At 49.0% G+C, this 115,343-nt stretch carries 103 protein-coding genes and 2 pseudogenes (2 of these 105 running past the window's edge); 35 read left to right on the top strand and 70 right to left on the bottom strand.

Annotated elements, in window-relative coordinates:
* Positions 1–707 carry the 3' portion of a substrate-binding domain-containing protein gene (locus AAIH57_RS21060; protein ID WP_175396874.1) on the top strand. It extends 307 nt beyond the left edge of the window, so the window shows 707 of its 1,014 coding nt (coding positions 308–1,014); its start codon lies beyond the left edge, outside the window; its stop codon occupies positions 705–707.
* A gap of 156 nt (positions 708–863) precedes the next feature.
* Here AAIH57_RS21060 and AAIH57_RS21055 read toward each other — a convergent pair whose 3' ends face one another.
* Both AAIH57_RS21055 and AAIH57_RS21050 read right to left on the bottom strand, forming a co-directional pair.
* Positions 864–2,291 carry a hypothetical protein gene (locus AAIH57_RS21055; RefSeq protein ID WP_430022879.1) on the bottom strand — a complete coding sequence of 476 codons (1,428 nt, stop codon included), beginning with the start codon at positions 2,289–2,291 and terminating at the stop codon, positions 864–866.
* 284 nt (positions 2,292–2,575) lie between these two features.
* Entirely contained in the window at positions 2,576–3,091 is a 516-nt protein-coding gene (locus tag AAIH57_RS21050) for a DUF2179 domain-containing protein (protein WP_175396876.1), read from the bottom strand.
* A 315-nt stretch (positions 3,092–3,406) separates the two neighbouring features.
* On the opposite strand from AAIH57_RS21050, the pseudogene AAIH57_RS21045 reads away from it, so the two are divergent.
* A pseudogene (locus tag AAIH57_RS21045) lies at positions 3,407–3,676 on the top strand (Glu/Leu/Phe/Val dehydrogenase dimerization domain-containing protein); the annotation flags it as partial.
* A gap of 165 nt (positions 3,677–3,841) precedes the next feature.
* Positions 3,842–4,594 carry a Glu/Leu/Phe/Val dehydrogenase family protein gene (locus tag AAIH57_RS21040; RefSeq protein ID WP_430023110.1) on the top strand — a complete coding sequence of 251 codons (753 nt, stop codon included), beginning with the start codon at positions 3,842–3,844 and terminating at the stop codon, positions 4,592–4,594.
* A 210-nt stretch (positions 4,595–4,804) separates the two neighbouring features.
* Here AAIH57_RS21040 and AAIH57_RS21035 read toward each other — a convergent pair whose 3' ends face one another.
* The 9 genes from AAIH57_RS21035 to AAIH57_RS20995 form a co-directional block, all read right to left on the bottom strand.
* Entirely contained in the window at positions 4,805–6,463 is a 1,659-nt protein-coding gene (locus AAIH57_RS21035; RefSeq protein ID WP_430022878.1) for a hypothetical protein, read from the bottom strand.
* A 1-nt stretch (position 6,464) separates the two neighbouring features.
* Positions 6,465–7,250, bottom strand: a complete 786-nt coding sequence (locus AAIH57_RS21030) for an ABC transporter ATP-binding protein (protein ID WP_175396878.1) — start codon at positions 7,248–7,250, stop codon at positions 6,465–6,467.
* Positions 7,251–7,485: 235 nt separating this feature from the next.
* Positions 7,486–8,115: a PepSY domain-containing protein gene (locus AAIH57_RS21025; protein ID WP_430022877.1), complete on the bottom strand. Its 630-nt coding sequence runs from the start codon at positions 8,113–8,115 to the stop codon at positions 7,486–7,488.
* Positions 8,116–8,250: 135 nt separating this feature from the next.
* Positions 8,251–9,042, bottom strand: a complete 792-nt coding sequence (locus AAIH57_RS21020; protein WP_175396880.1) for a PepSY domain-containing protein — start codon at positions 9,040–9,042, stop codon at positions 8,251–8,253.
* Positions 9,043–9,118: 76 nt separating this feature from the next.
* Positions 9,119–10,507 (bottom strand): ATP-binding protein, encoded by a 1,389-nt coding sequence (locus tag AAIH57_RS21015; RefSeq protein ID WP_430022876.1) that lies wholly within the window; start codon positions 10,505–10,507, stop codon positions 9,119–9,121.
* Positions 10,504–11,250 carry a response regulator transcription factor gene (locus tag AAIH57_RS21010; protein WP_430022875.1) on the bottom strand — a complete coding sequence of 249 codons (747 nt, stop codon included), beginning with the start codon at positions 11,248–11,250 and terminating at the stop codon, positions 10,504–10,506. The genes AAIH57_RS21015 and AAIH57_RS21010 overlap by 4 nt, the downstream gene beginning before the upstream one ends.
* A gap of 49 nt (positions 11,251–11,299) precedes the next feature.
* Positions 11,300–11,944 (bottom strand): SDR family oxidoreductase, encoded by a 645-nt coding sequence (locus AAIH57_RS21005; RefSeq protein WP_430022874.1) that lies wholly within the window; start codon positions 11,942–11,944, stop codon positions 11,300–11,302.
* A gap of 309 nt (positions 11,945–12,253) precedes the next feature.
* Positions 12,254–13,435, bottom strand: coding sequence for an NAD(P)/FAD-dependent oxidoreductase (locus tag AAIH57_RS21000; protein WP_175396884.1), 1,182 nt, complete (start codon positions 13,433–13,435; stop codon positions 12,254–12,256).
* A 23-nt stretch (positions 13,436–13,458) separates the two neighbouring features.
* The gene (locus AAIH57_RS20995; protein WP_175396885.1) at positions 13,459–13,899 is read right to left on the bottom strand and encodes a DUF1641 domain-containing protein; all 441 of its coding nucleotides are present in this window, start codon (positions 13,897–13,899) and stop codon (positions 13,459–13,461) included.
* Between the two features lie 684 nt (positions 13,900–14,583).
* On the opposite strand from AAIH57_RS20995, the gene AAIH57_RS20990 reads away from it, so the two are divergent.
* Positions 14,584–14,757, top strand: coding sequence for a CsbD family protein (locus AAIH57_RS20990; protein ID WP_175396886.1), 174 nt, complete (start codon positions 14,584–14,586; stop codon positions 14,755–14,757).
* A 160-nt stretch (positions 14,758–14,917) separates the two neighbouring features.
* Here AAIH57_RS20990 and AAIH57_RS20985 read toward each other — a convergent pair whose 3' ends face one another.
* A complete protein-coding gene (locus tag AAIH57_RS20985) occupies positions 14,918–15,922 on the bottom strand; it encodes an NAD-dependent epimerase/dehydratase family protein (protein WP_175396887.1) in 1,005 nt (334 codons plus the stop codon).
* 151 nt (positions 15,923–16,073) lie between these two features.
* Here AAIH57_RS20985 and AAIH57_RS20980 point away from each other — a divergent pair, with 151 nt between their 5' ends.
* Entirely contained in the window at positions 16,074–16,589 is a 516-nt protein-coding gene (locus AAIH57_RS20980) for a cupin domain-containing protein (RefSeq protein WP_175396888.1), read from the top strand.
* A 132-nt stretch (positions 16,590–16,721) separates the two neighbouring features.
* Here the strand turns inward: AAIH57_RS20980 and AAIH57_RS20975 are convergent, their stop codons facing one another.
* The 5 genes and pseudogenes from AAIH57_RS20975 to AAIH57_RS20955 form a co-directional block, all read right to left on the bottom strand.
* Entirely contained in the window at positions 16,722–17,378 is a 657-nt protein-coding gene (locus tag AAIH57_RS20975; RefSeq protein WP_175396889.1) for a TVP38/TMEM64 family protein, read from the bottom strand.
* Positions 17,379–17,623: 245 nt separating this feature from the next.
* Positions 17,624–18,061: pseudogene (locus AAIH57_RS20970) on the bottom strand (HNH endonuclease); the annotation flags it as partial.
* Between the two features lie 1,133 nt (positions 18,062–19,194).
* Complete coding sequence (locus tag AAIH57_RS20965) at positions 19,195–19,350, bottom strand: hypothetical protein (RefSeq protein WP_430022873.1); 156 nt, start codon at positions 19,348–19,350, stop codon at positions 19,195–19,197.
* A gap of 393 nt (positions 19,351–19,743) precedes the next feature.
* Positions 19,744–20,919 (bottom strand): acyltransferase, encoded by a 1,176-nt coding sequence (locus tag AAIH57_RS20960; protein ID WP_175396891.1) that lies wholly within the window; start codon positions 20,917–20,919, stop codon positions 19,744–19,746.
* A gap of 213 nt (positions 20,920–21,132) precedes the next feature.
* On the bottom strand, positions 21,133–21,510 hold the full coding sequence (locus tag AAIH57_RS20955; RefSeq protein WP_430022872.1) for a GyrI-like domain-containing protein: 378 nt from the start codon (positions 21,508–21,510) through the stop codon (positions 21,133–21,135).
* Positions 21,511–21,751: 241 nt separating this feature from the next.
* Between AAIH57_RS20955 and AAIH57_RS20950 the strand changes: the two genes are divergently transcribed.
* Positions 21,752–22,495, top strand: coding sequence for an HTH domain-containing protein (locus AAIH57_RS20950; protein WP_430022871.1), 744 nt, complete (start codon positions 21,752–21,754; stop codon positions 22,493–22,495).
* On the opposite strand, the gene AAIH57_RS20945 is transcribed toward AAIH57_RS20950, so the two are convergent.
* The 5 genes from AAIH57_RS20945 to AAIH57_RS20925 form a co-directional block, all read right to left on the bottom strand.
* Positions 22,449–23,792, bottom strand: a complete 1,344-nt coding sequence (locus AAIH57_RS20945) for a cryptochrome/photolyase family protein (protein ID WP_430022870.1) — start codon at positions 23,790–23,792, stop codon at positions 22,449–22,451. The genes AAIH57_RS20950 and AAIH57_RS20945 overlap by 47 nt on opposite strands.
* 25 nt (positions 23,793–23,817) lie before the next feature.
* Positions 23,818–24,981: a response regulator gene (locus AAIH57_RS20940; RefSeq protein ID WP_430022869.1), complete on the bottom strand. Its 1,164-nt coding sequence runs from the start codon at positions 24,979–24,981 to the stop codon at positions 23,818–23,820.
* Positions 24,982–25,099: 118 nt separating this feature from the next.
* Positions 25,100–28,183 carry an ATP-binding protein gene (locus tag AAIH57_RS20935; protein WP_430022868.1) on the bottom strand — a complete coding sequence of 1,028 codons (3,084 nt, stop codon included), beginning with the start codon at positions 28,181–28,183 and terminating at the stop codon, positions 25,100–25,102.
* 234 nt (positions 28,184–28,417) lie between these two features.
* Complete coding sequence (locus AAIH57_RS20930) at positions 28,418–28,840, bottom strand: SRPBCC family protein (RefSeq protein ID WP_430022867.1); 423 nt, start codon at positions 28,838–28,840, stop codon at positions 28,418–28,420.
* A 349-nt stretch (positions 28,841–29,189) separates the two neighbouring features.
* Positions 29,190–30,224, bottom strand: a complete 1,035-nt coding sequence (locus AAIH57_RS20925) for an NADH:flavin oxidoreductase/NADH oxidase (protein ID WP_430022866.1) — start codon at positions 30,222–30,224, stop codon at positions 29,190–29,192.
* Between the two features lie 545 nt (positions 30,225–30,769).
* On the opposite strand from AAIH57_RS20925, the gene pepT reads away from it, so the two are divergent.
* Positions 30,770–32,008 carry a peptidase T gene (gene pepT / locus AAIH57_RS20920; RefSeq protein ID WP_430023109.1) on the top strand — a complete coding sequence of 413 codons (1,239 nt, stop codon included), beginning with the start codon at positions 30,770–30,772 and terminating at the stop codon, positions 32,006–32,008.
* Positions 32,009–32,135: 127 nt separating this feature from the next.
* Here pepT and AAIH57_RS20915 read toward each other — a convergent pair whose 3' ends face one another.
* Complete coding sequence (locus AAIH57_RS20915; protein ID WP_430022865.1) at positions 32,136–32,828, bottom strand: Crp/Fnr family transcriptional regulator; 693 nt, start codon at positions 32,826–32,828, stop codon at positions 32,136–32,138.
* A 284-nt stretch (positions 32,829–33,112) separates the two neighbouring features.
* On the opposite strand from AAIH57_RS20915, the gene AAIH57_RS20910 reads away from it, so the two are divergent.
* The gene (locus tag AAIH57_RS20910; protein WP_175396900.1) at positions 33,113–33,955 is read left to right on the top strand and encodes a methyl-accepting chemotaxis protein; all 843 of its coding nucleotides are present in this window, start codon (positions 33,113–33,115) and stop codon (positions 33,953–33,955) included.
* A gap of 139 nt (positions 33,956–34,094) precedes the next feature.
* Here the strand turns inward: AAIH57_RS20910 and AAIH57_RS20905 are convergent, their stop codons facing one another.
* A complete protein-coding gene (locus tag AAIH57_RS20905) occupies positions 34,095–35,537 on the bottom strand; it encodes an alanine/glycine:cation symporter family protein (protein WP_175396901.1) in 1,443 nt (480 codons plus the stop codon).
* Between the two features lie 429 nt (positions 35,538–35,966).
* Here AAIH57_RS20905 and AAIH57_RS20900 point away from each other — a divergent pair, with 429 nt between their 5' ends.
* Positions 35,967–36,896 (top strand): response regulator, encoded by a 930-nt coding sequence (locus tag AAIH57_RS20900; RefSeq protein WP_430022864.1) that lies wholly within the window; start codon positions 35,967–35,969, stop codon positions 36,894–36,896.
* A gap of 135 nt (positions 36,897–37,031) precedes the next feature.
* Here AAIH57_RS20900 and AAIH57_RS20895 read toward each other — a convergent pair whose 3' ends face one another.
* Positions 37,032–37,208 carry an aspartyl-phosphate phosphatase Spo0E family protein gene (locus AAIH57_RS20895; protein WP_175396903.1) on the bottom strand — a complete coding sequence of 59 codons (177 nt, stop codon included), beginning with the start codon at positions 37,206–37,208 and terminating at the stop codon, positions 37,032–37,034.
* Between the two features lie 694 nt (positions 37,209–37,902).
* Between AAIH57_RS20895 and AAIH57_RS20890 the strand changes: the two genes are divergently transcribed.
* Together AAIH57_RS20890 and AAIH57_RS20885 are read left to right on the top strand one after the other, a co-directional pair.
* Complete coding sequence (locus AAIH57_RS20890) at positions 37,903–38,526, top strand: acetate uptake transporter (protein ID WP_175396904.1); 624 nt, start codon at positions 37,903–37,905, stop codon at positions 38,524–38,526.
* 214 nt (positions 38,527–38,740) lie between these two features.
* Positions 38,741–39,253, top strand: a complete 513-nt coding sequence (locus AAIH57_RS20885) for an acyl-CoA thioesterase (RefSeq protein ID WP_175397085.1) — start codon at positions 38,741–38,743, stop codon at positions 39,251–39,253.
* An 8-nt stretch (positions 39,254–39,261) separates the two neighbouring features.
* On the opposite strand, the gene AAIH57_RS20880 is transcribed toward AAIH57_RS20885, so the two are convergent.
* A complete protein-coding gene (locus tag AAIH57_RS20880) occupies positions 39,262–40,338 on the bottom strand; it encodes an anthranilate phosphoribosyltransferase (RefSeq protein ID WP_430022863.1) in 1,077 nt (358 codons plus the stop codon).
* Positions 40,339–40,356: 18 nt separating this feature from the next.
* Complete coding sequence (locus tag AAIH57_RS20875) at positions 40,357–40,950, bottom strand: ANTAR domain-containing response regulator (protein WP_175396906.1); 594 nt, start codon at positions 40,948–40,950, stop codon at positions 40,357–40,359.
* Between the two features lie 593 nt (positions 40,951–41,543).
* Between AAIH57_RS20875 and nirB the strand changes: the two genes are divergently transcribed.
* The 4 genes from nirB to cobA are packed head-to-tail and all read left to right on the top strand — an operon-like array spanning position 41,544 to position 46,020.
* A complete protein-coding gene (nirB, locus tag AAIH57_RS20870) occupies positions 41,544–43,985 on the top strand; it encodes a nitrite reductase large subunit NirB (protein WP_430022862.1) in 2,442 nt (813 codons plus the stop codon).
* 16 nt (positions 43,986–44,001) lie between these two features.
* Entirely contained in the window at positions 44,002–44,319 is a 318-nt protein-coding gene (gene nirD / locus AAIH57_RS20865; protein WP_175396908.1) for a nitrite reductase small subunit NirD, read from the top strand.
* Between the two features lie 52 nt (positions 44,320–44,371).
* Positions 44,372–45,253: a formate/nitrite transporter family protein gene (locus AAIH57_RS20860; RefSeq protein ID WP_175396909.1), complete on the top strand. Its 882-nt coding sequence runs from the start codon at positions 44,372–44,374 to the stop codon at positions 45,251–45,253.
* Entirely contained in the window at positions 45,250–46,020 is a 771-nt protein-coding gene (gene cobA, locus AAIH57_RS20855) for a uroporphyrinogen-III C-methyltransferase (protein WP_430022861.1), read from the top strand. Before AAIH57_RS20860 ends, cobA begins: the two co-directional genes overlap by 4 nt.
* Positions 46,021–46,038: 18 nt before the next feature.
* On the opposite strand, the gene AAIH57_RS20850 is transcribed toward cobA, so the two are convergent.
* Positions 46,039–46,677, bottom strand: a complete 639-nt coding sequence (locus AAIH57_RS20850) for a TetR/AcrR family transcriptional regulator (RefSeq protein WP_175396911.1) — start codon at positions 46,675–46,677, stop codon at positions 46,039–46,041.
* Positions 46,678–46,873: 196 nt separating this feature from the next.
* Between AAIH57_RS20850 and AAIH57_RS20845 the strand changes: the two genes are divergently transcribed.
* A complete protein-coding gene (locus AAIH57_RS20845) occupies positions 46,874–47,641 on the top strand; it encodes an SDR family NAD(P)-dependent oxidoreductase (protein WP_175396912.1) in 768 nt (255 codons plus the stop codon).
* A 147-nt stretch (positions 47,642–47,788) separates the two neighbouring features.
* Here AAIH57_RS20845 and AAIH57_RS20840 read toward each other — a convergent pair whose 3' ends face one another.
* From AAIH57_RS20840 to AAIH57_RS20830, 3 genes are read right to left on the bottom strand one after another with little or no spacing between them, the layout of a single operon-like run.
* Positions 47,789–48,100 (bottom strand): hypothetical protein, encoded by a 312-nt coding sequence (locus AAIH57_RS20840; protein ID WP_430022860.1) that lies wholly within the window; start codon positions 48,098–48,100, stop codon positions 47,789–47,791.
* Positions 48,101–48,157: 57 nt separating this feature from the next.
* Positions 48,158–49,450: a sensor histidine kinase gene (locus AAIH57_RS20835; RefSeq protein ID WP_430022859.1), complete on the bottom strand. Its 1,293-nt coding sequence runs from the start codon at positions 49,448–49,450 to the stop codon at positions 48,158–48,160.
* Positions 49,450–50,127, bottom strand: a complete 678-nt coding sequence (locus tag AAIH57_RS20830) for a response regulator transcription factor (RefSeq protein ID WP_430022858.1) — start codon at positions 50,125–50,127, stop codon at positions 49,450–49,452. Before AAIH57_RS20830 ends, AAIH57_RS20835 begins: the two co-directional genes overlap by 1 nt.
* Positions 50,128–50,383: 256 nt before the next feature.
* Here AAIH57_RS20830 and AAIH57_RS20825 point away from each other — a divergent pair, with 256 nt between their 5' ends.
* From AAIH57_RS20825 to AAIH57_RS20815, 3 genes are read left to right on the top strand one after another with little or no spacing between them, the layout of a single operon-like run.
* Entirely contained in the window at positions 50,384–51,202 is an 819-nt protein-coding gene (locus tag AAIH57_RS20825; protein ID WP_175396916.1) for a polyphosphate polymerase domain-containing protein, read from the top strand.
* Positions 51,195–51,875 (top strand): DUF4956 domain-containing protein, encoded by a 681-nt coding sequence (locus AAIH57_RS20820; RefSeq protein WP_413036428.1) that lies wholly within the window; start codon positions 51,195–51,197, stop codon positions 51,873–51,875. The genes AAIH57_RS20825 and AAIH57_RS20820 overlap by 8 nt, the downstream gene beginning before the upstream one ends.
* A 34-nt stretch (positions 51,876–51,909) precedes the next feature.
* On the top strand, positions 51,910–54,243 hold the full coding sequence (locus AAIH57_RS20815; protein ID WP_430022857.1) for a carbohydrate-binding domain-containing protein: 2,334 nt from the start codon (positions 51,910–51,912) through the stop codon (positions 54,241–54,243).
* Between the two features lie 54 nt (positions 54,244–54,297).
* Here AAIH57_RS20815 and AAIH57_RS20810 read toward each other — a convergent pair whose 3' ends face one another.
* Together AAIH57_RS20810 and AAIH57_RS20805 are read right to left on the bottom strand one after the other, a co-directional pair.
* On the bottom strand, positions 54,298–54,885 hold the full coding sequence (locus AAIH57_RS20810; protein WP_430023108.1) for a class I SAM-dependent methyltransferase: 588 nt from the start codon (positions 54,883–54,885) through the stop codon (positions 54,298–54,300).
* Between the two features lie 21 nt (positions 54,886–54,906).
* Positions 54,907–55,596, bottom strand: coding sequence for an FHA domain-containing protein (locus AAIH57_RS20805; RefSeq protein ID WP_175396919.1), 690 nt, complete (start codon positions 55,594–55,596; stop codon positions 54,907–54,909).
* A 212-nt stretch (positions 55,597–55,808) separates the two neighbouring features.
* Between AAIH57_RS20805 and AAIH57_RS20800 the strand changes: the two genes are divergently transcribed.
* The gene (locus AAIH57_RS20800; RefSeq protein ID WP_175396920.1) at positions 55,809–55,964 is read left to right on the top strand and encodes a hypothetical protein; all 156 of its coding nucleotides are present in this window, start codon (positions 55,809–55,811) and stop codon (positions 55,962–55,964) included.
* A 199-nt stretch (positions 55,965–56,163) separates the two neighbouring features.
* Here the strand turns inward: AAIH57_RS20800 and AAIH57_RS20795 are convergent, their stop codons facing one another.
* Entirely contained in the window at positions 56,164–58,752 is a 2,589-nt protein-coding gene (locus AAIH57_RS20795; protein WP_430022856.1) for a DUF2339 domain-containing protein, read from the bottom strand.
* Between the two features lie 184 nt (positions 58,753–58,936).
* Complete coding sequence (locus tag AAIH57_RS20790) at positions 58,937–59,977, bottom strand: LCP family protein (protein ID WP_430022855.1); 1,041 nt, start codon at positions 59,975–59,977, stop codon at positions 58,937–58,939.
* A 112-nt stretch (positions 59,978–60,089) separates the two neighbouring features.
* Here AAIH57_RS20790 and AAIH57_RS20785 point away from each other — a divergent pair, with 112 nt between their 5' ends.
* A complete protein-coding gene (locus tag AAIH57_RS20785; protein WP_430022854.1) occupies positions 60,090–61,064 on the top strand; it encodes an aldo/keto reductase in 975 nt (324 codons plus the stop codon).
* Positions 61,065–61,197: 133 nt separating this feature from the next.
* On the opposite strand, the gene AAIH57_RS20780 is transcribed toward AAIH57_RS20785, so the two are convergent.
* The 3 genes from AAIH57_RS20780 to AAIH57_RS20770 all read right to left on the bottom strand — a co-directional run bounded on the left by AAIH57_RS20780 (position 61,198) and on the right by AAIH57_RS20770 (position 62,807).
* Positions 61,198–61,653, bottom strand: a complete 456-nt coding sequence (locus tag AAIH57_RS20780; RefSeq protein ID WP_175396923.1) for a MarR family winged helix-turn-helix transcriptional regulator — start codon at positions 61,651–61,653, stop codon at positions 61,198–61,200.
* 81 nt (positions 61,654–61,734) lie between these two features.
* Positions 61,735–62,412, bottom strand: coding sequence for a TIGR00266 family protein (locus AAIH57_RS20775; protein ID WP_430022853.1), 678 nt, complete (start codon positions 62,410–62,412; stop codon positions 61,735–61,737).
* Positions 62,409–62,807, bottom strand: coding sequence for a winged helix-turn-helix transcriptional regulator (locus tag AAIH57_RS20770; RefSeq protein ID WP_175396925.1), 399 nt, complete (start codon positions 62,805–62,807; stop codon positions 62,409–62,411). Before AAIH57_RS20770 ends, AAIH57_RS20775 begins: the two co-directional genes overlap by 4 nt.
* A gap of 166 nt (positions 62,808–62,973) precedes the next feature.
* Here AAIH57_RS20770 and AAIH57_RS20765 point away from each other — a divergent pair, with 166 nt between their 5' ends.
* Both AAIH57_RS20765 and AAIH57_RS20760 read left to right on the top strand, forming a co-directional pair.
* On the top strand, positions 62,974–64,161 hold the full coding sequence (locus tag AAIH57_RS20765; protein ID WP_430022852.1) for an MFS transporter: 1,188 nt from the start codon (positions 62,974–62,976) through the stop codon (positions 64,159–64,161).
* Between the two features lie 222 nt (positions 64,162–64,383).
* The gene (locus tag AAIH57_RS20760; protein WP_430022851.1) at positions 64,384–65,229 is read left to right on the top strand and encodes an aldo/keto reductase; all 846 of its coding nucleotides are present in this window, start codon (positions 64,384–64,386) and stop codon (positions 65,227–65,229) included.
* A gap of 155 nt (positions 65,230–65,384) precedes the next feature.
* Here AAIH57_RS20760 and AAIH57_RS20755 read toward each other — a convergent pair whose 3' ends face one another.
* From AAIH57_RS20755 to AAIH57_RS20745, 3 genes are all read right to left on the bottom strand, one after another.
* Complete coding sequence (locus AAIH57_RS20755) at positions 65,385–67,484, bottom strand: glycosyl hydrolase family 18 protein (protein WP_430022850.1); 2,100 nt, start codon at positions 67,482–67,484, stop codon at positions 65,385–65,387.
* Positions 67,485–69,062, bottom strand: coding sequence for a chitinase (locus AAIH57_RS20750; protein ID WP_430022849.1), 1,578 nt, complete (start codon positions 69,060–69,062; stop codon positions 67,485–67,487).
* Between the two features lie 389 nt (positions 69,063–69,451).
* The gene (locus tag AAIH57_RS20745) at positions 69,452–70,483 is read right to left on the bottom strand and encodes a pectinesterase family protein (RefSeq protein ID WP_430022848.1); all 1,032 of its coding nucleotides are present in this window, start codon (positions 70,481–70,483) and stop codon (positions 69,452–69,454) included.
* A 167-nt stretch (positions 70,484–70,650) separates the two neighbouring features.
* On the opposite strand from AAIH57_RS20745, the gene AAIH57_RS20740 reads away from it, so the two are divergent.
* A complete protein-coding gene (locus tag AAIH57_RS20740; RefSeq protein ID WP_430022847.1) occupies positions 70,651–71,430 on the top strand; it encodes an ABC transporter ATP-binding protein in 780 nt (259 codons plus the stop codon).
* A gap of 119 nt (positions 71,431–71,549) precedes the next feature.
* Here AAIH57_RS20740 and AAIH57_RS20735 read toward each other — a convergent pair whose 3' ends face one another.
* The 6 genes from AAIH57_RS20735 to AAIH57_RS20710 form a co-directional block, all read right to left on the bottom strand.
* Entirely contained in the window at positions 71,550–72,278 is a 729-nt protein-coding gene (locus tag AAIH57_RS20735) for a class I SAM-dependent methyltransferase (protein WP_430022846.1), read from the bottom strand.
* Positions 72,279–72,400: 122 nt separating this feature from the next.
* Entirely contained in the window at positions 72,401–73,696 is a 1,296-nt protein-coding gene (locus AAIH57_RS20730) for a glycosyltransferase family 2 protein (protein WP_413036446.1), read from the bottom strand.
* Positions 73,689–73,832 carry a hypothetical protein gene (locus AAIH57_RS20725; RefSeq protein ID WP_167301716.1) on the bottom strand — a complete coding sequence of 48 codons (144 nt, stop codon included), beginning with the start codon at positions 73,830–73,832 and terminating at the stop codon, positions 73,689–73,691. The genes AAIH57_RS20730 and AAIH57_RS20725 overlap by 8 nt, the downstream gene beginning before the upstream one ends.
* Positions 73,833–73,854: 22 nt before the next feature.
* On the bottom strand, positions 73,855–74,730 hold the full coding sequence (locus AAIH57_RS20720; RefSeq protein ID WP_430022845.1) for a diguanylate cyclase domain-containing protein: 876 nt from the start codon (positions 74,728–74,730) through the stop codon (positions 73,855–73,857).
* A 119-nt stretch (positions 74,731–74,849) separates the two neighbouring features.
* Positions 74,850–75,968: a glycosyl hydrolase gene (locus AAIH57_RS20715; protein ID WP_430022844.1), complete on the bottom strand. Its 1,119-nt coding sequence runs from the start codon at positions 75,966–75,968 to the stop codon at positions 74,850–74,852.
* Between the two features lie 101 nt (positions 75,969–76,069).
* Positions 76,070–76,546: a MarR family winged helix-turn-helix transcriptional regulator gene (locus AAIH57_RS20710; RefSeq protein WP_175396935.1), complete on the bottom strand. Its 477-nt coding sequence runs from the start codon at positions 76,544–76,546 to the stop codon at positions 76,070–76,072.
* Between the two features lie 177 nt (positions 76,547–76,723).
* Between AAIH57_RS20710 and AAIH57_RS20705 the strand changes: the two genes are divergently transcribed.
* Positions 76,724–77,164, top strand: a complete 441-nt coding sequence (locus AAIH57_RS20705) for a GNAT family N-acetyltransferase (protein ID WP_175396936.1) — start codon at positions 76,724–76,726, stop codon at positions 77,162–77,164.
* Between the two features lie 98 nt (positions 77,165–77,262).
* Here the strand turns inward: AAIH57_RS20705 and rlmN are convergent, their stop codons facing one another.
* From rlmN to greA, 3 genes are all read right to left on the bottom strand, one after another.
* Positions 77,263–78,357, bottom strand: a complete 1,095-nt coding sequence (gene rlmN, locus AAIH57_RS20700; RefSeq protein WP_175396937.1) for a 23S rRNA (adenine(2503)-C(2))-methyltransferase RlmN — start codon at positions 78,355–78,357, stop codon at positions 77,263–77,265.
* Positions 78,358–78,535: 178 nt separating this feature from the next.
* Entirely contained in the window at positions 78,536–79,891 is a 1,356-nt protein-coding gene (locus AAIH57_RS20695; RefSeq protein ID WP_430022843.1) for a sodium-dependent transporter, read from the bottom strand.
* Positions 79,892–80,190: 299 nt separating this feature from the next.
* Complete coding sequence (greA, locus tag AAIH57_RS20690; protein WP_175396939.1) at positions 80,191–80,670, bottom strand: transcription elongation factor GreA; 480 nt, start codon at positions 80,668–80,670, stop codon at positions 80,191–80,193.
* 238 nt (positions 80,671–80,908) lie between these two features.
* Between greA and AAIH57_RS20685 the strand changes: the two genes are divergently transcribed.
* The 3 genes from AAIH57_RS20685 to AAIH57_RS20675 all read left to right on the top strand — a co-directional run bounded on the left by AAIH57_RS20685 (position 80,909) and on the right by AAIH57_RS20675 (position 83,102).
* Complete coding sequence (locus AAIH57_RS20685) at positions 80,909–81,778, top strand: arylamine N-acetyltransferase family protein (protein ID WP_430022842.1); 870 nt, start codon at positions 80,909–80,911, stop codon at positions 81,776–81,778.
* A gap of 84 nt (positions 81,779–81,862) precedes the next feature.
* On the top strand, positions 81,863–82,549 hold the full coding sequence (locus tag AAIH57_RS20680; RefSeq protein ID WP_430022841.1) for a 4'-phosphopantetheinyl transferase family protein: 687 nt from the start codon (positions 81,863–81,865) through the stop codon (positions 82,547–82,549).
* A gap of 238 nt (positions 82,550–82,787) precedes the next feature.
* Entirely contained in the window at positions 82,788–83,102 is a 315-nt protein-coding gene (locus AAIH57_RS20675; RefSeq protein ID WP_175396941.1) for a DUF2628 domain-containing protein, read from the top strand.
* 130 nt (positions 83,103–83,232) lie between these two features.
* Here the strand turns inward: AAIH57_RS20675 and AAIH57_RS20670 are convergent, their stop codons facing one another.
* From AAIH57_RS20670 to AAIH57_RS20615, 12 genes are all read right to left on the bottom strand, one after another.
* On the bottom strand, positions 83,233–83,391 hold the full coding sequence (locus tag AAIH57_RS20670) for a hypothetical protein (protein ID WP_430022840.1): 159 nt from the start codon (positions 83,389–83,391) through the stop codon (positions 83,233–83,235).
* On the bottom strand, positions 83,388–83,624 hold the full coding sequence (locus tag AAIH57_RS20665; protein WP_175396943.1) for an MbtH family protein: 237 nt from the start codon (positions 83,622–83,624) through the stop codon (positions 83,388–83,390). Before AAIH57_RS20665 ends, AAIH57_RS20670 begins: the two co-directional genes overlap by 4 nt.
* Before the next feature lie 12 nt (positions 83,625–83,636).
* Positions 83,637–90,830 carry an amino acid adenylation domain-containing protein gene (locus AAIH57_RS20660; protein WP_430023107.1) on the bottom strand — a complete coding sequence of 2,398 codons (7,194 nt, stop codon included), beginning with the start codon at positions 90,828–90,830 and terminating at the stop codon, positions 83,637–83,639.
* 44 nt (positions 90,831–90,874) lie between these two features.
* Positions 90,875–91,870: an isochorismatase family protein gene (locus AAIH57_RS20655; protein WP_430022839.1), complete on the bottom strand. Its 996-nt coding sequence runs from the start codon at positions 91,868–91,870 to the stop codon at positions 90,875–90,877.
* A 66-nt stretch (positions 91,871–91,936) separates the two neighbouring features.
* The gene (locus AAIH57_RS20650; RefSeq protein WP_430022838.1) at positions 91,937–93,553 is read right to left on the bottom strand and encodes a (2,3-dihydroxybenzoyl)adenylate synthase; all 1,617 of its coding nucleotides are present in this window, start codon (positions 93,551–93,553) and stop codon (positions 91,937–91,939) included.
* A gap of 3 nt (positions 93,554–93,556) precedes the next feature.
* The gene (dhbC, locus tag AAIH57_RS20645; protein WP_430022837.1) at positions 93,557–94,900 is read right to left on the bottom strand and encodes an isochorismate synthase DhbC; all 1,344 of its coding nucleotides are present in this window, start codon (positions 94,898–94,900) and stop codon (positions 93,557–93,559) included.
* A gap of 23 nt (positions 94,901–94,923) precedes the next feature.
* Positions 94,924–95,709, bottom strand: coding sequence for a 2,3-dihydro-2,3-dihydroxybenzoate dehydrogenase (locus AAIH57_RS20640; protein WP_430022835.1), 786 nt, complete (start codon positions 95,707–95,709; stop codon positions 94,924–94,926).
* A gap of 144 nt (positions 95,710–95,853) precedes the next feature.
* A complete protein-coding gene (locus tag AAIH57_RS20635; protein ID WP_430022833.1) occupies positions 95,854–96,714 on the bottom strand; it encodes an alpha/beta hydrolase in 861 nt (286 codons plus the stop codon).
* Between the two features lie 279 nt (positions 96,715–96,993).
* Positions 96,994–98,046 carry an ABC transporter substrate-binding protein gene (locus tag AAIH57_RS20630; protein ID WP_430022832.1) on the bottom strand — a complete coding sequence of 351 codons (1,053 nt, stop codon included), beginning with the start codon at positions 98,044–98,046 and terminating at the stop codon, positions 96,994–96,996.
* Positions 98,047–98,095: 49 nt separating this feature from the next.
* Positions 98,096–99,310 carry an AraC family transcriptional regulator gene (locus AAIH57_RS20625; RefSeq protein WP_430022831.1) on the bottom strand — a complete coding sequence of 405 codons (1,215 nt, stop codon included), beginning with the start codon at positions 99,308–99,310 and terminating at the stop codon, positions 98,096–98,098.
* A 275-nt stretch (positions 99,311–99,585) separates the two neighbouring features.
* The gene (locus tag AAIH57_RS20620) at positions 99,586–100,335 is read right to left on the bottom strand and encodes a Bax inhibitor-1/YccA family protein (protein WP_430022830.1); all 750 of its coding nucleotides are present in this window, start codon (positions 100,333–100,335) and stop codon (positions 99,586–99,588) included.
* 246 nt (positions 100,336–100,581) lie between these two features.
* Positions 100,582–100,938 carry a nucleotide excision repair endonuclease gene (locus AAIH57_RS20615; protein ID WP_175396952.1) on the bottom strand — a complete coding sequence of 119 codons (357 nt, stop codon included), beginning with the start codon at positions 100,936–100,938 and terminating at the stop codon, positions 100,582–100,584.
* A 704-nt stretch (positions 100,939–101,642) separates the two neighbouring features.
* On the opposite strand from AAIH57_RS20615, the gene AAIH57_RS20610 reads away from it, so the two are divergent.
* From AAIH57_RS20610 to AAIH57_RS20600, 3 genes are read left to right on the top strand one after another with little or no spacing between them, the layout of a single operon-like run.
* Entirely contained in the window at positions 101,643–103,094 is a 1,452-nt protein-coding gene (locus AAIH57_RS20610) for a PLP-dependent aminotransferase family protein (RefSeq protein ID WP_430022829.1), read from the top strand.
* Positions 103,095–103,126: 32 nt separating this feature from the next.
* On the top strand, positions 103,127–104,047 hold the full coding sequence (locus tag AAIH57_RS20605; protein ID WP_430022828.1) for a D-alanine--D-alanine ligase: 921 nt from the start codon (positions 103,127–103,129) through the stop codon (positions 104,045–104,047).
* Positions 104,044–104,502: a GNAT family N-acetyltransferase gene (locus AAIH57_RS20600; RefSeq protein WP_175396955.1), complete on the top strand. Its 459-nt coding sequence runs from the start codon at positions 104,044–104,046 to the stop codon at positions 104,500–104,502. Before AAIH57_RS20605 ends, AAIH57_RS20600 begins: the two co-directional genes overlap by 4 nt.
* A 78-nt stretch (positions 104,503–104,580) precedes the next feature.
* Here the strand turns inward: AAIH57_RS20600 and AAIH57_RS20595 are convergent, their stop codons facing one another.
* From AAIH57_RS20595 to AAIH57_RS20585, 3 genes are all read right to left on the bottom strand, one after another.
* Positions 104,581–106,098, bottom strand: coding sequence for a copper amine oxidase N-terminal domain-containing protein (locus AAIH57_RS20595; RefSeq protein ID WP_430022827.1), 1,518 nt, complete (start codon positions 106,096–106,098; stop codon positions 104,581–104,583).
* Positions 106,099–106,264: 166 nt separating this feature from the next.
* Positions 106,265–106,390 (bottom strand): hypothetical protein, encoded by a 126-nt coding sequence (locus AAIH57_RS20590; RefSeq protein ID WP_281366101.1) that lies wholly within the window; start codon positions 106,388–106,390, stop codon positions 106,265–106,267.
* A gap of 108 nt (positions 106,391–106,498) precedes the next feature.
* Complete coding sequence (locus tag AAIH57_RS20585) at positions 106,499–106,966, bottom strand: DUF1877 family protein (RefSeq protein ID WP_175396956.1); 468 nt, start codon at positions 106,964–106,966, stop codon at positions 106,499–106,501.
* 157 nt (positions 106,967–107,123) lie between these two features.
* On the opposite strand from AAIH57_RS20585, the gene AAIH57_RS20580 reads away from it, so the two are divergent.
* Positions 107,124–107,588 carry a DUF4385 domain-containing protein gene (locus tag AAIH57_RS20580; protein ID WP_430022826.1) on the top strand — a complete coding sequence of 155 codons (465 nt, stop codon included), beginning with the start codon at positions 107,124–107,126 and terminating at the stop codon, positions 107,586–107,588.
* 186 nt (positions 107,589–107,774) lie between these two features.
* Positions 107,775–108,236 (top strand): hypothetical protein, encoded by a 462-nt coding sequence (locus AAIH57_RS20575; RefSeq protein WP_430022825.1) that lies wholly within the window; start codon positions 107,775–107,777, stop codon positions 108,234–108,236.
* A 44-nt stretch (positions 108,237–108,280) separates the two neighbouring features.
* Here AAIH57_RS20575 and AAIH57_RS20570 read toward each other — a convergent pair whose 3' ends face one another.
* Positions 108,281–109,096 carry an SDR family NAD(P)-dependent oxidoreductase gene (locus AAIH57_RS20570; RefSeq protein WP_430022824.1) on the bottom strand — a complete coding sequence of 272 codons (816 nt, stop codon included), beginning with the start codon at positions 109,094–109,096 and terminating at the stop codon, positions 108,281–108,283.
* 194 nt (positions 109,097–109,290) lie between these two features.
* On the opposite strand from AAIH57_RS20570, the gene AAIH57_RS20565 reads away from it, so the two are divergent.
* A complete protein-coding gene (locus AAIH57_RS20565) occupies positions 109,291–109,944 on the top strand; it encodes a TetR/AcrR family transcriptional regulator (protein WP_430022823.1) in 654 nt (217 codons plus the stop codon).
* A gap of 121 nt (positions 109,945–110,065) precedes the next feature.
* Here AAIH57_RS20565 and AAIH57_RS20560 read toward each other — a convergent pair whose 3' ends face one another.
* From AAIH57_RS20560 to AAIH57_RS20550, 3 genes are all read right to left on the bottom strand, one after another.
* On the bottom strand, positions 110,066–111,127 hold the full coding sequence (locus AAIH57_RS20560) for an LLM class flavin-dependent oxidoreductase (protein ID WP_430022822.1): 1,062 nt from the start codon (positions 111,125–111,127) through the stop codon (positions 110,066–110,068).
* Positions 111,128–111,302: 175 nt separating this feature from the next.
* Positions 111,303–112,115 carry a class I SAM-dependent methyltransferase gene (locus AAIH57_RS20555; protein WP_430022821.1) on the bottom strand — a complete coding sequence of 271 codons (813 nt, stop codon included), beginning with the start codon at positions 112,113–112,115 and terminating at the stop codon, positions 111,303–111,305.
* Positions 112,116–112,548: 433 nt separating this feature from the next.
* Complete coding sequence (locus AAIH57_RS20550; RefSeq protein WP_175396963.1) at positions 112,549–112,890, bottom strand: zinc ribbon domain-containing protein YjdM; 342 nt, start codon at positions 112,888–112,890, stop codon at positions 112,549–112,551.
* 297 nt (positions 112,891–113,187) lie between these two features.
* On the opposite strand from AAIH57_RS20550, the gene AAIH57_RS20545 reads away from it, so the two are divergent.
* The gene (locus AAIH57_RS20545; protein ID WP_430022820.1) at positions 113,188–114,354 is read left to right on the top strand and encodes a VanZ family protein; all 1,167 of its coding nucleotides are present in this window, start codon (positions 113,188–113,190) and stop codon (positions 114,352–114,354) included.
* A 125-nt stretch (positions 114,355–114,479) separates the two neighbouring features.
* On the opposite strand, the gene AAIH57_RS20540 is transcribed toward AAIH57_RS20545, so the two are convergent.
* Positions 114,480–115,343 carry the 3' portion of a carboxylesterase/lipase family protein gene (locus tag AAIH57_RS20540; RefSeq protein WP_430022819.1) on the bottom strand. 597 nt of this gene lie beyond the right edge of the window, so 864 of the gene's 1,461 nt are visible here — the last part of the coding sequence; the start codon falls outside the window, past its right edge; its stop codon occupies positions 114,480–114,482.

Here is a 115,343-nt window from a genome sequence, read left to right as displayed (position 1 = left end):
AAGAGGAATTAACACTGCCCAAGCTGTACAGCGACTCCAAGGTAGACGGCTTCATCGTGCTCGGACAGATCAGCAAGGAATATATCGAATTGGTACAGTCCATGGATGTCCCCAAAATGTTCCTCGACTTTTATGACGAGCATTCCGAGATCGACTCCGTCGTTACGGATAACTTCTATGCCGCTTATGAGCTGACGAACTATCTCGTACAGCAGGGACACCGGAGCATCGCTTATGTCGGGAATCTGTATTCCACGAGCAGCATTCAGGACCGGTTCCTCGGTTACTACAAATCATTGCTCGAACACCGGCTGCCCATGAATCAGGATTTGGTTCTCAACGACCGTGATGAACGGGGAACCTTCATTGAGATTGATCTGCCGGAGCAGCTGCCGACCGCTTTTGTCTGCAACTGTGATCAGGTTGCTCATCTACTGGTGCAGAAACTCACCTCAATGGGCATTCAGGTACCGCTTCAATGCTCGGTCGTTGGTTTCGATAACGATATCTATGCCACTCTTTCCGATCCCAAGCTGACTACGGTTGAAGTGGATATTGAACAGATGGCGCGCACTGCCGTTCAATCCATGCTCAAAAAGATTGAGAATCCGCATCGCAGCTTCGGCCGTGTACACGTGAAGGGCAACATCATTTATCGGGATTCGGTAAGTGCTGCGCCTGCTCTCTCGGATGCCGCATCTAACTAAAAAGGAACTAAGACTTCTCATTCCACAAAAAGAGTGCTCCCGGCCAATACGGCTGCAGGAGCACTCTTTGCTTATGAAAAAGCGATGAAGTGGCCAGAGACCCCTTTTGATCACAGACACTCGCCACTCGGTTCAGTACCCAATTCTTGCTGCAGCCTAGTAACTCGTCTTCAGCCAGTTGTCTTTCGACCAAGTTAATTTGCCTGCACCTGCTCCGCTTGAACTGGTGAGACGTGCATTCAGCGTCGCTGGATCATCTGTAGTGTAGCTGTAAGGAAGTGAAGAGAATCCATTCCAGGAGAACGCTTTCACCGCAGCTGGAACCGGGCTGAGCGGACTGCCGGACGTATTACTGTTTCCACGGAATGAGCTTCCATCCAGAGAATACATCGTGTCAGTCACCTGGATTTTACCGGTATACGTTGCATCGGCTGGATCTGTCTGGTTATTGCGAACCGGGAACAGTATGTCTTTGATCACCGATTTTTCGACCAGCACTGCACCGCTTTCGGTGGAGATCGCTCCGTTACTGATGATATCAAAATGATATCCTTTGGACGAAATCGCCGTTGCCATCGCCGAGGTGATTCTGGATTTGGCCGCACGTGCCCCTGACGCATCCATCACGATATTGTAGGCGTGTGCATTCCCTCCGCGCAGACGCGGCATGCGATCCTGGATATCCTTGTACAGATTATGGTGCAGGGTCATGGACAGATTGGCGTTAGCTGACTCGAAGCTGGTTGAGCCAACCAGATGGCCTTTTTTCTGCGGTCCCGAAATGGCGATAATGTCCGCTTTGCTGAGGCCTACAGCGCTGCTGCGCAGGTAGTTGTACATTGGATAGGAAGCCTTATTTGCTTCCAACTCGTTGATCTGCTGGGTAACCCAGCTGTTCGCGCTGCCGTCATCCCCTTTGAAGAGAGACCAGGAAATGGTCACACCACTGGTTCCTTTCTTGGAATCGACAAGCCCGTCATAAGCTTTATTAAAGGTACAGTGATCTATCCATACGTTGCTGTTCTCTTCCAGGGTAATGTAATCCCAGTCGTTCTTGTCGTAATCGCCTTTGGTTGCTTCATCCCATTCCCATAACTCATCGAATTCAAGGTTACGAATGATGACGTTGGAACTGCGTTTGATGCTGATGGCTGCATGTTTGATCTTGGACCCGTTGGCCGAAAATATGGTCAGGCCATTAAAGCTGTCGATCGTCAGCTTGCTGATGCCCGTTTGTTTCAACACAGGGTGAGTCAGTGCATCATTATGCTTGGCAAAAGGAGATGTCTGAGCTGTGCTCGGTATTTCATTCCATCCCAGGTTGAGGTCGTTCATAATCTCGACGACTTTGACCCCGGAGTTCTTTTTCAGAGCCGCAGCCAGATCGGTTGCATTGTATACCTTCTTATACTTGGATGTATCCGATTCGCTGATGGTACCTCCACCCGTGTTCCCTTGGGAGAAACCTGTAAGATTGTAATCTGCATTGCCCGCTGCCTGTACACTTGCGGGTCCAGACAGTAGGGTAAAACCCAACGTCAGCGCCAGCGCTGCACTGCACCATGTACGAATTTTGCTTTTCATGAAACCATTCCTCCCTGAATTATAATGAGCATGTCCGTCCATCTCTGCCAGCGCATGTCATGAAGGACATGTCCACAATGTACATCTTGGAAGCGATTACAACAATAATCCCTATTTTACATTCGTGATAACCGTTGTCGGAGGTGCATGGAGTGTACTGTATGCAACCTCAAATCGTACGCAATTAACCTGAAAGGAACTCCAGGGACATGGAGAATTCGTAATGAAACCGATACACTGACCACAAAAAAAACAGGCCTGCAACATTGCAAGCCTGCCTTATCCTATTTTTTGATGGAGCGTGTCCAGAACCCGCCATGGAACTGCTTCGGCTCAACGGTGATAACAAATGCTTTCGGATCCAGTTCCAGAATGGTCTGGTAGAGCAATTTCTGATTTTTCCGTTTCGCAAGAATCTCCATGACCAAACGATCTCCGTCACGCCCACTGCCTACCCATGCCGTGACACCGTAACCTTTATCCCTTAGTGCATTGGCTACATTGCCACCCATCTGATTACAGATTACTTTAACGGTAACGTAACCAAGCGCAATTTTCTCTTCGATCCAGGCACCGAGCAATACACCCAGCCCGTAACCTACAGCATAAACGAGCAATGCGGAAGGCTGCTTCAAGTACTGGAGGACCAGATTCAACCCCAGTACATAGATCACGATCTCACCCATACTGATCAGCGCAGCGATGTATTTCTGCCCTTTCAGTGTCAGAATCATTCGAAGCGTATAAGCCGATACATACACAATCTGGATCAAAAAGATGAACAACAATATTTTAAACAACAGCAATCCCTCTTTCCTGGCTGCACACCGGTTGGACCCACTTTCCGTGCTCCGGTCCGTTTCCTGTACGTTTTTCTATATCTCCATCATTGGACCTTATACAGTCATTTTAAACGGTCGAATAAAAATCTCTGGGCAATTCCTGTCGAATGACAAGCTGGAACTGCCATTATAGAACCGTTTGTACCGATTATCAACCCGGCCGAAGACCCAGGGGCGAAACCAGGTTTTTATGAATATGATGAAGGGTCAGCAAACGGAGAGCAAACGCTCAGACAACAAGATGGGTACAAGGTGACATAAGGGGGAAGGGCCATGCTGCTATGGCAGGAGATGGAGCGTGAAGGCCTGGAAGAACTCGTATTTTGTCATGATCCATACAGCGGACTGAAAGCTGTCATTGCCATCCACAGCACCGTACTGGGGCCAGCGCTGGGAGGATGCCGCTGTTGGGCGTATGCGTCGGAGGAAGAAGCCGTTCGGGACGCGATTAAGCTGGCCAAGGGCATGACCTATAAAAATGCCGTTTCCAACCTGCCGTATGGCGGTGGAAAAGCCGTGGTCTGGGAGATGCCGGCGGCAGTGCGGGCCAATAACTTGGATAGCGGCAATCAAGACAGCCAAGACAGTAAGCGTGCTACTGATTCCACTGCAGACCCGAAGACAGTGAAACAAGTACCCGGAGTTGATCCGTCGGGCAGTAAGGTCATGAACCCGAATATCTCTCAACGCGCCGACATCTTCCGTGCTTTGGGACGATTTCTGGAACGGCTGAATGGACGCTATGTCACAGGCCTTGACCTGGGCACTACGGCGGCAGACATGGACCAGATCCGGATGGAGACCACATATGTAACAGATACCACCGGATCGCTGGGCGCTCAGAATGACTTCACAGCCGAGATGACCGCTTATGGGGTGTACACGGGCATTGTGACCTCTCTGCGTCACCAGGGTGTCCCTTCTCTTCAGGGCATTCCCGTTGCCGTCCAGGGACTGGGCAAGGTTGGGTATGCCCTGTGCCGTCACCTGCATGCAGCCGGGGCACGGCTCATTGTGGCAGACGTTGTACCGGAACGTGTACAACGTGCCCTTGTGCAGTTCAGCGGCGCCACCCCGGCCGATCCGGCCCATGTTCACGCCGCTGACTGCAAGGTTTTCGCCCCCTGTGCTCTGGGGGGCGTGTTGACCCCGGCAGCGGTGGAGGAGCTGCGCTGCTCCGTCGTTGCCGGGGCGGCGAACAACCAGCTCAGCCACCGGGAGCTGGTTGTTCGCCGCATGCAGGCGCGGGGCATCCTGTACGCGCCTGACTATGTGCTTAACGCAGGCGGCATCATCAGCACCGCTTACGAGCTCGAGGGTGCAGGTCCAGACCAGATCCGCCAGCGAGTGGCGGGAATCGCAGACACACTCACCCAGGTCTACCAAAGAGCTGCCACATCAAGCATCCCGACTGCTGATGCCGCAGACCAGATGGCTGAAGCCAGACTCGCACAGCCATAAGTTGAATTTAACTTCCCCTTTGCGAGTGCTGGAAGCTACTTTTCACCTTTGTCCCGGCGTGAAGAAGAACGAACCGTATGAAGAACACGAGCGATAAATAATGTTCACCTATAAAAAGCCAACCTGTTTGAGGTAAACAAGGTTGGCCTTCTATCTTATTCTAGCTTGCTGTGTGTGTTGTTTGTTTTCCTTCTATATTTCTTCTTTCCTTCAGACCTGTACTTCTTGTACCCGCTTGACCCGAAATAACATGGTCCAGAGCAAAACATTCGCCACAATCAGAAGCCCCCCGAAGATCCAAACGCCTCCAGGAAGCGTACGGAAGAAAACATGTATCCCCCATAATAAGGCAAGCACCGGGAAGGCGGCAAAAACGAACCAGCCATCACTTTGCTGGGCAATGCTAAAGGATAGGGAGAACGGCGGTTTACGCAATAAAAGTTTGCCTGTTATCGGAATCAGGGCAGTAGCCACCAGCAGAATCACAGCCAGATCAGGCAGAATCCGCAGCCCAAATGTCCAGGCAAACACGAGGGCATTCAGCAGAAACACGGGCAAAAACATATTGCATAAAAATGCCTTCAAGGCACCTTTATATAGTACATTCTCATTTGCAATTGGCGCCGCCCGGAACGTCCAGAACGCCTTGTATTGGCCTGAATACTTAAGCATAATGACTACCGATACAACCAGGATCAGCATGATATACAGCGTGTAAAAAAATGAGCTTTCTTTCAGCTCCGCCCACGAGGATGACTGCAATTCGGTGAACCAGAACACATAAGGCAAAACAAAGGATAAGCCAATGGATGGATACACCTTAAGCTTGAATTCCCGTTCATTCCGCATCATACTCGCTGACAACCGGAAGCAGGCCTGCTCCTCCCCCGACCTACAGAACACCTTGGCGAGTGTACGATCCCACAACCCTTTTCTTCGTCCTGAAGTGGAGCCTGAATAGGTCATTTTCTCCAAATACAATTCAAAGGACGGCATTAGCTTCACATATACGCCCAGACAGACAATGGGAACTACAACAGCCAGAGCGCTGAAGGTATACAGCCACGCATCTCCGCCACCGCCGAACAGCCATTCATACACAGCCGCATACCACATAGGAGGGAGCAGCAGCTGCCACCAGGCAGGTGTGAAGACCATGTCAAAATTAATGATACTGAACGAGCGTGCAACCAGTTGGTATCCAACAGCAATTCCAACGGATAACAGAATCTGTACCATATTGATCATGTCTTTCAGCTTTTCTCCATCGAGAAATTTCATCATGAACAGGTAGACCAGGGATGTGGTCACCAGAATGAACATATTGATCAGAATGAGTTCTACGATAAAAATCAGAAAAAAAACGATGCCGTGTGTAATCAATCCCGCAATTAGCGGTGCAGCCGACAGGGAACCTGTTAACAGCAGCAAATAGATCCCGGCGTGAATGGCACGAGCCATACCAACGGTGCGTCCATTCACCGGTTTGGTCATAATAATATTTCGATCACGGATGTCCAGCAGCACGGACGAAAAGTCCGAAATCATGGACGTCATGATGATAAACATCAGCACTGCGGTGACCAGACTCATCTGGAGCATATAGTGACCGGTATCCCAGACGATAAAAGGCACCAGAATTAAACCCATCAGTCCGTACAACCACAGGGAGCGAAGATACAGGTTTCCTTCTTTTTGCTCCTTGTTACCGCTGCGTGCAGACAATACAGTCGGTACCCTGCGCTGATCCATTTGGAATTTTACCCGCAAAATAAGCCGCAGCACATCATAATCTGCCCCTGTCCTGGCAATGACATGTCGGAAACGGTCCAGAATCTTCAGCGTACGGAATTCGGAGGATTCCGCCATATCAGTACACCTCCTGCACAATCGACACAAAGCGTTCAGCAATCGCCTTATGCTCATTAAAACCTGTCAATTGGTTGAACACTTCTTCGAGCGTGCCTTCCATGGACTGCTGCTGCAGCTGCTTAAACGATCCATCAGCCAATACCCTGCCTTCCGCGATCAGGATGATTCGGCTGCTGATCTTCTCGACCACGTCCATGATGTGTGAGGAATAGAAGATGGTTGTACCTTTAGCGGACAGCTGTGACAAAATCTCCTTGACCACCATCACACTGTTGGCATCCAGTCCGCTGAGCGGTTCATCCAGAAACAACAAATCCGGGTCATGCAGCAATGCGGAGACGAGCAATACCTTTTGGCGCATCCCCTTCGAGAAGGTTGCAATTCGGGAGTGATAGGATTTTTCGAGTCCAAAACAATCCATCAGCTGCTTGGCCTTGTAATCGGCATCGTCGTAGGACAGGCCATATAATTCTCCAATGAATGTCAGATATTCTGCAGGCGTTAGTTGTTCATACAGCTCTGCCACTTCCGGTACATAACCGATTCTGCGTTTATATTCCACATCGCCATCTGCAATATCCTTGCCAAAGATGTGAACCTTGCCTACATATCCTTCAACCAGCCCAAGCAGGATCTTGACGGTGGTACTTTTGCCGGCTCCATTCGGACCGATATACCCGATCATCTCTCCCCGATTCACCTCAAGATCGATTCCGTTCAGGACATAGCGTCCGTTATATCGCATACGCAAGCCTTCAATGGACAGTACTTGTTCTTCGCTCACTTCGTTATCCCGCCTCCTGTCACAATCTATTTCTATAATTCTACTAGTTTACCACAGTTTAGGCGGTGCCCGAATATGTAATTTGTGTACCAGACAGCAGAAAAAACAGCAAAAAGACGCTTCATGGGAAGCGCCTCTACCGTGTGCATGCTCTGATTCTAGATTGTACCCTCTTATGGTATAGGAGCATGCCTACTTATATTTGTTCAAACGTGTGTTTATCCAGCTTTATTACTTAATCCTCATCATCAAAATCCTGGTCAAAGGACAGCACTTTACCTGTATTGGCATCCACGTCCACGTCAGCCTCGCCATCCGCGGTTCTGATCTCGATCTCATACACATACCGGCCGTCATCATGGTCAAGCTCAATTTCGGTTACTTTCCCACCAGTCACTTGTTTCAGGGCAATGGCAGAAGCTTGTGCTTCTGTCAGTTTAACCTGTTTCGCAGCAGATTGGCTGGAAGAAGGGGCCTTGGCAGAGCCATTGTAATTATAATCATCGTCATCATCGTCTTCATCATCCACAACCGCCAGGATCTTGCCTGTGTATGCATCCAGACGAACCACGACATCATTGCTTCCTTTTCTGTCGATCTCGACCTCGTAGTAGGTTTGGCCGTTTCTGCGTTCCAGATCGATGTCATCCACTTTACCTTCCGCTGCTTTCAGGGCTGCCGCTTTTGCTTGTGCTCCAGTCAGCAATTTGCCTGTGCTGCTCTGCGTGACGGACTGCGAAGTCGATGTTGACGTAGTTTCCACCGATTGTCCGTTTACACTGCCGCTTGCTGCTACCGCTGATCCTCCAAGAAGCACCGCTGCCGAAAGGCTGCCAATCCATAGTTTGTGTTTGTTCATCATCATTATTCATCTCCTCGTTGTTTTTCTCGTTCTCGTCTACAGGTATAGAATAACCCCTGCGGATGAGAGATCAGCGAGAGTCAGATTAGAATTTGATGAGAAAATGCGTAGAACATTCACATTATTCTATTTTTCCGTTTAATCTTCTTCGTCCTCATCCCAGGTCACGGACCGGATTGCGCCCGAGATCGCGTTCACCTGCACGATGGCCTCTCGGCCATCCTCCAGATCAATCTCCACCAGATAATACGGATTTCCACTATTCGTTCCACGAAGTTCGGTGTCATCCACTTCCCCAGGCACCCTGGCAAGCGCCTTTTGCTCAGCTTCCTTTTCGCTTAGAAACCGGGGCGGATCGTCCTCTTTTGCCGGTTCCGAGGCGGGTGTGTCCAACGTTTTGGAAGATTGCTTCTCCCCGTTATATGGATCAACCGTCCATTGCTCACGGCTGTTGTCTTTCATTTTCAGAACAGCCAGATACACCGGGCTCCCCTGCTGCTCCACCAGCTCCAGTGAGACCAGCTGCTCATTTGTTTGCTTGAGCAGCTCTGTCTTGATTTGCTCCCGGCTGAGCAATGTTTTTTCTTCCGCTTGCGGATTGGATTCCAGTCGTTTAATGGCACTGACTGTAGCCGTTTCAGCATCCAGTTGTACATCGTACAGCCCCGTTTCGGAACGGAGCTGCATGATATATGTGCCATCCTTCAATGTGGAATTCACAATTTCTCCGGGGTATTGCTCCAAAACTGCTTGCGCGGCTGCATCTGCACTCAGCATAACATGGCCTGACTGCCATGGTTTCCACCAGCCAACGATGATCACAAGCAGTACAGCCACAAGACCTGCTCCCCACCATAATGGACGCCGTGAACTCCTTTTGGACTTCTGCTGTTCTCGTTTCATTTCCGGTGGCATCTGTGATTTTTCCAATCGGGCTCCTCCTTTCACACGTTCATCTACTCCCGAAATACTCTTGCCATCAGTATATAAGAGAAGAATGAGAATTTCATGAGAATGGAGCGGTATGAACGGATAATGGCAAAATAATCGAAGCCTCGGTTCCGATCCCCTCGGTGCTGGTCAGTTCAACACGTGCCCCTATAGCCCCCGCGATGTCCTTCGCCAGAGACAATCCCAAGCCGGAACCACTTGCTCCTCCGCTGCGTGTCCTAGCCGGATCAACACGGTAGAAACGATCAAAGACTTTCGACAGCTCTTCCTCCCGCATTCCGATCCCTGAATCCACAATGCGTATCCGGCATTCCTGCCCTATGGATTCTAGTCTGACCTCAATGGCAGCTTCACTATATTTACGGGCATTGTCCAGCAAAATAAACAGCATCTGCTTCAGCTTACTCTCATCGCTGATCGCCCATATACTGCCCGGATCATCACAATAAACCTCACGGTGGTATGCTTCGCGAAACGCACGAGTCGATTCCTGGGCAAGCCGTGTGATATCTACCCGTTCCAGCTGCACATTCCACTGCTCTGGCTGCTTCGCCAGCAGGAGCAGCTGTTCCGTCATCTCCCGCATGCGGACCGATTCGGACAATATTGCTTCTACGGCTTCATCAAACACCTCCGGCCGCTCCTTGCCTCGTCGCTGCAGCAGACTGGCATAACTTTCGATGATGGTCAGCGGTGTTTTAAGCTCGTGTGAGGCATCTGATACAAAACGCTCCTGGCGCTCGAAGTTGGATTCCAGCAAATCCATCATGCGGTTGAACGTCTGACCCATCGTACTCAGCTCATCCTTGGACTGGGCTGCTAGCGGAAGCCGCTTGAACTGACCGCTTGACTGGATATCACTCATCGTACGTGTCATTTGCTGAATGGGCCTTGTCATCCGGTTGGCCAGAATCCAGCTGGAGATAATGGCAGGGATTAGCGCGATGATCGTCACGGCAACAAGGACTGTACGCAGCACCGATAAGCCATTCTCGGTATCTGCAATACTTTCGGTGACTTGCACATTCACCACTTCACCGTCAGGCCAGATCACCGGCACGGATACCCATACATAATCGACCTGTCCAACCCGGTTATATTCCGATTTCTTCTGACTCTCATACTTGTATGGCAGCTTGCTCAGCGTCACGTTCAACTGAGGTTCTGCTGCGGTCGTTACCGGATCAGAGCTGGTGCCGTCCTCATTGACAATACGGAGCATTCCTTCCACTGGTGCATAGGCACGCAGCAGGTCGTCCGGTGGAATGGATTCGGCAGAATCGCGTACTCCCGTTACAATGGCAGCAGCCTCAGCTTCCACCCGTTTGATCTCGTTATCCAGCGAGATACGTTCGAACACGATGTATACCGAGAGGTTCACAGCAATGAGCAGCACGGCAAACAATACCGAGGAGTATCCGTAGATTTTGCTGCGCAGGCTCATGATTGCTCCTTCAGGACGTATCCCACACCCCGAACCGTATGTATTAAGGGTGGATTGAATCCGTTATCTACTTTTTTGCGCACATAACGGATATACACATCCACCACATTGGTATCTCCATAATAATCGTAACCCCAAACCGCCTGTACAATCTGGTCACGACTTAATACTTGACGCTGATTTTGAAGCAGATAGACCAGCAGATCAAACTCACGCGGAGTAAGCTCAATCGGTGTACCATCTCGTGATACCTCACGAGTACCCTCATTCAATTTTAATCCAGCGGCCGTTAGCCAGCCTTTTTCGTCTTCATTCGCATGGCCTGATGATTCGTGCGTGGCATGCGGTGAAACCCCGGATAAAGAAGCCGCGGCGGCAGCACTCAACCTTAGCGCTGCTCGCACCCTGGCAAGCAGTTCTTCAATTCGGAAGGGCTTGGTAATGTAGTCGTTGGCACCGAGGTCGAGTCCGGATACCTTGTCCTCGACAGAATCCTTCGCTGTCAGCATCAGGATGGGTACCATGGCATCCTTGGCACGAATTCGCCGTAATACCTCAATTCCGCTCAAACCTGGAAGCATAATATCCAACAAAATCAGATCCCACTGGCCATCATTGTACATTTCCAGCCCTTCCGTGCCACTCTCCGCCTTGCCTACCTGATATCCCTCATACTGCAACTCAAGCTCAAGCAGGCGTGCGATTTTGGGCTCATCTTCAATTACCAGCACGGCTTCATTCATACAGCGTTCCCCCTCATTCCATTCTCCCCCGGATATATTACAATAGAGTCTACAATTTGCCCAATGCATCCTCCACGAAGTCATCCCCGGCAATCAAATCAAAAGCCATTCGATACGTCTTCTCTTCCTGCAAGGAGGCAGCGATAACGCGAGCTACATCCTCACGTGAGATGCTGCCTGGTTTCAAATCTGTTCCTACGGCGATTTTGCCTGTTCCCGGTTCGTTTTTCAAGCCGCCTGGACGAATAATCGTATAATTCAGCTCGCTCGCAAACAAAGCACGATCTGCATAATGCTTCGCCACATAATACGGCTTAATGGCATCCGACCATTTCTCCCGCCGATCCGCACCAAACGCACTGACCAGAATGTATCTGGAAATGCCCTGCTGCTGTGCGGCCTCCATTGTTTTTACAGCGCCGTCGAGGTCAATTAGAAGTGTCTTATCTGCACCTGTAGAGCCACCGGAACCTGCTGTAAATACAACTGCATTATGATCTTTCATTGCCTCGGCCAGCTCGTCCACACTGCCCTCCAGATCGCCGATGACCACATTTGCACCCCGCTCTTTCAATGCATCCGCCTGTTCCGGTTTGCGAATCATCGCCGTCACCTGATGCTTGCCTTCCCGAGCCAGCTGTTCCACTAAAACTTTGCCAATTTGTCCGTTTGCTCCAATAACCAATACTTTCATTGTCATGCTCCTCTCGGTTAAACGGGGCATCCCCGTTTGATTTAAATTCTGTCCTGGACTTGTCTTTAATTTAAACGAAAGCCGACGCTTCTAAGCGCCGGCTGCTGTTGTCCAATCCGTCCAGCGCATCGCCCGCGCAAGAACATTCAATTAATATACTTCTTAATATACCATACATCCTGTACTGTCTATACCTGCCTGTTAACTCCGCTTCCGCTGGCATTCATCTCGGCACCCCTGCCTTGAAGCAGAAGCAAGAAACGCAAAAAGGGCGCCCCAAGGGGCACCCTCATATGGATGGCTACTAAATTAGTAAGCCAGTGCAAACAATCCGTGGATGTGAGACAGGTAACGAATGTTACTTGCTTCTTTCATCATGGTTGCTGGCAGACCTTTCAGACGAGTCTGGTTGCCACCGATCATGCCGACAGCATCCTTACGACCCAGACTTCCCAGTGTACCGGAGAATACTGGTGTGAAGGATTCCATTGCGCCACCTTTGAACATTACGCCCAGGTTGTGACCGATGGTTTCACCCATTTGCCAAGCCAGTTGTGCAGTTGGTGGGTACGGACGAGCGCCTTCGCTAGGGAAGACCACTGCGCTGTCACCAGCAACGAACACATCTTTGTGGGATGTGGATTGCAGAACTTCCGTCACTTTTGCACGGCCGCGATCCACTTCAATTCCACTGTTAGCAACTACCGCATTACCTTGTACGCCACCTGTCCATACGAGTGTGTTCGTAGGGATCGAGCTGCCGTCTTTCAGCAATACTTCGTTTTCTTTCATCTCCGTGATCGCTACGCCAACGATGAAGTTAACGCCACGTTTCTCGAGACTGGATTTTGCACGGTCAACCAGTTCTGGCGGGAATCCTGCCAGGATGGAAGGACCTGCTTCAACTGTGTACAGGGAGATATCTTTGAAATCGATACCTTTTTCTTGGCATACGCCTGGAAGAAGGTCTGCGAATTCGCCGACAAGCTCAATACCTGTCAAACCGCCGCCGCCAATAACAAACGTTGCGTCTGCTTTGTTGCCGGATTGTTTGTATGCATCCAGACGTGCTTCAACGTGTGCACGAATACGGTTAGCATCACTAACGGATTTCAGCGTGAAGCTGTACTCCTGCAATCCCGGAATTCCGAAGAATGCCGTTTCGCTGCCCAGGGCAACGACGAGTGCATCATAAGAGTAAGTGGAGCCGCTGGTCATCAGAACTTTTTTCTCGTCCGGCTTGATTGTGTCCACCGTATCGATTTTCAAGTTCACGTTTTTACCACGCAGCAATTTTTCAAGTGGAAGAGCAACTGCCTTCTCAGCAATGCTTCCTGCTGCAAGACGGTGCAGTTCCGTAATAATTTGGTGCGTAGGGTAACGGTTCACGACTGTAATTGTCGCTTCTTCCGGTGTCAGGTATTGACGCGCAGTCAGCGCAGTCAAAAGACCACCGTAACCTCCGCCCAAGATCAAAATTTGCTTCGACATATCCATCCTCCGTTCTTCTAATCTTAACGTTGCTGTTGTTGACGCTCGTTCAGGATGCTCAGGAAAGATTGAGCAAAACGCAGCGTTTGTTGTACGTTTGGATCTTTAAGCATTTTGAGCATAGCGAACAGGCCAACCGAAGTTTGCTCTGCTTGCGCACGGTCATTGGCTTCAATTGCAGCGGAAGCTACACCTTTAGCTTTGTCTACAACTGGTTTAGCGAATTCACCCATTGCACTCATTGTGTCGCTGATCAGAACTTTGTCTGTAGCAACGCTTTGTGCAAAGTCATATGCTTTGGTCATGGCAGTGACCATTTCAGCCAGTTTAGGCAGGTTTTCCACCAGAACGGTCAGAGATTCCTGTACCTCAGGCTTCATCAGTTGATCGAGCACGTCCAAGGACTGGCGCTCGTTGGCACCTTCTGTAACTGGCACCTCTTGTTGAGTAGGCGATTGTGACATAAGAGAAAGTCCTCCTTTACTTTGGGATAGAAGTCCGCGACTTTCATGATGCCTGTCAAGCAGAGCCGAACCACGAATACAAGCGATACAATGAAATGTACCAAATTTCACACAATAGAAAGAGCGAAGTCCAAAAGGCCGCTCCCGGATCATGTATTGTATTGGGTCTATTGCGGACAACATGTGTTGACGCAAAACGACAAGCAGGCCGAAACCGAACTCTATACCCTTATATTACACCTCTTACACATGAACATGAAAAAGAAATTTTTTACACTTGTGAAGATATTGTGAACATTGTAACAAAATCGATCTTTTTGTCAAGCATCGCTGTCAGGATGTAACCGCTTATCCTTCTGACCAAGATCTTCATTTCTACCACATGTGGTATTAAGACAAGATCACATATGCCCATATGTGCGAAAAAATACATATGGGAGGATTTTTTCAGTCATACATTTAGGGATTGTTTTCCAAAATCATGAGTTTCACGCAACGAATTTGGTCACTGTCGTTATTATGCGGCTAGTGATGCAGGCTTATTCCCTATTCCGCTCATTTCTTCCCGATGTGTATGTTTACCTTCATTCAGGCCCATATCCTATCGGTTTTGGCTGCGTTACGTTTAGAATTCCGGGAACCCGGTTAATAACGACTACACCAGAAATGAAGGAGATGTTCGATATGAGTAATTCCACTAGCGATAAGCTCAAAGCAGGCGTGAATAAAGCCAAAGGCGAAGTGAAGGATCAGATCGGTAACGCAACTAATAACAGATCCCTTCAGGCTGAGGGCAAAAAGGACAAAGCCAAAGGTGCTGTTCAAGACAAAATTGCTGATGTGAAAGATCGACACTAGTACCAAGGTTCAAGATGCTTCGCACGTTCAAATCGTGCAATATATAACAGAGTATATCCACCCGTAGACTTACCGCATGAGCTTGCTGTCATACGGGGGCACAAAAAAGCCAAGGAAGGTGTTATTCCAATCACCCTTCCCTGGCTTTTTTTGGCTCGCATCAGACAGTCGGCACCATATACCTCGCCATATCAACAATGAAATCATGGCTTCCTCGTGACGTTTGATAATGCCTGCTGAACTGACGCACCCAATCCGGATGTTCCTGATACCATCGGTATGTTTTTTCCAAACCCTGCTCCAACGTAACCTGCGGTCTCCATCCCAATTCTTCTCTTAATTTGCCCGAATGAATCACTAAACTGGAACCTCTGGATTGTGTCGGCTCCTGATGACGGATCTCTACAGCTCCCGTTGTCGAGCGCTGCAGGGATTGCAGCAGCTGGCCGATCTCCTGCATCGTTGTACCTTGACCTGTGGAGATGTTATAGGTATGTCGATCTTGTCCATGCAGCATGATCTGTTCGATGGCTTTTAGTGCATCATCAATATACAGAAAGTCACGTACAGCCGATCCCTGGATATCCAGACGCAAGCCATCCATCATCCGTCCATAATTGCGTGGAATAATCCGGTCAGGCAGCTGCCATGGACCATAAAGGTTGGTCAGGCGAAAAATTTTAACAGGAAGGTTGTAACATTGGGCATAGGAATGAGCCAGCGTCTCACAGGCTACTTTGGATGCAGAATAGGGCGATACCGGGGCATACACATCTGATTCGGAGTAAACTCTGCCAAACTCCCCTCCGTATACCTCTACCGAGGAGGCCAGTACAACTGGAATACGATGATCGGCAGCATATTGCAAAATGGCCTGCGTGCTCAGTGTGTTGTTACGAAACACTTCTCCTGGATGATGGTAGGAATAATCGACATGCGGCATGGCGGCCAGGTGGATAATATAATCTGTTCCGTGCGGCAAGCTGAATTGATCTGACGCGAGGTTACAACAGGTGAAGGTCATCTCATGCAGTGGAGAGCTGTGAACAAGTCTTTGACAATAGTCATCCCTGTCAATCAGGGTAATGCGATGTCCTTTTTGCGCCAAATAATGAGAAAGATTGAATCCCACAAATCCGGAAGCCCCCGTAATGACAATGTTCACTAAACCATTCCTCCTTGAATTTACTCAGGCGGGCTCATGAGTTGAGCGTATGTACAAAGTATACCCTTAATACGATACGTTTTGTATCATTTTCCAATCATTTTTTTATTCTCTTTCTCCTGAACGGGTAATGTATAGAGAGGTGATTATAATGAATGAACGAAAAGAGAACATAGAGACGTTATTTTTTAAGGATGATGGTGTGATTCCCAATCACCCAAACCTGCCAGTTCTCCTGTATAAGGGGATATGGGCAAAAGACCCGTCCCGAGCAGAGTCACGGCTGAACCGAAATGGTTGGGGAAACAGCTGGCTTAATGGTGTGTTTGATTATCATCATTATCACAGTAATGCACATGAAGCACTTGCTGTGGTAAGCGGTTTCGTGCAGCTTGTTTTGGGTGGGGAGAAAGGACAGCGAGTCTATTTGCAAACGGGAGACGTTGTTGTGCTTCCTGCAGGAACCGGACATAAACGGCTGGAGGCCAGCCCTGATTTCCGAATTGCGGGCGCCTATCCTGGTGGCACGGACTACAATACACGTACAGGTGAACCTGGTGAACGGCCAGAGGTACTTCGGGAAATTCGGGATGTGCCGATTCCTGGTACCGATCCGGTCTATGGGAATGAGGGGCCTTTGTTGGAATTGTGGAACAAGAGAAAATAAGAGGTAAAGTCGTTCAAAAAGAAAAACAGACTGTTAACGAGACATATCTATATCCTCGATGACAGTCTGTTTAGATTATGCGCGTAACCGGATGCCGTAGAACCGCAACGTTTGTTTTGCTGCCCTTCATTTTCAGGAAGAGATGGAGTTTCCCGAAGGCTGATTGGAATCGTTCAGTTCCTCCTGTGCCGATGAACGGGTAAAGTGTCTCTCCAGCTTCCGACTGGCCCACAGGGATACCGCGATAAACAGCAATACGCCTCCCCATCGTACCGGGTGCTCCAGGAATTGTGCCACATTGGAGCCAATATACGTTACACAGAAAATCATGATGGCTTTGCCGAAACCTACTGCCACCAGGAAAGACATCAGTCTCATCCGGGCTATGCCTGCTGCCACATTAATAATGACGAACGGACCAACCGGAAAGATGCTCAGCAAAAATACATAACTGAAGGCATTCCGCCGAATCCATACCATGCTCCGCTGAACACGAGGTTTGCTCGCCCATCGCTCCACAAAGGCTGATTTTCCAATCTCTCGCACCAGCAGGAATGTCAGGGTGCAGCCCAGCACCATTCCAATCCACGAGTATAAAAATCCTGCCCACAGTCCGTACACCGCACCGTTAACTCCCACGATCAGCAGGGTCGGCAGCGGAGGTATGAAGGACTTCATGAACGTAAGCAATATCCCCGGCAGCGGCCCCAGGGAACGAAACTGCTCCAGCCAATATCGAATATTCTCTTCCGTAATATAGGACATTATGTCCAGAGGTACCGGGGTCATGTGCATCCTCCAATCTTTTCAGTCTTAATCCGTATCTATCGTAAATCTATCAGCACTCAGACCATCCGAGTACGGTTCATCTTCTTCTCACAGTATAACGTACGAATCCCCTGCAGACCGTTGTTAATTTGAAGAAATATTCACAGTTGAGACCAAAACACCAAGAGCACATCCTGACCTGTACAGTCGTGATGTGCTCTCTTTATTCAATATCCCCTTCGTTGGAGAAGAGAAATGATATTAACCTATTCCAGCTGAGCTTCCTGCATCTCCTGCTCGTTCAATTCCTCCTGATGAGCCGCATTCCATTCCGGTATGCCAGACCGCATGAACTCATCTGCATCCATTGCGGCTTTGGACTGGTTGCACAGATTGCAGGCACATACACAGTTCAGCGGGGTTGTATGTCCGCCTTTGGCCCGGGGCAGAAGATGATCAATCGTATCCCCATACGATCCACAGAAGTAGCAGGTAAACCGATCCCGGGTCATAATATATCGTTTAAAATCCTTGTTGCTGAATAATCGGCGAATCGTGTACCGATTGACGACAACCGCGGCTTTTTCCTTGACCAGCGTGACCGCAAGTTCCAGGTCAACCTCCTGATGCCAGCGGCGCCCCTTGTCCGTTTTGCCGCGCATCCGTACCATCCCCTGTCTGTTAGTACGAAGTGATGACGGGTCTTCTGGATCAATGGGTACCGGCACCGCCGAAGTCTGGCGGCGCGGCCGGCCATCTGCACCCGCGCTGCGGCTGCGGGCGTGGTGGGAGTTGGGCCGGTGCCCGGATGTCGTGGCCCGGGCAGTGTCTTCACCATCGGCTGAATGCACACGTTCCGTGCGCACAGGCCGCGTCTTGGCCCCCTGCGGACCTTGCGGCCGCTTGGGGGCAGAACCGGCTGTCCCGGCCACAGCATGTGCTGCTTGGCCGGGATCCAGCCCCGGGGCGGCAGGCTGTGCTGCTTGGCCGGGATCCAGCCCCGGGGCGGCAGGCTGTGCTGCTGCCGCCAAAGGCATGTCGACAGCAGCGGTAGCCCCACGGTCGCCCACCGCTGGCACATCGGACTTGACCGTGATGCGGTCCGGTCCAGTGCCAGCGCCAGGCGGCGCCGAGCGCTTGCGGCGCCGCTTGCGTTTGCGCCCGGCTGCGGTCTGCTGACCCGCAGCCGCTGTTCCCGCTGCCGGGTCCTGCGGAGCTTCCGGCAGCAAATCCCCATTAACCACCGCAGTCGCCTGTGCGTCGGTCTGGTTAGCACGCACACTTGGACTCGTGCGCACAGCCACATCCGGATCACGTCCCGCCTGACGTTCCATTCTTGCCTCCGTGATCTGCTCAGATTGCTCAAGGCCTGGCTGTGCCTCCTGCGGCTTGGCTTTTCGTCTCCTTCTTCTTTTCTTCCGACTCCCTGAAGAAGGTTCCGGGGTATCTGAAGATAACGATTTAGCCTTCATATCCTGTGTAACAACAGCCTCAGTAGTTACCACTATGCTTGCCGGAGTTACAACTGCTCCGCCCGGCTCTGTTTTCAGTCTCTGTGTCCGAATGGGCTGACTCTGATTCTGCTGCTCTGAGATGTCGTGGCCGTTAACCTGTCCACCTCGCTGACGGCAAAGGCGACAGGCCCCTCGTCTGGATCCGGGACCTGCCCTCTTTCCGGTTCTGCGCCGGAATTCGGACAACGGACGCTTTTGCCCGCAATACATGCATGTCTTGGTCTGTTGCGCTTCATTTTCCGTCATTCCCTGCCGGAAAGGGGCCGAGCCCGTCTCCATGTTGTCACCTCGGTTCCGTATGAATCCGGTTTCTTTCTATTGTATCACATCTGCTCGCGGACGCACTCATACCCCTGTGACTGCGCCTGATAGCCATCCGTATTGTACTCCGGTGTCTGTCCGCTGCATTCATGAAGGATGTGTTCTACATATTCCAATATATCTTGCATCGGTTTCCCGCATTGTTCACATGTTGTCATTCTTCTCACCTTGATCCTGTTCTTAAAGTCTCTACCTGTTGAACAAATGAATTTTACTATACACTACGCTGTCAGAATAACCTTCCGATCACTGTTATCCCCTGATTTCCTAATCCCTTTTTAAAGGGTGAAATCTGGTGATAAAGGCGAGCGCTTCGCTTCCCCAGGTTTCTTCTGCCCACTTCGTTAAAGTGAAATTTAGTATTCAAACTTATTTTGACTTATTCAATAATTGAATTGTGTTCCGCCTTCTCATTACCCCAGGCACATGATAAAGAAACACTCGTTCCCACCTGATGCAATAAATCGTATGAAAAAAAAACCGTTCCCCGCTCAACCCTAAGGGTCGACCAAGAAACGGTTTATTATTCCTATACGGTAAGCAATTCCTCATTAACGAACGTCGAGTTGGCCCGAATTCTGTTGCGGAACGATACGCGGTTTCGGTTTTGGAAGATTGCCGAAAATAACCCAGGCAAACGGAACGAACCTTGCGGTCAGCCCAACCACGATCCATGAAGCGAACAATGCTACGGCAAAGCCTCCCGCATACCACAGGTGAACCAGCCAGGACACCCCGGTTTGCGGCGGAAATTCCCGATACAACAGCAAGAAAAATGGATGAATCAGATAAATGCCGAAGGACAGCGCCCCAAGCCGATTGAGCGGCTTGGCAATCAGTGCAGGCCCCTTGCGGTACAACAGATATGCGATCTGGATCAGTACGAGCGCACAAGCAAAAGTATGCAGATTCCAGAAAAATTCATACCATAGCGTGTTGTACGTGGCAATTTTCATACGAAGCAGATAATAAATGTATACATGTCCCAGTCCTGCAGCAATCCAGACAGCCCATAACACAATCCAGGATGCTACGCGGCCTTTGGTTGCATTTTCACGACTGATGACAAACCATTGCTTGATCTTCGGAAAATAGACTCCAATGAATGCTCCCAGCATGAAATAGGAGAAGTACGAGAAGGCCCAGCTTCCCTTGTTCGGTACCTGGAATCCATATTTGTTGCTTACGATAAATGCCCATTGAATGAGCAATCCGATCGGTACCGACCATTTGACCACCGAAGGATACTTCTTCAGCAGCCACAGCACCAGCGGGAATAACAGATAGAATTGCATGTTGATAAATACAAAGTACAGATGCGTATACGCCTTACCCGTGAACAGCTTGGTAATGAAGCTGACGGCAGATTCACCAAATGGACGGCCTTGATAATGTGTCACATGCAAAATGATAAAGTAGAACAGGGAAAACAGGAAATACGGCAGCAGAATATACACGAATCTCTTTTTGTAAAAATTGCTGACCAGTTTCTTGTCCAGAGGACGAGAATAATAGTTATAGAACAACACGAAGCTGCTCATGAAAATAAAAGTTGGCGTACCATATTTCATAAAGATATTAATAAAATTGTACAGCCAGTAATATCCCGAACCTGTCATGTCCACCGTCGCGTAGGAAGTGGAATGCACACACAGCACGCCGATAATCGCCATGGCACGCACCAGATTCAGCTCCGGTATTCGCTCTCTTTTGATTGTCTCACTCATGTTTAGCGTTTCTCCTTAATGTGTTCGTCAATATGTCAGATATGACTTAGTACGATAAGCTCACTATCTATTAAAAGGCATAATGCTTAAGATGGGTAGTCCATTTTCTTAACAATTCCTAAATTTTCAGTAGATTTCACACTATTTTCATGTATATAAATGTAAAAAAGACCGCTGCAATGCGGTCTTCCGGGGCTGCTGCCTCTACAGCAATTATTTCTGGTTCACTGGGATTAAAATGGTAAACTCCGGCTCCGGATCATATGGGTCCTGATCCATCGGATATACTTCATAGTGTGTAAGCGGACCGTCTGACACGGTATGGCCCTGATCCTTGATCCAGGTATAGATGCGATTATAGGAAGCCTCCACACTCTGTCCTTTGGCATGACTGCACTTGGCATAATCATGTGCCGGGACATCAACCTTCACCATTCCAGATGGAACAGCTGATAATCCACCTTCGCCAACCTCGACTGCAACATAATGAACAAATCCTGTATCTGTCGTATGATATGACAATCCCAGAAGCTCCTGCGGGTAAAGTACATCGCTGATCTCATGCAGACGATGCTTGAACTCCGTTTGCACAACACGTATGCCCCTGCCCCTGCTTCAGCGAAAGTCCCTTCCCATTTCAAACCGATAACGGTCGCTGCCTCCTTATGCACCAACATGGAAGTATTGACATGTTCCATACCTTCTCACCCTTTCAATCATTTTCTTCTCTTCTTCAAGCTGATCCTGTTGTCGTGATTCCTGACTCTATTTTATACTAAAATAGTGGAAAAATCTGTCAGTATAAAACAACTTGTTCAGAGGTGGACTGCGTATGACCAAAACCCAGCGTTTGATTGAACTCATGATGCGAGTGTATGACAAACCAACGTTCACCGTGGATGAGATGGCTGCTGAATTCGGAGTTTCTTATCGCACCATGCTCCGATATTTACATGAGCTTAGTGGAATGGGCGTGCCCTTATACGCAGAGCCCGGGCGACGAGGAGGATATTCCCTGCTGCAATCCGCCAACCGAACAGCCGGCATAACAGGGCAACGAATCGTCAGCTCAGATCCATTCCAACGGATTATACGGCCGCAGACCTATGTAATTGGCCTTGAGTTCCAGGCTCCTTTTACAGCAGTATATATGGCAAAAGTAATGATTCCCAAGCTGTGGGTGGAATTGGGCCGCAGACAACACGAAATCCCCCGCCAAATCAGGACGGGGGTGAAGACGGGCGTATCCCTGAGCCGTACACGCCTCTATCACTATATTGCCGGAGTGGAGGTCTCCCACTTCCACGACGTGCCGGAAGGCATGGTCGGTATTATCCTTCCAACCCGTGAATATGCCGTGTATACACATCAGGGGGATCCGGATCGGGCAGAGATCGATCAAACGCACCTCCTGCTCATGGATAAGCTGCGGCAGCGTGGCTTGGAACCCGACCTCTTGGCCTACGCCTTGGATATCCGGGAATCCGGTGATTCCTCCAGCATGAACATGCACATTCCATTGCGTGATTCTAATCCTTCTGACGGCTCGCCAGAATTTGTTTATAGACCTCAATAGCCGCCTGTCTGGATGCTTTCAGATCCACAATCGCATCTTGGCGGGGCTGATGAATGTCCTTGCTGTGCAAATCCTTCAGATCCGGCAGCCATTTGCGAATATAGTCTCCTTGAGGATCATACTTCTCTGACTGTGTTACAGGATTGTTCACCCGGAAATACGGAGCCGCATTCTCGCCGAGTGAAGCGCACCATAACCAGTTCCCCCGATTCTGGATGTTGTCATAATCCAGCAGTTTGCGTCTGAAATAGGCCTCACCCCTTGTAAACGGACACTGCAGGTTTTTGGTGAGAAACATCGCTGTCAGAATACGCAGCCGGTTCGGCATGCGTCCTGTCTCATTTAGTTCAGTCATCGCTGCATCAATAATCGGGATACCTGTTTCCGCCCTGCACCAACGCTCGAAATGGTACTCATTTAGCGGCGACAGATCGTATACCTTTTCATATGTAAAATAGTGACTCTCGTATACCGCACGATACAGATAGAAGTCGCGAAAGCACAGCTGTCTGATCCATTCACCCGACTGCGCGGTTCGGTAAGCTGCATCATACATCTTGCGAATCGACATTGCACCTACTGCCACATAGGAACTGAGATGACTCGGCTCATACGCTTCGTATTCATCCCGATGTTCCCCATACTCCGCGATGCGTTCCTGCAGAAAACCATCCAGCAGCACATGAGGATCTTCCGCCGGCTCAACCTCCAGCAGCTCTTCGGGTACCCGGTATGCCTCCGGCCACTCCATGGAGTGATTGCTTACCTTCACATCGGCCACCGTTAATGCTGAAGGAAGATTGGGGAATTCATTCATAAACTCCACCCAGCGCCTGTGAAATGCAGCAAATACTTTATAAGGCTCCGATTTGCCCGTAAAATCAGCAAACCGCGGAAGATCAATCAGCAGATGATCGGTCAGCTGCGTGAATGCAACCTGGTATCCTTCAGTAACTTTGCGTATGCTGCGGTCCCTGTCGATCGCGTAAGGCGTCATGTCACGATGTACAACGACCTCATCAATACGACCTTCCATTTGCCCCAAAATGTAATCCACAACTTCGGCCGGCTTGCCGTGTGCCAGATGCAGCGTCTTGCCCGCTTCCCGGTATTGTCTGCCAAGCCCGGCTGCATGCCTCAGAAAGTTGATACCGCTGTGCTCCTTCTCGCGGCCCTGCCGCAGCAAAAAGGGATCATAAATGAACAAATGAAAGCTCTCATCATCCTGGTTCCGCAAATAATCAAATGCATTCAGGTCATCCGTACGCAAATCTTTGCGATGTATGAATAGTTTCACTGACATCCTCCCGCCTGGCTTCTGCCTACTTCGCCGTCAATTCATGAAAGAGACGACTCGTCTCCGGTTCCGGCTGATGCCCGAGTTCCTCCAAGAGTGTCCTTGCAAACGATGAATATAGTTTGAGTATGGCTTGTCCATCACCCATGGATGCATACACCTTCATCATTAATCGGCATATGTCTTCGGCATAAGGCTCCCGTTCCTGTAATTCCAACAATTGCTCAATCGCATCCTTGCCACGTTCATGCTTCATGTTCCAATCGGCAAGATCCAAGACCAATCTTATATATTTGCGCCTTAACTCACGGGCTTTCGCTTGCGACCATTGGTAATCATGCTCTTCCAGATAATCTCCACGATATAACAGTACAATTTCCCGAAGTTCTTCCACATTATCCGACGTAACCTCGGCATACCCCATACCCAGCTCAAACTGCTCCACATCGCTCACCAGGTTACCCGGCAGCAAACGATAGCGGTTCATGTTGTACTCCAGTTTACCTGTCATGCTCCATTCCTTCAGCAGTTTGCGGATCTGGTACACAGATGTATGCAGATGGGTTAAGCCCTTCTCCAGCGTTACGTCAGCCCATAACTTATCAAGCAGAATCTCTTTGCTTACCCATTCTCCGCGATGGTGAAACAGAAACGCAAACAGCTCCTGTGATTTCGTAGTCCTCCATTTATGTTTGGCTGCTTCGGGTCCCAAGCTTCTATAGATATCCAGATGTTTAAAGGTGAGCAGGCCGGGTAACTCGATGTCATCCTGAGAAGCCTCGGAACCTGGTTCCTGTACTTCAGATGTCACTGCAATTTCGGGCATGACAGACATCCAGGAAGCTATCCGGTCAATCGTCTTGCGCAATCTTGCCGAGCTCACCGGCTTCAATACATAATCCAATGCGTGCAGCTCAAATGCCTCGACCGCATGATCCGCGTACGCGGTTACAAATATAATTCGAATGTTGCTATCCATCTGCTGTATATACTCAGCCGCTTCCAGTCCGTTCATCTCTGGCATGCCAATGTCCAGAAACACGACATCGACGCGTTCCTTTGCCAGAAAATCCAGCCCCTCACGGGCTGTTAAAAAACATTGCACGGGTGTAATCCGTCCGTCCGACAGTAACAGGCGCTCCAGATGGAGCTGCGCTGGCTTCTCGTCATCGATTACAATGGCTCTCACCGTTCTCCCAGCCTCCTGCTCTTACTTATTTATTTCTTTAAGTTCAATACCAATCGAATTCAATCCACTTATTAAACTGTTAACCATTATGATCTGCCTCGGCACAGTTTGGAGATTATTAACCTCTCGATAAAGGGATATGGAAACGAATTTTCGTTCCTTTGCCCACATGACTCTGAATATTCAACCCTTCCCCATACAGCGCTGCTAAACGTCTGTTTATATTTTGCAGCCCTACACCTCCTGGCCCTTCCGTTCGTCCCGAGTTCACCTGGGCCAGGCGCTCCGGAGAGATGCCCACACCATTATCCTCAACCTCGACGATCACCCGATTGTCCTCTCTGGCTATTCTCAGAGACACTGTTCCACCCGCGGCTCGCTCCATGACACCGTGACGAATGGCATTTTCAACAAGCGGCTGGATACTGAGCGGGGGCACATAGATGCGTACATCAGGGTCTATATCATAATTGACCACCAGCCGCTCCTCAAACCGGGCCTGTTCCAGATGTACGTAGGATTCGACCAGTTCAAGTTCCTTGGACAGCGGCACCAGCTGATCCCGGTTCTGGAAGTCGAAGCTTCCGCGCAGGTAGTGACTTAGTTCAATCAACAGATCCGTAGCTTTGTCAGGATTAACAGCGCAGGTCGCAATAATGACATTAAGTGCGTTATATAAAAAGTGCGGTTTGATCTGTGCCTGCAAAAAAGCCATTTCCGTTCGAATTGCGCCCTGAACAGAGGCTCGCATGTCGATCAAGGTACGTACCCTGGCACGCAGCTCCCCCGCATCCACAGGTTTGCTTAGGAAATCGTTCGCCCCGGCCTGGAAACCCAGCCTGATATCCTCAGGCAATCCGCGTGCAGTCAGCATCAGGATTGGCAGTTCCGAGAGGGAATTGTGCTCACGCAGCTTACGGCATAACTCCATTCCGGACATCCGAGGCATCATCCAGTCGGTAATAACCAGATCGATTCCCGGGTATTGTTCTCGCAGCTTCAAGGCTGCTGCCCCGCTGTCGGCAGATATGACCCGATATCGCTCTGTCGATAGCAGATTGAAAAGCACCTGGCGATTCACCGGATCGTCATCCACAATTAAAATGGTATGCTCTGCTTCCAAACTCTCTTCTGACTCGTCCGGTTCTGTAGGGATAACTTCAGAATCATGCGTATGTTGTGCAGCTACATAGCTGGCCGCAGCCGGCTTGTTACCGGTATGGAGAAGAGTTGTCTTGGCAACCGGCAGGGTGAAATGAAAAACCGATCCCTGACCCGGTTCCGATTCAACCCAGATCCTTCCTCCGCCCAGCTCTACGAGTTTGCGTGTAATACTGAGACCGAGCCCCGTACCTCCACTCACCCTTTCACCGGCACCATTTTCCTGCTCGTAGGATTGAAAGATATCCTCGAGCTTCTCGGGAGCAATGCCAACTCCGGTATCCGCCACGGACATCCTGACTTGATCCCCATTGACACTTGCATATAGCCGTATTTCACCTTGCTGCGTGTACTTGTAGGCATTGCCTATCAAATTATAAAGAATCTGCCGCAGCCGGTCTTCATCTGCTTCGACAAGCGGGAGGGAGGGGGGCCACTGCTGGATTAGTACAATGGGCTTGTCTCCGAAGGTGAACCCGGAAACTTCAACCACTGTGCGGGCAACGGATTCCAGATCCACGGCCTCCCGTTTCAATACAATCTCACTATTCTTGAGCTTGGAGAAATCGAGAATGTCGTTAACCAGCAGAGAAAGCCTTTTCCCTGTTGAAGTAATCATGGACAGGTTTCTCGCCTGTTTCGGCGTCACTGCACCTGCCGCGCCTTCCAGCATGGACTGGGCAATATTAATGATGCCATGCAGCGGGGTTCTCAGCTCATGAGATGTGTTGGCCATGAATTCATCCTTCAGACTGTCGATCACAAGCAAACGCTCGGATAAGGCCTCCACTTCTCGGAAGGACTGCGCGAACCGAATTGCGGTAAGAATCATTTGGGCAAAAACAAACAACAACAGCTCGTACAGCGCGAGAAACGTCGTATCCTGCGTCGTAAATGCTCCAATGGTATACAGAATAACGACCATCAAGATGCTCATCATGCTAATCAGCACGTAATGGCTGTCGTTAGGCCGTTTTTTCAACCAATAGAACATGGCCCTCAGGGTGTAAACGATGACACTAAGCGAAACCATCAACATGGCCAGCTCCAGATGGGAGAACAGGGCCGGAGACAAAGTAAGCCCAATGATGCTCTGTACAATAACCAGTGTTACCCCAAGACGGACATACCCTTTGTGGATCGCACCCGGAACAAGTGCATGCATATAGCGAAGCAGATAGTAATAGGCAAATGCCGAACTCAGTAATTGAAGCCTTAGGATTTCATCATTCGGCAGAAATGGCACAAAAGTACCCAGCAATTTCTCCCCATGAGTGAGTGCGTACATTCCCCCGGAGAGACTGAACAAGCCCAGGTAACGAAGTTCCTTCTCACTCCGGCGCAGCAGGAACAGAAGCAGGAAAAATGCAGCAGGAAGAATGAACCCGAAGAGGGTCATCAGATCCTTAAGCCAATCCCTCTGCTGGCTGTACAGGATGCTATGTTCATCTCCAAAGAATACGGAAGCGACGATTCCCCCTGAGGAATATGTATAATTGGAAACCTGAATGATAATGTCAGCATGGTCTCCCTCAATAGAGGTGAACCCGGTAAAGGGCAGATTGTACTGGATATCCGTTTCCCTTGTTTCTCCAGGCAATCCCTTGCCGCCAATTTCTTTGCCATCGATAAAGATACGGTGTGCCATACGGATATTTTGGGTGCGAATGCCATAGTCATTTTTCTCAAAACCGGGCTTGATTCTGACACGCAAGTGGTATGTACCGTATCCATGGGCTTCCCCCATCGTCTTGTTCCACCGAGCCGGAACCTGGATTGCTGAGGCGGGACCAAGCGGCTTTCGCCCGGATAGATCTGCCTCGAAGTCGACTGGGGTTAGCAATTGATTAGGATAGAAATTCCAGGCCCCGTCCAATATCGCTGCACCCTTTTTATTAAAATCCCATTTGGACAAATCTATAACGCCTTGTTTGGCTGCCGGATTCCCATGCTCGGATACAATACCTTGCACGATCCACCCGACGGGAAAGACAACGATACAAATGAAACTAATAGTCAGCATTATCCAGTGTTTTCTCATCTATGTAATCCTTCCGCCTCGTGACGATAGACGTCAGTTTTTGTCGGTTTATCTTCATAATCCATGTTACACGTTTCTGCTGCTAACGGAAATAGAAGGAAACCAAAAGAATCACATTTTTAAACCATTTCACTTATTCCACCTTTTATTCATATACCGCAAGCAGCATAAACAAAAAAAGACTGCCAGCTCATCAACCAGGATATGCTCCTGATCAACGCTGACAATCCTCAATTATTGGCCCACAACCTGAGCCAGCTTCTGTACGATCCCTGTCCAGCCCTGCTCCATCCGTTCACGCACGATGGCATGTGCCTGTCCAAATTCAGTGAGTTTATCGGCATCCCATCCGCTGTGGATCAACGTAAAGGCTGTACCTTCCGGCTGCTCGGCCAGTTCGAAATGAAGTGTCCAATCCTTGCCCCATTGAAACGACAGCTTGTGCGGTGCCTGAACTTCCGTCACCCGGCAGGGTGATTTTCCAAAAGGTCCGGCCTCCAGCACAAATTCATGCCCTTCAACCGGCTCCAGATTGCTGGGCATAAACCAGCTTTCCATGCCTTCTGCTGTCGAGACTGTCTTCCATACTTTCTCCACCGGTGCATGGAGCACTAATTGCTGCCGAATATCCGGCAGTGCGCTTGATGATGATGACATACCTATCGCCTCCTAAAATATATATTACTCATTGTTTGGGATGAGAGGATGTGTGTCAAATGTATTCATGTAACAACTGAACCTTTACATTGGCTCCCCTTTCAAACCCACCCTATAATTGGCACATATTGCATAAAAGGTGTGTGATTCCTATGTTAGTCTGCTCTGAACCATTGCATTCCAACCGTTTGGTTTTGAGGCCGCTCGAAGTGCATAAGTGCATGAATACATTACGCTTTCCGCCATACAAAATCAGGCCACAGCATAAGGTTAACCCTTGCTGTGGCCTGTCTTAGCAACCTGTAAAACTGGTCTGTGAGCAATTTTTGCAAAATGCTGCAGTGTACGATTAGTATCCGCGGGAATATTGCTCGGCAATCGCTGCCATATCCTTGCTGACACCCAGTGCCAATGCCGCATGGTTGGCCCAATACGGATCACGCAGCATGCCTCTGCCGACTGCAACGAGATCAGCATCCCCGTTGCCAATAACGGCTTGAGCCAGAGCTGAATCATCCAGCAATCCAACCGCAATTACAGGAACGTTCAATTCTTCACGGAAACGGCGGGCAAATGGAACCTGATATCCTGGGTAGTTCCCCGGTTTCCGTTGTCCTGCAGGTCCTTCTCCGCCAGAGCTGATGTGGAATATATCCACGCCTGCTTCTTGATAGGCACGACCAACTTCAATGGTGTGGTCAATATCATAACCACCATCAGCGTACTCTACTGCTGAAATGCGCATAATGAGCGGCATGTCTTCCGGCATTTCCTTTTTCACCGCACGAATGATCTCAACACCAAAACGAGACAGATCCTGTCCGTACACATCTTCACGATGGTTCATGAGCTTGGAATGGAACTGGTGAATGAGGTATCCATGGGCTCCGTGCAGCTCAATAGCGTCCACTCCAGCCTGTACTGCGCGGCGAACACCATCCGCAAATTTCTGCACCATGGCCTCTACTTCTTCCGTAGTTAACGCACGCGGCTCCCTGTAGTCTTCTCCCGGGAAAGTGACTACCGATGGAGCAACCGGTTGTTTCGCATCCTCTGCTTTTCGTCCCGCATGGGCGATCTGAATGGCAACTTTGGAGCCGTGAGCATGCATGCCATCCACCAGTTTGGCAAAAGCGGGAATATGTTCGTCAGACCAGATGCCCAGATCATGATCGGTAATGCGTCCATCCGGTTCAACATCGGTCATCTCGATTACAATCAGTCCTGTACCCCCAACGGCACGACTTACGTAGTGAACCTGATGCCAGTCATTCGGGATACCATCCTTGGCTGTTACGGAATATTGGCACATGGGTGCCATGACTACACGGTTATTCAGTTGAAGCCCCTTGAACTGATAGGGGGAAAATAAAGTCTCGGACATATTGGTTACATCTCCTTATCGATATATTAATATATGTTGAGGCAATCACTTGCTTTCCAGATCGAAAAACAGATGCCCATTCTTGCCAACAATCTCTTTCGCCAATCCTTCCATCATTCTTTATTATGAAGCAGCATCCCCCAAATACAAGTACGTACATTTTTGTGCCATAGTACCCTTTTTGATACCTAAACTTTCATCTGCTGCCACTTGTGCCTTGCGCGAAGTACGCCCAAAACATGGTATGATACACTTATCGACACACAAGAGATAGTATACCCCACCTAATATAAGATGTATCTAACCCTTACACGAAAACGGAGAGGGCAGAAACAACCTGTAGAAGCGAAGCCAAAAGCTTTCTGAAAGAAAGCTACTTCGTAAGCATAAACTCGCCTTTATCACTGGATTTTCACCTTTTAAATATAGAATCAAAAAAATCTGGGGATAACAGCGATCAGAAGGTTGTTCTGACCTCGTAGTTATTCGGTGTAAGACTGGTGATCCAACTTATATATCAACCCAAGCCAAAGGAGCGATCAATGGTGAAAGACATTTTAATCGAGCGACTGACGACTTATGCTCAAATGGATACTCAATCCGATGAAAGCAGTGAAACCTGCCCCTCCACACCTGGCCAACTGGCCTTGGGTGAATACCTTGTCAATGAGTGCAAATCCATTGGCTTACAGGATGTAACGATGGATGAGAACGGTTATGTCATGGCTACCCTGCCATCCAACACGGACAAGGACGTTCCCGTGATTGGTTTCCTCGCTCACCTGGATACAGCCACTGACTTCACAGGCAAAAATGTCAAACCTCAGGTTATCGACAACTATGATGGTCAAGATATTGTGTTAAATCAGGAGCTGGATGTGGTACTGTCTACCACCGACTTCCCGGAACTGCGTGAATACAAAGGCCATACCCTCATGACAACGGATGGCACAACATTGCTGGGTGCGGACAATAAGGCAGGCATTGCCGAGATTATGACAGCGATGGCCTACCTGATCGATCACCCCGAGATCAAACACGGAAAAATCCGGGTGGCCTTCACTCCTGATGAAGAGATTGGGCGTGGGCCGCACAAGTTCGATGTGCCTGCTTTTGGAGCCAAATATGCCTACACCGTAGATGGTGGACCACTCGGAGAACTGGAGTACGAGAGCTTCAATGCGGCTGCAGCCAAAATTACGGTCAGAGGTACGAATGTGCACCCTGGAACAGCCAAAAACAAAATGGTGAATTCGGCCAAAATTGCCATGGAGTTTAACCACCGTCTGCCTGCGGAAGAGGCACCTGAATTTACGGAGGGGTATGAAGGGTTCTACCACCTTCTGTCCATCGAAGGCGATGTGGAGCAGACACAAATGAGCTATATCATTCGCGATTTTGATCGAGAGAAGTTTGAAGAGCGCAAAGCTTATGTATTGAAGGTTGCGGAAGAACTCAAAGCCAAGTACGGGGAGAAAAGCATTACCGTTCAGCTGAATGATCAGTACTACAATATGCGGGAAAAAATTGAGCCTGTGCGCCAAATTGTTGATATTGCACACGAAGCGATGACCCGTCTGGATATTGAACCAATCATTCGTCCCATTCGGGGAGGAACCGATGGATCCCAGCTCTCGTATATGGGCATGCCTACACCGAACATCTTCACTGGCGGTGAAAATTACCATGGCAAATTCGAATATGTATCCGTCGACAACATGGTGAAGGCCACCCGTGTCATTGTGGAAATCGCCCAATTATTCGAAGACCGCGGAGATATCTAACAGAATTGCGCCAGATCTCATAACGCCTTTTTCAACAAACGGAGGCGAGGCACCCTTTTGCTTAAGGCATCAGGGTGCTCTTTGCAATTTATACGAAGAGCTGGGACCCGCACACAGAGACAACATTTCATTCGTACATATTCCCCCCGGCAATCTGACGCAGCTCCTCCAGATTACAGATGACGATCTTGCGCTGTTCTTTCCGAATGATCTGCCGATCACAGAGATCATGGATCACCCGGTTCAAATGTCTGTAGCTGGTACCCAGCATATCTGCCAGCTCAGTCAAATTGGAGGTTTGGATCTCTTCCGTAACCTGTTCACCCTGTTCCATCGTTGACAACAGGTAGCTGGCAAACCGGCTTTCCACGGGGTACAGCAGATTCAAGCTTGACAGGTTGGAGAAGGTGTACAACTTATGGGTAACATGACTAAGCATAAAATGGAGAAACTTCGGATTTTCCGTATAGGTATTCTGAAGAAAACGATAGCTCACGCCAAGCAGCAGGCTTTTATTGACGGATTCAACCGTATTTTTCGCTTCCTTCCCATTGACCAGCTCCAGATCACCTACGAGTGCAGGGGGTGTACTGAACCGGAGCAGCAATGACTTTCCATTGGGAAGTGTTGTATAGATCTTGAGTTTACCTTCTACGAGAATATAGAATCGTTCCGGCCGTTCTCCCTTGGCACATATCATTTCACCCTTGGAGGCTTCCAACAGTCTTAATTCAGCGAGTGCAGGCTCATCCAACACCTGATCCAGGCCATGTTCACGCGCAAGCTGACGCATTCGCTCAAAGTCCATGATTTCTCTCATTCCCGGTAACCTCCACCCAAGTATTTAACGTATAGAAATGGACATATGTCCCATTTTCGATATCAGCCCGAACAAATATCTTGATATAAAAATAGTTACAACTAGTACTTATATCCAATAAATCATTTTACATGGGAAATTTTCAAGACTTCGTCCGTAATTCGTCATTATTTTATTTGAAATGCAGTTAATGATAGCGCACTCTTATCCGATGATAGATAGAGCATTATGTACGTTTATGAATCCAATCGCAAATTGGAATACAGAAAGGATGGTTCGACGCCATGAATGTTGTAGATGCACTTCTGAAAGTTATGCCTTATATTAGTCTGATTCTTAGAGAACCAGCCGGCTTGACCGTGTATGATCATGAGAAGGTCTTGTACGCAGTCCCCACTGAGAAATTTAATCTCGGTTTCAATGCAGGGGAGCCGCTGCTCGATGGTTATAAAAACTTTACCGCTCTGACCAATGGACGTGAAGCTTCACTCACCCACCTGCCTGCGGAAGTCTATGGGATCGAGCTGGATATTCTGAATATCCCCATCTTTGATGACAATAACGAGGTTGCTGCCATTTTCTGTGTCTCCTACGATCAATCCAACCAGAATCAGCTTGAAGCCATTATCCAGGAAAATCAATCGATTAATAGCAACCTGGTGGAGATGGTACAGCACGTTGCGGCTCATGCCGAAGAATTACAGGCAACCAGTGAACAGATCCTGGAGAACACACGTCTTGCTGTTCAAAACTCTTCCCAAATTAACAAGGTGGCCGGGTTCATTCGTGAAATCTCCGAACAAACCAACCTCCTTGGGCTCAATGCTGCAATCGAAGCTGCCCGCGTTGGCGAGGCCGGTGCAGGCTTTGGCGTTGTCGCTTCTGAGGTACGCAAGCTCTCTGTCGATGCGAAGCAGGCCACTAGTGATATCGATATCAGTCTAAAAGATGTTCAACAGGTTATCAAACAAATGGAAGTGGAAGTTTCGCAGATTGCTGCTTCTTCCCAAGAGCAGGCTACCCTTGTCTCCTCCTTCACGGATGTCATTGAGAAACTGAATGAAACTGGCGATCGTATGAAGATGCTGGCAGACCAGCTAATCAGCTACTCCGTTCAAAACAAGTAAGCTTGTTTCCAAACATTCATATGCAATCTAAGATTCAACCAAATTTAAATAGGACGCCGCGAACCCGATCTGGGCATTTCCGGCGTCCTGTTTTTTAACCTTACTTTATATCATATCAAGCATTCACATGCCAGGTTCCCTAAGCTTGCTTCGCAATCCCCACTTTTGGGTTTCCCTTCACTTCAGCCTCAGATTCCCAACATTCCACCTCGCCCGGAATACGGATACGGTCACGGGTAAAGACGGGGTCATGCCCCTCCGCTTTCTGTTTTTTGTAATCCTTCAGCGCTTCGAATGTCACTTTGGACAACATGAGAATGGCAATCAGATTGACGACTACCATCAGTCCCATGAAGAGATCGGCAAGGTCCCAGACCAACTGCACTTTCGCTACAGCACCAAACAACACCATTGCGATGACGCAGATTCGGTACACCCACAGCCACATCTTATTGGACTTGATAAACTCAATGTTGGTCTCCCCATAATAATAATTCCCGATGAGTGTACTAAAGGCAAACAGGAATACCATCACGGCCAAAAATCCGGAGGCCCAGGAACCGATGTGCATACTTAATGCTGCCTGGGTCAATTCGATGCCTCCCAGATTGGAACCTTTGTATACCCCCGACAGCAAGATAATCATGGCTGTGCTTGTACAAATGACAAGTGTATCGGTCAGTACGCCAAGAGCCTGGATAAGCCCTTGTTTGACCGGATGTGTTGTATCTGCCGTGGCCGCTGCATTAGGCGCACTACCCATTCCCGCCTCATTGGAGAACAAGCCCCGCTTGACACCGTTCATTAGGGCGGCCCCCAATGTACCACCAGCCACCTGTTCAATGCCGAAGGCATTTTTTACGATCAACACAATCATTGCCGGAAGCTGCGTGATATTCGCCAGCACAACAAATGCAGCCACCCCGATATACAGTACGGCGAGGACAACAACGATATATTCGGACGCCTTGGCAATACGTTTCACGCCGCCCATAATAATTCCGGCAAAGATTACCGCCATAACAATACCTACCGTCAACCGATCCAACCCGAACGAGTTTTGGAATGCCACGGTAATGGTATTGGACTGCACAGCATTAAAGACAAGACCGAACGATAGTGTTATGAGGATCGCAAACAATACTCCCATCCAGCGTTTGCCCAATCCCCGTTCCATATAATAGGCCGGACCTCCGCGGAAGCCTCCGTTATCCTTAACTTTATAAATCTGTGCCAGTGTGCTCTCCACGAAACTGGAGGCTGACCCAATGATGGCAATGACCCACATCCAGAACACAGCCCCCGGTCCTCCAAGGGCAATAGCCAGTGCAATTCCTGTTATATTTCCCGTACCTACACGGGCAGCCATGCTGATACAGAATGCTTGAAACGGCGAAATCTTGCCTGCTTCCTTGCTCTTGGGTTCAGTCAGCACTTTAATCATATCTCCGATCATGCGGAACTGCATGAAACGGGTCTTGGTGGTGAAGTAAATCCCGCATACAATCAGCAGGATAATTAACAGCTTGGACCATAAAAAATCGTTGAAAATCACGACAATATCTTGTATTGTTTGCTCCATCAGCATTACCTCTCCAGTTCGTATATTGTTAAACAGCATCCCGGCTGCATGTCTAAGCGTAAAATCTCCATACTATTGCATAGGGGATCCATTGCATAATTTTGAAGTGATAACGGCTCGTTCGAATCGGCGTTTGTACCATTTCACATATTCAATGGCCAATCCAGTCGGATGTTACCTATACTACAGTCATATCTACGGAAACCGACATATTCCTACATCCAACTGTGGATTTTTTTTGTGAATGGACCGAATTCAGCGAAACTCTGTTACGTTATCTGACATATTGTTCTTTTTTGGATAAGGGCTTCTATGCAGCAAGTGAACTACGAAGTATGATAGGAAGAAAACGAACCACGATCGCAACGGTTACTCCGTCTGCAACATACATGGGCCCAAAGACATCCGGTGAGGAGAAAGGAGGATACTATGCGTTATTTTATCGTGGATGATGATCCTGGCGTTCGTTCAATGCTGATGGACATTATTGAAGACGAGGGATTGGGAGAGATTGCCGGAGAAGCGGAGGATGGCGCTCACATTCATGCGGAGCTGCTAGAACTGCAAAAGGTGGATGTGCTTCTGATTGATCTGCTCATGCCCCATCGGGACGGGATTCAGACCATACGGGCATTGGAAGGAAGGTTTGAAGGCAAGATTGTGATGATCTCGCAGATTGAATCGAAAAGCATGATTGGCGAAGCCTATTCGCTCGGCATTGAATACTACATTACAAAGCCGATTAATCGGCTGGAAATTCTGTCCGTCCTGCGTTTGGTTGACGAACGTCTGCGTATGCAGCAATCCATTCAGGATATCCAGCGAACATTGCAGGGATTAACCGGGCTTCCATCTGCCGGACGCCATGCTGCATCTGTTCCGAGCAAAACGATTGCAACAGCAGGGCATTTCCTTCTGTCCGAGATGGGCATGATCGGAGAAGCGGGCAGTAAGGATCTGCTGGACATGCTGGAATATCTGGAGCAGATCGAAACAGAGGATCAGACACTGTCACCGTACATGTTCCCGTCGCTCAAGGATATCTTTCAGAATATAGCTGTACGCAAGCTGGGAACGGATGCCTCCGCTACGGAGATCACCAAAGAGGTCAAGGCCTCCGAGCAGCGTGTTCGCCGGGCGATATTCCAGACATTAAGTCATGTGGTCTCACTGGGATTGACGGATTATACGCATCCCAAGTTCGAGAATTACGCATCGAAATTCTTCGACTTCACCGAGATTCGCAAGAAAATGCTGGAGCTGCAAAACAATGTGGAGCCTTCTCTGTCCCAAACCCGAATTAACACCAAAAAGTTTGTCCAAGTGCTGTACATGGAAGCCAAACGGCTTTTACACTGAACAATTCCGCCAAAATACATGCGGGCATGAATGAACAGGAATGCAGCAGCTTAGCAATGGATGCTGTCCTTCCTGTTATGTTCATGCCCGCATCGTCGTATGTACTCATCTATGGTTGTCCCGATATAGGAATCTTTAATTTCTTGTCTGGCTTCGATTCATTCGATTGTATTCGTTAATCAACTCATCCAATGCCATGGACTGCCTTATGACATCCGGATGCCCAAGCCCACCCTCGTGATGTTCTACCAACATATGAAGGTTATGTCTGGCTTTCTCGATTTGATTTTTCAACTCCAAACTCATAACCATGCCCGTGACCTCCTTATTTCTGTGTTATATTTTAGTTTTTACTGTCAATCTATAGTTGGATTAACATTTGGCATAGTCGGGCATGGATGTTTTGTATTCTCCCCCAGATTTTGAAAGTCATGAATGTTGATGATTGCATCAAGATGAAAAAGCCGTGATACTATGCCTTTTGTGCAGATCATGTGCTATTTTGCATCCATGTTTTCATTCGATCGCCTGCTCTTCACAAGATTGTGTCTTTATTGTGTATTTTGGAAAATGAACGATAAAAGACACCCCTCTTGTATGCAAGCTAACCAGTAAAAGTTAGCCTCTGTGCCATAGAGAGGTGCCCGATCGATCAGATTATTGGATTATTGAGTAACCTTTATTTTGATCACTTCGCTTGTTGCTGAGCCACTTTCATTGATCCATTCCACATGGTACTCTTATTCGTCTGGAAGAGCGATCAGCAATTACAGTTGTGGCGGTCTGTGCATTAGGCGATGCCGCAGTTAGCTGCCATTGATTTCTAACATAGTCTTAACAGCAGATCTTTCCCTCTCTTCAAGGTGAACAAATTCCTTTTCATAACCGGGCCATTCAGGTACAATAGGGCGATGTGTGTGTCCGGACCCGGCGGATACGAAAGTTTATAGAGGATCGTATCCTGTATACCATCCTGATTTGATATCATTGGAGGCTCATCAACACCATGCAAACCGATTCACGGACTCAAGTTAAAATCATAAACGCCGATCCCAGCGCGATGGGATTATTTGGGCTGGCTATCGTGACCCTGGTCGCTTCCTCCCAGAAACTCGGAATTACAGACGGACTCAGCTACGCGATCCCATGGGCGATTTTCCTGGGAGCATTTGCACAGCTGTTCGCCTGTATCCAAGACTCCAAACGCAACAATACATTTGGGACAACCGCTTTTGGTGCATACGCATTCTTCTGGTTTGCGATGGGTGCCAATTGGTTGATTAAAATGGGCGTGTTTGGTTCCACTCTGGCAGAGCAGGCCGATGGCAAGCAGCTCGGATTCGCCTTTGCCGGATACCTCGTGTTCACTTTATTCATGACGCTGGGCGCGGTGGAAGCCAACAAAGTACTGCTCATCATCTTCATTCTAATTGACTTCCTGTTCCTTGGCCTGACGTTTGATGCTTTCGGCGTGGCTCCTCATATCTTCCATACCATTGCAGCGTATGCAGAAATGGGTATTGGAATCGTGTCACTCTACGGCACCGGAGCTTCGGTATTGAACGCTCACTTCGGCTATACGTTTCTGCCTATCGGCAAACCGTCCGGCATTTTCAAAGCCAAGGCTTAATATACTGCAGTACCAAACCGCCCGCGCGCCGGTCCGCGCCTGGCGGTTTTTTTGGCAATGATGCCTTTATTTGAATATGAGTTTGCCGGGCACCTATACTAGGAATAACACTAATAGACGATAGACCTGGCACAGATCTGCAAAGATGCAGCAGCCATGGGGTCAGGAGGAAGAGAAAATGAGAGAGACACCCAAACCTACGGAGTCTGAACAGGTGGAGAAGAAATATGTGCGCGAAACACGCTGTTTCAAGACCGCACGGGTATTCCCGACGGATGTTAACAACCATAATACTTTATTTGGCGGCAAGCTGATGTCCTACATTGATGACATTGCATCCATCGCGGCTTCCAAACTATGCCGGGTAAATACAGTAACGGCTTCAACCGATTCAGTCGATTTTCTATATCCCATTAATCCAACGGATTCCGTCACGCTGGAATCATTCGCAACCTGGACGGGACGCAGCTCCATGGAGATTTTTGTAAAGGTTATTCGCGAGGACTTGAAGACAGGGGAGAAAAAGATTGCCGCAACGGCATTTCTGACCTTTGTGGCCTTGGATGAAAATAATCGCAAACTCATCGTTCCCCGAATCATTCCGGAGACGGAAGAGGAAAAGAAACTATACGAGACCGCTCCCGATCGGGCGGCCATGCGGAAGCAGCGGCGGGAAGAGAGCAAAAAATTCGCTGACTTCCTTACCGTTACCTATCCTTGGGAGTAATTAAAACATTATCTGGATGTAGCCGGATATGTGGACAATGCTCTGCTATCCGGCAATTCTCCGCCCATAGAGACAGTCCATTGCTGATACTTCCGATACGCCGCTCCGCTCTCAAGCAGACTCTGGCAGGTGTATACACCCTCTTCAATCGAACCAACGCGGCCTGTCACATACAGACGAAAGCCAGCGTTCAGCAGGACCTGGTTCACAAAGGCGATATGCCCCTCTCCGCTCAACACCGATTCTGCCACTTCCAGCTGCTTGGCAGCCGTCCATGCCACCTCGGGTACAGGTATATCCAGCTCGTAAGCTGCAGGGTCCACCAATTCCAGTTTCGTATCCCCGTTTTCCACAGCATATACACGTGTAGGTCGGTCAATATACAGGTCTTCCGAACCTTCCATCCCCTGTACCACGTAAGCCCGGCGGTATTCAAAGCGGGTAAGCAGCTTCGCAATCCGATCCAGAAACGTATTATGAAATACACCGAAAACAAGATAAGGCGAATGGTTAAAATCGATCAGCTTCTCAGCCGTATTAAAAACCGTACGGAAGCCAAGTTCCTCACGCAAAGGTCTTAGCTGCCGAAGCGGAGCACACCATTCTTCAGAAGACACATACATGACATCTGTCCTCTGCGCAGCAATCCTGGCATCCTCCCGATCCATTTTCGTTGTATCAATACCTGATTCCCTCAGCAGCATAGACAAGGTTACCCCCCATTTGGGTGGTAACGGCTCACTTCCATGCAATGTCACCGGAACCCCGGCTGCTGCCAATACAAAGGCAACCGGAAAAGTAGCCATAAACGATTTGGTTCGTCCGTCATAAGGGCCTGCGCAATCGAGTCCATCCTGAAATACGGACAGGCGATCCGCACTGTTCCGGCATGCATGGACGAAGGCTTCCAGCTCCTCGACATTTTCCATCTTCATCCGTTCCGCCATCAGAAAAGCAGCTGTCTGAGCAGGCGATACCTCCTGTCTCAAAATATGCTCGGCAACAGACAGTGCCTCGGCATAATTCAGATCACGCGAACCGCGTTTTCCACGTCCAACCTCCCTGAGAATCTCAGACATGTCCATGATGCGTCCTCCTTTCGATTAAGACTGGAGCAGCTGATGCGCCTTAACAATTGCTGTCGCTACATCCACCATTCGTTTGCGTTCATCCATCGCTCTCTTGCGTAACAGATCGTAAGCTTCTGATTCGGAGATCTGCTTCAAATCACACAAAATAGCCTTCGCCATGTCAATCCATTTCCGATCCTCAAGCCGGGACTGCAGCTGTTTTCGCTCCTGCTCCCACTGCTTGCGTTCCATGTACCGCTTGGCTGCAAAATGCAGTGTCCAGTGAATTTCAGGTCCAATCATGGATGGAGTCAATATTCCGTCCAATGAAGCTTCCACCTCGCAGGATTCCACCGAGGAAGAGGCTGTATCCGGTGCGCACCACCATAACAATGGGGTGTTCGTTTTCCCCTTTCCCAGGCAGCGTACCCAATATTCCACATCGACCAGTGACAGATGCAGGATAGATGCCTCTGCTTCAGCAGACAGTTTCAGTGCTTCTGTTTCGCTGGCTGTCACCTGCACATGGTACCCGTTTGCCCCAAGCAGTCTCTCAGGTGTAAGAGGGATTGCATCGGATGAGGCAGCTATCGTTGGTTCTACACGGATGACCAATAAAGATCGCATGATGGATCAATCCCTCCCTTAATGCATAGACAGAATTAGTTAACTCAAGCATCTAAACATAACAGCATGATTAGATGTCATATAACCTAACAATATCTTAAGGTGAAAATATACAAATTTGAACTTGATTATGCATTTCGGTAACACATATGCCGGATCACTATAATGTTTAGAGGGCTCTCTTCCTAAGTTCCGTACTGTTTACTTGCCTCTTAAGTATGCTTCTTATCTCTATAACCTTCGTATTATAAGTTTGTGCGCTAAGGTTCGATCCATCCGTTCGTTGTTCGGCCCTTATTTCCATTACACACATGTAAACATAATTAACTTCAAATTTCAAATACTTTTTTATGTTAACTATATTGACATGGAGGGAAGGATCTTTTATAGTTAGGCCATAACAACTCCATATTTGAATCGATCACAGTTACAACGGCGTAGCTGGTTGAAACGGCAATGAAGCCTGTTTTGCAATCTCGGATCAAGGGAAGCGTATGCATATACGCAGTCCTCCGAGGCATGACAGGCTTTTTCTATTTTTCCGGAACGAGGCAAGGGCATTTCGCAGAATGGAACCAAGGGGGCTAATCACAATGAGTACAACGAAAAAACTGGTGCTGGTCGGCAATGGTATGGCAGGTATTCGCACAATTGAACATATTCTAAAACTCGCTCCGCATGCTTATGAAATTACGGTTTTTGGTGCTGAGCCGCACCCCAACTACAATCGCATCATGCTCTCCTCTGTGCTGGCTGGCGGCACGAGCATTGAAGATATCGTAATTAACGAATGGAGCTGGTACGAAGATAACGGCATTAAGGTATACCCAGGCGATCCTGTCATTCGGATCGATGCCGAGCGCAAGGAAGTGGTCTCCCAGGCAGGTATCCGTGCGTCTTACGATGAGCTGATTCTGGCAACAGGATCACAGGCATTCATTCTGCCTTTACCTGGAGCAGACAAGGAAGGTGTCATTGGTTTCCGTGATATCAAAGATTGTGAGACGATGATGGCTGCCTCGCAAAAGTATCGAAAAGCGGCCGTGATTGGTGGTGGATTGCTTGGCCTGGAAGCTGCGCGCGGTCTGCTCAATCTGGGGATGGATGTCACGGTTATTCATATTAACGGCCATCTGATGGACCGGAATCTGGATCTGCCTGCAGGCCTGATGCTTCAGAGGGAGCTTGAAGAGCAGGGTATGAAGTTTCTTTTGAACAAACATACCGAAGAAATTACAGGCAAACATCGCGTAAAGTCCCTGCGTTTCACCGATCAGACAGTGCTCGAAACCGATCTGGTTGTTATGGCCGTCGGCATTCGCCCTCAGGTTGAGCTGGCCCGTCAGGCTGGGCTGAACGTGAGCCGTGGTATCATCGTTGATGATTACATGAATACCAGTATCCCTGGCATTTCGGCGGTCGGTGAATGTGCGGAGCACCGCGGCATTGCGTATGGATTGGTGGCCCCATTGTATGAACAGGGGATGGTCCTGGCCAAACGTCTGGCGGGTGCAGCGACGGAAGGATATGAAGGGTCTGTGACTTCGACCAAGCTGAAGGTTTCCGGTGTGGATGTGTTCTCTGCAGGACAATTCAAGGATGCGGCGGATACCCGCAGCATTCGTATACAGGACGACGTGGACGGAGTCTACAAAAAGATGGTCATGAAGGACGGCCAGCTGATTGGAGCTGTACTGTTCGGAGATACAACAGATGGCGCCTCCCTCTTCTCCCTCATTAAAAGCGGTGAAAACATTGGTGGACGCGAAAAGGAAATTTTGCTTGGAGTATCGGCCGGAGGTTCAGGATCTGGTCCATCGGCAGCTGAGCGCATGGCCGCCATGCCAGATGATGAAATTGTCTGCGGTTGTAATGGTGTCACCAAGGCTGCCATCGGTGATGCGGTACTGAACAAGGGATGTAACACGCTCGGTGCCATCAAGTCCTGTACCAAAGCTTCTGCGTCCTGTGGAGGATGTAAACCGATTGTGGAATCCTTGCTCGTCCATTATGCAGGTGATGCAGTTGGTGAACAGGTGAAGGAAGGCATCTGCGGCTGTACCTCCTATGATCGCGACGAGATCGTTGCCCAGATCAAGGAGATGGGATTGAAGACGGTCAAGGAAGTCATGAATGTACTCGGCTGGAATGAACCTGAAGGCTGCTCCAAGTGCCGTCCGTCTCTCAACTATTACCTCGGCATGATCTGGCCGGCCGAATACGAAGATGAACGGGTATCCAAGTTCACGAACGAACGCTACCACGCCAATATTCAAAAAGACGGAACGTACTCGGTTATTCCCCGGATTTACGGAGGTGTTACTTCTCCAGCCGAGTTGATCAAGATCGCCACCGTTGCCGAGAAATATGATGTGCCGATGGTGAAATTCACAGGCGGACAACGGCTCGATTTGCTCGGTGTACAAAAAGAGAATCTGCCGAAGATCTGGGAAGAACTCGATATGCCGTCCGGATTCGGTTATGGCAAGGCACTGCGAACGGTGAAAACATGTGTCGGCAACACCTTCTGCCGATTCGGAACACAGGATTCCATTGAGATGGGCATTCGTCTGGAGAAAAAACTCGACAAAATGGTTGCTCCTGCCAAAGTGAAGCTTGCTGTCTCCGGCTGTCCGCGGAACTGTGCAGAAGCCACCATTAAGGATCTGGGTGTCGTTGCGATTGATGGGGCATGGGAACTGCATGTTGGCGGTAACGGCGGGGTCAAGGTCCGCGCAGCGGAATTACTGTGTACGGTCAAAACGGATGCTGAAGTGGAAGAGTGGACCTATGCATACCTGCAATACTATAGAGAGAACGCACGCTGGAATGAGAGAACAGCAGCCTGGATTGAACGTGTCGGTCTGGACCATGTGAAGATGGCACTCGAGGACCGCGAAGAGCGGCTCGCTCTGGTCGAACGGCTTGAACTGACACTTGGCCGCACGGTTGATCCTTGGAAGGAAATCATTGAAGACGAGAAACTGCGCAAAAACTTCACCCCACTCGCTGGCACACAGCCGGCAGCCCACTAGAAGAGGAGGATCAGCGATGAACCGATTGCGAATTGGACACCTTGCGGATATTGATGAAAAGGGAGCTCGGACGTTTATGGTATTGGATACCGAAATTGCCGTCTTCAAACTGAGTGACGGGAGTCTGCACGCCGTCGAAAATCGCTGCCCTCACAAGGGCGGCAGGCTTTCGGAAGGCATGGTATGCGGAACGGCAGTGCACTGCCCGCTGCATGACTGGAAGATCGATCTCCGGAGTGGCAAGGTATATGAACCGGATGACGGCTGTCTAAACACTTATAAAACCGAAGTGGATGACAACAGCGGAGAAATCTATATCACCATTGCAGGTTAAGTCTTCATATTGGAGAGTGCCTGACACATCATGAATCAAGGAGGCGTACGCTATGGATTTTGTTAAACCTGCAGAAGTGCTGCAATCAATGGTCGACGCAGGCGAGAATAAAGCCAGAATGAATCGGGTCCAGATGTTAATCCGTGGTTTCCTGGCTGGAGCGATTCTCGCATTTGCCACAACGCTAGCGTATACCGCTGTAGCTCAAACTTCCGTTGGTTTGGCTGGTGCGCTGATATTCCCGGCAGGATTCGTGATTATTGTCCTGCTCGGGCTTGAGCTGGTGACAGGCAGCTTCGCCATGATTCCACTCGCTGTGATGAAACGCAGAATCACCTTCATGGATATGCTGCGCAATTATACATGGGTCATTGCAGGCCATCTGCTTGGATGCCTGTTCTACGCTCTGTTATATGAACTTACGCTGACGAAGATGGGAACAGATATGAGCAGTCCGCTCATCCAAACCCTGATCCAGACCAGTGAGGCCAAGACGCTCGGGTATCAACACCTGGGCGGCGCAGGCATTGTTCTTGTCATCATTAAAGCCATCTTGTGCAACTGGATGGTCACGCTCGGTGCAGTCATGGCGATGACATCGACTTCCACACTTGGTAAAATTGCGGCCATGTGGCTGCCCATCATGATATTTTTCGCTCAGGGATTCGAACACGCTGTGGTGAACATGTTTGTTATACCTGCAGGAATGATGCTTGGTGCTGATGTCAGTATCGCTGACTGGTGGTTATGGAATCAGATTCCGGTGCTGCTTGGCAATTTCATCGGCGGTGCCATATTCACTGGGTTAGGATTATATGCTGCACACCGCTGGGGAAGCTCAGTTCCGATGACCTCCAAGCTGGCAACCATCCATGGCGGTCGTTCAGGAATGGCGAATGCAGAGTCCTCGTCCAAACTGGGGACACGGTCATGAGCCGGGGCCTGGTAAGTATCATTGGCGCTGGTCCTGGAGATCCGGAACTCATTACCGTGAAAGCTCTGAAACGCATCCAAACGGCAGATATCCTCTTGTATGACCGACTTGTGAATGATGATTTGCTTGCGGAAGCTCCTGAAGCAGCACTCCGGATCTATTGCGGGAAAGCCCCCGGACTTCATTCCATGAGTCAGGAGATGATTGGACGGCTGCTGGTTGCTCACGCTGCGGAAGGCAAACGGGTTGTCCGGCTCAAGGGCGGTGATCCGTTCATCTTCGGACGCGGAGGTGAAGAAGCACTCGTGCTGGCACAGGCAGGGATCCCCTTCGAGGTTATCCCCGGTATCACTTCAGCTGTGGGTACATCTGCTTCATCCCTGATTCCATTAACCCACCGGGGAGTGGCTTCGACCTTTGCATGTGTGACTGGCACGGGGAGTGATGGCCGTGTATCATCCGTTCGCTGGGATCTGCTCGCCCACAGTGTGGATACCCTGGTGATCTATATGGGGATCAGCCAGTTGCCCCTCATTCAACGCGAACTGCTGCAATCCGGCAAAAGCAGCTGCACACCAGCAGCCCTGATTGAACGCGGAACCACCTCAGAGGAGCGAATCATTACTGGCACGCTGGGCCAGCTTCATGCCCTCTCCCTTTCGGAAAAGGTGAACAATCCCGCGCTGATCATTGTCGGCGAGGCCGTTCTCGTACGCGAACAATTGCTTCAGCTCCAGCAAGCAGCCGATGCTTCCATGACGGGTTAGCTGCCCGTATACATCTTTCTAATCCAACAGCATACGCTCGTGAATGGTCCGGCCCTTCTGCCCTGGTTCAATCAGCAGACGGGTCGGTTTGATGTTGATCAATGCCGTCAACTGTTCCCCCATATAATGTGCAGAATACTTAAACCCAATCTCCGCCCAGTGCATTATGACACCGACCGTAGCCGATATCAGATAACTCAGCATAATATCGTAATTAATGGTGTACTCGCTATCTTCAGTTACCAGCACAAAATCCTCGGTTAAATACGCGCGGAACATATTGCAGAGTCTTAAACCCATATCACTATGCATCGTGATTAAGGCACGGAAGACGTCCTGGTGCGCCTCGATATATTCGAATACCGGCATTGTAGAAGGCAGCAGTCCGGTCATATCCACTTCCTTTAATTCAGCGTACGGTTTGGCGTACGCTTGGCCCACTCCCTGCATGAAATCCTCCAAAATGAATTCAAGCAGCTCCGGTTTTCCAGGAAAATGTAAATAAAACGTGCCCCGATTGTAGTCCGCCCGCTCGGTGATGTCACGGATTGTGACGGCATCAGCTCCCTTTTCCAGTATTAAAGAAACCGTCGCAGCGATGATCGCATCCTGTGTTCTTCGTGCTCTCCGGTCCTGAGGGTGTTCGATAATCAACATTTCCGCCTCCTTTGTCCATTATTGTAACCTAAATAAACACCGCTTACATCTGTGTCCGATAGCAGACATATACGCTGTCAATGATTATTGTCACATGACTATGTATATCTTAACATTGAGACAGGAACGATAGACGACAGGTTACATCTTTTTTTGATGAACACCTGCCAATACAAATAAGGGAGCGGATTTTATCATGAGTACATCCTATACACATACAGCGGTTATTACAGGGGCTGCCGGAGGCATCGGTAAAGAATTGGCACGCCGACTTGCTGAACGCAAAATCAATCTGGTTCTGGTGGACCTGAACGAAGAAGCGATCCAGCAGACGATTACAGACCTCAACCTCGACAAAGAGCACGTGATTGCTGTAAAAGCAAACGTATCCCAGGAAGCAGACGTGAAAAACTATGTACAAAAAGCACTTGATGCCTTTGGCAGAATCGACTACTTTGCCAACAACGCCGGTATCGAAGGTCCAACGGGTCTGATTGAAGATCTGAGCGTTGAAGCACTGGATATGGTATATAACGTTAACGTTCGTGGCGTATTCTTGGGTCTTCAAAACGTTATTCCGGTCATGAAAAAACAAAAATCCGGTGCGATCCTGAACACGTCATCCCTCGCAGGTCTGATGGGTGCACCTGCTGTATCTCCATATATTATGTCCAAACATGCCGTGGTTGGTCTCACTCGCACAGCAGCGAATGAACTTGCCCCATACAATATCCGGGTAAACGCCGTATTGCCAGGAACCATTAACACTCGCATGATGCGCCAAATCGAAGCAAACTCCGGTAACGTGGAAAATTATCAGGATGCTACTGTAGCCAGCATTCCGATGGGCCGCTATGGCGAACCAGAAGAAGTAGCTGCCGTGATGAACTTCCTGTTGTCCGAAGAGGCTTCCTATGTAACAGCTTCCCTCTACACGGTAGATGGCGGTATGATGGGTCAATAATATTCGCGGTTACCACGCGGAAAAAGGAATCCTAAAGGGTACCTGCTGATCTTCAAATGTAAGATAACATAAGATATAAAACAAAGGAGCCTGGTTCCCAGGCTCCTTTTTGATATCCACAAAATCCAAACTACCGATTAAGTCGTTTTAATCCACGTATCCTGCATGGCCCTTTTCCATTAAATAGTCCATTTCAGCATCCAGAATGCTTTCCACGGTCAACTCATCCAGCTTCACATCTTTACGACCAAGAATGTAGTCAGCTAAGTCATCACCGTCAATATCAACGTCTTTACCTTTGGCATTTTCATGCGCCTTGTTGATGTACGCCTGCTCATGCTTCAGCACAAGAGCGATATTCGCCTCGCTTGCCTTGGTCTTCTCCGCAATATATTGCATCATTTCCTGCTCATTAATGGAATTCGTTTCAGTCACGTTCAGTTCAGCTCCTCGGTTCATACATACTGTTGCCATTGTAGCATAGGTTAACCCATATCAGACATGCCTTATTCGGATCTAGGTTAAACGAACGTAGAACGTTGCCCCTTCGCCCACCACACTCCGGGCATAGATCTGACCTTTATGCTGGTCCACAATGGAACGGGCGATGGCCAGACCGAGGCCGTGCCCCCCATGCTTTCGGGCTCTGGAGGCATCCGTGCGATAGAAGCGATCGAAGATACGATCCAGATGCTCCGGTGAAATGCCTTCCCCTGTATTGGAGACCGCAAGCACCACCTCATGATTTTGTTTCTTCAACGATACATTGACCGCGCCTTTGGCTCTGGAATATTTCACGGCATTATCCAGCAGAATCAGAATGACCTGCTTGATCTGTTCGCTGTTGCCATGGACCATGAGCTGCGGCTCAATGCTGTAGTCCAGGGATATATTTTTTTCAAAAATAACAGCTTCCATCGTCAAAATAATGTTTTCTACCGCATCACTCATATCAAACTTGGAATGGATCATCGTGGAACGTGAATCGTCAATCTCGGTCAGATATAACAGATCGCTCGTTAACCGGGACATACGCTCTGTCTCCGACTTGATGTAATGCAGCCATTTGGCCTGGCTATCAATCGTATCCTCGCGATTGGCGAGCAGTACATCGGTGTTCGTATTAATGATAGCCAGCGGTGTTTTCAGCTCATGAGAAGCATCGGCAATGAACTGCTTTTGTTTCTCAAAAGCTTCCTTGACCGGCTTAATGGAACGATTGGCAAAATATCGGCTCAGGAAGTAGATCACAATCAGCATGACCAGTCCTACAATGGCAAATGTATAGATCAGATTCGTCAGAATGCCCTGTTGGGCCGTCACATCAATGAACACAATCATATGCCCGTCGCTGCTCGGGTCGATTACATAGGCCCAGTTTGTGCCATCCAGCGCAAATTGTCCAGTCTTACGCTCCGTATGACCAGCCTTATCTACCTTCTCCAGTGCTTCTGTGTAAAACGTATCTTCCATACTAAATCTGGAGTGGGTATCTGTAATATTCCATGCATTATCGGTCTTGATCATAAATGATACGGAACGTCCCGGTGGTGAATTGGGATCTCCTCCAGGTCCGTTTCCTTGAACTTCCGATCGAGGTTCACCGGATTTCGTCTCATCTGTGCGCGGCATGTTGGATGAGTTATATGGACCATGATAGAAATCTGATACCTTGAACAGCTCCATGTTGGTTTCCCGCTGTACATTCTGATACGTAATAATGTAGATTGTCGCAAACGCAACCAGCATCATGATGGAAATGGACACCAGGTTGACGACCAAAAACCGATTTCGGAGTTTCTTAAACATCAGGACGTCACCTCAAGTACATAACCCACACCCCGAATCGTATTAATGCAGACGGAGGAGTTGAGGAAGGTCAGTTTCTTGCGCAAAAAGGAGATGTACACCTCCACGTTGTTATATTCCACCTCGGAATCGAAGCCCCACAGCTTCTCGATAATCTGCTCTTTGGAAGTGATGGCCTGTTTGCGGGTAATCAGCAGTTCCAGCAGCTCATTTTCTTTTAGATTGAGTTTGATCTCCTTGCCCTGCACAGTCAGCTTTAGCTGTGTCGTATTGAGTTCGATGTCACCAAACTTCAGCCCATCCTCTGGCACAACCTCGCCCTTTCTTCTGAGAGCTGCCCGAATCCGGGCAAGCAATTCCTCTGTCGCAAAAGGCTTCGCAATATAGTCGTCCGCACCCGTATCCAGTCCGGCCACCTTGTCCGAGAGCTCTCCCTTGGCCGTCAGCAGAATGACAGGTGTATGGTTTCCCTCACTGCGCAGCTTCCGCAGCACACTGATTCCATCCATCTCCGGCATCATGATGTCGAGCAGAAGAAGATCGTATATACCGCTTAGCGCATAATCCAGTGCTGATCTGCCGTCATGGACCATGTCCACGGAATAATTGTTTTTCTTCAATATCTGGGATACGGCCTCTGCCAAATGAACCTCATCTTCCGCAATTAATATTCTCATGATTAACTCATTCCTCTGCCTTGAATTGTTCGTCGCAATTTTATTTTATTATATCAATCATTCTACCTGTGGAACCTTGAATCAATCTTAATTCATTAATTCCACGAGAACTATTATAGGAAGGTAAAAAAAGATCAACGGAATGTAAAATTATTTAAGATTCATTCAAGGTTGGCCCTCTAAGATACAGACATGGAAGCAATACACGATGAAATGAAACACAACATAAACCACTAACGAAAGGAATGAATCTTAAATGGCGATTGAAGTATTCAACCGATATGAGAGCAAGTACCTTCTGACCGATCAACAGTATGAACATTTCTACAACGATTTGCTGAAGTATATGGAATTGGATGCTTACAACAAGAAACACGAGTTCTACTCCATCAGCAACCTGTACTTCGACACTCCGCAGGATTCCCTGATCCGCGCCAGTCTCTCCAAACCGAAGTACAAGGAGAAGCTGAGACTGCGGGCTTATGGTGTACCTGAAGAGAATGCCAAAGTGTATCTGGAGATCAAAAAGAAAGTGTTCGGTCTGGTGAACAAAAGAAGAACGGCCCTGATGCTGGACGAAGCATATGAATTCGTCCGCACGGGACAGGCACCTGAGCTGCAGGATTACATGAACAAGCAGGTTGTCGAGGAAATCAAATATTTCCTCCGCCTATACGACCTGGAACCAAAGGTGTATCTGGCCTATGAACGCAAGGCCCTGTTCGATAAGAACAGCCGCGATCTCCGCATTACCTTTGACACCAATATCCGCAGCCGCAGATATGATCTGAAGCTGGAGCAAGGGGATTACGGCGAGCCTCTGGTGGAAGACGGTCGCTGGCTGATGGAAGTAAAGGCGGAAAAAACCGTTCCGTTCTGGCTATCCCAGCTGCTGTCGGAGCACGGCTTGTACCGTGTCGGCTTTTCCAAATACGGCAACGAATTCAAACGCCTCGTTAGAACGACGAACCTGAACTACCAAGGCGAACGGACTCTCGTTCCGGGTACTGACTTCGATCCAGCCATAAAACCAAACAAAACGATCATAGAAAGAGAGAGTGTAGTATATGCTTGATTCCATTTTCAGTTCTGCATTAACCGACACGACGCTGACATTCAGCAGTGCCGTGATTACGATTGGCCTAGCCATCCTTATGGGTGCGATTATCAGTCTCACTTACATGAAAACCAATGCAAACACATACTCCCAGAGTTTCACGTTAACCATGGTTGTCCTGCCCGTTATCGTTGCGATCATCATTCTGCTGATCGGCAGCAACGTGGCCCGTGCCTTCAGCTTGGCTGGTGCCTTCTCGATCATCCGGTTCCGAAGCGCGCCCGGTGATCCAAAAGATATCTCCTATGTCCTGTTCACCATGGCTTCCGGTCTTGCCTGCGGCGTCGGTGCCTTCGGATACGCGGTATTGTTCACCATCATCTTGTGCGTACTGATGTTTGTTCTGAGCTATTTCAAATTCGGAGCCAAAAAGAGTCAGCAAAAATTGCTTAAAGTCACCATTCCTGAAAACCTGAGCTATGAAGAAGCTTTTGATGAAGTATTCAAAAAATTCAATGTGGATTACCAGTTGAACAAAGTTAGAACAACCGAACTCGGCAGCCTATACGAACTGGTCTATCTGGTTCATCTTGGCCAACACGTCAATCAGAAGGAATTCCTTGATGCCGTCCGTACACGCAACGGTAATCTGGACATCTCCTTAAATATGGCACCAACACCGGAATATTAATTCGAAGATATTTTACAAATAGAGAGGAACGATCATGATGAATAAAAAATGGATTGCAGGCAGCAAATTATGGTCCGTAGCAATGATTACCGCAATGGTTACCGCATGCAGTGCTCCTGCAGCGACCAACTCCACCGCTAATGCCGCAACATCAACGACGGGTACAACCAAAACGGTATCCGTCAGTGAGCAGACCTCTGTTAAATATGCAGACTTGGTTTCCATGGATGCAGACGATACCAATGTAAGCTGGAGCGAAGCCGACTCTACAACCATTAAGCTAAGCGGAAAGACAGCGATTGTTACTGGTTCCGGAGCCAAAGCGGCGAACGGCTCGGTAACGATCTCCGAAGCAGGTACTTATGTACTTAGCGGCGAACTGACAGACGGCCAGATCATAGTTAATGTAACCGACAAAGGAACGGTTCACCTCGTCTTAAATGGAGCAACCATCCACGATAATGACAGTGCAGCCATCTATATCCAGGAAGCAGGCAAAGCGGTTATTACCCTGCAAGAAGGAACCGAGAACGCCGTTTCCGATGGCAAAACCTATGTATACGCTGATGACACAACGGATGAGCCTGATGCAGCCATCTTCAGCAAAGCGGACCTGACCTTTAACGGCACAGGCAAACTCACCGTTACAGGTAACTACAATGAAGGGATCACAAGTAAGGATGATCTCAAAATTGTAAGTGGCACCATCAACGTCAAAGCAGCCGACGACGGTATCAAAGGTAAAGATATGCTCGCGATTCAGGAAGGCACCATTACGGTTGATGCAGAAGGTGACGGTATTAAATCGACCAATGATACAGATGCTGAAAAAGGCTTCGTCGCCATTGCTGGCGGTACATTCGATATTCAAAGCGGAAACGACGGCATTCAGGCCGAGACTGCGCTCGTTACGGATGGTGGCACATTCAACATCGTAACTGGAGGCGGCAGCGTCAATGCACCAGCGAAAGCAGAAGAAGGTCCATTTGGCGGCGGTGGCGGTCGCTGGGGTGGAGGAGCCCCTCCAACGGATATGGCTACTCCACCAGATGGCGAACCTCCTGCCGATATGCCGGCAACGGATGGAACGAATGCCGCAGGTGCAGCACCGGCAAATTCCGCTGATAAGGCTTCGACTACTGCTTCGGATGCAGACACGACGACAACAACTACCACAGAAACAGAATCGACAAGTGCAAAAGCACTTAAATCCGGGGCAGATCTTACCGTTAACGGTGGTACGTACACTATTGATTCCATGGACGATTCCCTGCACAGCAACAGCAATGTAACGATCAACGATGGCAAGATCACCCTTGAATCCGGTGATGACGGCATTCATGCCGATCTCGCGCTCACCATTAACGGTGGGACGATTAACATTGCGAAGAGCTATGAAGGCCTTGAAGGTGCAACAATTACACTGAATGATGGGGATGTGGACGTAACATCTTCAGATGATGGTGTGAATGCTTCAGGTGACATCAATGCAGCATCTGCGGATGCTGCAACCACTACAGAAGAAGATAGCACTCAATCCACTGATGCTACTGCAGCTTCCAACATCTCTGTAACAGAGACGACAGGCACAACATCAACTACGGATCAAGCAGCTCAAAGTACGGACGCAAATGGCAATACTCGTCCACAAGGTAGCGCCCCAGGAGGTATGCCAGGTGAATCCGCTGGAAACAGTGAACTTCATATTAACGGTGGATCCCTTACCGTCAATGCAGACGGTGATGGACTTGACTCCAATGGTTCCATCTACATGACTGGCGGAACCGTGATTGTGAATGGTCCAACCAATGATGGCAATGGCCCGCTCGACTATGATGGCACATTTGAATTGAGTGGTGGTTACCTGATCGCAGCCGGCAGCTCCGGTATGGCTCAAGGTACATCGGACAGTTCAACTCAAAATACGATCGTCATGACATTCCCTGAAACGCAAAACGCAGGAACTCTGGTTCATGTACAAGACAGCGATGGCAACAGCATCCTGACCTTTGCTCCGGCAAAAGATTATCAATCGGTTGTCATCAGCTCTCCTGATCTGAAAGAAGACGGCTCTTATGAAATCTACTCCGGTGGAACATCAACCGGCACAGCTGCAGATGGCCTATACACAGACGGTGCGTACAGCGGCGGCACCAAAGTAGTTGCTTTCCAATCCACAAGCAACGTCACTTGGGTGAATGAATCCGGTGTAACGACTGCCAATACCGGTATGGGTGGTCCGGGTGGAGGCCGCGGCCAAGGTGGATTCGGCGGCGGAAGAAACAGAACGCAATCCGGAACATCAACAGAAGGCACAACTACAGATGGAACAACTACAAGTACAAGCACGACGGATTCCACAAAATAATAGACATAACAAAGAAGAAGCTGGTGCTAACGCATCAGCTTCTTCTTTGATTCACTAAAATACATAGACGTATACCTTCGTACGCAAAGTATCCCTACACGTAATCGTTCGGAGAGGCACCTTCCCCGGCAGTGCGAAACAGACACTAATAACCCGTGCTCCGGGCGGAAGCTCCCGGGTAAACTTGTCGACGAGCCTGGCCATGGCTCCGGGATACAAATAACAAACCACACCATCTGCATGTTCATAGGAACTATGATAGATATCCCCGCGTACGAAACGCAGTCGACCTTTCATTGAATTGCGGACGCCATTGGCTCTCCTGAATCCAATCATCATGCTGGACATGGCTTGCGAAAACCAAAGTGGAATAAGCGAATTCTCAATCCCGGTTATCCGCTTGCCCGGACAATGACGGACGATGTCCATTCCCAGCGTGCCCCAACCGGAGCCGGCCTCAATGATATCACCATAACCAGGGATGCGGCCTATCTCCTGGATGACCACCTGCCTGACCATTCGGGACGTGGGCATGGGTGATATTCCATTTTTCCAGCTGACCAGCACAATGGCTACTACGGCGATTAGCGTCACCACGGCAATCAGCCATGGAATGAATTGAATGATCAACAATGGCCTCATCCCTTTGTTCATACAGACTGTTTACATCATGCCACCCATTACGTTAGGCACATGAGACTTCATGTATACACCCTTTTTGTAGACGGATTTAATCGTAAAATGAACACCCAACTTGCGATTGGTCCGATAGATCAATGAATTAATCTCATCGATCCCTACCGAATCACTCTCCAGCATGCTTCGTTCAGGCCATACTTGGCCGACAATCTGCTCTCTCGTCACAAAATGATCCAATTGACTATACAGCAGCTTGAACAGCTGGAACTCCTTCTTCGACAGCGGGATTTCCACCTCGCCAATCTGTACGGTCTGCAGATGATCATGTACCCGGACGCCCTCGCCGAGCAGGTCGGATATACGGTATTCACGCGTTTCTTCGAGATCACCTTCCATGCGAAGCTGGATCAAGCCATTGACCATGGTCAGGCTGTCTCCTTCGCCAAACGGGTATTTCTCATAGGGAACGAGCCGCTGCCCGTTTAATTCGGTTCCATTTTTGCTATCCAGATCCTCAATCCACAGCTGATGCTGTGCATCATAATGAATGCGGCAGTGCCGCTTCGATATCAGCTGATTATACACGGACAAGTCCGATTCACCGCCACCCGTGTAACGTCCCACCGTTATGGAACGACCCAGGCTTACATAAGCAAATGAACCATCGCTTTCCTGCCCAGGTGTACGAATGACGATTTTTGCCGTCTCCCGCATGTTAATCTCCCACCTTCGAATTTCGCTCGATCTCTATGACTTGTTCATGAATAATGATAATTTCATCAGATTTGTTCCATTGTTTACATTCCTGACGATTTATATAGTGTATACAGGCATCGTTGTATGCTTTTCTCTACTATACCAGACGTTGTGCCTTTTTTCTCATAACGGTCTTCCATCCAGCTTAATCAACAAGAGAGGTATCTTACATGAACAAAAAGAACATTTTCATATATGTGCTGCTCGCCTTTGCCCTGTCCATTACACTAACCGTACTGTCACGAATGACGGATGAACCCGGAGAATCGCTGAACAGCACACCCGCTACCGAAACATCATGGTTGCATCTGAACACCCAGCCATAGGCTTATTCTATTATAACGCGGTCTATGTAAAAAACGTTTCACCAATGTCATAATCATCATGATTATAAAATAAGAGTCTCTGCTCGCCTATCGCGCAGACCCACATGAAGAAGCCCCTTGAACGCTGACAGCACAGCGGCAAGAGGCCTGTTTGGTTTCAATAGGAAAAAAGGGATTATTGCCTGGCATTTGTTTATATTCAGTACTTTTCTTCCTCTTCCTCAGACCGATCCGGCTCTTCCGCCCGCGATGTCTCTCTGGCCTGAACCTCCTCCATTCTGCTGGATACCTTCTGATACAGATAGGAAATGCCCAGCAACAACACACCGAAGCTAAAATAGGCGATAATTTTGCTGCCCGTTGTCAGCAGACTGACATCGTAGAACACCATTTTCCCCGTGGAGAACAACGTCAGGCCCAGTCCGAGACGACGAATCATGACGTACCTTCTGCGGAATCCATATGCGATGTACAGGATGGCGAGCAGCAGGTATACCAAACTGAACATCAGACCAATATCTCCCCACTGGAACTGCACTGTCAGAAAGACGGTGATGACACCCAGCAGATAAACGCCTGCAATGACGGGATACCACTCGACACTTTTGAACTGCCCGCGTATGCCTGCAATCAACAGATCTCTTCCCGCGAAGAATACACCGACATTAAAAATAATCAGAACCAGCAGTCCCACAATTTCTGCTGCCGAATGCTGCTGAGCTCCCGGCTCAAGTGCCGGCATGGATAACGTTACTGCCAGTGCAATACAGCAGCCTGCTGCATGCAGAAAGGTTGTGTAATACTGCACAATCCGGTCATAGAGTACTTTTGCTTTACTTAAGCCATACGCCAGTGCGATAGTCAGTGCAGCGAACATCAGCCATTTGTAGAACAAGTAAAGCAAGAACGTCCCTTCGACCGCACGGGTATACAGCTCATTCGATTCGTACAGAACGTACAACCACAGATTGCCGAGGGTAGCGTATTTGAATATATTCAGAGTGCCAAGTTCCAGCACACTGTGTTGAATCTTGGCTTTGGACAAAAACCCCCTGCCAACCATGGCATAATACAGGGTAATGAATAGGGCACCCAGCGTAATGCAGGAGTATTTTAGCATAAAATAAGACTGCTCTCCCACCATGTACAACACCAGCACATCATAATATACGAAGGTGAACACGCACAGAAGCACAACGCCCCATCCCGCACGTTCGACCGACCTGAACCCCTTCAAATGACCTAACATAACCAGCAGAATACCCTCGATGAGCCAGCCCATGGACAGCCACTTCGCCCCAAACTGGAACGGGATCATCAGAATGGCAAAGGTCAGGGATGTGATGTAGAACAAAAGCAGCGTTTGCTTCTCCTGAACCATATTGCGCTGTACCCATCGGGCAAGCCCAAAATAAACCAGGCAGAATATAAGCGCCAGCAAGCCTTGCGCGTCATCCCAGCCTTCGGCGTCAAAGAGCACATACAGCATCAGGCAGCTGATGCTTGTATTCATGGCCAGCAGGGCAAAGTCCCACCAGGTCAATTTCACCCGATGCTTGAATGGATACGCGAGGGTAATGCCCAGATACAGCGCAAACGTAACAACAGCATATCCCATGCCCACAACGTGGCTTGGCGAAAGCCACAAAAGGATTAACATGGACGGTGTATTGAACAGAAAACTGATGTAATGCACGATCGGCCAGCGTTTGCCGAAGGATATGAGTACAATAATGCCGTTAAGCAGCAGCAAATAAATCATGGCCACGTACACAGAATTTCCGCTAAGACCGAAGTAGGCCATATACGAGAACAGGGGCAGATAACCACCCACCAGACCCAGCGAGCAGATCGTCCTGGACTGATATCTTAGTGACAGCAGGACAGACACCGCCGAAACGAGCACAGATAGTCCAAGACCCGTATATAAACCGATAATATGGAGCAGAAAATAACTGTAGAAAATGGAGCCGAACAGAACGGAGATTCCGCCGCCAAGCAATCCCATTGCAAATGTCTGATGCTTGCGCCGAAACAGCCACTCTCCCCCGGCAAGCATCAGCACACCAAGCAGGAAGAAGGCGCCGCCTTTCATCTCATCATTGAACCAGGTAGAGTACGAATACTGGAATGCTGCGCCAACGCCGAGAATAATAAGCAGAATGGCAACCTTATTGATCCAGCTTAGTCCAATCTTCATCTCCATTCGGTTCTGGCGAATCCGGCGCTGAATGGTCTCTTCACTCAAGCCTTCCTCCGCCATATGCTCGTAGCCATGCTTCATCTGCTGACGTACCGCTTCTTCCCGTTCCCATAGCGTTTGTCGGTGTAATTCGATTCGTTCCTTTACCTCTGCAGCCAGATAAGCAATTCTCTCCTTAAACTCATCGGCATCTCCCTGAAGCTCTTCTGAAGCTTTGTTGAATAAGGCATTCATGTTTATTTTGGTACGATGTTCATGAGCTTCCAGCCGGTCATTATGTACACCCGTCTTTCCGCGAAAGTACGTCTCCATCTTCTCCTGTGATACCCGAATGAGGTTCAGTTTCTCATCCAGCATCTGTTCGGATAGAGCCATTCGAAGACGGGCATTCTCCTCCTCCATCTTGCGTGCACGCGTCTCCAGCTGATGCAGCTTCTGCTTATGAGCTTCAACCTGCTCATGAAGCTGTTCATTCTGCACGATCAGGTCATCGGACTGATAGTCCTGAAGCAGGGAATTATATTCTTTCACCAGCTGCCTCTGCTGTTCCTGAACCTGGCGAAGTCGATCTTTGAAGTCCTTCATAAGCTTCCTCCGTTGGTCGATGTTGATTTGTTTCCCTATATTTTACTATAGATATGCGATAAGATGAGCCAAAAGTTCGTTATATCCATTTATCCGCCTATATTTCATTACTACACAGCAAAAACCCCGGAAGCCATTCGCCTCTCGGGGTTTACATCAGAACTATTTTACAATCCGGACGGCTCTAAGCCGCTTCGTTCTCATTCGCTGACTCTGGCTCCATAATATCGGTAGCATCCGGATCCAGCCAATTGCTCAGCATGGTCCGCACATGCTGCAGATCGTCCTCCGACAGATCATAGTACCATGTGCCACTGCGGGTTGCGCCTTCACCCTTCAGCATGTAGTTGCTGATCGTTGGCGCGCTGTCTTTCATATATAAGGACTCGGCAAAGTTCACGATGAAATCCGAGCTCATATTCGTTGTAAAATTCGATCCGGCAATCTTGATGACGTCCGGGATCTTGGTCAGATTTTTGACCTCTAACGCACGATTCATGAATGCACTTAAGAAAATCCGGTGACGCATCGTCCGGTTAAAGTCGGAGTCCTCCCGGTATCTTACATAACCCAGCGCTTCTTCGCCGCTATAGATGGGTTTGTTCGCTTCCACAAACAGCTTCTCATGACTTTTGAGTTTGTTCTCAATATTTTTCTTAATCGGCAGTTCAACGCCGCCAACCGCATCAACAATATCCTTAAGTCCGTTAAAATTAATCGCGGCATAGAAGTCCACTTTGTTTCCCAGCAAATTCTCCACCGTATCCATTGCCATCTTGGCTTCGCCATGGGCATAGGCTGAATTAATCTTCGACTTCACATCCCGCCCGACAATCTCGGTATAGGAGTCTCGCGGAATGGACAGCAGCAGCACTTTATTGTCGTCCGGACGCACGACGGAATAGATCATTGTATCCGAACGGCTTGGTTCATTATCCCGTTGATCAATCCCCAGCAGCAGCAGCGAGAACGGAACGGTATGTTGCACTACAGGGGCTTCCGCATCCTGGTCTCCAACCGGCTTGTAGGAATCGTCCAGCGCTTCCTTCACCGTACCTGAGGCAAATAGTTCAAATGCCAGCAGGACAAGCTGTTTTTGGTAGACATATCCGAGTCCTCCCAGCACGATCAGTACACTAAGTGTAATGATTAGGGGTTTCTTCCATCTCTTCTTCGGTTTCTTCGGCTTCCGGCGGGTTAAATGTGCAGCACTGTTTTCCATCATGTCTCCTTTAATAACGGGTTCTTAGAATCATTTAACTATATTAATAACACGTTTTCAATAGATTACGTTATAATCTGCTATACAAGAACTGACACAGAGGGAGCGATGAAAAATGGAATATCGACGTTTGGGCAATAGTGGTTTGCGTGTATCTGCACTTGGACTCGGTACGAATGCCTTTGGCAAACGCGCGGATGACGAGGCTTCGACACGTATTATTCATGCAGCGCTGGATCAGGGAATCAACTTTATCGATACCGCCAACATCTACGCCGGAACCGAATCCGAACGCATTATTGGACAGGCCCTGCAGGGTCGGCGGGAAAACGTAGTGCTTGCCACCAAAGCCGGACTTCCCCGGCATGATGGTCCTCATGGGCGGGGTTCCTCCCGCTATCATTTGCAGCAAGAATTGGAACAGAGCCTCCGGCGTCTGCAGACGGATTACGTGGATCTGTATCAAATTCACACATTTGATCCGCATACTCCGCTGGAGGAAACCTTGCGAACACTGGATGACATGGTCTCCTCTGGTAAAGTTCGCTATATCGGCGCCTCCAACTATGCAGCCTGGGAACTCATGAAAGCTCTCGGCACCAGCGAATTGAAAGGGCATGTGCGCTATATTTCCACTCAAACCAGCTACTCCCTGGCAGACCGTACACCTGAGCTTGAACTTGTACCAATGTGCCTGGATCAGGGCGTCGGCATCATCCCGTATTTCCCGCTCGCAGGTGGCATTCTGACGGGCAAATATAACGGACAGAACGGCATACCTTCAGGTTCCCGAGCGGATACCGATCCATCCTTCAACCGGTTCCTGCTGGAGCATAATATCAGATTAGGCGAGCAGGTAAGCGAGAAAGCATCTGAATTCGGTTGCTCTCCAAGTGTTCTGTCGCTCGCATGGCTGCTGGCTCGTCCAGCCGTTTCAACGGTTATTGTTGGCGCCACGCGTACCGAGCAGCTTGAGCATAACCTGGCTAGTTTGAACCTGGAACTCACACATGACATGATCGCAGAGTTGGATCAACTTAGCGACTCGTTCCGTCATGGTGAGCCTTTTGCCTCGTATCGACTGAATTAAAAAAACCAATAAAAAACCTCCCGGCTCATGGTCTGGGAGGTTTTCAATATTGGTATGTAGCAGGCGTCAATTCATTTCACCTTGCTTCGCTAGGTATATCATTTTTATAAGCATGACAGCATGACTCAATTTATTATTCCGATTTATTTTTGATAAACTCTCGCATGATGTCCATATACTCTTCCTTACGATCACTTACCAGGTCAAAGAATTGTCTGTCGGCCTCTTCAACAAGCTGAATTCCCTGATTGGCCAGTTCCGTGCCTTCCGGCGTTGTGGTAATAATGTTCGCACGGGTATCGGTCCGGTGCCTACTGCGATGGATCAATCCCCGCTTTTCAAGCGCTCGAAGAACCTGGGAGGTCACATTCACATCCACGTTGGCAAAATGCGCAAGCTGAACCTGGGTAACGCCTTTCCCTTCTGTGTCCCTTTCATTCAGCCATAAGCAGCCATGCAAAAGTACAAATTGTGGCGGAGTTAGTCCCAATGGATCAAGCGCCCTGCGCACTTCTTTCTGCCACATCGTTGTGACCTGCCACAGCAGGTGTCCTGGACTTTCGTGTGCATTTTTATACTGTGAACTCATCTCGTTAATTCCTCCATCACTGTTGCCTTGAGACTTCTTTTATGCTTTGCACTCCAGAGAAAACAGAATGCTGTCTAATCGTTAACGTGAAGGGATGAATTGCTTCACCCATTGTCCGAACCCCTGCGGATTGCGGCTCTGGATCAGGACCGTGCCCTCACCTCTGAATCGGCATACCAGCCCTTCACCACTGGTTACACTGGATAACCACCCCTGCGATGCTTTTTCGATATGATACTCCATATATTTGGGCCAGGCAACCAAGTGCGCGTTATCTACTATTACTTCTTCTCCTGCTGCCAGATGAATGGCATGAATGGCACCGTAGGAGGACAGAAATACCGTGCCTTTCCCGCTGATCTCAATGATGAAGAAACCCTCTCCCGAAAAGAGTCCCTTTTTCAAATTCTGCATTTTGCTGTTCACCTGGATACCTTCTGTCCCGGCCAGAAATCCATCCTTTTGTACATAAAGCGAATAGGAACCATCCAATTCAACAGCTTCCACATCCCCCATGCTGGTAGGTGACAGCAAAATCTCTGCAGGCCCTCCTGCAGCGGTTAACTCCTGAAAAAAGAACTTCTCACCACTGATCATTCGTCCGAATCCGGCAAACATGCCGCCTTCTGCGGATCCTTTCAGCTGAACCGTTGGTGTCATGGAGACCATGGCACCACTCTCTGCCTTGAATCGTTCTCCACGCTGCAAACGAACCTTGAGCATGGCAAAAGCACCCTCATGCAATATCTCATAATTCATTGCTTGATCAGCTCCTTGTTCTCATCCGAATCAAAATGGTTTAATCCATTGTCCTCCAGCACGGCTGCTTTGTCCCCATACTCCTTCACGATATGCTGCTCTCCCCAATTGCATAGTGCATTAAGAATAGGTTCCAAACTTTGTCCATACTCACTCAGTTCATACTCTACCTTAGGTGGGACCTGGTTATAGACGATCCGATTCACGATACCGTCATCTTCAAGCTCACGCAGCTGCTGCGTCAACATCTTTTGGGTAATGGCGGGCATAATACGCTTAAGATCGCTGGTGCGTTTTTTGCCGTGCGTAAGATGACAGAGAATGACACACTTCCACTTGCCACCGATAACCTCAAGTGTAGCCTCGACCGAGATATTGTATTTTTTTCTGATCATAATATGCTTCCTCCCCTAATGGATTTGAATTGTAATCAAGCAAAGCTATATAGGCACCAAAAAGTACGTATGGTACTAAAAAGTACGTACTATTCATTTTATACCGAATAATTCATAATAGCATTTGCCGGTACGTAAATCTACATTCTGGGGAGTTGAGCAAGACATGTTACAAGATTCCAAACGCAGCACGTGGGCGCTGCTGGCGCTCGCCATCAGTGCGTTCGCCATCGGCACCACAGAATTCATCAGTGTTGGGCTGCTGCCCCTTATTGCGGGTGACCTGGGCATTTCCGTCACTACAGCGGGATTGACCGTTACTTTATATGCTTTGGGTGTGACATTCGGAGCGCCCATCCTGACCTCATTAACTTCAACCGTGTCACGCAAGACACTGTTGATGGCCATCATGGTGGTTTTCATTGCAGGTAACACGATGGCCGCACTATCCAGCGGCATTACATTGCTGCTGATAGCCCGAATCATTTCGGCACTGTCACACGGGGTATTTATGTCGATTGGTTCCACCATTGCGGCTGATCTTGTGCCTGCAAACCGCCGCGCCAGCGCGATTGCCATTATGTTCTCGGGGCTGACCATCGCCACCGTCACCGGGGTACCCCTCGGTACACTAATTGGTCAACACTTAGGCTGGCGCGCTGCCTTTATTCTCATCGTTGTCGTGGGCATCATTGCATTGATCGGGAATATGATACTCGTTCCTTCCACCCTGCAGCGTGGAACACGCACGGCATTCCGCGACCAGCTAAAGCTTGTAACGGGTGGACGACTGCTGCTTGCCTTTGCCATTACAGCTGTCGGATATGGAGGTACATTTGTTGTCTTTACCTACCTGTCCCCGCTTCTGCATGACATTAGCGGATATTCCGAGAAAACCGTAGCAGCCATTCTGCTGTTATACGGGATCGCCATTGCCATTGGTAACATTATCGGCGGCAAAGCGGCCAACCGTAATCCGCTGAAGGCACTATTCTATATGTTTATCGTTCAGACCATCATTCTGGGCATACTGTACTTTACCGTCCCATTCAAGCTCGCAGCATTACTCACCATTATCGGAATGGGTCTGCTGGCCTTCATGAATGTACCTGGTCTACAAATGTATGTCGTGACACTTGCCGAACGGTATGCTCCTCAGGCTAAAGATGTGGCATCTGCCTTCAATATCGCTGCCTTTAACGCAGGTATCGCCATAGGTGCATATTTGGGCGGGGTCATCACCGATTCCATTGGTTTGGTGCACACGACATGGGTCGGTGCAATCATGGTTCTTGCTGCTGTACTCCTTACGGGATGGGCAAGAGCATTAGAGCGCAGGTCGCCTGCTGCATAATGGTCTGAATAAAAACAGGAAAGTTCGAAACACTGCGTTTTCAGACTGCTCAGGTTCGTGGGTTCATAACCCTGGTTTAAGGGAACCGGTTTCACATGGTATTGTATTATACTATAGTACGTTGAGCCCTATTTAATCTACCCTGATTTAATTTTGCAGGATCAGATTAATGTTATTCGAGAATCACTAAACAAATTATGATATACACTAGGAGGACATCTCATGACAGCACAACATTTACAATCCACAGTCGCTCTGCATAACGGCGTTCAAATGCCTTGGTTTGGACTTGGCGTATTTAAGGTAGAAGAAGGTTCAGAATTAATAGAGGCAGTCAAAAAAGCGATCCAGCACGGCTACCGCAGCATTGATACTGCCGCAATATATGGCAATGAATCCGGTGTCGGACAAGCGATTGCCGAAGCATTGAAAGAGAACAACCTGAAACGCGAAGAATTGTTTGTGACGTCCAAAGTATGGAACGCAGATCTTGGATATGAAGAGACACTCGCGGCTTTTGATACTACACTGAACAAACTGGGATTGGAATATCTGGATCTGTATCTGATTCACTGGCCAAAAGCAGGCAAATACAAAGGTGCATGGAAAGCGATGGAGGAGCTGTACGAAGCAGGCCGAATCAAAGCCATTGGCGTTAGCAACTTCCAGATTCATCATCTTGAAGATCTAATGCAGGATGCAAAAGTGAAACCGATGGTTAACCAGGTGGAATATCACCCTCGTCTTACTCAGGTGGAGCTCAAAGCCTTCTGTGAAAAGCATGGCATTCAGCTTGAAGCATGGTCACCGCTGATGCAGGGTCAGCTGCTGGACAACCCGGTAATCACTGAGATTGCTTCGGCCAAAGGCAAATCCGTGGCACAAGTCATCCTGCGTTGGGATCTGCAGAACGGTGTCATTACCATTCCGAAATCCACCAAGGAAAATCGGATTGTGGAGAACTCCTCCATCTTCGACTTTGAATTGTCCAACGATGAGATGAATCGGATCAGCGCTCTCAATGAAGATGTTCGTGTGGGACCAGACCCGGATAACTTCGACTTCTAAAATGAAACACATATAAGCCTCCATACTCCTCGCCATATTGCGGGAGTGCGGAGGCTTTTTCTGATATGGACATATCATACTACTCTTATAGAGAAGCATAACCACAAAGAGGCCACTCCTGTGGCCGGGAGTGGCCTCTGCAATCACCTATTTAACTATTGAAGCTGCCACAAAGCGGCAACATTGGAAGGTTCCCACCCCGGTAAGGAGGTATGGGACTGCAAACATTTATACGTCTTGCCGTTATACGTCACCAGCTGCCCTACCGTGTAGGCCGTATTAGCCTGCCAGGCGGAAACGCCGGGATTCGTCGTACTGGCAGCAGTTTTCACGGTCAGAGCACTGCTTGCAGCAGACACATTACCCGCAGCATCCTTTGCTTTCACCGTAAATGTATACGAGGTATCGGCCGCGAGCCCGCTAATTGCTGCCGTCGTTCCGTTGACAGTTGTCGCGAGCACCGATCCGTTGTACACCTCATACGCCGTTACACCAACATTGTCAGTGGATGCCGTCCAGCTAAGCGTTATGCTGGAGGAGGTTTGCCCCGTCGAGACAAGGTTCGTTGGCGCAGTTGGTGCCTGCGTATCTCCTCCTGGCTGAGCTGTAGTGCTTACGGTTACGCTATTACTGGCTGCAGACAGATTACCTGCCGCATCCTTTGCTTTTACGGTAAAGGTATAGGAAGTGCCCACTGCAAGTCCATTGATGGTTGCGGTCGTTCCGGTAACGGAAGTCGCAAGATTAGCGCCATTGTAGACGTTATAACCGGTAACGCCAACGTTATCCGTCGAAGCGTTCCAGGCCAAGGTTACCGAGCTTGCCGTCACTCCTGTAGAGCGGGCATTGCCCGGTATGCTCGGTGCTGTCTTATCTGCGGGTGGAGTTGTGCCCCCGGTAGACAGATCCGATTTCAGCTTGTTTTGCAATGTCTTGTTGCGGTCACCGCTGAGCTCCCAGAACATCGCCCCGCCAAGTCCCATGCTCTTGATATAAGCAGTCTTATGCCCGATGGACTCCGCATCATCATAGCTGATAAAACGCTTGTTGGAGGCATTATAGAGATATGGCACTTTGGCTGTATCGTTCCAGTAACGCGTATACCCGTTTTTGTTAATGTAATTGGCCTCCAAGTCATAGAAGTCAAAGGAACCTGCTTCCCAAGTCCCTATGGAAGAACCACCCGAGCACGTCTGGTACTGGCCGTTATTGGCCTGTGCGCATCCATCCCAGCCGCGGCCGTAAAATGGAACCCCCAGCACCAGCTTGGCGGCCGGTACGCCTGCATTCAGATGGCCTTGTGCTCCGGCAGTCACGTTAAAGGTATCCACGTCCGGTATTCCGGCGTTTGCAGCTGCAGGGTCGGCATTCAAAGGTGCATTGTGTGCGCTGATTTTCTGCCAAGCCCCGTTAAAATCATATGTCATGATGTTAATCCAATCGACAATGGAGGCGATATTCGCAAGCTCCGTATTGGCAGCATAGGTTGGAGATGCTCCACTGGCAATCGTAAGCAGGTACTCTTTGCCGTCAACGGCTTCTGCCGCATCCAGCTTTTCGCGGATTTTGCTTAGGAGCAGGGTATAGTTCTGCTTATCTTCAGGACGTTTACTGTTACCGTCGAGCCCGCCTGATACCGGGTATTCCCAGTCGAGATCCACCCCGTCAAAGTTGTATTTCCGCAGGAAATCAACGGCAGAGTTCGCAAAGACCTCACGGGTTGCTGCTGTCGCGGCTACATCGGAGAAGCGGTTGGACCACGTCCATCCTCCAACGGAGATGATCGTTTTCAAATTTGGATTGATCTGTTTCAGCTTGTTAAGCTGATTGATATTCCCTGCATAGGGCTGATCCCATGTGTCGCCTGCAAATTGTTTGCCTGTATCAATCCATGGATCGCCAAGCACAATCGTTCCGTTCGGCACATTGATCGGCTGGCTTTTCTCATCCTGGCAGCTCCAGGTCACGGGATTGGGTCCTGAGGGATCCGGATTCCCATGAATCCCGTTCCAGCAAATATCGGCAAAGGCATAGTTGATATGCGTCACTTTGCTGGGATCAATATCGGTTACATTGTAGCTTCTTCCGTACGCAGCCCAGGCAGGATAGTAACCGACAATTTTATAACCATCTGCGGCTTCAGCCGTTCGTGATTGGAGCGTAAATGAAGGGATTATGACAGATAAGAGCAGGGACAGACCGAGGAAAAACTTTGCAGTTTTCTTAAAAACAGCGTGTGCAGTTATATTTGGCATTTAGTATACAGCCTCCTTTGTCATTTGCGTGCTAAAACCATTCAGGAAGGAACGATGGGCGTTCGAGAACTGATTGTTTGTATACGCATCCCAGTTAATGGACCAGGTCATAATGCCCTTAAGGTCCGGATAACCTGCTGGCTGGCGCAGGGTATAGGAGCCGCCGTATGATACACCTTGGATCAGATAATTTAAAGCCTTCTGAAGCTCGGCTGGTGTTGTATATCCTCCTCCTGCCGCCTGCTGGGATGCCGGTACACCAATCGCAATCTGATCCGGACGCAAAGGGCCAAAGAATGAATTGGCGTTTCCGCCTACATTAAAGCCTTGAAGCAGCATCTCGGCCATGGCAACATGGAAATCTGCTGTTCCTTGAGCATAGGAGCGTCCATCAAGTCCTACCATGGAACCACTGTTATAGTGCTGTACGTGGAGTAAAGTCAGATCATTACGCAAGGCATGAATAACGGGAAGGTATGCTCCCCAAGGACCGCCATAAGACAAATAACCACCCTGAACATAAGCCGTCTCCGGTGCAGCCGTCAGAATGAAATCGTCTCCGAAATGCGACTTGACTGCCTTCACACCCTGAATAAGATTAACGATCTTGGGTGTTGTCGGATTACGGAAGTCGGTATCCCCCGCATTCAGAGACAGGGAGCTTCCTTCAAGGTCGATATCCAGGCCGTTGAAGCCGTAAGTCGAAATGATGGATTTCAATGACTCCTCGAACTGCTGCTTCTTGCCTGCATCCGTGAGCTCAATCGTGCCGTTTGCTCCTCCCATGGAAAGCAGCACTTTTTTTCCCTGGCTCTGAAGGTAGGCAATATCTGATTTGAATTCAGCTACTGTGGCGTTATAGGGAGTAAATGCAAGGGTGCCGCTTCCGGGTGAAACCGGTTCGGCAAAGGAGACATTAATAATGTCGTACGCTGTGGACACGTTGCGAAGTCTAAGATTGGTAGAGCCATTGTCGAAGTTGTGCCAGTAGCCAATTAGCCATTTGCTGCCGATTGGCCCCGGATTAGGAGCTCCGGTGGAAGTCGTTACGCTGAGGGTATTGCTTACAGCGGACACATTGCCTGCAGCATCTTTTGCTTTTACTGTAAAAGCATACGTAGTGCCGCTCGTCAGCCCGCTTATTGCAGTCGTTGTAACTGTGGTGCTCGCCACGAGAGCACCGTTTCGGTACACATCGTATCCGGTTACCCCCACATTATCCGTGGATGCATTCCAGGTAAGCCGGACCGAGGTCTCGGTAACAGAGGATGAGGTTAAGCCTGCAGGGGCCGAAGGTGGGGTTGTATCCGGACCTGGCGTCTCTCCTCCTTCGCCGGGGCCATCCCCTACATATGTCCACAGTGCAAGGACTTGAGGAGGCTCCCATCCGGTCAAAGCCGTATGGGACTGAATGCATTCATACGTTTTGTTTTGATATGTTACTAGGTCTCCCTTCTTGTATGCGGTACCTGCCTGCCACTCGGCGGCGGCGTCTGCTCTCGGTGCAAACCACGAAATGATCAGAAGAAATGCCAAAGCGATTATGATAACCGGGCGGAATCGAACAGCTTGATTCAAGCAAAATCCCTCCTGTATTCAGCTTGTTTTCACCTTCCAAAAGCTTCACGGGTGCACTTACATGTGATCTGCGACGATAAGAGCCTGAACCAATAATCTATATATACGTTTTTGCTCACCCCTCTCTCTTGGCATCGGACCTTCCCTTGGCTCGTGTTTTTAGAATATGACATCCAGATTTTACAGGGAATTTACAGATCCTCATCTGTATTTAATCAGTAAAATGCAAATGAGATAAGGGATAAATTATGCTTTTGGGGGGCGAAAAATTTAACATGACGCAAAAAAAGGCCGTCTGCCAAGTCCATGAAGGACTTGAAAGACGGCCTTGCAGCAGATTCCTGCCATAAAGATCAAAGGCATGAACCCCAGAATCCGAATCAATAAGGTTAGCTAAAGGGAAGCCAGCCATCTGTGCCGGAGAGGATGTGAGACACCGTATACTCGGATGCCTGCTGTTCATTCAGAATGGTTGCCCACGGCACTCGCCCTGTTCTACTCCCTGCTCCCGGACCGGTACTGTTATATTCAGTGTACACCGCGCTGGCTTCCGCATCGGGCTTGTTCCAGTTATGCCAGCCCTCCTCCTTCACATGAGCACCAATCCAGCAGTTCAGGAAACACACCTTGGCATGATTTCGCCACGGCCTGCCGAGATATACCGATTGCGGAGGTGCATTGCTGGTAAGAGCACAATCGATGAAGACATAACCGTAACGGACGTCTTCTGGTGTAGAGGCCGCAGTAATCCAGCCATTCACCTTCTCCTCTGCTGCAGCATGATTGGATAAACGATTCTTGGCAAAGACTTCACAATCCTTGAATACGGCTGTAGCGGAGCCAAAAATAAAATCAATGTCACCTTCGATGTAACAATCCTCATAATACTGACGCAGTCTCCGGCGCTCCGCACCATCGCGCGGCCCTCCGAAAGAGGCCCGGTTCATCGGCTGTTCCGGCAGCGGCCCGGTGAAGATGGTATCCTGGTGACCGATAAAGCGGCAACGACGGAAAGCTGCCCGGTCCCCATCCACATACACGGCAAGGGCCTGCCCAACATCCTTGCCGGGACCGGCGGAATTGACGAAGGAAAGCCCCTCTGCCGTAAAATCATCCGCGCCGATAAAAGCCGTATAGGAATGAAAGGTATGATAGAACTCCCCGTCAGGGAACTTTTTGAGTGCATAATCATCATACGAAATAACCGTTTGGTCCGCTCCCTCACCGATCAGATGAACCATCGGCTTCTCAATGTGCAGCTTTTCATAATAGATCCCTTGCTTGATACGAACAATGGTCTTCTCGGCACATGGGTCTGGTATGGCCTCAATCGCAGCCTGAATCGAAGTGAAATCACCGCTTCCATCCGCTGAAACCGTATAATATCGGGTACCCTTAACTATGGATATAGGCTCTCTCATGACAATTGGCCTCCTTATTTTAAAGGTCTGCACACGGCATGATGAATACGTTTACACAAAATTTCCCCCATCTTAGCAAAGTCCAAGTGGCTTGACAACATTAAAATACCTGTGACTACAATACAATCAGGATATACCACGGATAACGCGGAAGGAAGGAATACGCCATGATTATTGATGTACAACATGTGACTTGGAAAAGAGGACCGATCACCCTGCTGAATGATGTCAGCTGGCGTGTCAACGATGGAGAACACTGGGCGCTGCTCGGCCTGAATGGATCCGGCAAGACCACGCTGCTCAACATGATCACCGGTTACCTCTGGCCAACCGATGGTACGATATCGGTACTTGGACATCAGTATGGGGATGTGGACCTGCGCGAGCTGCGTAAATCCATTGGCTGGGTCAGCTCTTCTCTCCAAGAAAAGCTGCATGGCACAGACCGTACCCAATATGTCGTAATTAGCGGCAAACATGCCACGATCGGATTGTACGATAAACTTTCGGATGAGGATCTGGATCAGGCCCGGGAACTGATGCGTACGCTCGGCTGTCAGCATCTGTGGGATCGCGAATATCGTACCTGTTCTCAGGGTGAGAAGCAGAAACTTCTTATTGCCAGAGCTCTCATGGCGAATCCGCGCGTTCTCATTTTGGACGAGCCCTGCAATGGGCTTGATCTGTTCTCCAGAGAACGGCTTCTGGAGAGTATCAGCGAATTATCGCAGCGACCGGACTCTCCTTCCTTAATCTACGTGACCCACCATACCGAAGAGATCCTGCCTGTGTTCAGTCACAGCCTCCTGCTGCGGCGGGGTGAGGTCGTGAATAGCGGGTTAACCCCCGAGGTGATGAACGCTGAAGTGTTGAGTGACTTTTTTGAAGCACCTGTGGATGTGGAGCGACATGGAGAACGCGTCTATGTGAGGGCTGCGGAAAAATAACAGCTCCTTCTGTACATATACACAGTTAAGCACAGAAACAGCCCAAAAAAACTTATCCACATGTGGACAGTCTATTGGGCTGATTTGTGTTATTAGATCTATCCACAGCCTGCTGTGTGTTATTTACGTGCAGATAGGAATAAAAACAGCGGAATTCGCTGTCTGCGCAGATAGGTTTCCTCATTCACGAAATATTGGCGCTGTGGTGTAGACTCTCGCAAATGCTCCACGTGGAACCCCGCCTTTTGTAAGGCCATATAATATGATTCAATGGAGCGGTGCATCTTTTTCACGGAACCCCCGAGCCATTGCTGCTCACGATATCCCTCCACAAAATACTGATCAACAATCCAATTGGTTCGCGTCCCGGAGGGCTGCAAAGTGGATGTAATGACCGGATGTTCCACTGAAAACACGAATCTTCCATTGTCTTTCAATGCGCTGTATATGCTGCGGAACAAAGTATCCGTATCCTCTATGTAATGGATAGCCAATCTGGATATAGCCAGATCATATTGATTCGCTGGATACGTCCAATCTTCCATAAATGCATGCTCAATCTGCGCATTCATGCCCTTGACTGTTTCCTGAGCTGTACGGAGCATATTTTTCGAACCCTCAATACCAGTGTACTTCGCACCTCGATGATCTGAATCAAGCAATTCAGCCCCAAATCTCGCATCTCCGCAGCCCAGATCAAGAATGCTTTTGCCTGCTACGTCTCCGATCAGCTCCAGCATGACGGGCTTTTCCAATGTATCGTTGGCATTCTCCTGCCATTGGCGGCGTTCCATATACTTCTCGAAGTTAGCCTCTTGATCATAAAAATCCGATCCCCGTTCACTCATTGCACAACCCTCCGTTTCTATTCTCCGAAAGAGATTATACCTATTGTCCAAGTGTTCTACCATAACCAAAAAGGCTGCTTCTGGACAGATCAGAAAACAGCCTCTTGCATATAGGAGTGAACTCAGCCGAATCGCTGCGTTTTGTACCATTTGGTTTCTCTACGGAACAGTTTATCCCCAATGAGAGAAACAAACGCCTTAACGGAGATGACCAGAAACAGCTGGGCATATGTGAAATAGGAAAGACAAGCCACAATAAAGTTTTGAGTATTGCTCTGTCCAATATCCGCTGAAAGTGCAAGGTTAATTTGCAGAACATAAATGTAATACATAAGTGCCCAAGCAATAACAAGGTACACATATACGTCTCCTGAAAACTGGAATGGAGAAATGACATTGGGATTAAACAATGCGATAACCTGATATACAAGGTTAGAGACAAAGATGATATCCGAAACAATAATGGCGATCATAAACCAGAAATAACTCGCAGCATAGTACAGGACATGCAGTTTAATTCTCCAACTCGTACGGTCGAACAGATGCTTAATATTATCAATAACAACCTGATAATTCCCCTTGGACCAGCGTTCGCGTTGTTTCATATAAACCTTCAGCTGCTCTGGCTCCTGTTGATAGGCCTCTGCTTGGGGCGCTAGCGCAATAAGCTGACCACGGGTAAGGATATCGAACGATACCGCGGTATCCTCTGTAATGGCATCCGGATCCCATCCACCAATTTCACGGATCAGATTTGCCTTGATGATATAGTTGGTGCCTGGAATGGTTCCTAGTTTAAATAACTCCCATAACCCCGTGTGATGGACACGTTGAACTGTTACAAGCTCCAGATTGATACATCTGGAGAGGAAATTCTGCCCCCGGTTGCGAGCCTTGTTGCGTCCAAATACAGCGCCATGCTTCTCCGGATTCTCCAGAGCTTTCTGTGTCAGAAACATTAATGCATTCCGTTCAGGAGCGGCGTCTGCATCATAAATGCAGATCCATTCCCCCCAGGCCAGTTCGAGACCATCATTCAGAGCTCCGGATTTCCCCCCTATACCTTTACGCTCCAGGATCGTAAAATCCCGGTCAGCATAACTACTCTTCGCTTTAAGAGCCTTAAGCCGTTCTGCTGTATCGTCCGTACAATTATCTGCAATAACAATGACTTGAACTTTATGTTCCGGATAATTCAAGCGTAAGATATGCTCAACGGTAGAAACAATAACGAGTCCCTCATTATGTGCAGGCACCATAACCGTTACTGTCGGGTAATGATCCATATTCTCAGGAATTTGGATCCCCTTTTTCTCTTGTTTGTTAATGAACCGAATAGCCCCGGCCATGATAACGATAGATTCAGTAACGGATATCCATATACTAAGAATGGACATCAACAGCAGGAAATCAGCCATTCAACTTCCTCCGATCGTATTTCCTGTTGATTTTGCCTCGAAAACGCAGCGTTGCAACGGTTAAGATAAGTATAGTAATCGTAAAGAAACTGCTGACGATAATGCAGAGCGGAACAAACCATGTTAAATAATTCACTGGACTACGCCTCCTCCTGCATCTAGATGTATTCTCCAATGAGATCTGTCTCTGTGTTCCGTTCAAGGGCAGCAATAACGGCATCAATATCCTCATATTTGCTGAACTGTTCCTTCTGAAAAACAAGAGCGCCTGATCGAATGACCGTCTGCAGCTCATTTCCCTTTTTATCTATAGATTGCAGGTCCATCATGGCTTTTTTGATCCGCTCTGTAAGCACAGGCAAATACTCCACATTGGTCATCGGACAGAGAATGACGAATCGTCCACGATCTACAAAAAATTTATAATCCTCGAACCGAATTTGCTTCTGGATGGTATTCGACAACTCGAGCAGAAACTGCGCATACCGAACAGATCCAAGTGATTCCAGAACCAGTGGCAAAAATTCAATCTTGAACATGGCCATGCTGAATCCATACTGCTCGGAGTACCTTCTTGCCAGGTTACTTTGCTTAATAACGGTATCTGCAAGGGCCTCTTTATTGCCAAGGGTGGTATCCAGATCGAGCTCCGGATTGCGGTCCTGCAGCTCCTGAAGCCGCTCCATGACACGGGCACTGCGGACCAAGCTTGCTTTAATAAAAGCAGCAACTGCCACATTGGCTGGTATGAGCAGCCACCACGAAAACGTGAGCACACTCACATCGGCATAGGTCACAAGCCATACAAAGTAAGAAACCAGGTATACGAACCCGGCGACGACAGACACCCCGACAGGGATCACAAAGCCAAGGACCAGCGCGCCAAGTGACACAATGCTAAATATGACGTCCAGTGTGGTGAAGCTCTGATTCATGTAAATTTTAAGATAGATGACGAGCTGCTGAATTACTGCTAATCCGATCAGACTGGCATATCCCCATGCGATCCGACGAATAGGTGCTTTGTTCCTCATAGTTTCCTTCTCTCCGATGTTTTAAGTTAAGTTATGTCCCCACGTATTTCCGCCAAATTATGACATAGATAGACATTTGTATCCTACCATATCTATACCCATATAAAATGACAGAATGATTACTTTTTCAGGAACTTTCGTAATTCTGTCTCTCCAAGCAGGGGGAACAGATTATCGAACATATGGGTATTCCCTTCGAATACATATCCACCTGGATAATTCGGATCCTGACCGCGCATGGCGATCATATGGTTATACAGCTGTTTGGCCCATTTGGGATCACCTGTCCGTACAGCAAGCAATATGGCAAGTCCATAAACGGAGGGCGATTCATAGGCTACACCAGGTGTACGATTGATACGTTCATACTGTCCAGGCAACTGATGACGGGTTTCGAATTCCTTTTTCAGAAAAGCAATAAGCTTGTCCGGTTTCCGATTTGTCGAGGTTAAATGATTCGCCACGATGAGCTGATCGATCAGGTTTACCTTGTCGTCATATGTATACGCTTTGGTTACAACGTTGAACGTTTTGGGATAAAATACTCCGTCGTCCGGCATGCTTTTGAGCAGATACTCGTATTTCGCGTACGTCCCGGACTGCAGCATTTCATGTTGTTCCATCTGTTGGAGTGCCGGCAAATCTACATATACCAAACTTAATGTATCCGGAGAATACCCGCCTTTGAAATCATGGAAATCAACAAAATACCCTTCATTCTGAACCGATTGATTCAAGGTACGGGATATTTCGGCGGCGATGGCCAATTTTGCTTCTCTGCCCTGCTCCCATTGGTCTGCAGCCTTCAATAAGGCGTCTACAATTCGAAAATCATCACCCAACGCATTGGTGGTCACATGAGCTTTCCCCTCCGTACCCAGCTTCCAGGCAATATATTTCTGAGGCATCAGGAAATAGGTCGTCAGCAGTTCATAACTCTGTTCAAATAATGTCTGATCATTCTTGGCAACCGCGTATTGCATCCACAACCCAAGTGATTCCGACAAGGCCTCTCTGCCGGCAACAATATCAGCTTGCTCGGAAGCAGCATCCTGCAAATAGGAAGCCAGTGTACCGTTCGGATTGGTCATATGATTCTGGACAAATGAAACCGTAGGGGATATTTCGTTCATCACGAACCTCTCCTTCAGGAACAGGAAAGACAAGGCTCCAATGCTTGCTGCAGCAACGAGTATCACGACTGGCCATGTCCATCTTCTTCGCTTGATGCTCTTCATGATTTCCTCCTGTGCTATTAAATCTGTGGAGAAACCATTCTTCTCCTTGAAATGAGATCGGCTAAGGTCTGGGATGTAGGGATCAAGGATGTGGGGTCTGCTCATTCGAACTCATTCATGTAGGCCCGGCGGCCGCCCTTTTTGACAAACTTCCAGTCAACTTCAATATTGTGACGCATCCGGCGCAGAAGATTAACGGCCAGCTGAATCTCTTCTTCTGTCAGTCCCTCCAGTGCAACCTGATCGGAGTGCACACCTTCTCTTCGAATGAAGGCCCATGCGTCGAGCCCAGCCTCCGTTGGATATAATTGCTTGTTCTTCTTATTACCCAATGCCGCCTTCTTGACGATAAAGCCATCCGATTCCAGCTTGCTGATCGCTCTGGCTGCTGTGGTCCGGTCCACTTTGATCAATTCAGCCAGCTGGTTGGGAATGATGCCAGGGTTTTCGCATATGCGATACAGATACAGATACTGTCCACGGGAGAGGTTCAGATGTTGAAATTCGACATTGCTGATGGAATCCAAACAGCGCGCTATCATGCCAATCTCGCGCAGCACTTCTTTTTTCTCAGTCATTGTACGCACGCCCTCTTATCATTTTTGTTGCATTCGCAACATAATTAGTGATATAACTACATTTAATTCATCTTAAAAATGAACTATAATGACCTTATCATTTTGGAGTATCCTATTTTGCTTTTGTACCAGTTTATCATGCCTGAAGACATTACTATCGGCCAAAGGAGAACATTCATGAATACCACCGTTGTTGAAGTTGATAACCAGGAATTGCTCGACGCTTGCTTCGCAATCCGCACCGCCATCTTTGTGGAAGAACAGGGGGTTCCTGCAGAAGATGAATTTGATGCGTATGATGCGCTGGGCACGGAAGCCCGCCATATTCTAGTTTACGTGGACGGTGTACCCGCCGCATCCTCCAGGCTGCGTGTGGTCGAGAATGTTGCCAAGCTGGAACGGATCTGCGTAATGCTGGATTACCGCAAACACGGCCTCGGCCGGGTGCTGATCGACAAACTGGAACAAATGGCACTGGGTCAGGGGCTTGAGAAGGCCAAGCTGCACGCCCAGGTACAAGCCTCCGGGTTCTACGAGCGTCTTGGTTATGCGGCAGCCTCAGACGTGTTTATGGAAGATGGCATTCCTCATCTGTTGATGACCAAAATGCTGAAATAGATATCAAAAAACGCCTCTGCACTCACTTCTCAGTGAGATACGGAGGCGTTTTTGTCTGCTTATGCTTTACCGTGCCGTAAACTCATTTCAAGAATCGGTTATCCCAGTGCCAGACGGCCCGGCTGGGATTCAGCGGCATTATTTTTCATCTGTTTGCTGCGCAATTGCCCGCAGGCGGCATCGATATCGGTACCATGTTCCATGCGTACAGTTGCGTTGATGTTATTTTTCTTGAGTGTATCATAGAAGCCCAAAATGGATTCTTCCGTACTCCGCTGATATTGACTGTGCTCATCGACCGGATTGTATGGGATCAGATTCACGCTGACCATACTTTTACGGCTGGACAGCAGTTCAGCCAGCTCAGCCGCATGCTCCCGCTGATCATTAACATCACGAAGCAGAATATATTCGAACATGATGCGTTTGTTTGTGGTAGCCAGATAATAATCAACTGCGTCCATCAGCTGTTCAATCGGGAAGGCCCGGTTGATCTTCATGATGTGGGTGCGCAGTTCGTTATTCGGTGCGTGTAAGGAGATCGCCAGGTTGACCTGCAAACTGCTGTCTGCAAATTCCTTGATCTTGTCAGGCAGACCACTCGTGGAGACGGTAATCCGTTTGGCGGCAAGCGCCAGTCCTTTGCGATCCTTGATGACTTCGATGAAGTCACTCATGTTCTGGAAATTGTCAAACGGTTCGCCAATGCCCATCACGACAACGTTCGTCACCCGTTCGCCTTGACCAGCTGCATCGAGATATCGCTGCACATGCATGATCTGTTCCACAATTTCGCCAGCGGACAAGTCACGGCTTTTCTTGATCAACCCGCTCGCACAGAAGCTGCAGCCGATATTACAGCCCACTTGGGTGGTTACACATACGGTAAGTCCGTATTTCTGCCGCATCAATACGGTCTCAATCAGGTTGCCGTCCTGCATCCGCAGCAGAAATTTCACTGTACCGTCTGCCGACTCCTGCTTCACATGTTCACTCAGCGAGTTCATGGTGAAGTGCTCCGAGAGAACATCCAAACATTCCTGACGGACATCGGACATCGCGGGGAAATCATGTACTCGCTCCTGATACAGCCATTCCCAGATGCGGGAAGCACGGGATTTCTTCTGCCCGTGCTCCGGCAGCCAGGAACGCAGTTGCTCTAATGTTAATCCATATATGGATGATTTGTTCATTGTATAGTCCTCTTTTCGCAAAAAAGCATATGGCTTATCGGTCTTATCAAAAAACCTCTACTCTGTATTGTCCCAAAATTAACGAGGGAACACAAGGGCTTTTGCATTTCTTCCAAGAGGTTTTATCTATGGCAAATCTGCACAATGGACAACGTTCATCCCTACCCGATCTTCATGCTTAGAAGTGGATGATTCCCGATGTGTGCAGCAGAACGAGAACGACGAGGATGGGTGCCACGTAACGCAGCATGAACAGCCAGATCCGGAACCAGCCTGCATTCAGACCGGAAGCCTCCGCTGCCGTTTTCCAGAAGTATCCGGCAAAAATGGTAACCAGCAAGCCACCTACCGGAAGCATGATATTGGATGCCATGAAGTCCATCCAGTCAAACACACTCTTCGAGCCAATCGTCCATTCAGGCAGCAGACCAAGGGATAGAACGGAAGGAAGACCTACGATAAAGACAGCTAGTGAGATAATCCATACCGCACGGCTTCTGCTCCAGGACAGACGTTCCATGAAATATTTAACCGGGACTTCCAGCAAGGATACCGCCGATGTCATGGCCGCGATAGCCAGCAGGATGAAGAATAGTCCGCCGAACAGGAACCCAAGCGGCATCGCCGAGAAAGCAGCCGGAAGAGCTACAAAGATGAGCGACGGCCCCTGGTCCGGTGCAATGCCAAACGAAAAGGTCGTTGGGAAAATAATCAGACCGGCGATGAATGCATAGATCAGGTCACCCACACCGACAGCGACAGTTGCCGCACCGAGTGATTGATTTTTATCCACATACGAACCATATGTTATGAGAATACCCATCCCCAGTGACAGGGAGAAAAAGGCATGCCCAAGGGCAACAAGCGCCGATTCAGTCGTCAGCTGCGAGAAGTCAGGATTCAGGAAAAAGGAAACTCCTGCACCAGCTCCCGGCAGGGTTACCGCACGGATCATCAGGATAATGAGCAGGCCGAGCATCGCCGGAATCAGTACCTTATTGAACTTCTCAATACCGTTGGATACCCCTTTGGCAACAATCCAGCCCGTAATCAGAACGGCAACCAGCTGCCACACAATCGGCATATAGCCGCCTACAAAGTCACCGAACTGTCCCGCATAATCCGAATTGTTATAAAGGGTGCCGCTGAAAGACGTAATTGCATATTGCAGCGTCCAGCCCGCAATGATGACGTAAAAGGAAAGGATGATAAACGGCGTCAGTACTTGCAATAAGCCTGCCGCAAGCCAGCCCTTATGTCCACCAGCCTTAATAAAGGCCGTAGCCGCACTCCCTCTGCCACTTCGTCCAATGGCAAGTTCCGCAAGGAGAACAGGCAGACCAATAAGCAGCAGACACACGATGAAGAGCAGGAAAAACGCAGCTCCCCCGTTTTCTCCCGTAATATACGGGAATTTCCACATGTTCCCCAGACCGACCGAACTACCGATGGCGGCTAGAATAAACCCGGCGCGCGAGAAGCGCTCACCTTTGCCAGTATTGTTTTGCTCCAGGTTTGGCTTACTAAAATTCATCGTATCTACTCCATCTGTTCTAAAGTTTTCCCGTTATTATATAACAGTCCTCGTGTCAGGTCATTCGAAAATCGAAATTTATCGAAATGTTATTTATTTACATCTAGTATCAGATAGATTCTTATTCTGCATTCCACCTCCATTACAGTATGGGACAAATGTGAACCCTCCAACCCTAAGGCCAATCCTGTAAGTCATGAAGACTTCATCTAACTCTCCAGATTACCATTTACAGGCACAAAAAAAGGATTACGCTTGCCAAACCCATGGCGGCAACGTAACCCTTCTCCAATCTTCATTTAGAGCGATTTAATCTCAAGCAACTCATATTTAATGACGCCCATCGGCGCATTTACATGAATGACGCTGCCCACTTCTTTGCCCATAATTTCCTTGCCGAGCGGGCTTTCGTAGGAAATCTTGTTGTTCGCAACATCGGCTTCGGCTGGGCCGACCACTTGGTATTCAATCTTTTCTGCAAATTCAATATCATTAAGCAGCACTGTTGAGCCAATGCTTACTTTGTTGGAATCCACATTATCCGAAGTAATGACTCTTGCCTTGGTCAGCATCTTCTCCAGAATCAAAATGCGGGTTTCCATAAATGCCTGATCATCTTTGGCTGAATGATACTCACTATTTTCCTTCAGGTCCCCGTAACTGATCGCAAGCTTCAGACGCTCGGCCAACTCTTTACGCTTCACCGTCTTCAATTCCCTCAGTTCGTCCTCCAGCTTTTCCAAGCCTTCCTGTGTCAAAATCACTTCATCATTAGCCATTTTTCCATCTCCTAATCCTGCTTTCTATCTATATTCTAACCTATATCCACTCCAAACGGTTAACATACCCGAGAAAAAGAAATTCATCCCTCGTTCATTTACGTTCTTCGCCATATAACTGTACCGATACAATCAAGGCAATTTTACGTATCCTTTTGATCCTTCCGCTCCTACAATAAACTCATGGCCAGCTGCTTGCCTTTTACAGTGGCCAATGAATTGATGGGGGTGATTCTGCTTGAACACATTGGCACATTCGGATCTGATGTCCTATCTGAAAAGGATCGGCATTAATCATATTAAGCCACCAACACTGGAATTTTTGTCCGAACTCCATCGTGCACACGTACAGTATCTCTCTTGGCAAACGATAGATATTTTTGCTGGACATCCGGAGGGTATACATCCTGCGGATTCAGTCCAACTTATTCTGCAAGGACGCAGCGGATATTGTTTTCATCTGAACGGTGCATTCAGCATCCTTCTTCGTTCACTTGGCTATGCCGTACAGTGGCACCGGGCCGGAGTCCAGCCCCATGGCGAGCAGCCGCGAGTGAACTCGTTCCATCTTGGGCTGTCTGTACTTCTGCCGGAGACTGAATCGGAGGCTACGCACTGGATTGTGGATGTTGGTCTGGGCGGCATGCCATTCGAACCTCTGCCACTTCGTTTTGGAGCCTACGGTGCAGCACCCTTTACCTACAACCTAACATCTTCTGCTGTTGCTTCTGGGGGATGGCGTCTCGAATATGAACCGAATGGACCCAGTGAGGGCGTCGACTATGCCCCAGAAGTGGTTAACACCCTGGATGAGTTCATCCCAAAACATGAATTCTATAGTCGATCTGCGGAGTCGCCCTGGCACAACGTTTTCCTTCTTCGTCAAAGAGACGCTGTAGTTAGCAGCGAACTGCGCGGATGTATGCTGCGAACCCATAGTTCCGAAGGTATTAAAAAGACCGAGATCCAGAGCTATACGGAGTGGAGAGACTTATTGGAGGCGACCTTCCATGAACCGCTTGTACGATACAGTGAACTGGAACGCAGAGAGATGTGGGACCGCATTCGAACTGTACATGAGGTGTGGAAGAGAACGCAATCGGTTTAAGAAGAACAGAGGGTGGATGAGGGAACAGATGGATAAAAAGGGAAGTTCACAATACGTGCCGAATATATCGTCAGGTGATAAATGATGATAACTATTCAAATTCTGCGTATTCCCGCAGAAATATCAAAGCAATATTGGGATACCTTCCTGTCACTCGTTTCGGATGAGCGGCGGCAGCAGGCTTCGCGTTTTATACATCAGGCAGATGGCTATCGTTCTGTATTGGGTGAGGTTTTAGCTCGTGTGTCTCTGGGGAAGTTGACGGGAAGAAGGCCTGACGAACTTTCTTTTACTCGTAATACCTACGGCAAACCATCCCTCACCAGCCATCCTGACCTGCCCTTCAATCTATCACATTCCGGTGATTGGGTCGCAATGATCTCGGGAGGCAGCAATTCACTGGGCGTGGATGTGGAGAAAATAGCGCCGATCGACATGAAAATTGCAGAACGCTTCTTCTCGCCAAGGGAGAGCCGCCATCTGGCAGCAGAGCCCGCAGAACAACAGATGGAAACCTTTTATCGACTGTGGACGCTGAAAGAAAGCTATATCAAAGCTGTTGGCATGGGATTATCCATGCCGCTGGACTCCTTTTCCATGGTGCGCAGCAGCGAAGGAATCTGGCATTGTGCCGAAGCCACAGCCTATCGTTTTCTCAGCCAGCGTCTGGATGAGGGTCATATGCTGGCAGCTGCCTGTTCCACAGAAATGGAACTCCCCACTCAACCTGATGTGATTACCATCGAAGAGCTATATCATACTTTCCTGTGAAGGAGGGAAATCAATCCCTTCCTTCTTTTTTAATTTTCATTAAATAATACATTTCCCCTTTTAAAACAAAATTTTCAAAAAAAAAAGATTAACACCTTGTCCATTTAATGGTACTATAGAACCACTTGGACGAGACATAGGTCAAACAGATCAGGCTTTTATAACTAGATTCTAACTTACATACTTTGTTGATCCTCGATTCTCTCTCCGATTCATTATTTTAGAAGGAAGTGGACAAATGCATATCTTTTTGCAAAACAGTGCCGGTGTGACCAAAAACGTCAAAGTTGGTTTTAGCTGGACAACATTATTTTTCGGGTTTCTCCCTGCTCTGTTCCGTGGTGATTTAAAATGGGCTGTTATTATGTTTTTAATCGCAGCTGCTCTCGGAGCCTTCACTTTCGGTATCGGGGCCTGGGTTAGCGGGATTGTATTCTCATTCGTTTACAACAAAATTTATATCAAAGAATTGCTTGAAAAAGGCTACCGGCCTGCAAATGGTGAGTCTCAAGCGGTCTTGGAAAGAAGCCAAATCATTGCTCAAGCAGTATAATTCAATGAATGTTTTTTAAGTAACTAGCAATAACGATATTTTAGAAATTATCTTGTAGATATTAAATAGCAATAATCTAGAAATGACAAAACCCCTGGCAAATTAGCCAGGGGTTTTTGGTATGCATTTACTAGATCCGCTGCCAGTGCCAGATAACTAACCTTCGTTTGCACCGACGAGTCTGGTGATAAAAGGGTCTTTCAGCACCGTCCCCATCCATGGCGACCATAAACATCGATAGGACGTAGACGATACTGACAATCGCCTTGGGGTGGAGTCTAAGCCTCATCCGCCAGCCTCTTGAACCACCCCGGGCATACCCGTTTCATCACAGAGACTTAAAGGCTTCAGGTCGGTCCACTGCTCGGCAATGTAATCGAGACATACCCGGCGTTTCGCCTTGCCCAGCATCTGAGTCCAGCCTGCGGGGACCTGAATGGATGCGGGCCACAGCGAGTATTGCCCCTCCTCATTGATTAATACCAGATAATTGCTGTCTTCTTGTTCAAAAGGGTTGCTCATCGGCTTATCCTCCTATTTAAGATGAACTTGGGGCTGGTTCAGCATTTCCAGCTTGGCTGTAAGCGTCTGGCATATTTCCGCCAGTGGTCCAGGCTGGCATAGATCCTTGTGACGGCAGGCAATATCATGCCGTTCCATGCGGCCTCCAATATAGGCATCCCACATCTCTGGATCAATGGGGTCAAACCAGTCTGGAATAATGGTTGAACGGAAGAAGATCAGATCTCCTTCGAATCGGGAAGGCGTGTAAGCCCCCAGAATCCGCACGGAATTTTCATAGGTTTTCCGCAGCTTCATAATCGTTTCTTCATCCAGACTGGCCAGTGCACTGCCTTCACTGCGCAGAATGCGCATGGCTGTTGCCATATCCAGCGGACCATCTCCAATACTGTCAGGATCATATCCACCCAATGCGAGCAAAGCGGTAAGAGCCTCCTCTTCATCCGGTTCCCCGCGAATCGGGAGATAATGACTTGGATAGGCGTCCAACATGGCCAGGAACTCCACCTCTTCTCCTTCGGACTGAAGCTGCACAGCCATGGCCTGAGCAACGTTGCCTCCAAGAGACCAACCCAGCAGGCGGTAAGGTCCCTCAGGCTGCACCGACCGAATATGGCGGATGTAATCTGCAGTCATGTCCTCCAGCGTAGCCGGAAGGGTCTCGTACTCGGCAATCCCGCGAGCCTGCAATCCGTAGATCGGGTATTCCATACCCAGATGTTTCATCAATCCGGCATAACACCAGCTTAACCCTCCTGCAGGATGGACACAGAACAGGGGAAGATGCGCTCCGTGTGTGCGAAGAGGCAGCAGCACCTGAAGTGAGCCTGTTCCCACCTCCGAATCCATTTCGAGTCGCTCGGCCAGTCCGGCAACAGTCGCCGTTTCAAACAAAATGCCAATCCCCGGCTCCTTGCCCATGGCCTCGCGAATACGGCTCATCAGACGAACAGCAAGCAGGGAGTGTCCGCCCAGTTCGAAGAAACCATCATCAATACTGACACTGTGCAATCCCAACACTTCGGCAAACAGATCACACAAAATCTGCTCTTGCGGGTTACGCGGTGCCCGGCCACCGGAAATCAACTGCATTTCCGGTACAGGCAATGCTTTGCGATCCAGCTTGCCGTTGGCGGTGAGCGGTATGCCCTCCATCGTCACAAACGCAGACGGAACCATGTAATCGGGGAGACTTGCTGACGCATGACGACGAAGTGCAGCAGATTTGGGTCCTGAACCGGTCTTCGAGGCTGGAACAATATACGCCACAAGACGTTTATCTCCCGGCTGGTCTTCGCGGACAATGACAGCAGCCTGAGCAACATCGGAATGTCGAACGAGTACAGCTTCAATTTCGCCAAGCTCAATGCGAAAACCACGGATTTTCACCTGTTGATCGGCCCGGCCCAAATAATCCAGCGAACCATCATGGAGTCTTTTCGCCAAATCTCCCGTCCGGTACATGCGGGTTCCTGCCGGACCATAGGGATCTGCAACGAATCGTTCTGCCGTAAGATCCGGTCTGCCCCAATAACCTCGGGCAAGGCCTGCCCCGGCCACGTACATCTCACCTATTACTCCTGCAGGCACTGGCTGCAGATGATCATCCAGTACATATACCCGAAGATCAGGAATGGCGCAGCCGATCCAGCTGTTGGCTCCTTCCGCGACGCTGTCTGCATGCAGCTCCTGATAACTGACATGAACCGTGGTCTCTGTGATGCCATACATATTAATCAGTTTTGGTGCAGCGTCTGAGTGGCGTCCATACCAATCTTCCAAACGACCAAGCTCAAGAGCCTCGCCTCCAAAGATCACATAACGAAGTCCAAGTTTCTGTCCCCATTCCGGATGTTCCCGATCTGCCTGCATCAGCTGGTAGAACGCCGACGGCGTCTGATTCAATACCGTTACCTTTTGCTCGGCAAGAAGCTGCAGAAATGCCCCTGGAGAGCGACTAATGTCATGCGGTACAACGACAAGCCGGCCGCCATGGAGCAGTGGGCCCCAAATTTCCCAGACCGAGAAGTCAAAAGCATAAGAATGAAATAACGTCCATACATCACTGGCTTCAAACTGGAACCAATGCTGTGTTGCCTCAAATAACCGGATTACATTGGCATGAGGGATAACCACTCCCTTGGGTTTGCCGGTCGAACCCGAGGTGTAGATCATATAAGCCGGATTTAGATGAGACACACGTCCATTGCGTTCACCATCTGCCGGATTTCGTTCATCCTGAACAGCCAGCCTCTGCATCGTTTGTAAATCATCCAAGTTCATAGATTGTACAGCTTCCATCAGAGGAAGCAGGGACTCCACTTCCGAATTCGTAATCATCACGCTCGGAACTGCGTCTGTCAGCATATATGTCAATCGATCCGATGGATAATTCGGATCAATTGGCAGATAGGCAGCGCCAGCTTTTAACACGGCCAGAATACCGACGACCATATCAATGGAACGGGGCAATGCCAGAGCAACCATCTGTTCGGGAGCTACACCTTCTGAGATCAGCAATCTTGCCAGCCTGTTCGCTCTTGCATTGAGCTCTTTATAGCTAATGACCGTTTCCCCTAAGCTCACGGCTGGTGCATCCGGGTTGACCGCTGCCTGAATTTCAAACCGTTCGGCAATGGTCAGCCTGGATTCAGATGCTTCATTCGCTGTAAACGTGCATTCCTGCTCCAAATGTGTACGCTCTGTGGGTGTTATCACATTAAAGCGGCTAATTCGCTCATCCGTCTGCTGTACGGCCTCCTCCAGCACCTGGATCAATCGAACCACAAGTTCAGCCGCAGTAGACTCCCGGAAGAGGTCCGTGCTGTATTCCAGCACCCCTTCGATCCCTGCTGGAGAACCGTTATGCTCACGTTGTTCAGTGAACTCCAGGGTCAGATCGAATTTGGAGGAGCCTACGCCGTGCATACTCGTTTGCGATGCAGCACCAGGCAGATCCAGCTGAATGTCTGGCGTATTTTGCAGAACCAGCATTACCTGGAAGAGCGGGTGCTTGGAGCGCGATCTGGACGGATTCAACACCTCAACCAAGCGCTCAAAAGGCAGATCCTGATGTTCGTAAGCCGCCAAGTCCACCTCACGCACACGCGCCAGCAGCTCCTGGAACGTGGGATCCCCTGAGGTATCTGCACGCAGCACAAGTGTGTTGATAAACATACCTACCACTTCGTCAAGTGCATCATCGCTTCGTCCGGCAATTGGCGTCCCAATCGCAATATCCGTACCCGCTCCCATACGTGTAAGCAGGACCGACAATGCCGTATGCAGCACCATGAAGAGACTGACCTTGGTTTCCCTAGCTATGGACATAAGCTGCTCATGCAGTTGCTGATGAATGGTAAAAGGGATCGTCCCGCCTCGGTAGGTGGAGACAACCGGACGCGGATAATCGGCAGGAAACGTCACTTGCTCCGGCAAGCCATCCAGATGACGTGTCCAGAATTCAAGCTGCCTGGCAATCAGACTGTCCGGTTGACCTTCATCGCCAAGCAGTCTCTCCTGCCACACCGCGTAATCGGCATATTGAATGCGCAGAGGTTCCCAGGAAGGTGCTGATCCCTGAGCACGTGCCTTATATGCTCGAGACAAGTCTCGCATCAACGGCGACAGGGACCAACCATCTCCGGCAATATGATGAAGCAGTAACAACAGCACATGCTCGTCCTCGCTTGATGAGAACAGCTCGGCACGAATGCCTGGTTCACTCGAGAGCTTGAAGCTGTAACGGGAAGCCTCCGTCAAAAGTTCATCCAGATCCTCCACAGCTTCTCTTATATGGAGATCCACGCGAACGTCCGTTGCATCCAGAATGGTTTGACTTGCTGAACCAAGCTCTGGCGGATATAGCGTTCTCAACGTCTCATGACGATCAACAATATCCTGGACCGCGGCTTGAAGCGCATGTACATCGAGTTTCCCTGATAACCTAGCCACGAGCGGAATATTATACGTAGGATTTGGGCCTTCCAGACAATACAGGAACCATAGACGCCGCTGAGCGAAGGAGAGAGGAATGTCACCTTGGCGTGGAACAGGCTGTATCAGGGGTCTGACTGACTTCGCCTGATCCAGCCTCTTGGCGAGGCCTGCTGCAGTCGGTGACTCAAATACACTGCCAATATTCAGCTCCGCGCCAAATACATCCCGAATCCGAGCCGTTATTCGACCCGCAAGCAGGGAATGACCACCCATTTCGAAGAAATCATCGTCAATACCTACCCGAGCAACACCCAGAATCTCAGCGAACAGACTGCATAGGATCTCCTCCTGAGGCGTCCGCGCCTCTCGCCCATTCGCATGAGACAGCACGGAAGGAGCAGGAAGCTGCTTGCGATCAATCTTTTTATTGGGAGTCAGCGGCATTTCGGAAAGGTTCATGAATGCAGACGGCACCATGTAATCCGGCAGTTCATCTGCCACATATGCCCGAAGTGAGGACAGATCCACCCCCGGCAAATATGCGGATTCCGAAACAACATATGCTGCCAGCCGCTGATTTCCCGGTTGATCCTCACGTGCCATCACGGTAACCTGGGCTACGCCCGGATATCTGGAAATCACGGATTCAATCTCTCCCAATTCGATACGGAAACCCCTGATCTTGATCTGGTGATCTGCCCGGCCCAGATAGTCGATTGAACCATCCGGCAGCCACTTCGCCAAGTCTCCTGTTCGATACATGCGGCTGCCTGCTTGCCCGAACGGATTGGCTACAAACCGCTCGGCAGTCAGATCAGGTCTTCCCAAATAACCGCGAGCCAGCCCATGCCCTGCGATATACAGTTCCCCGGCAACTCCCGGAGGGACAGGATTCAGACCCTGATCCAGCACATACAGCTGTGTATTTCGAACCGGTCCGCCAATGGACGGTTTACCCGTTGATTCAAGCGCCATGGCGGCAGCTGTGGAATAAATCGTGGTCTCCGTCGGACCGTACTGGTTATTAACCCGGCAGCCCATTTCCTGCAAAGAAAGCTTCAGTTCCTCCGAGAGAGCCTCTCCACCGGTAATGACCGTCAGACCATCGAACGAGCCAGGCTTGCTGGTCACCAGAGATTGCCACAATGTTGGCGTGGCTTGCATGATGGTTGTTCCTTGCCCTCTCATCTGGGCAGCTAGCGCCACCGGATCAAGAATGGTTTCTTTGTGAGCCAGATCAAGCCTTGCTCCTGTCGTAAGGGGCAGAAACACTTCCAGAACAGAAATGTCAAAAGCAATCGTAGTGACTGATAACCAGTGATCCTGCGGACCAACCTTCAGTCTTGGCTTCATATCCTCCAGCAGATTCGTCAGCCCCAGATGGGTCACCGTCACACCCTTGGGTTTACCCGTTGAGCCTGAAGTATAGATAACATAGGAGGGATTCAGCGGCGACGCCGCTTTTGTCAGATCCTCTGGTTCTGGATTGCTCCCGGACTGGCGACTGACTTCTAGCACAACTTCCGGATCATCCATGACCAACAGGGGAACGTCAGTCATTTTCGGCAGACCGGACAGATTGTGATTAACCGTGACCAGACATGCCGGACTAGAATCCTCAAGCATGTAAGTCAGTCTCTCTTCCGGGTAATCAGGATCAAGTGGCAGATATGCTGCTCCCGTCTTATGAACAGCCAGAATGGCAACCACAACCTCCAGAGAACGTGGCAGAGCAATGGCTACAATCTGCTCAGGTCCCACCTGATAATGCTGGATCAGCTCATGGGCCAGATGGTTTGAACGCTCATTCAGCTCGGCATAGGTCAGAGATTCGCCTTCAAACGTTACTGCCGTGGCAGAAGGCGTTCGCCGAACCTGCTGTTCGAACATCGCTGCCGAATTCCGTTCAGGCACGGCGTGCTCCGTCTGATTCCATTCTTTCAGTACCTGATTACGTTCTGTCGGAAGCAGCACTTCCATTTGACCGACATACTGCTCTTCTATCCCTTCCTGCATCATCAAATCGAGCAGCTGCAAATAACGGAGCTGATGACTCAGCAATTCCGATTCACTGTAGACCGAAGGATTAGCGTCAAAATCAATACGAAGTCCATGACCATGCCCTTGGTCAACGACATGAATGGACAGGTCATCCACCGGACCCGTAGACAAGTTATGAATCATCCCGCGCTGCCCAGCGAAATTCAGCTCATGATGAAATGGCATGACATTAATCATCGGTCCAAACAATCGGCGGTTCTCTCCGAGCAGCTTCAGATCACGCTGCAGATCCTGATGCCGATAACGTTGGTGCTTACGCACAGCCCGAATCTCCTGCACAACCTGTTCAGCCAAGGAAGACAAACGCATGTCAGGTTCGACATTTAGCCGGAGTGGAAGCACGTTCATAACCATCCCTGGAACACGCAAGGATGCAGAGCCGAGCCTGCACATCACTGGCAAGGCCAGAACCACGTCTGTCGTACCGGTGATTCGATGCACATATATGGCTGCTGCCGCAATAAACAGGTCAGGCCAGGTCACCCCGTACCGGGCTGCTGCTGCCTGAAGACGATCGCGATCGGGCTGCGTGAGCTCAGTACTTTGCCGCAGGAAGTAGTCGGCTGTGCGTGATGCCTTCTCACCCAGGCTTACGACGTCCGGTTCATCCTTGTACCGCTCCATCCAAAACTTGTGATCCCGCTCTCTATCTAAAGATTCAAGGTAGGCTTCGTCTTCCTGAATGACGGAAGATAGCGGGCCGAACGCCCCTGTGCCCAGCGTCTTCACAGCGGTTCCACCTTGTATCCTTGCCGTATACAAACTTGCTACCCTTCGGGTAATTAGCGAAACGCCATATCCATCTATGGCAATGTGATGCACACGCTGGTACCAGTAAAAGCATCCCTCATCTACCTCGAACAACGCTTCGGTAAATACTGGTCCTGTTGCAAGATCGACGGGACAAGCCAGATCCCGCTGCATCCACGCCATGGCCGCCGCATGTGGGTCCTGTTCCCCACGAACATCCAGTACATGAAACGGCCAATCGTCATGATTCTGGTTCAGCGACTGCCATGGGCCATGTTCGTTCTCACCGTAAATCATATTTAACGATTCCGCTTCCGAAACGGTTTGACGAACACTCTGCTTGAACTGTTTTATATCCACACTGCCGTGAATCACCACGTATTCACCTGTGTTGTACATGGGGTTGTCCGGATGCAGCTGCTGGGCAAACCAGATCCCGGACTGGGCGGCCGACATGGGCCACGTGCCATTCCGACGCTGCGACAAGTTCACCGCCCCGCTCAAAAGTAATCTCCGTTTGGCAGCGCCCTATGTGGCTGCGCATCCAGCAGTACTGTCCATGAAGCTAACGTCGGCTGCTCGGCCAGATCAACAAAAGTCACTTCTGCTCCTTCCATACGGAAACGCTCAGCAAGACTCATGATACGAATGGAATCGAGTCCCCAGATCTCAATCAGATCATCATGCTCGCCGATCAGGGATGGTTGCTCCTGCAGCAGTTCGGCGACCTGTACTCTCAATGATTCAAGCCTCGCCGCAACCCCACTGTCTGTACTTGTCCCTGACGTCTCCAATGCTGCTGCAGCATATAACCTTCCCTCCGAAATGGCTGCCTCGATTGGCTCCGCGTCTTGGACAGAGGAATCAAGCGATTCAAGCAATCGCTCGGTTGTCAACGTTACTGCGCAGCGTTCGGATGCATAGGTCAGCGCCATGCGGTGTTTTTCGGCTGAAAAATCAGCTACCGCATCTGCAACCAGGAACGCCTGAATATCCTGCATAAATGCCTCACAGGAGGTCATCAGACAACCGATATGTGCATAAATGCCGCATACCATCAGCTGGTCTCGTCCCTGTTCCTGCATCAGCCCAAGCAGCTCTGTCTTCTGGAAGGCGCTATAGCGCCATTTGGTCATAAACGTATCTTGAGGATCGGGCGTCAGCGGTTCAATGATCTGTTTTTGCGTGGGTCCCCCGTCAATGCCTGCTCCCCAGAAGTCCAGCTGCAGGCCGCGCTGCTCCGGTGTCTGTCCACCCGGCTGGGCAGAATACACGACAGGAATGCCAAGTTCATGGCACTTCGAACGAAGCTGCCCAATATGATCGACCAGCTCCACTACAGGCGATTCCCCTGCCGTAAAAGCATTCATGAAATATTGCTGCATATCGTGAATTAGAAGTACTGCACGTTTCGCATCCGGCATCCACGTTACCTTATTGACCGGAAGCTCCGACTCTACAGGCATTGCATATGGCTTAATCACTGGAAGTGCCATGAATATCCCTCTTTTCAGGTCATTTAGTTCAAGGAGTTTCATTGTTGCCATGCGTCATGATCGTTGTTATATGGATTGCTTCACAGTCAGCATCTCGCGTAACGCTTTTTTGCTCACCTTGCCTACACCGGTCTTGGGAAAAGATTGCACAAATTCAATCCGGTCCGGGACTTTATAGCTTGCCAGGCCGCGATTGCGCAGAAAAGACTTGATCTCCGCTGCAGCAGGAATCTCACCGCTGGGCACGATAAATGCACAGGAGCGCTCGCCCAAATATTCATCCGGCATGGACACCAGCGCTGCATCATGCACACCGGGATGAGCAAGCAGATGGTTTTCGACTTCCTCGGCTGCCACCTTGTCGCCGCCGCGGTTAATTTGGTCTTTTGCCCGCCCCTCCACAATGAGGTATCCCTCTGGTGTAAGGCTTGCAATATCTCCAGTCCGATAGAACCCGTCTGTGGTGAAGGACCTCGCATTATGCTCTTCAGCCTGGTAATATCCGCGAATGGTATAGGGCCCACGGGTCAGCAGATGTCCGGATTGCCCCTGTTCCACTTCCATGTCCTCGTCATCCACGATCCGTACCTCATCATATGGGGACATGGGTTTGCCCTGTGTGTGTATAATGATGTGCTCAGGATCATCCAAACGGGTGTAGTTCACCAAACCCTCGGCCATGCCAAATACCTGCTGCAGGGTACAGCCCAGGACAGGTTTAACACGCCCAGCCGCCTCAGCGCTGAATTTGGCTCCACCAACCTGAAGCACCTGGAGAGAAGGCAGCTTGGTCCCTCGGGCAGCAGCCGCATTCAACCAGATCAGAGCAAGCGGTGGCACCAGTGCCGTGATGGTCACCTGGTGTTTCTTAATGAGCGGGAAGGCTTCATCCGGGCTCGACCCCCGTGACAGCACAACCGTACCTCCCGCGTAGAGCGTGCCCAGTATACCCGGTGAACTCAAAGGATAATTATGCGCTGCAGGCAGAACAGCCAGATACACGCTCTCCGGACTGAGTCCACAGACTTCCACGCTTCTCCGCAGACTGTAGATGTAGTCATCATGGGTGCGAGGGATCATCTTGGACAGCCCGGTGCTTCCACCGGATAACTGAAGAAAGGCCACATCCGAAGAGTCAGGTCCATCCTGCAGCTTATCGGGATCGGGATCCATATACACATCCTCAAGCGAAGTGAACGGACCCGCCTCTCCCGCCACGATGATATGTCTGAGGCTTGGTACCTCTGCCTGTACTTCTTCTGCAAGTTTGCGGTAATCAAATCCTCCATCCCGATCCGGGATCAGGTACGCCACAGCTTCAGAGAACCGGGCAAAGTACTCAATTTCACTCTTGCGATGCAAAGGCAGTGCGAACACCGGCAGGGCTCCCAGACGAAACAGAGCAAAAACGGCCTCCACAAAAGCCGCAATGTTCGGCAGTTGGATAATGACACGGTCATACTGCCGTATTCCTCTGGCATACAAACCAGCAGCCAACCGATCGATGCGTGCGTCCAGCTCTGCATAGGTTAAGTGCTCTTCACCGCTGATAATGGCAGTACGATTGCCATATAACTTCGCACGCTGCCGGAGCATTTCTCCAAATGTAATGCCCTCCCAGCAACCTTCCTGACGATAAAGCTCTGCAAATTCCTCAGGCCAAGCCTGGTATCCTGACAGCATCCTTTATTCCTCCTTCGAACGGGATACGGGGGATTCCAGACCCATGGCAAGCAGCATGGTTCTGAATTTGGCAGAGGTCTCCGCCAGTTCCGCTTCCGCTGTAGAACCTGCTACAATGCCTGCCCCAGCGAACAATTTGAGGGCATTGCCATCCACTTCCGCACAGCGAATGGTCACGGCCCACTCCCCGTCGCCCTCACAATCACACCAGCCAACCATCCCGGTAAACAGCTCCCGATCAAACGGTTCCTGTGCTCCAATGGCCTCTCTAGCCGATTGTACAGGCGTTCCGCAGATCGCCGGGGTTGGATGAAGCGCAAAAGCCACCTCCAGTGATGATGTGCCTTCATCCAGCAGCTCACCATGAATCTCGGTAGACAGATGCCACATCGTGCTTGTCTGAATCAGGGAAGGCTCTGCCGGAACAGACAGCTGTTTGCACAGCGGACGCATCGCAGCTGCAACGGCATCAATGACAACGGCATGCTCATACCGATCCTTGGGAGAGGCCAGCAGCGCCTCTGCACGGCGGCGATCCTCCGCAGGATCATCACTTCGGGCAGCAGAGCCTGCCAGCGGATTTGCTTTTACCATGGTGCCTTTCCGAGTAACCAACAGCTCCGGGCTTGCTCCAATGAATGTACGATTGCCCTCTTTATTCACTTCAATCAAATCGCGTTTATTCGTTGTTATGATACTTTTCATCTCGGTCAGTTTACTCATTGGAACGGCAAATGTGTATCCGTGAGCGTTATCCCTGAACAAATTACGCAGCAGTTGATGCGTATTCACCATATGTTCTGAAGTCACATGCAGTTGGCGGGATAACACAACCTTATCAAGTTCACCCTGCTCCATCTGCTTCAGTACATGATCGACACTACGTTGATAAACCTCAGCAGCGGGCACTTCATCGATTACACAACCCGTAGCTGCCGGGTGTTTCTCATATGATCCGTTCGCTGCCGGGCTTGGAGGGTCTGCCCATTGTACCGTTTCCGGGATAAAAAGCTCGGGAGCAGATTGATTCGGATCAAAAGGTATCGCTCCTACCACGATGGGTTTCCGCACACCAGACTGCTGTGCTTCCTGAATCATTTTTTGAACCTGATCGATAACATAGGATACTCCTGCAACGTGTGCACCATCGGTATAATCCAGGGTTTCTGAATATCCTGATGAGTCGGAGATCACCTGCTGTTGAACTGCTGATACAGGAAATCTCATCCGTTCACCCTGAGCGAGCAAGGTTTGCTGCGGTGAAGACCAGAAAAAGGACGTCCCCTCCCGGTATTGTTCCAGAAGGTGTAAGGCGGAGGTTGCAGTGACTGCACCCGCTTTTGACATATTTATCATCTCCTTATCTTGATTCAGGCACCGAGCGTGGCGCCCCCATCCACACACAAATCATGCATGGTAATATGTCTGGCTTGATCCGATGCCAAAAAGAGCACCGCATCCGCGATATCGGCAGGCAGTGCCAGCCTGTTCAAAGGTATCCCCAGACGATATGCCCGCGGTGAGCCTGCAATGACGGCCTGTGCACCCTGTTCATCCTGCCACAACGCCCGCTGCATGGGGGTGTCTGTCGATCCTGGAGATACAATATTGCACCGGATGTGCTGTTCCGCGTATTCGAGTGCGAGACATTTGGTGAACATGGTTGAAGCTGCCTTGGAAGCCGCATAGGCTGACATGTACATCCGGGGTACGCCGGATGCGTTCGAGCCAACGGTAATCACTGCTCCGGTATGGCGTTTCGCCATATTCCGTACGACAGCGCGGGACATATAAAATACACCGTGGGTATTTACGTCGAACGTTTTTGTCCATTCCTCATCACTCAAGGCTTCCACTGTACCTGTATGCAGTACTCCTGCGGCATTCACCAAAATGCCAATCGGTCCAAGTGCTGCTTCAATCCGCTGAACGGTATCGTCCACGGACTCGCGACTTGTGATGTCAGCAGGATAAGCAGCCGCTTGATGGCCCTGATTGTTCAGATCCACTACCAGTTGATACAGCTGCTCTTCCCGGATGTCTACTGCCGCCACAATCGCACCCTGCTCAGCCAGAGCCCTGGCCACCGCTTCGCCGATTCCCTGTGCCGCACCGGTAACCAGAGCCACTTTTCCATGAATCCCTGTATAACTCACGATGTGTACCTCCCCTGACTCACTGCACTGCTAAAAGTTGATGAACCCATTGAACCCCGTTCAGTCATCCGCTGACATCTCATTCAATCCAAAAGCGACCCAGTCTTTCAAACTGCCTGGTTCGAAAACTAGCCTTCTTCTGTCCTATGATTCCGGACTGCAGGCAAAACGGATCGTACGACTAATCAGAAATGGCAGCACCGAGACATGATTCTCTTCCTCAAATTCGGTATATTTAATATCCAGCCCCGGCTGTTTCAATGCAGATAAACGTTCCGTTAAGCTTGATGCCTTGTCATTGTTGCGTGCAGGATGTGTCTTCTCCTGTTCACCCATGCCAATCCAAACCTTGACGTTGACTGGCTTCTGCTCCAGACCTGTGATGAACTCCTGTTCCTCCGCCTGCATCACCTTCTGATTCCAATGAAGCGAAGGGCTGCCAGCAATGTAATAATGAAAAGCATCGGGCTTCGTGAACAGTGTGTGCAGAACGAACAATCCACCAAGAGAATGACCAAAAATGGCCTGTCTGCTGCGATCGATGTTGAACTGCTGCTCCATGTCCGGCTTCAGTTCTTCTTCAATAAATTGCAGGAATGCATCAGCTCCACCCTGCTTCGGCAGAGGTGTTCCATCCGACTTATGGGTATATTCCGTCGTGGCCTGCGGAGTAAAATCGTAATACCGATGTGGCGAGAACGGACCTGCTGTCGGGTATCCGATCCCAACCACGATAGCCGGGACGGCTCCGGTTTTCTCGGGCCTGCGTCCTTGTATACGAACCGCTTCCACCATCGTACCGAATACGGAATTGGCATCGAGCAGGTAGATCACCGGATATCCGGATGGCGGGGGTGCTTCTGCCGGTTGAAATACCATGATCTGATAGGCATGACTTCCTGCTCGCGATTTCATGGTCCATTGCTCAGCACGTGGAATCTGAACCGTACTCCGTGCCATCTGATCAAGGGTCCCAGAGGCTGATTGATTGGGCTGAAACGTCATTACGGATGGATCCTCCTCGTTGTTCAACTTACATCGTTATGTGTAAATAGATCGTATCGATTTGTTATGAGATTGATTCTCATTACCAATTATAGAAGAGTGCTTTCAGCTGTCCCATGGACGATATCCAGAATTCATTTTGATTATCTCCATATTTGCATATTCTTCTTAATTAATTGATGTCTTGCCAAAAACAAAAGCTCCCTCCTGTGGTACCTTGGAAAACGGGGAATAATATCCGATTCCAGGCACCCCAAGAGGGAGCTGCTTCATTTCTGATTATTGTGTCAACGCCTTCAGTGTATCGTCAATGACAAGACCATAAGCAATCAATCCGCCGCCCAGCCATGGAGCCGGCTCGACTGCATACACCTGCCCTGCCTTGACTGCAGGCATGCTCTGCCACACTTTGGTATCCGTCATTTCTTTCATGCTGCCAGGACCCTGTTCCACGGTGAAAATATAATCTGCATCAATCTCGGGCAGCACTTCCGTGGATACGATTGCGCTGTTCTCCGACTCGACAAGTTTAGGCTTGCCGAGTCCCAACTGTTCATATACAACGTAGCCGCTGAAGTAGTTTCCACCCATCATGCTGATTCCACGTGGTGCAAAACGGATAATGGCCGCTTTCTTGCCTTCCGCTACCTTGGCAATTTCTGCCTTAGCTGCGTCTACCTTCGCGTGATATGTCTCGATGGCTTGTTTAGCCTCAGCCGTTTTACCGAGCAGATCTCCAATGACCTCCAGCGACTTCTCTACATCCCCGGATGCATTGTTAAACACATACGTTGGTGCAATCTTCGAATAACTCTCATAGACCCCGTTCTCGGCATAATTCGCTGTGTGCAGAATAATAAAGTCCGGATTGTATGCCATCAGCGCTTCAGGCGAAGGAAGCCCGCCCGAGAAATCGAGAGTAGGAACGCCGCTAAGCTGATCCTGTAAGTAAACATGTCCTTGGGTACCACTGGCCCATTGGGCAACCGGTGTAACTCCGAGCGTAAGCAGTGAATCTTCCAGATAAGGTGCAAATACACGCTCCACTTTGGCTGGAACAACAACATCATGTCCCAATTCATCTTTTACGGTCCGTTCACTCGCTGCATTTTCTGCGGCATCCTCTTCTTGTACAGCAGTTTCTGACGATGCTGTTGTTGAAGCTTCAGCTGTCTTCTGCTCCTGCTGTCCCGCTCCTGCATGTTCTGACTTGGAGCCACAGGCTGATAATAACCCCACCAATAATACCAGCACAATCAAGGTTGACAGCCGATTGTACACGAATTTGCTAACAACGGAACGTTGTCCGCTCTCTTTTTTCTGCTGATGCATGATATATCCCCCTTGATAAACATTCTCATTTAGATAGAAGGATTATATGTCAGGTGGCTCGTGAATCACCATGGACGTTATCCAGATATACATTTGGACAATATCCCGTGAAAATGAGCAGCGCTTCATCCAGCATGCGCATAACGCCTACTGCGGAGTAATCAAACCAGGGATCACCGGTGATCAGGTGAGTCTGATATTGACGTACAGCCTTGAGCTGCCTCCATACAGGCGAGTGCTGCAGGCTGAGCCAGTAAGCTCGCGAAACGGCCTCGGGACATACCATGATCAGAATCCGGTCCGGGTTCATTGAAGTCAGTTGTTCCAGCGTCAACGGCGTGTTGGTGCTGGCATCCGGAAAGGTCTCCAGCTGCAAGGCGCCATAGAGCACTTCCTCAATTCCGGAATTACTATAGAGATAGAGACGCTGGCCGTATACCCGGATAACGGCTACTTTCTCGCGCCCCACTTCCTTCTGTATGGAATCCCGTGCTTTTTCCGCCCTTTTTTTGTATAGTCCGATCCACTGTTCTGCCTGTTCCTCCCGTTCCAGAAAGGCAGCAATCATGCGCAGTTGTGCACGCCAATCGGTTTGATGCTTGGGCACAAAACAGCAGGGTGCAATCTCGGCGAGTCCCGCCTGGCCCTCTTCACTGATCTGATCGGTACCAATAATGGCATCCGGCCGGATATGGACAAGTCGCTCTACATTCGCTTCGAATCTCCAGCTCGTATACGGGTCTGTCAGTTTAAGATGTGACTGGATGTCAGTACGGTGAGCGTTATAATAATACGCCGTCCATTTGGGATCGATAGGCGCAGCAATGGGCATGACATTGAGGGCCAGCAGCTGTCCGATGACGCTGGAGGAGCAGGTGGCAATGCGTTTTCTGGCGTTTTTGGCATAATCCGAAGGAGAAACACCAACTTCCTTTTTGAACTTGCGACTGAAATAGTACTCGTCACTGTATCCAACTCGGAGCGCGATATCACGCAATTTATATCCGGATTCCTTCAGATATCGTTTGGCACGATTGATGCGGAGATCCGTCAGATACTCCATCGTACTGTGACCGTAGGTTTTTTTGAAAAGATCCACAAAATACTTCGGACTGATATTCGCTCTCTGAGCAAGATCTGCGATAGACAATGCTTTGTCGTAATGCTCGTCCATATATGCTTTTACCTCTGCAAGATCCGTCTTGGGGCTGCGACTCATAACGGGTGTTCGCACAGCGCTGTGCGATTCATTCTCCAGTAACATGAGGCCACTCCTTTCGATCTGTTTGATCAGTTTGATATGAAGTGTACAGCGTACGTTGAAGGTAAGATATACTGATTCATCATTTATCGACAATGATAATCATTATCAATTAAGGTATCACATTCTTTTCATAACAGTCAATCCATATATGGAAAAATGTGCACCACTCCGGCTGTAACATCATCGTCATCCATTTATCCAAAAAAAGCTAACGACGTGTCTGGACACGCGTTAGCTTATCGTTCTAAAAGTTATCTATTGGTTTAACTTGCTTCCTAATCCCGGCTCCGCAGCTTGCTGAGCAAACGGATGATTTCGATATACAGCCATACCAGAGTAACCATTAACCCAAATGCACCATACCACTCCATAAATTTCGGAGCACCCTGTTCAGCACCATTTTCAATAAAGTCAAAATCGAGCACCAAATTCAATGCAGCCACAATAACGATCACGACCGAAATCCCAATTCCGATCAGACTATTGTCATGCAGATAGGGAACGGTAATTCCGTACAATCCCAGTACGAAACTGAGCAAATACATGATCATAATGCCACCGGTTGCGGCCACAACACCCAGCTTGAAGTTCTCTGTAGCTTTGATCAGTCTTGTTTTGTAAGCTACCAGCAGGGCAATAAATACAGCCATTGTGAGCAAAGCAGCCTGCAATGTAATTCCGTTGTACAATGACTCATAGGTGGCGGAGAGTGCACCCAGGAACATGCCTTCCGCAATAGCATAGATGGGAACCAGATAAGGTGCAGCCACAGGCTTAAACGAAATAATCAGTGCCAGAATAAATCCGACAATTGCACCCCCGATCGCCAGAGGCAGTACTTCCTGTCCGTTAAAGAACATCATCCACGTCGCAAATGCACTGCCCAGCAGGATCACCAGTGTTATAAACGCCTTGTTCACCGTGCCGTTAATCGTCATGTAACTCTGGTAACGATCATCTCCGTATCCACCGGAATTTTCAAATGTACTGTCCTTGAGTGTAGGGTTGCCACTACGACCGATCAAAACAATCACCTCTTCTATGTATTGGGTCAATCCTTGAAACCAATCTCTACGTTCTCTCATTGCTGTGACTAATGCTAATAAATCTTTTTTATGTTCAAATGCAGACATCGGATGCAATCGGTCGATCACATCCTTGTCTATGGTTACAGCTTGTAGGACATATGTCCCAAACTGTATAATGCATTCTCAAGCTTGGTACAGGCTTTTTCTTTATTCTACTTCGTGCTGTGTGATTGGGTTAAATACTTATTTGTACAACACTTTGTCTACATTATATTTCGCCCGCATCGAGTTAATGATATAGGTCTCGTAAATTTCGCGGTCTACCGGATCTTCCACCAGGCAAACTTCAATGGTCGCCACTTCTTCCCGATGGTTCTTCATTGGAGAAACAGTGTCCTCAAAGTGTTTCTTGATCCGTGGTCTCAATTTCCTTGCTTTCCCGACAAATAACAACTCTCCATCGGCATTGTAAAACATGAAGATGCCACCCTTTTCGCGCGTGATCAGGTGGAAATCGGTAAATCCGTAAATATGGCTAAGCTGCGGGTTAACCTGCTTCGTGATGGTTACATCGGGTGTTGGTACGGTAATCTCAATCATTGGGCTCACTTCCTCATTATCTATAGGCTTACATCCTATCATACATTCTGAAAGGAAACCATTTCATCCTATAAGATGCACAATTCACGCTTTTTTCAACTATTACGACAATAATTTCAAAAAAAAGGTTAACTTCCCTGATTCAAAGTGGTACTATAGGGGTATGAGGAAGAAATTGGGCACTAAGACATATGTCTTTATATCTACTTCCCGTCTATTGTACCCTATGAAACGTGTTCTTTTTCATACTGAATTCTGTAATGTGCGCACGACAAGAGGACAGTTAGCAAGTAAGCAAGACTATAGCTTTTGGATTCATCATCAATACGACCCTTGCAGCAAGCAAATGTAGAAAGACATTAATTGTAGAATGTAACGTAGAAAAGAAGTAGATGTAGTCGTAGTTTTGAATTAGAAAGCCTGCACTTATAGTCAGTAATCAAGCAAAATAGACACACGTAGAAGAACCGATAGCTATCGATCCTAGAAAAGAATGGTCATGCCATGCAATCTTAGTAAGACATAACTTTATAACCGCAGATCTATATAGAATTGGATCAAGCTACACCCCCAGCCCGGCATGATGCCAGGGCTTTTTTACGTTGCTCACCCATATCCAACCACTTCTTCCCGGAAACAGAGGTATCGTGGTTCTTTCTGCGGGGTTTATAATATGGCAAGATAGCAAAAGAGGGAGTGATGGGATGTATTCCGATCTGCAACTGACGGAGGACCGCCCTGTATATATACAAGTCAAAGATTATATGAAGCGACTGATGCTCAAAGGCGGCCTGCAAGCGAAGCAAAAGCTTCCTTCCACCCGTGAACTCAGTACACTGATGAAGGTGAGCCGCAGCACCGTCCTGCTCGCTTATGCCGAGCTTGAAGAAGAGGGTCTCATTTATGCAGTCAAAGGCAAAGGCAACTACGTCAGTTCCACAATTGAAGCACCTGAGCCAACTACAGGTTGGCAGCTGAATTGGAACAACCGCGTAAGTGACTATGCGATCCAGGCGGAACAATATGATCTGATGAAACATGGTTCCGGTGCGGAACGTGGCGAGATCTCATTTACAAGTATTGCCCCGGATGAGAAACTGTTCGATCTGCACAACGTGAAACGGGCCTTTCTCGATCGCATGTCGCTTGAAGGCGAAGTGCTGCTGAACTACGGATATGCGCAAGGATACCGACCTTTGATGAACTATTTGCTTCGGTACATGGAAAACAAGGGTGTAGATCTGAGCGGCAAGGATATTCTCATTACCAATGGATTTACGGAAGCCTTCGATCTGGTGCTCGGTGCGTTGCGCAAACAAAGTGGGAAAGCCCTGTGTGAGAACCCTACGCACCATACGGCCATCAAAAATCTGAAACTTCACGAGTTTCAGCTTACCGGTGTGGACATGGAGCCGGACGGACTGAATCTGCAGCAGTTGGAACGCGAACTTGCCGCAAGTCCGTACGATCTGGCATATCTGGTGCCTTCTTATCACAATCCAACCGGTACCGTGACTTCTCCTGCCAAACGGGCAGAGATTATCCGGTTAATGAATCAATACGAGGTTCCCATTATCGAGGACGGATTCAACGAGGAACTGCGTTATTCCGGGTCCCACGTTTCCCCCCTCATCGCTAGCGCGGGCAAGGGGAATGGATTGGTGTACCTGGGCAGCTTCTCCAAGGTACTGTTTCCAGGGCTCCGCGTGGGCTGGGTCATTGCGGATGCAGCCTTGATCGATTATTTGGAAAGCATGAAACGGGCTCGCAGCATTCATACCTCGACGCTGGATCAATCGCTGCTCTATCAGTATCTGAGCAACGGGAATTTTGAGAAGTATCTGAAGCGGGCCCGCACTGAATATAAGCGAAAATATGAACTGGTCGTGCGCTGCTTGCGCAAGCATCTGCCAATGTGCCAGATCTCCGGCGAAGGCGGTCTGCATTTGTTTGTACAATTCCCTCCGGAATACCGGACCAGGGAATTGCTGGCTGCCTGCAAAGTGAAGGGTGTGACCTTCACGCCTGGGGATACCTTTTATCTGGAACAAGGTCAGGGATTAAATACGATGCGACTGGGCTTCTCCAGGGTCAGCGACGAGAATATCCGCAAAGGCATTCGCATCATTGGTGAGACAGCTGCCCAGATGAACTGAAGCGGCTGAACGACAGAATGGGAGGATTATACATGAAGGTTGGCGTAATTATGGGGGGTACATCTTCAGAGCGGGATATTTCCCTGCTCACCGGACAGGAGATGATTGCCCATCTGGACAGGGATAAATATGAGGTCGTTCCCATTGAGCTGAACAGCAAACGGGATTTGATCGACAAGTCGGCGGGCATTGATGTGGCCCTACTCGCTCTGCATGGCAAATACGGCGAAGACGGCACGGTTCAGGGCACATTGGAGTCGCTCGGTATTCCGTACACCGGATGCGGCGTCTTATCCAGCAGCGTGTGTATGGATAAGGACATGTCCAAGCAGCTTATGCACCATGCAGGCATCCCTACCGGAGAATGGGTGCAGGTGAGCCATTTGGAAGAACTGACATCCACAGCGGTGCAGCAACTGACGTATCCGGTTGTGGTTAAGCCCAACTCGGGGGGTTCCAGTATCGGTACCCAAATTGTCCAGGAGCCGTCGGCTCTTTACGCTGCGGTTGAAGCGGCACTGCGCTGGGATGATACCGTCATGATTGAGCAATATATCGAAGGCGAAGAAATTACCTGCGCCATTGTGGATGGCAAAATGCTCCCTATCATTTCGATTCGTTCAAACGCCGCGTTCTTCGACTATAGTTCCAAATATAATGACGGCGGTGCTGAAGAGCAGGTCACCCAACTCCCTGCCGATATCCACAAACGTGTGGAAGCTGCCGCGCTCGCTTGTTACCGCGTGTTGAAATGCAGCGTCTACGCTCGCGTGGATATGATCATTCGGGACGGCATGCCATATGTGCTCGAAGTGAACACGCTGCCTGGTCTTACCCGTAACAGCCTGCTGCCGAAAAGTGCAGCCGCTGCGGGAATCTCTTTTTCGGGATTACTGGATACCATCATCGATCTGTCGTTAAAGGAACGGAATAAGGAGGCGAAGCTGTCATGAGCCTGGATGTAACGATACGCCATAGTTCAATGGAAGATCTGCAGGATATGGTCATTCTCATGGATCAGCTCGGTTACCCCACAACGTACGCCGAGATGAAGGAGCGTTATGCCCACATTGCGGCTGATGCAAATTTTAATACACTGGTTGCCGAGGTCCGTGGACGTGTGGTCGGATTGATTGGAATGCAGACATCCTACATGTATGAGAAAAATGGGAAGCACTGCCGCATCATGGCACTCATTGTGCATGACCAGTTCAGAGGGACCGGCATAGGCCGGCAGCTGATTCTGGCAGCAGAGCAATGGACCGTTGCCCAAGGCGTAGACTCACTCTCCCTGAACAGCGGAAACCGATCCGATCGTGAAGCGGCACATGAATTCTATCGCCAGCTGGGCTTTACCGCCGGGAGTACCGGATTTAGCAAAAAACCGCAGGCTCTGCAGCATGCCTAAAGGTCGATAGCCATGATAATAAAACGCCTGTCCCCAACAATATTGCTGGGAACAGGCGTTTTTAGCAAATGTTATTGCTTATGGTCGATCGATAAAAATCCAACCCGTTTCTTTTTCCTTATCCACGGTTGCTCCAAGAGACTCGGCCATGAAGCGCAGTGGAACATAGGTCTTGCCGTTCTTGCCCACATAAGCGGATTCAACCATGGTCACTTCCTTGCCAGCGACTGTTGCGTTCTTGGAACCGACGGTCAGGACGATCTCATTCCCGGTAATATCGTCAATGACAACGATTGTATCCGAGCCTTTGGTCCACTTCACTTCTGCATCCAGTTCCTCAGACAGATAACGCAGAGGAACAAATGTTGTGTTTTTCACAGTAACGGCTCCGAAGCTTTCGTCTTCCGGATACAGCATAACGCTTTTCCGAGTGATACCAGCTTCATCTTTCAATAACTGATATATCACGGAATTGGAATCAAAGTTGCGCAGCATCTGTCCAGGAGTGATATCTTCCTTCATCAGATCAATTACGCCACCCGTTGTATCAACAGCATCTACTGTCACAGGTCCACCAATATTCCACTGCTCGCTATCTGTGTATAGAGTAACGGATTGCAAAGGCAGATCCTCCGAGGCAGGCAGTGCCACTTTCAACTCTGCGTTTTGCTTGCGGATATTCAGCTCATTGTCGAGATAGAAATCCAGCTTAAACGTTGTATTTGTGCCAAATACCGTCTTCAGCTCCGGTACTTCATTCAACAATTCGTTCAACCCTTGATCATAGTTAACCAGAAGCTCGTCGAGTCCGGTCTTGATCGTGGTGTACATTAATGCAACGGTTGCCTCTTTCGATTCTGGCATCAAGGAAGAAATCCCCGATGCGTCCACTTCGTCCATCTGGGACATTGCGTTCATTAACGGATAGAACACATCGTACAGATCTCCGATCAGATCCTTGAGTCCTTGCTCATCCTGGGCAACACTCGTCAGGAATGGTTTTACCATGGCAAGAATCTCTTCCCCAGTGATCTCCATGTGCAGCTTGGAGAGGCTGAGCGACTCACCGTTAACCGATTCCTGTACAGGCGTAACGGAGATGTTTTTCGGATTGGACAGATGCTTCAGGACAAAAGAAAGCAATTTCGGAGACAGCTCCTCAATCTGCTTTTCCAGAGCCTTGGTGTCCATCATCGGAAGCGTTTCTGTTCCTTCTAGCGCCTCCAAAGATATGTACAGCGGCTTTTGCGCTCCGTCCAGGTCGATCACCATTTGGGTCTCATCCATGGAAAGGTGGAAAGGCAGCTTGGTTCCTTGGAAACTTACCGAGCCTTCAATTGACGCCGTTTGGGCATCCTTCACTTTGGCATGTTCAATATCCAGGGAAAGGGAATTAATAAGTTCAATGATTTCGTTGTCTTTCTCCGTAGCGAATTCTTTGGCCGGCTCTATGTTAACGTGCATGGACTGTCTCGATTCACCGGATTTTACCGTTGTACTGTTGGCCATGGCTTTACTAATATCCACCCCACCTACAGCCTGACATCCCGTAAGCGCAACCATCATTAAAACGAGTGGTACGGCGATCCACTTCACTAACCTGCGATTTTTGATACGATCTCCTCCTTAGGAAAAATGTGGTTCATTCCTATTATGAGGCCTTCAGGTAATTGTTGTAAACTGATGGATTGTAAAAATACCAAAAAAAGGCCGGAAATGTGTCCGACCTTTGGATAGAACTATATTTGAATGACCTGGTCAATCACTCTTCTGTTTCCTCGTCATTTTCTTCAGTCGGTTCATTGTCCTCTGGCGTTACAGGGGTTTCAAATTGATCCGGCTCATCCTCTTGAACGGCTTTGTTCTCTTCATTCTGATTCTGTGTCATATTGCATTCCCTCTCTTCTACCGGATTTTCATCAAGGCACCAGCCTGTTTCTATCAATAACCCGAATCGGAGCGGATCAAACATGATGCAACGTTAACATAAATTTATCTAGAAAATATAAAAGACGATTCCATTCCCGGCTGCTGCGGCTGCCTGATATAAAGCCTGAACCTCGTTCAATGTCTGAACGATTTCCTGGAACGTCCCCTCCTTGTCCCAACCTTCCATGACCGGATAGACGCCCTCCGATATCATTTTATCCAGGTCAAAACGTGCCTTCAATTCATCCGGATCCAGTTGCTCCAGAGCCATGTACGCTTCCAGCACCTGTTCGCTCGAGAGCAGAAACAGATCCATATCCGAGTAGTTCCCCAAATATTGCTCACCTGACATTGGTACTACATATCCCAGAGGCGGCTCTCCATCCGCCAGATTGCCGGTTAACGTGAACTGAAGCATCTGCCACATTTTATCGATATCCAGGTCGACTGAACAATCATGCACACTGATCTCACCCGACTGGATTGATTCAATCAAATCCTGGGTGACCACCAGGTATCTGCCGGACATTCCCATATCATGATCCCTCCTATGTATTTACTTCTCTTGTTCCCCATTAACCTTGCTTGATGTAAAAGAATCGGGGTAAAAGGTGGAAAGGAACAATAATCTTCAATGAAGTTACATGTTCAATTATAGCAATCACATGTCATTTCAAGGAGGAACCAGACGGATGAAAAAATTCGATTACAGCTTAAATTATGAAGAGCTAGATCTGCGCAAGCATCCTGAACTGTACACTGTTGGACGGGGAGAGCAGGGTGTACTGATGGTTGAACCCTACAAGAGCGAGATTCTGCCCTATTGGCGTTTCAAGACACCCGAGATTGCGACAAAATCATCAGAGAAGATCTACGAGCTATTTTTGGAATACAAAAAAAAGGATGATTTCGTTGGTATGGATATGGCGCGAAAGTTCCTGCAGATGGGGTACACACGGGCCAGACGCTATACGAACCACAAAGGCGGTCGCAAATATTCGAAGGAGGACGGTTCAATCCTGCCGTATCAGAATGACAAGGTCAAAGCGGAAGCTGCCGCCATTTTCAAGGCACAGTGGGAAATCGCCAAGACTGACCCGGATTACATTGAGATGAAGAAGCAGCATCGGGAAAAGTACGAATCAGAGAAGGAATAGGATTACGGGTGAAAATACATGATTCATACAGATGCTCCATTTGATATAATTCATTACGTCCAACTCACGGTGAAAATAGGATGATCCCCCTCAAAGGAGTCTCCATGAAACGACCGCCTTCGGCCCCTGTAAAAGGTTGGAGACCAGATAAATTAAAATCATAAGGCTATTGAAGAAGGTGATGACATGTTGTGGATGCTCGGAACCATCAGTATTATACTGAATACGCTGTGCACGGCAGGTGCCGGTGTTGGAATGGTGGTAGGATTTGTTTTTTTCCTGATCGGTTTCGGGGGAATGAAGAACAGGTCTCATACCCTCGGCAGTTTACAAATGAGCAAGGATACCCTGATGATTATGGGAACGATGGGTGTTGTGCTTGTGTACTTCCTCCTCTCCTCCTGGAACTTGAGAATGATGGGTGATACGACCTTTCCTGGCATGCTGGGTTCTGCGATCAGGGAAGTCTCCGGGAGACAGCTGCTAACTGCTGGAATTCTGAACGCGCTCTGGACAACGATGAGCCTGTACTGGCTGCTTCCAAAAATGTTCAACTTTGGCGGATTAGGCCTGAAAGTACAGCTGATTGCACTCAGCGCGGCCGGGACCAACGTTCTTTATGGAATATTAAGTGTTGTTACTACATAAACGCTGACAGCGGGGAATTTGCTGTCAGCGTTTTTTCATGAAGATTAGGCTCGGGCTCTTTGCGCTTTGTCATTCTTGGAACGCGGACTCAGCATCCCTCCAACAACACGCAATATCTGTCTTCGGGGTAAAATACGAGATAATTGAGCTGTCCAATAATTCGAGGCGCCTGGCACAGCGTAGGGCTTGCCTGATTCCAATGCCTTCATCGCCACTTCCACCACATGCTCAGGCGTATCCCGTTTCCCTACGGAGGCCTCTTCGGCATTCACGACATCAAAGAAGGAGGTCTCCGTCGCACCGGGACATAGTGCCAAGAACTGAACACCACGCTTTCTGTTCTCTTCATACAACGCTTCTGTAAAAGAAAGAACGAATGATTTGGTGGCACCATATACAGCCATGTACGGGTCTGGTTGAAAAGCAGCGGTTGAAGAGACATTAATAATGGTACCGTTACGTTTTCTCAGCATACCTGGCAGGAAAAGATGGGTCATGTTCATGACCGCCAGAACATTCAACATAATCTCTTCCTGTTGCCGTGCACCCTCCACCTGCTCAAACCACCCGTGTGTGGCAAATCCCGCATTGTTGATTAAGGTATCTACCTGTATGCCCCGATTCTTACATTCGTCATAAATCTGCTGTGGCGAATGCGCTTCTGACAGATCCGATACGATAACCTCTGCTTTCACTTTATAGGTTCGTTCAATGCGTTCCGCCAGCTGTTTCAGTTTGGATTCCGACCTGGCCACAAGTACCACATGATTTCCCTTTGATGCCATCTCTAATGCAAAAGCCTGCCCAATTCCAGAGGAGGCCCCTGTAATCAGCGCCCACTGATGTTGATTATTTTTCATTGCTCATCCACCTTTTCGAACATTCGTTTTTTATTGGAAACATTGTTTCCTAATGAAAACATAGTATTATTATTTCTTGATTCTGTCAATTCACATTTGGAAAATTGACGATATCAGAAATAAAACAGTAAAATACTCATAAGAAACGTGGTTTCTGTTAGAAAACAAATATGATGCTACGAGGATGAACATAGATGAACGATCACCTGTCAAATTCCAAGGAGTCGATTCACACCGTGACAACTTTTCAGGAGGCGAGACTCCAGCACTCCGAAAATCTGCGGCAAAATATTGTGCATGCTGCTGCAGCGCTATTGCAAGAGCATGGACCCGAAGCTGTCACGGTACGACGTGTGGCAGAACGCATGGAGTGCTCCACCAAAATTATATATAACCTTTTTGGCAAGAAAGAGGGATTAGCCAAGTACCTGTATCTGGAGGGGTGCACCCTCCTGTCTCAATCCTTTGAAGCCGTGCCACAGCAAGCTTCTTACCAACAGCATTTCCGTGCTCTCGCTCAGGCCTACTGGAATTTCGGTATGACGCAATCCAGCTTTTATCAGCTGATGTTTGGTGGTTCATTCGCCGAATTCAAACCGGATGCAGAAAGTTTGGAGGGAACTGCAACAGCATTGAAGCAGCTCACCAATCTGGTGGAAGCTGCGAAGGGACAAGGGTTGCTTCGTAAAGATGATTCGCTGCTTGCGATACAAATGATCTGGGCTCCCTTGCACGGTGTTATTCATCTATACCTGGGAGGCCATATTGAGAGTGAGGAGGCTGCCAGAAGGCTATATGACCATACGCTGTCCATGATTGTTCAGTCACTTTTTAAAACGGACATGTGAGGATAGCCTGTAGCCCCGAAACACAAAAAGGAGTGAGAGTTCAGCTATTACGCTGGAACCTCGCTCCTTTTTTGCGTGTATAAATACACGATGTACTATATTCTCTGTTCAGCAAACTGAATTAACGCGCTTCTCCATTCTCGGCTTCCCAACGTGCAATTTCTTTACGCACGATTGGAGCAACCTCTTTACCGAGCAGCTCGATCGCTCTCATAACCTCATTGTGCGGCATCGTACCAAGAGGGGTGTGCAGCATGAAACGAGTGATGCCGACTTCTTTGCGCAGATAGATAATTTTTTGAGCTACCGTCTCCACGTCACCTACGTACAGCGCCCCTTCAAGGCTGCGTGCAGCATCAAACGTTGCACGGCTGTAGTGACCCCAGCCACGTTCGCGGCCCAGTATATTCATGACCGCCTGTGCAGGCGGGAAGAATTTCTCAACAGCTTCATCTGTCGTATCGGCGATAAAACCGTGAGAGTGTGATGCCACCGTCAGTTTGGAAGCATCATGTCCTGCATGTGCTGCTGCTTTTTTGTACAACTCCACCAGTGGGGCAAACTGAACCGGGCGACCGCCGATAATGGCGAGCACCAGCGGCAGACCGAGCAGCCCTGCGCGCACAACCGACTCCTGGTTACCGCCACTGCCGATCCATACCGGAAGCTTCTCCTGTACCGGACGCGGGTAGATGCCCAGGTTATTGAAGGAAGGACGATGCTTGCCTTCCCAGGTTACTTTTTCCGAATCACGAAGCTTGAGCAGCAGATCCAATTTCTCGTCGAATAACTCATCATAGTCGTTCAGATCATAGCCAAACAACGGAAATGATTCAATGAACGAACCCCGGCCCGCCATGATTTCTGCACGTCCATTCGAAATGCCGTCCAACGTCGCAAAATCCTGAAATACCCGGACCGGATCTGCCGAAGACAGAACGGTTACGGCGCTGGTCAGCCGAATGCGTTTGGTCTGTGAAGCTGCTGCTGCCAAAATGACTGCTGGCGATGAAGCTGCATAGTCAGCACGGTGATGCTCACCCACTCCATATACATCCAGACCAACCTCGTCAGCCAGGACAATCTCCTCCACAACATCACGAATACGCTGCGCGTGACTGATGAGTTCTCTGGTGTTTACATCCGGATTTGTTTCTACAAAGGTACTAATTCCGATTTCCATGTTCTGTTCCTCCCTGTTTATGAAGCGATCCGTCGTTCATCTAACCTATTGTAAGTAGATCACCTTTTGTTATATATCTTAATATTGAACTATTTTGAAGAAAAACACAAGAGCCCTCTTCTTTCAGAGGGCATGATTATGACATATTATTCTCAATTCCCTATGAAATTGATGATTATTTCTTTTTCCCGATATACAGCAGATGTGACGATATTCCCAGAATTGACGGATCTTGAGCCATCTCAATCATAAATTGGATCAGCTCATCATACTCGCCACGCTCCTTCCAATACTGCTGCTGCTCTTCAGTGAGCATGGCCCCAAGGCTGGATGATCCAATCAGATTTATCGTTTCAAATCCCTGTTCCTCCATAAACGGCTTAATATTCGGAATGTTGAAATAGTACGCTCCTGTAAATCGACCCTGATCCTGATGGTCGAATGTCCCCTTTTCAACAAAAGAACGAATAGCACTCATATGATCATTGGGCTTCCATTGCTGGGGAGACTGCAGCGAGGTAATGCCCATTCTCATTCGGCTCTGCATCGCGATAAAGACCACGCCATCCGGCTTCGTCACCCGGTGCAGTTCCTTCATAGCCGCTACCCGCTCCTGCTCCGCTTGCAGGTGATACAGCGGTCCCAGCATCAGCGATGCATCATACGTTTCGTCAGGAATTCCTTCCATACGGGTCGCATCCAACACGTGAAATCCTTCGAATTGACTCATCAGACCGAACTCCTGAGCCTTCTGCCTTGCGATATCCACAGAAGCAGGTGTCAGGTCTGACAGTGTCACATGGTATCCAAGTTTCGCAAGTTCCATGGCATATTTCCCTGGCCCTGCCCCATTATCCAGAACAAGTCCTGCTGCAGGAAGATGTGCTCGGATGTAATGCATGTTAATGATGAATTCCAGCGGCTCCCGCTCCAGTCTTCCCCATTCGTCAAATCCGGAATAATAGTTAATGATTCGATCTCTTGTCATCCGTCCGACACCTGCCTTCTTCTCATATTGAGGCCATAAAACACAAATAACCTGCCACCTCAATTAAGAGGCGACAGGTTTGACCTTCGCGGTACCACTCTTCTTCATCCTGGACAGTGACATGGCAGATTACCAAAACTTACTGTCATAGGAACTCAGGACCGGATGACGGGGGTTAGCCGTCAGGATCTCTTTGCAGTCAGCATGTGTGACTGATGGTTAATCCTGCCGCTCACAGGCGAGTTGGGGACAGGGATGGACTGCCTTGCACCATATCGGCAGTTCTCTGGGCCAGCCTTTATCCTTAATGCTCCTGATCATTGCGTTTTGCTGTTAAATTTCAGACAGTATATATCACCCATATATTTCCTGTCAACTCATTCAGATCAACTGCGCAGATAATCTCTTCAACTATGTAACACACGATGATGAACTAGATCTTTTTCACAAATTCAGACTTCAGCTTCATTGCGCCCAGACTGTCGATTTTGCAGTCAATATCATGGTCACCGTCAATCAGACGAATGTTTTTCACTTTAGTTCCCTGTTTAACTACCAGTGAGCTGCCTTTAACCTTCAGATCCTTAATGACCGTCACGGTATCTCCATCATTCAGTACATTGCCGTTGGAGTCACGTACGACTTTGGTATCTTCGGCACTTTCGGTTTCCGATTCCAACGTCCACTCATGTGCGCACTCCGGGCAGATCAACAGATTACCGTCCTCATACGTGTATTCAGAATTGCATTTCGGGCAGTTAGGCAAATTAGACATATGGTTTAAACGCTCCATTCATTTTTTGTGTCTTCTCGCAAGTATAAGGGATTCCTCATGTTCCTTCCAGCCTATAGGACACGTTAAAGCCATGATAGTCCTACTCCACGTTCGGTTAATGGAATTTAAACCAAATTTAAGGTTCACCTCTCCGTACTTTAAAACTAATCTTATACGATATACCTAACCGGAAGAGATTCCCGAACATATTTAATTTCAGATTCATGCTAAATTGCATAATTAGAGCCGGGTTGCAGCCCGTCCATGACATATTTCTAATCAAAGGAGTTCCTTTTCATGTCCATGTCCATGTCATCCTATGTTTTCCCTGTTCAAACCGCTTTTTTTATCTTTGTGATCATCTCCATGTTTCTGCTTGTTCCGTGGCTGATCTATGGTTATCGCAAAGACGGATTTTTTAGCTGGTCCCGGTTTGGCATCAGCTTTTCCTTTATCTTTTATATTCTGGCTGCGTATTGTCTTGTCATTCTGCCATTCCCGACGACGCGAAACACATGCGCGCAGCAAGCAGCCGACACGGTATATTACAATCTCGTTCCATTCACTTTTGTAAAAGATATTATGAAAGAAACGCCGATTGTATGGTCTCAGCCAGCCACCTATGTCGGGATGATTCAGGGCAGAGCCTTCCTGCAAATATTGTTTAATGTCCTGCTCCTCATGCCGCTGGGTGTATATATCCGGTATTTCTTTCAAAAGAGATCCTACTGGAAGTATGCCTTAATTGGCGGATTTGGCCTTTCCCTGTTCTTTGAAATTACGCAAATCACCGGATTCTACGGTTATTACAACTGTCCCTACCGCCTGTTCGATGTTGATGATCTGCTGTCAAATACATCAGGGGCCGTGCTTGGATTTTTTGCAGCTCCTATACTGCTTGCGTTGTTCCCATCGCGTGCAAGCATTCAGGCGAAGAGTGAGCAGATTGTGGAGGAAAACAAGGTATATCCTATACCTCAGCTGCTCGCACTGATCATTGATGGTGTGGTCGTTGTTTTCATATCGAACCTGCTCTCCATCTTCAGTTTATCGAATACCAATCTCATCACCAGTGCAGCAAATACGACCATTGCGCTGCTCATTGTATTATTCTTCATTCCAACCGTTCGAGATGGTAAAACGCCAGGCTCCGCCCTCATGCGTTTCCGGTATGTCCGCAGGCAGACGGATAAGCCGTCCATGCGAGCCCTGTTTAAACGCTGGCTTGCACTCTACGTTCCATGGCTCATTTTCACCATGATCCGGCTCATTAACGACTATGCATTTGTAAATAACGATTCAGTGCTTGAGCCATATAAAGTATGGATTTCGGTCGGTATTATCGGCCTCTATATGCTTATGTTTGCAGCAATCTTCATCCATGTTGTGCTGGTGCTCTTCTCCAGAGGCGGCCGGGCATTCTATTGTGATCATGTATCCGGTATTAGAGCTTCCCGCAAGTAAATTTAGCAGTCCGTATTACAGTTTGGTGAGCAATCGTTTAGAAATTGGCAAAAGAAAGGCGTCTCCCGTCAGGAATGACGGAAGGCGCCTTTGATGTGTGTACCGTGACGTCACGAGCCGTTCGTTTACACGCCAAGCAGTTCCCGCTTGGATGCTTCTGGATCATGCACCAACTCAATATCATGATTAAATATTAACGTAGCACGATCTTCCTTATAAGCAGGCCAGTTCACACCATCCGTCTCCGGACGGCCATGCTTGGCAAAGGAAAGCCAGGCATCCTGCACCTTGCCTGCCAGCTCTGCAGCCGCGGCATCCGGTTCGGCATTCATAAATTTCAGCACAGGCAATGTATTAAAGGCGAAGAAGATATCAATGCTGTGGATCGACTTTTTCAGCAGCGGATGCTCCGGCATGACCCAATCGAAGCGGTACATCCATACAGGGGCGTATTTCTGTTGTGCAGCGGCATATTGCAGTGCTGACCGCCAGAAGAACAGATCGGTCATGACCTGGGCCTGTCCGTCTGCCGTTTTGGGATAGCTGTCCGCGATCGCTGCACGATTCTCCAGATCCGGCGTCATAAAGTCAACTGCTTTTACCATATTGATCTCTTCCGAATACGGTACATGCGGCTGAATGAACAGTGAACCTTCATGCAGGGTAGTACCGATCAGAACAGGGATGCCCTGGGCAGCGCCCTCACGAACAGCTTCTAATGGAGATTTCGGCAAGGTTACGCCATCCAGCACGGGCTGGAATAACAAAGCCATGGCAGCACCGCTGTGTTTTTTGACCGCTTCGCCAGCTGCAACGATCTGCTCAGCCGGAATGGTTTTCAGCTTATGTAGATCATGCGGTTCCACGCCCAGTACCTTCAGCATCGCGCTGCGGATCTCCGCGGCTTGCTCTGCCGGCATGAATTGGGACGCACCACTCTGCATAATGGCCCGGTGGAACAATCCCTTGGCCGCCGGCATCGCCATTAG

The sequence above is a fragment of the Paenibacillus sp. MABNR03 genome, from assembly GCF_050455445.1.
Lineage (GTDB): Bacteria > Bacillota > Bacilli > Paenibacillales > Paenibacillaceae > Paenibacillus > Paenibacillus xylanilyticus.
Note: the sequence above shows the minus strand (reverse complement) of the source record. Positions and strands in the feature narration are given on the sequence as shown.

Coding starts and splice junctions, on each gene's coding strand:
- AAIH57_RS21055 (WP_430022879.1), bottom strand. CDS start 2,291: ATGAAAAGCAAAATTCGTACATGGTGCAGTGCAGCGCTGGCGCTGACG.
- AAIH57_RS21035 (WP_430022878.1), bottom strand. CDS start 6,463: ATGGCGGAATCCTCCGAATTCCGTACGCTGAAGATTCTGGACCGTTTC.
- AAIH57_RS21025 (WP_430022877.1), bottom strand. CDS start 8,115: ATGATGATGAACAAACACAAACTATGGATTGGCAGCCTTTCGGCAGCG.
- AAIH57_RS21015 (WP_430022876.1), bottom strand. CDS start 10,507: ATGAGCCTGCGCAGCAAAATCTACGGATACTCCTCGGTATTGTTTGCC.
- AAIH57_RS21010 (WP_430022875.1), bottom strand. CDS start 11,250: ATGAATGAAGCCGTGCTGGTAATTGAAGATGAGCCCAAAATCGCACGC.
- AAIH57_RS21005 (WP_430022874.1), bottom strand. CDS start 11,944: ATGAAAGTATTGGTTATTGGAGCAAACGGACAAATTGGCAAAGTTTTA.
- AAIH57_RS21000 (WP_175396884.1), bottom strand. CDS start 13,435: ATGTCGAAGCAAATTTTGATCTTGGGCGGAGGTTACGGTGGTCTTTTG.
- AAIH57_RS20995 (WP_175396885.1), bottom strand. CDS start 13,899: ATGTCACAATCGCCTACTCAACAAGAGGTGCCAGTTACAGAAGGTGCC.
- AAIH57_RS20990 (WP_175396886.1), top strand. CDS start 14,584: ATGAGTAATTCCACTAGCGATAAGCTCAAAGCAGGCGTGAATAAAGCC.
- AAIH57_RS20980 (WP_175396888.1), top strand. CDS start 16,074: ATGAATGAACGAAAAGAGAACATAGAGACGTTATTTTTTAAGGATGAT.
- AAIH57_RS20975 (WP_175396889.1), bottom strand. CDS start 17,378: ATGACCCCGGTACCTCTGGACATAATGTCCTATATTACGGAAGAGAAT.
- AAIH57_RS20965 (WP_430022873.1), bottom strand. CDS start 19,350: ATGACAACATGTGAACAATGCGGGAAACCGATGCAAGATATATTGGAA.
- AAIH57_RS20960 (WP_175396891.1), bottom strand. CDS start 20,919: ATGAGTGAGACAATCAAAAGAGAGCGAATACCGGAGCTGAATCTGGTG.
- AAIH57_RS20950 (WP_430022871.1), top strand. CDS start 21,752: ATGACCAAAACCCAGCGTTTGATTGAACTCATGATGCGAGTGTATGAC.
- AAIH57_RS20935 (WP_430022868.1), bottom strand. CDS start 28,183: ATGAGAAAACACTGGATAATGCTGACTATTAGTTTCATTTGTATCGTT.
- AAIH57_RS20930 (WP_430022867.1), bottom strand. CDS start 28,840: ATGTCATCATCATCAAGCGCACTGCCGGATATTCGGCAGCAATTAGTG.
- AAIH57_RS20925 (WP_430022866.1), bottom strand. CDS start 30,224: ATGTCCGAGACTTTATTTTCCCCCTATCAGTTCAAGGGGCTTCAACTG.
- AAIH57_RS20915 (WP_430022865.1), bottom strand. CDS start 32,828: ATGAGAGAAATCATGGACTTTGAGCGAATGCGTCAGCTTGCGCGTGAA.
- AAIH57_RS20910 (WP_175396900.1), top strand. CDS start 33,113: ATGAATGTTGTAGATGCACTTCTGAAAGTTATGCCTTATATTAGTCTG.
- AAIH57_RS20905 (WP_175396901.1), bottom strand. CDS start 35,537: ATGGAGCAAACAATACAAGATATTGTCGTGATTTTCAACGATTTTTTA.
- AAIH57_RS20900 (WP_430022864.1), top strand. CDS start 35,967: ATGCGTTATTTTATCGTGGATGATGATCCTGGCGTTCGTTCAATGCTG.
- AAIH57_RS20895 (WP_175396903.1), bottom strand. CDS start 37,208: ATGGTTATGAGTTTGGAGTTGAAAAATCAAATCGAGAAAGCCAGACAT.
- AAIH57_RS20890 (WP_175396904.1), top strand. CDS start 37,903: ATGCAAACCGATTCACGGACTCAAGTTAAAATCATAAACGCCGATCCC.
- AAIH57_RS20880 (WP_430022863.1), bottom strand. CDS start 40,338: ATGGACATGTCTGAGATTCTCAGGGAGGTTGGACGTGGAAAACGCGGT.
- AAIH57_RS20875 (WP_175396906.1), bottom strand. CDS start 40,950: ATGCGATCTTTATTGGTCATCCGTGTAGAACCAACGATAGCTGCCTCA.
- nirB (WP_430022862.1), top strand. CDS start 41,544: ATGAGTACAACGAAAAAACTGGTGCTGGTCGGCAATGGTATGGCAGGT.
- nirD (WP_175396908.1), top strand. CDS start 44,002: ATGAACCGATTGCGAATTGGACACCTTGCGGATATTGATGAAAAGGGA.
- AAIH57_RS20860 (WP_175396909.1), top strand. CDS start 44,372: ATGGATTTTGTTAAACCTGCAGAAGTGCTGCAATCAATGGTCGACGCA.
- cobA (WP_430022861.1), top strand. CDS start 45,250: ATGAGCCGGGGCCTGGTAAGTATCATTGGCGCTGGTCCTGGAGATCCG.
- AAIH57_RS20850 (WP_175396911.1), bottom strand. CDS start 46,677: ATGTTGATTATCGAACACCCTCAGGACCGGAGAGCACGAAGAACACAG.
- AAIH57_RS20845 (WP_175396912.1), top strand. CDS start 46,874: ATGAGTACATCCTATACACATACAGCGGTTATTACAGGGGCTGCCGGA.
- AAIH57_RS20840 (WP_430022860.1), bottom strand. CDS start 48,100: ATGAACCGAGGAGCTGAACTGAACGTGACTGAAACGAATTCCATTAAT.
- AAIH57_RS20835 (WP_430022859.1), bottom strand. CDS start 49,450: ATGTTTAAGAAACTCCGAAATCGGTTTTTGGTCGTCAACCTGGTGTCC.
- AAIH57_RS20830 (WP_430022858.1), bottom strand. CDS start 50,127: ATGAGAATATTAATTGCGGAAGATGAGGTTCATTTGGCAGAGGCCGTA.
- AAIH57_RS20825 (WP_175396916.1), top strand. CDS start 50,384: ATGGCGATTGAAGTATTCAACCGATATGAGAGCAAGTACCTTCTGACC.
- AAIH57_RS20820 (WP_413036428.1), top strand. CDS start 51,195: ATGCTTGATTCCATTTTCAGTTCTGCATTAACCGACACGACGCTGACA.
- AAIH57_RS20815 (WP_430022857.1), top strand. CDS start 51,910: ATGATGAATAAAAAATGGATTGCAGGCAGCAAATTATGGTCCGTAGCA.
- AAIH57_RS20810 (WP_430023108.1), bottom strand. CDS start 54,885: ATGAGGCCATTGTTGATCATTCAATTCATTCCATGGCTGATTGCCGTG.
- AAIH57_RS20805 (WP_175396919.1), bottom strand. CDS start 55,596: ATGCGGGAGACGGCAAAAATCGTCATTCGTACACCTGGGCAGGAAAGC.
- AAIH57_RS20800 (WP_175396920.1), top strand. CDS start 55,809: ATGAACAAAAAGAACATTTTCATATATGTGCTGCTCGCCTTTGCCCTG.
- AAIH57_RS20795 (WP_430022856.1), bottom strand. CDS start 58,752: ATGAAGGACTTCAAAGATCGACTTCGCCAGGTTCAGGAACAGCAGAGG.
- AAIH57_RS20790 (WP_430022855.1), bottom strand. CDS start 59,977: ATGATGGAAAACAGTGCTGCACATTTAACCCGCCGGAAGCCGAAGAAA.
- AAIH57_RS20785 (WP_430022854.1), top strand. CDS start 60,090: ATGGAATATCGACGTTTGGGCAATAGTGGTTTGCGTGTATCTGCACTT.
- AAIH57_RS20780 (WP_175396923.1), bottom strand. CDS start 61,653: ATGAGTTCACAGTATAAAAATGCACACGAAAGTCCAGGACACCTGCTG.
- AAIH57_RS20775 (WP_430022853.1), bottom strand. CDS start 62,412: ATGAATTATGAGATATTGCATGAGGGTGCTTTTGCCATGCTCAAGGTT.
- AAIH57_RS20770 (WP_175396925.1), bottom strand. CDS start 62,807: ATGATCAGAAAAAAATACAATATCTCGGTCGAGGCTACACTTGAGGTT.
- AAIH57_RS20765 (WP_430022852.1), top strand. CDS start 62,974: ATGTTACAAGATTCCAAACGCAGCACGTGGGCGCTGCTGGCGCTCGCC.
- AAIH57_RS20760 (WP_430022851.1), top strand. CDS start 64,384: ATGACAGCACAACATTTACAATCCACAGTCGCTCTGCATAACGGCGTT.
- AAIH57_RS20755 (WP_430022850.1), bottom strand. CDS start 67,484: ATGCCAAATATAACTGCACACGCTGTTTTTAAGAAAACTGCAAAGTTT.
- AAIH57_RS20745 (WP_430022848.1), bottom strand. CDS start 70,483: ATGAGAGAGCCTATATCCATAGTTAAGGGTACCCGATATTATACGGTT.
- AAIH57_RS20740 (WP_430022847.1), top strand. CDS start 70,651: ATGATTATTGATGTACAACATGTGACTTGGAAAAGAGGACCGATCACC.
- AAIH57_RS20735 (WP_430022846.1), bottom strand. CDS start 72,278: ATGAGTGAACGGGGATCGGATTTTTATGATCAAGAGGCTAACTTCGAG.
- AAIH57_RS20730 (WP_413036446.1), bottom strand. CDS start 73,696: ATGGCTGATTTCCTGCTGTTGATGTCCATTCTTAGTATATGGATATCC.
- AAIH57_RS20720 (WP_430022845.1), bottom strand. CDS start 74,730: ATGAGGAACAAAGCACCTATTCGTCGGATCGCATGGGGATATGCCAGT.
- AAIH57_RS20715 (WP_430022844.1), bottom strand. CDS start 75,968: ATGAAGAGCATCAAGCGAAGAAGATGGACATGGCCAGTCGTGATACTC.
- AAIH57_RS20710 (WP_175396935.1), bottom strand. CDS start 76,546: ATGACTGAGAAAAAAGAAGTGCTGCGCGAGATTGGCATGATAGCGCGC.
- AAIH57_RS20705 (WP_175396936.1), top strand. CDS start 76,724: ATGAATACCACCGTTGTTGAAGTTGATAACCAGGAATTGCTCGACGCT.
- rlmN (WP_175396937.1), bottom strand. CDS start 78,357: ATGAACAAATCATCCATATATGGATTAACATTAGAGCAACTGCGTTCC.
- AAIH57_RS20695 (WP_430022843.1), bottom strand. CDS start 79,891: ATGAATTTTAGTAAGCCAAACCTGGAGCAAAACAATACTGGCAAAGGT.
- greA (WP_175396939.1), bottom strand. CDS start 80,670: ATGGCTAATGATGAAGTGATTTTGACACAGGAAGGCTTGGAAAAGCTG.
- AAIH57_RS20680 (WP_430022841.1), top strand. CDS start 81,863: ATGATAACTATTCAAATTCTGCGTATTCCCGCAGAAATATCAAAGCAA.
- AAIH57_RS20675 (WP_175396941.1), top strand. CDS start 82,788: ATGCATATCTTTTTGCAAAACAGTGCCGGTGTGACCAAAAACGTCAAA.
- AAIH57_RS20670 (WP_430022840.1), bottom strand. CDS start 83,391: ATGAGGCTTAGACTCCACCCCAAGGCGATTGTCAGTATCGTCTACGTC.
- AAIH57_RS20665 (WP_175396943.1), bottom strand. CDS start 83,624: ATGAGCAACCCTTTTGAACAAGAAGACAGCAATTATCTGGTATTAATC.
- AAIH57_RS20660 (WP_430023107.1), bottom strand. CDS start 90,830: ATGTCGGCCGCCCAGTCCGGGATCTGGTTTGCCCAGCAGCTGCATCCG.
- AAIH57_RS20655 (WP_430022839.1), bottom strand. CDS start 91,870: ATGGCACTTCCAGTGATTAAGCCATATGCAATGCCTGTAGAGTCGGAG.
- AAIH57_RS20650 (WP_430022838.1), bottom strand. CDS start 93,553: ATGCTGTCAGGATACCAGGCTTGGCCTGAGGAATTTGCAGAGCTTTAT.
- dhbC (WP_430022837.1), bottom strand. CDS start 94,900: ATGTCAAAAGCGGGTGCAGTCACTGCAACCTCCGCCTTACACCTTCTG.
- AAIH57_RS20635 (WP_430022833.1), bottom strand. CDS start 96,714: ATGACGTTTCAGCCCAATCAATCAGCCTCTGGGACCCTTGATCAGATG.
- AAIH57_RS20630 (WP_430022832.1), bottom strand. CDS start 98,046: ATGCATCAGCAGAAAAAAGAGAGCGGACAACGTTCCGTTGTTAGCAAA.
- AAIH57_RS20625 (WP_430022831.1), bottom strand. CDS start 99,310: ATGTTACTGGAGAATGAATCGCACAGCGCTGTGCGAACACCCGTTATG.
- AAIH57_RS20615 (WP_175396952.1), bottom strand. CDS start 100,938: ATGATTGAGATTACCGTACCAACACCCGATGTAACCATCACGAAGCAG.
- AAIH57_RS20610 (WP_430022829.1), top strand. CDS start 101,643: ATGTATTCCGATCTGCAACTGACGGAGGACCGCCCTGTATATATACAA.
- AAIH57_RS20605 (WP_430022828.1), top strand. CDS start 103,127: ATGAAGGTTGGCGTAATTATGGGGGGTACATCTTCAGAGCGGGATATT.
- AAIH57_RS20600 (WP_175396955.1), top strand. CDS start 104,044: ATGAGCCTGGATGTAACGATACGCCATAGTTCAATGGAAGATCTGCAG.
- AAIH57_RS20590 (WP_281366101.1), bottom strand. CDS start 106,390: ATGACACAGAATCAGAATGAAGAGAACAAAGCCGTTCAAGAGGATGAG.
- AAIH57_RS20585 (WP_175396956.1), bottom strand. CDS start 106,966: ATGGGAATGTCCGGCAGATACCTGGTGGTCACCCAGGATTTGATTGAA.
- AAIH57_RS20580 (WP_430022826.1), top strand. CDS start 107,124: ATGAAAAAATTCGATTACAGCTTAAATTATGAAGAGCTAGATCTGCGC.
- AAIH57_RS20575 (WP_430022825.1), top strand. CDS start 107,775: ATGTTGTGGATGCTCGGAACCATCAGTATTATACTGAATACGCTGTGC.
- AAIH57_RS20570 (WP_430022824.1), bottom strand. CDS start 109,096: ATGAAAAATAATCAACATCAGTGGGCGCTGATTACAGGGGCCTCCTCT.
- AAIH57_RS20565 (WP_430022823.1), top strand. CDS start 109,291: ATGAACGATCACCTGTCAAATTCCAAGGAGTCGATTCACACCGTGACA.
- AAIH57_RS20560 (WP_430022822.1), bottom strand. CDS start 111,127: ATGGAAATCGGAATTAGTACCTTTGTAGAAACAAATCCGGATGTAAAC.
- AAIH57_RS20555 (WP_430022821.1), bottom strand. CDS start 112,115: ATGACAAGAGATCGAATCATTAACTATTATTCCGGATTTGACGAATGG.
- AAIH57_RS20550 (WP_175396963.1), bottom strand. CDS start 112,890: ATGTCTAATTTGCCTAACTGCCCGAAATGCAATTCTGAATACACGTAT.
- AAIH57_RS20545 (WP_430022820.1), top strand. CDS start 113,188: ATGTCCATGTCCATGTCATCCTATGTTTTCCCTGTTCAAACCGCTTTT.